The sequence below is a fragment of the Gemmatimonadota bacterium genome (assembly GCA_009838645.1).
Taxonomy (GTDB): Bacteria; JAAXHH01; JAAXHH01; order JAAXHH01; family JAAXHH01; genus JAAXHH01.
Map to the genome: position 1 here is coordinate 1 of VXRC01000006.1, position 96648 is coordinate 96648.

The following is a 96648-nucleotide window of genomic DNA, read 5'->3' on the forward strand; positions in this document are numbered from 1 at the left end:
TCGTTGTACCCCGCCCGGATGAGCCCGCCCTCCGTCAGCGAAAGGGGCGGATCGTCCACCAGGGCCCGCTCGAGTTTTTCCGCCAGGGGCCGAAGCTCCCGCAGTCCGTCCCGGAGGCCGGCGGACAACCCGGCCTTCAGGCCAGAGAGCTTCTCCTTGATGACCGGGATGACGTGCAGGGCGGCCTTCAGCGCGATCAGGTCGCGGGCGTTGGCGCGCTCCGACCCGACGCGGGCGGCCATCCGTTCCATGTCCCCCATGGACTTGAGCAGGCCGGCGAATTCGTCCCGCGCCCCGTGTTCTCCGTGGAGTTCGCCTACCGCTTCCTGGCGGGCCAGGACGGCTTCGGTGGAGACCAGCGGCCGGGTGATGGCCTGGCGCATGAAACGGGCGCCCATGGGCGTGTACGTCCGGTCCATCACGGAAAGGAGCGTACCCTCGCGGCCGCCGTCCCGCAGCGAGGTGATCAGCTCCAGGTTGCGCTGCGTCGCCGAATCCATGAGCATCGCGTCGGCGATGTCATGGCGCGCCATCGTCTTCAGGTGGGCCAGCCGGTTCTTCTGGGTCTCCCGCAGGTAGACCAGCATGCCGCCCGCCGCGCAGACGCCGGCGGTCATTTCATCGCATCCGAAGCCCTTGAGCGTCAGCACCTCGAAATGATCGAGCAGGGCCTGGAGCGCCTGGTCGTAGTCGAAGGCCCACTCCTCGAGCCGGCTGATCGCGATGTCGGGGAAACGCGGTTGAAGCAGCGCCTCGGCCTGCTCCGCCCGGTCGTAGGACACGATCGCCTCGGCGGGGTCGAGGCGGCTCAACTCGCTGAGCAGATCGTCCTCGCCCAGTTCGGATACTCGGAACTCGCCCGTGGACAGGTCCAGAAAGGCCATGCCGTAGGCGTCCTCGTCGAAGGCGAGGGCGACCATGTAGTTGTTCTCGCCGGGATCGAGGGTCTGCGCCAGCATGGTCGTCCCCGGCGTGACGACTTCCACCACGTCCCGCTTGACCACGCCGCGGGCCTTCTTCGGGTCTTCGACCTGTTCGCAGACGGCCACCTTGTATCCCGATCCCACGAGTTCGGCGATGTACTTCTCCACCGCGTGGTAGGGCACGCCGGCCAGCGGCGTCTTCTCCGCGCCCCCGGCGCCGGAATTGCGGGCGGTCAGCGTGATGCCCAGGACGCGGGAGACCAGCTTGGCGTCGTCGTCGAAGGTCTCGTAGAAATCCCCCATGCGGAAGAAGAGAATCGCATCCTTGTGCTGATCCTTCATCCTGGCGTATTGCGCCATGGCGGGGGTCAGCGTTCCTTTGGATCGGGGCATGGGCGGGATAGGTTTTATGGCTGGCTGCCGGCTTCCGGCCGGCTCGAAGCGACCGGGGTTCCGGCGTGGAAAACCGCACTGGATCCGACCGCTTCCATGCGTCGGAATGCCGCGTGCGGAAGTTGCATTTACGATGCTTGAACGATAGCCATGCCAGCCCCTTGCGTCAAGGTGTTTCTCCCTCGCGTGACCGGCCGGATAGGGCCTTGCGGGATGGGGTGAAACGGCCTATTGGAGCGGCGCCGCCGGGCGTTCAATCCGCCCTTGACTTTCGGGGCCTGAAACGCGACTATTCAGTATGAGCTATGTGCCCAGGATACTCGCCTTTGCCGGCAGTGCGCGGACCGGGTCATTCAACCGAAAACTGGTCGGTATCGCGGCGCGCGGCGCGGATGAAGCCGGGGCCGAAGTCGACCTGGTCGACCTGCGCGACTATCCCATGCCGCTGTACGACGGCGACCTGGAAGAAAAGGAAGGGCTACCGGAGAACGCAGTCCGCTTCAAGGCGCTGATGATGGCAAGCCAGGGCCTGCTGATCGCCGCGCCGGAGTACAACAGCTCCATCACGCCCCTCCTGAAGAATACGATCGACTGGGCATCGAGGCCCGCGCCGGGCGAGGAGAGGCTGGCGGTCTTCCGAAACAAGACGGCCGCGCTGATGAGCGCGTCGCCGGGGTCGCTGGGCGGTCTGCGCGGACTCGTGCACGTGCGATCGATCCTGAGCAACATCCACGTGATGATCCTGCCGGACCAGGTGGCCGTTCCGGGCGCGCACGGCGCGTTCACGGAAGACGGGCGTTTGAAAGACGAGAAGCGCCAGGCGGCGGTGGAGGGATTGGGACGCAACCTGGCGGAGACGCTCGGGAGACTGCACGGGGCCACCGCATTAAACAGGAATGCGTAGGAGGATCGGTCCGACTTGGGTCAGCAAAACGGCCTGACGCGCATCGGTCTTAATCGGCCTGGTTCGCCAGCAGGGGCAGCACGGCGGATTCCAGGTTCTCGTAGGACATGTAGCCCACGTGCTTCTTCCGGACCATCCCTTCCCGGTCGATGATGAAGGTGGTCGGAATGCCGTAGATCCCGCCGAACTCGGTGGCGGCCTTCTGCGTGGTGTCGATGAGGGACAGGTAGGTCATGTTCATTTCCTCGACGAAGGGCTGCACGATTTCCGCGCCTTGTTCGTCGAGGGCGATGCCGATGATCTTGACGCCCTGATCTTCGTATTTTTCATGGAACGCCTGGAAGTCGGGGATCTCGTCGCGGCACGGAGGGCACCAGGTGGCCCAGAAATTGACGACCCGGACCTGGCCCTCGAACTGGGCGATGGTGAATTCGTTCTCGTCGGCGTCCATCAGGGCGAATTCCAGATCGACCGAGTAGGGATTCGCGGACATGGGATTGTCCGCATCATATATGACGGCCACTTCGGGAGATCTCATTTCGCCTACGATGGCCGAGATCAGTCCGGCCAGGATCAGGATCGCGGCAAGGACGTAGATGATGCTGCCCCGGGATTTCGTTTCCATGGTTTCTTACCGCCTGGGAAGGGTGAATCCGGTCCACGGAACGTCTGCGAAAGTCAATGAAATATAGCGGGAAATCCCATGCAGGGCAAGGGAAATAGGGGACTCGAGCGATGCGTACAAGACGGATAAGTTCAAGATCATGGAAAGTCTTGATGACCGCTGCGCTGACGGCAGTCTTGCATACGGGGGCGGCCGTTGCGTTGACGGCAGTCATGTACACGGGAACGGCCGAAGCGCAGGGAGGTGGTACGGTGGATCATTCCGTGTACGACGGTCTGCTGAAGAAGTATGTCGACGACCTGGGCATGATCGACTACCGGACCTGGAAGGCCCGCGATGTGGGCACGCTGGACGGCTACCTGGAGATGATCAAGGGCGTGGACCCAGCTGGACTGAAGGACCGGAACGAGGTCTTCGCTTACTGGATCAATACTTACAACGCGCTCACGATCCGCGGGATGCTGCACTTTTATCCCACCAGCAGCATCAGGGATCACGTCAGCCTGCTCGGGTACAGCATCTGGAAGGATTACAAGATCGAGATCCAGGGCAGGGAATATTCGCTGGACGATATCGAGCACAACATCCTGCGCAAGATGGACGAGCCCCTGGTCCATTTCGCCCTCGTGTGCGCCTCCATAGGATGCCCGCCGCTCATGACCGAAGCATTCACCGCGGACGACGTGGAACGGCAGATGAAAGCGAATACCCTTGTCTTTTTCGCCGATCCCAGTAAGTTTCGAGCCGATCCGGAGGACAACACCGTCTGGCTTTCGCCGATCATGGACTGGTACAAGGACGACTTCGGGGAGAACCAGCGGGAGGTCCTGGATTACATCGCCCCCTACGTGCCCGATGACGCGGCCCGCGCGTTGCTGAAGCGGAAAGACGTGGACGTCGACTACCTGCACTACGACTGGGGCATCAACGAACAGTCTCCGGAATAAATGAATCCATGAAAAAACCACACGCGCCGTGTCGCAGTTAGACCCTGGCGAAGGTACAATCGAGGGATCCGGCGAAGCCGCTGCCGAGGACGCAGGCGAAGGCGCCGGTGAAGACGTTGCCGAGGCCACCAGCCAGAAGCGGCAGTTCGTCAAGCCGGTCATTCTGCTCGCGATCGCCTTTTCCGGCTTTCTGGCCTACAGCTTCACGCCCCTGGGCAACTATCTCCAGCCCGTCGTGATGGAGGGGTTCTTCGAGTCGATCGAGGGATTCTGGTGGGCGCCCCTGGTGTTTATCGGCGTCTATGTCCTTCTCACCGTGCTGGGCCTGCCGATGGTGATCCTGACCTTTTTTGCGGGTTTCACCTTCGGCGCCCTGGAAGGCGCGCTGTACGTCATGATCGGCGCGAACATCGGCGCCAACCTCGCCTTCGACCTGGCCCGGTACCTGGGCCGCGATTTCGTATCCCGCTACATAAAGGGGCCCATTGACCGGATCGACCGTCGACTCCGTAAAAAGGGGTTCCTGCGCATGCTCCAGCTCCGGCTGATCCCGGTCATCCCCTTCAACGTGCTGAACTTCGCCGCCGGACTCTCCGGTCTACGCAAGCTTCATTTCGCGCTGGCGACTATGATCGGGATCACACCGGGCACCTTCATTTACGCCTATACCGCGGCGTCGCTGATGCAGGTCTACCTGGCCGGCGCAGAACTCGACGAGGTGACGCGCGCCGCCCTGCGCTCCTCGGCCCTGACCAACCTGATTATCGCCCTCGCCCTGCTCATCACCATCTCCCTGGCTCCGGCCATCTACCGGAAGCTTCGCGGAAAACCGATTCAGGCGGAATAGGGTGCCGGACGGTCAGCGTCGTCGGCCAGCCAGCGTCGTCGGCCAGTCTCTGATGGGGCTCGGCCATCGGCGACGGGCTGTCACTGGTGGCGACCGGTCACTGACTAGCCTGATCAGGAATCCCCGAAACGGATAGAGAACAGGTCCGCGTCCTTCAGCACGAAGCGCAGGCGGACCGGCGTGCCGTTCAGGCGGGACAGGTCGGCCTTGCCGCCCGGACCATTGCCCCCGCGCCACGCGACCGGGGCGTCAAGATCGTCTCCGAACAGCGGTTCCATGTCCCCCGCGGCGAAACCATCCAGGGGACGGCCCTCCGCATCCTGGATCTCCACGGACACACTTCCAACCGCGGACGTCGAGTAGTTGATAAACAACGTCGATCCGGAGAAGGTCACTGGCTTCGTGCGCAGTTCGCCGCCGTGGTATCCCGCCCGTACCGAGGCGAATCCGTGGGGGCGGACGGTTACTCGCCGCACGGCGTTGGTGTTCCAGCCGTAGTGTTCGGCGACGTACATGGACCACTCGTCCGGCGCTGTCGGAATGATGCCCGCGGCCGGCGTCTGGTTGCGATGGGTCCAGTTTCGCTGGTCCAGGCCGGCCCTCAGCCAGGCGTCCATGAACGTGCGATCCCAGTGGACGCCGTCCCGGCTCGTCATGAACACCGCGTCGGAGATCCCGCCGCCCGGGTAAACCATGCCCTCCGTATCCTTCGTCCGTTCCGGCACGAACCGCATGGGGAAGGACAGCAGGATGTGTTCCGCCCCGGGGCAGAGCGTGGTGGCGTTGGTGTAAAAATGCTCGAAAGGAACGCCTTCGTCGTACACGTGATGCTCGGGCGAGGTCCAGTGGATGAAATCATCCGAAGTGCAGCTCTGTATTGCGCGGACTCCGACGCCGTCGTCTCCGGTCTGTTCGAAGTACCGGCTGAATATGCGGTAGCAACCCACATAGTCGTCCCACATGGGCACGTTCACCGAATCGAAAGCGCCCTCGATCTTGAGGGGACCGTCCACGATGGATTCCCAGACGAGCCCATCGGGAGAAGTAAACCCGAACAGCCTGTTCCTGCCCTCTCCGCCGATGGCCTTGAAACGCTGTTCGGGCGGCGCGGACGGATTGCCGTCCAGAAAGACGCAGAAGTTGTGCGCCTGGGCGCCCCGGATGAGGATATTGTTGTCCGTGGAGCCCTCCGCCGCCACCAGGCCCAGGCCGGGCCGCTCGAAATGAATGCCGTCGTCGCTGACCAGCAGGTTCGTCGTCTGCGTCTGCGCCCAACCCTCGGGCAGATCCTCGTGCTTGCCCGTGGGGTGGTAGCCGCGGTAGTACACCCGGATCTTACCGTCGGCCTGGACCAGGTTGTAGCAACCGGTGCAGGCGTTCTCCAGGGGTTCGACTACGCGGAAGACGGTCTCCTTTCGGACGGGTTCGTGCAGGTGCAAGCGTGCACCGGAAAGACTGTCGATCAGGTAGGGATCTACGAAGAGTTCACGTTGCGATCCCAGGGCGATGGGCGTCATGGGTGGTCCTTTGTGGGTGGGGGGTTCGACGAAATTAAAATCGCTAGAAATCACGCTGTAGTCTAGGCTGTCGGACAGACTCCATATATGTCGATATGAATCCTCGTCCGTGTTCTGTAAGCCTTACCGTTATTATGTAATATCCTCCAATTAGTATTACAAGCACTCAACATAGGATCTGCGTGCCCCGTTCATATATCGGATCAGAATCCCAATTAACGCACACGTGACCCTTGACCTGTCACCACATACATTTTTTATTTTGAATATTCAGACATCTGGAATACTGAATTGCCTCGCTGGAATCTCTACGGCCTACGGATCGCTGTGAGTCCATTCGCCTTCGAAGACAACAGGAATCAATACGATGGACATCAAACTCGTCGTAGCCGTAACTGACGGGAATTGGTTCAAGACGCTCCGACAGAAGCCGCATCTGGACGAAGTCAACTTCTGGGCGCCCTCTGCTACGAACTTCAACGCGCTTCGGCCCGGCGAGCTGTTCCTTTTCAAGCTGCATGCACCTTACAATGTGATCGTTGGCGGTGGCATTTTTGCCTATTCCAATGTGCTACCCTGTTCCCTCGCATGGGAAGCGTTCGGGGAAGCGAACGGCGCCGATTCGTTGCAGGAAATGCGAAATCGTATCTCTCGGTATCTTCGGAACGTCGACCCGCATGAGCCGAGTGACTTCAAGATCGGATGCCGGATTCTAACCCAACCCTTTTTCCTCGAGGAATCCGAGTATATCGAGGTGCCGCCGACCTGGTCACCGAACATCGTGTCGCTTAAGACATTCAGTACCGGGGAATCCGACGGGCGGGCGTTGTGGGACGAGGTAAACGCCCGGTTGAAATTCCGCCAGTCGACCGGCCTGATGACAGATCCAGCAGGCATCGTAGCCGATCCGGCCGGGAAATCCCTTTTTGGCAAACCGCAACTGGTAAAACCGCGACTCGGTCAAGGAGCATTCAGGGTGCTGGTAACCGATATTTACGAACGCCGCTGCGCGGTTACCCGTGAGCGGACGCTGCCTGCCCTGGACGCCGCGCATATTCGACCTTTCAGCGACGGGGGTCTTCACGAAGCGAGAAACGGGCTGTTACTCCGGCGGGATATACATGGGCTGTTCGACTCCGGATACGTTACCGTTACCCCGGATCTTCGCTTCGAGGTCAGTGGACAGGTCCGGGAGGAATTCGAGAACGGACGGGATTACTATGATATGCACGGTAACCGGATCGTCGTTCCTGACAAGGTAGCGGACCAGCCGGATCCCAAGGTGCTATCCTGGCACAACGAAAAGATCTACAAAGGGTGATGGACTGCCATGAACGTTGAAGGTAGTGGTTTCAAGATGAGAATGACCGCGTTCGATCACGTGCGGCGACTGAGTGAAGCCCACGGTCACCTTACAAGAAGCCAGTTAAACCAGGGGTTTTTGTTTGAAGGAAAGCGTATTCCCCTGGTCAATCCGCAACGAGGGATTTTCAAGCCTCGACAAATGCGGTTTTTACTTTCTATCACTACTGTGGTTCCTAAATCCGGCGGAAGGATAAAGTACGATGATCAGCGGACACTGGTCCATCGGCGGATCTTTGAGGGCGAGGAAACCTTAGACTATGCGTTTATGGGTCAGAACCCAGAATCAGCGGAAAACCAGTGGCTAAAGGAGGCCTGGAAGAATCGGATTCCCGTGATCTACTTTCTCGGTGTTTCTCCCGGTCTTTATCAGGCGATCGTCCCCACCTTTATCTCTGGATGGGATGGATCCGCCCTCAAGTCCTCACTAATCATCGGAAACCCCTACCAAGAGGGGTTCGAAGAACCGATTAACGCGAAGGAACGTCGATATGCACTGCGCCTCGTTAAGGAACGCCTACACCAAGATACGTTCCGCGATGCCGTCCTACACGCATATCGTGGCCGTTGCGCAATCACCGGCCTGCCGGAAACGCAGTTGCTGGACGCCGCCCACATCATAGCGGATGGTGACGAAACCTTCGGACAACCCATCGTACCAAACGGACTGGCCCTGTCCAAGATCCATCACGCTGCCTTCGATGCCCACCTTATCGGCATTGATCCCAACTACCGACTGCACGTATCCGAACGGCTGTTAGAAAAGAAAGATGGTCCCATGCTCCAGGCACTCAAGCAGCTCGACGGATCGGGGCTGCACCTGCCGTCACGCACAATAGATCATCCAGATCCGGAGCGATTGGAACGTCGGTTCGAGACCTTCAGGAAGGCGGGGTAAGCGAAGCCCGGGGTATTTTCTAATTTGTGCGTTATTGACGGATTTACGAGATCTGCGATTGTATTTACTCACTCCGGTTCAAAGTACCCTTCATCTATGCGTTTGATAGTGTAAGATACCTCTTCTCGTACCCCCACATCATAGTCAACCATTAGTTCGGCCAATCTGTCCCCGTCAATCAGTACAATATGCTTAGGGCTCTGATTCGCTACTTCCCGAGCAGGGGGCGTGAAATCCGAGGTTGTTACAAAGATTCCTTTTGATGCATGTTTCGCGTCTAACGCGCCTCCAAACTCCAACATGTCGCTAGTTCCCACCTTATGATCAGAAGCGAATCGTTTGGCTTGAACATAAACCTTATCAAGCCCGAGTTTGTCTTCGCTGATGATACAATCGATACCTTTATCACCCGGTCCTCCTATGACCTCTCCCGATTCAGGACCACCGTAACCCATTGCTGTCAATAAGTCCAGTACCAGATGTTCAAAAGTAGATGAAGACACATTGTATACCCGGTTCAATATATCTCCTTTCAAGGCTTCCTTTATGGTCACATATGCTTGTTCAAGGTGTTCAACTGGCGATTCAGAAATTGGGGAAGATCCAGCATCGTCACCGGTATCAGATGTCTCCTGGCTCACCTTGCTCCCCCATGACCGGAAGGATTCAAAGCGTCTCAGGATTTCGACAGTAATATGGGAGGGATTTTGACTTAAGAGTTCCTTCCCTTCTTCGGTCAGCTTGTATGTCGCATGTTTGACTCGTTCGACTAACCCAGCCTTTAACATGAAGGTTATAGCCCAACTGAAACGAACTTCAAGTTTTGTATTTCCGCCGCTCGGTGTCAGCTCTTTCAGGTCATTCTCTTCCAGCGCCAGAGATCCAATTACATCTTCACGTATATTGCTCTTCTTCATTTCAGTATCAGCCAACGCCAGAGACTTAAGAATCGGCAACATGAGTGTATAGTGATCTGGAACGGGCATAGCCAGACTCCTGTACTGGTGGGGTATCAGATATACTTAACGTGTTATGTAGATTCCGCGACATAGAGCGTCAAATTTCAGACGCTCAGGAGTTCACGGAAGACCCAGTGATTGCAGAGAAAACGGCCGTGGTGGGTGGATCTTGTGACGGAGAATGGCGACTTCACGGAAATTCGGTCATAATAACATTCAGTAACGCCAGTTTTCATGTGCGAGAGGCGCACTGTTCAATTCGTCCCGGTACAAACGCCACTGAGGAAGATGCTCATCCATCAGTGCCGTGAAACGGTCGTTATGTTTGCGTTCGATCAGGTGGATCATCTCGTGTACGAGGATGTACACCAGGCAGGATGCAGGTTTTTTTGCCAGTTCTAAGTTCAACCAGATACGTTTTGCTTCAACATTGCAAGAGCCCCAGAGGGTCTTCATCCTCTTGATTTGTATTTCGTTTACTGTAACACCGGTTTTACGTTGCCAATCGTCCTTCAACGGTACTAGTTGATCTCGCAGTTGCCTCCTGTACCACAGATGTAGTACAGCTTCCCGTTCGTCCCGGTTGGCATTCGGCCGGAAGCGTATTTCCATCCTCGTGTTGTTTAACAGTCGGACACCAGGTGGACCATCGAACTCACTCGCCTGTAACCGGTAGCGACGACCTCGATAGTAATGACTTTCACCCGACACGAACTCTCGCTGAGACTGTCGGACTTGCTTTTCGAATTCGGCCTGTTTCTTCCGGATCCATGCCAGACGTGAAACAACCGCCGCCCGGACGGCATCGTCGTCGAAATGCAACGGTGCGGCCACGCGGACTCTGCCGTTCGGTGGATACACGCCGAGATGCAGGTTTTTGATGTCCTTTCGGACGATCTCTATCGCTGTTCCTCGTACTTTGATGAGGTGACTACTCAATTCAGTATTCATCCTGGTGCTTTGCGATATCAAAAATCGCATTTACGAGGTCTTCGTTGCCGTCGAGTTCCGACTTGATGGCGTTACGGACCTCTCGCTCCTTTATTGTATGCCCCCTCCATGCATCTTTCTTTGCGTGTCTGATGGCTTTGTCTATTGCCAGAGCCATCGCCTCCGAAACGTCCTCGTCTGATTCGACGGGGAAATCCGGCGTATGTTGCTTCACCACCAACCCGTCTACTCCAACCAAATTGTCGTACAGGGACATTAACGCAGAGGTGTTAATAGTTGAAGGATAGGACTCAGAAGCTTCGGTCTCCGGACTATGAACTTTTTTAGCTAGTTCGACCATCTTGGCGAGGTATTTTTTGTATTCCAGTGCTTCCTGCTTACGCTGGCGAATCAGATCGTCCAGTAATCGCGACATTTTCTTATAGTACTTCGGGTTGACCGGTGTCTCATCGATAATCAGTCGGCGGACGTTATTCTCAATGGTCGAACTTACGGCTTCTTTGTCCTCTTGCATGGATTCAGGTAGCATATCGACTGCGTCTTCACCATCTCTGACAATCAGTTCTACCAGGGTCATATCGTCGAACGTGGAGACTTTCTCGCTTTCCTCTGCCTGGATGTAGGTATCAAGTAGATGGCGCATGGCGGGCTCAAACATTTTCATATCGACAAAGTCGCCGCTGTTTAACTTGACCTCTTTCCGAGCCTTCTCAAAGTGGTCCACTTCGGTCCGTATCTCCTTGGTCTCGGCAACGGAGTAGCCAGCTTCCTCCATCTCGTTTGCCAGGTTTGCATATGCGCGCAGGAAAGCCGCCACAGATTTATAGAATGCGACGCGTTTCGGTTCGTTTTCTTTTAGTTGTTCAGCGTTCCCACTTGTCGTGCCACAGAAGTACTTGATATATGCGGAAGTATCGCGCGGTGGTTCGACGTGTTCCGTCAGTGCCTTGATTGCCTCCCTCGTCTCCTCCAACCGCTCACGACCTTGTTGCAGCCGGTCTTTAAGTAATCCTTTTACATCTTCAGCATCGTAGCCATCGAACGCCTCGCCGGTGTAGTCTTTGATCGATTGTTCCAGGGATCGGAAGAGATCTTTATAGTCGATTATGTATCCGTAATCCTTGTCATCACCGTCAAGACGGTTGACCCGGCAGATCGCCTGGAACAGTCCGTGATCCTGCATATGTTTGTCGATGTAAAGACAGGTTGCAGAAGGTGCGTCAAAACCCGTCAGTAGCTTGTCTACCACGATCAATAGCTTCATTTGGCCGGGACTTTCGATGAAGCGCTTCTTGACTTCCTGCTCAAACAAGTCGGCCTTGTGCATTGCAGCGTCTTCGGGTTCGTTGAAGTAGTCCGCGAGCATCTTACGGTAGACGTCGTATTTTTGTATCTTCTCAGTAAGCCCTTCCCCCGTCTCCTCCCCTTTTATGTCCGCGATGGCCGGTCGATAGGAGGTTATGATGGCGCACTTTCCCTCCAGGCCATGATTCTGAAACATCTCATAGATGCGACAGGCCGAGTATATGCTGTCCGAGACAAGCAACGCGTTGCCCCGATCACTCTTAAGTCGGTCACGCGTCTCCATGTCCAACAGTATGTCCGCCACGATTTTCTCCAGCCGGTGCTGTGAACTCAGTACCCTCCGCATCGTGCCCCAACGCTCCTTGAGTTGAGCCTTCGCCACGTCGCTCAACCCCTTGGTCTTGGCGTCGAACCACTGATCAACCTTCTCCTGAGAGGTGATGTTCTGATCTATGTCGCGCGCCTCGTAACGCAGATCCAGTACCACACCATCGTTCACCGCTTCGTCGTACTTGTAGGTGTGTATGTAGGGTCCGAAAGTCTCGATACTACGTCTTTTGTCATCCCTTAGCAGCGGTGTGCCAGTAAACCCGATAAGTGTAGAATCAGGAAGTAACTGTTTCATGGCTCTGTGGAGTTTGCCGGACTGGGTTCGATGGCATTCGTCGACAAAGACGAAGAGTTCTCCCTTGGCCTGGAAGTCACTGGGAAGGTTCTTCCTGATATCGTCGAGGTATGAGTCGATGTCGCCTTCCTCCGACGAACTGAATTTGTGTATCAGAGAGCAAACCAACCACTCGTTAGATGAATTCAAGACGTGAACAAGGTCGGCACCGCTCTTGGTTCGATGAATATCCTCACTTACACCTTTGAAGACTTTCTCAATTTGCTCGTCCAGTTCGGTGCGGTCGGTGATGATAAGGACGCGTCCGCCGCTGACGTTCTCGCGTATCCACTTCGCCAGCCACACCATGGTCAGGCTTTTACCACTGCCCTGGGTGTGCCATATGACGCCTCCCTCGCGCTGGTTCACATGCTCCTGGGCAGCTTGAACACCAAAGTACTGATTGTGCCGACAGATCTTTTTGTTACCCGTGTCGAAGACGATGAAGTCGTGTACAATTTCCAACAGTCGTTTCTTGTCGCAAAGTTGGCTGAGTTCCTGGTGCAGTGGATATTCATCGATGGTGTTTGAGGATTCTTGTTCCTTCCAACGCAGCCAGTGTTTCTCTGGCGTTTCTATCGCACCGTAACGAAGTCCTTCCGTCTCGTTACCCGCCATAACCAACTGTACGGTTGTGAAAAACTGCCGGATGAACTCCTTCTTCTGGCTGTCGAGGTTCTGCCGGATGCCCTCGCTTACCGATACAATGGAGCGCTTCAGTTCCAGTACGCCTATGGCGATTCCGTTGACGTACAGTACAATATCGGGACGTCGTGTATTTTCACCGACGACTGTCACCTCTTCGGCGATGGCGAAGTCGTTGTTTTCGGGGTTTTCCCAATCGATCAACCATATGGTGACCGTTTGCTCACCTACTGCGGGTTGAATCTTCACACCGTAGCGGAGCAGTTCATAAATCTCGCGGTTGGCATCGTAGAGCGTTCTACTTCCGCCGAGTGCTGTCGCCTTGCCAAAAGAAATCAGAGTCTTGTCGATAATCCCTTTATCGTGACCCTGGCGCTTGAGCCAGTCTGTAATCAGTTCGTCCTCTACGTTGCTATTATCGTTACGAACCTTCCAATTACCGAGATAGGCGAAACCTAGCGTATCTTCAAACAACTCGACGACGCGTTGCTGTGTAAGGATCTCCTGTTCACCGACTTTGCTCATAGCGTCATGCTCTCAGACTTGGCATTTGTGGAGGCGGATAGGCTCTCATTGGTCTGGTAAAGAGCCCGGGACTTGGTCGATTCATTCCTGCGATAGTCTATGAAGCAGTCAAATGGACCAAGGGTTGATTACCTCAATTTCGCAGTATTCGAAATCTCTGACATTACGTGTTGCGACTGCCGCTCCATGACATCTTGCGATGGCTGCCAACTGGCAATCTGCATCACTGATCGGCTGCCCAATAGCTCGTCGATTGGCAGCGATTTTCGCGTACATACGTGCAGCATCGCTGTCAAAAGGTAAGATGCGCCGCACGAAAACCTTCTGGAGCAGAGTCTCTATTGCGATACTTAGCGTTTCACGACGCCTACCCATCGGTAGAATCTCCACACCATACCGTAACTCCGCTTCCGTGATCGCTGACAAGAACACGGCTGAAAAGGATTGTTCAGCAATCCAGTTCGTTACGGCAAGATTGGGTGTTGGGCGTGTAAACTCTGATACAACGTTGGTGTCGAGGAGTATCATTTCGTGCCAATCAACCTAACTCCGGAGGATCACGCATCGGCTTGCGAGGTGGTATGTCAAGTTCCACACCACCCAACGGCTCAAAACAAGCGCGTATAGCTTGTGCCAAGTTTATTGGAGAGTTGCGTTCACTCAGCGCCGTTCGCAGGATTTCCCGGGCTTCTTCTTCCATGGAATGACCATGCTCAGCCGCCTGGATGCGTAGTCGATGTTTTATATCTTCGCTCAGATTGCGAATGGTCATGCTAGCCATTTATGCCTCCTTTTATGCCATCTCGGATCATAAATTAAAGTGTTGATTGCATTGAAGTCAATGATATCGAATTTTCATTCTGCTTTGCACACCTATGACCAACGTTATCAAGAATCGATTTTGTTCAGTTTGTACTTACACAACCCCAACAGACTCTGTCATTCGCATATCCCGCAATACATTTTGAATGTAGTCATAGCATTAGTGTCATCGAACAACTGCGGGTAAACTAAACTCCCACATCGTCCAACGGACCGATCTTATCATTCGGTATGGGCAGGTTTGAAAGGAATCTCATTGGTACCTGAATGTTTGTAATTAACCTCTGGTCAATACGATTTGGATTCACTGGCATCCCTATGATCGTGTTCAAGCTTGAGGAATTGGTTTCGATCCAGTTTACCCTTCTCATATGCTTAAACAGCTCATCTTTCGCTTCTCCACGGAAACGACGGCAGATTTCACTGATCTCTGCGACTGTTCGGGCAAGTCTCAATCGTTTACACTCAATGATTAAGATTGCGCCATTTGGTTTCCAAGCCAAGACGTCAATATCTCCAAAGTCGGACGACGCACCTATCTGAGTCATCGGAATCTCGGTTCTGGTTTGCCATCCATTCGTACTCAGATGTTCAGCGACTGTGACAGTGAAGTCATGACCTTTCTTGTCTGTGATTCCGCCGATAAAACTTCTCATCTTATCCGATCTAAAAAACTCCTGAGGTAGGTACCCTTCTTCTAGGCAGTATAGTAGATAACGGAATCCCAACTGTAAGGTGCCAACTCCGAATATCACTGCGTCCGTGTCCTGTTTTCCGAAAACAAGTATCGGCTTAAAGACTATGGACAATCGACGACTGTAACGCCACGGTTGTATATCCCTGTTTGTCATCCCAGGCGGTGTAGAATCCCATTTGGGCCTGTGGAATATACTGAAAGCAGTGATGAGTGCATTGGTCGTGGTTTCGGAGAATCCCCTATTGGATGCAAGTCTGTTTCGAATTTCGCCAAGTGTCGTCTTGACAACGATATCATCATTATCTATCGCCATTTCGAAAATCTCTGCAAATCCGGCAACGGTATCTTGTAATGGTATTTGGAACTCGGCCTCAAACGCCTCGATGAAGTCCTCAGGGTATAGCTCCTCAACTGGTTTTGAAGATGGTCTGTTTTGATACTGAGTATGGTATTTTGATGCAGCATCCCCGAAATCATCGGTAGCGTATGCTTTCAAGAAAGGTTCGATTACAGTATTGATGAATTCATGTTCTATCGAGTAAGAGCCATTTTGGTGCAACTCTATCGGAGGATTGATCAGCTTGTTTTTGATACCGTCGGAATGAGCTGCGACTTCATGCATAAGGGCAGCTTTCGCTATAAACTCATCCAATTGCTCTTGTGAGAGTGGATTGCCTCCAAACTCCGGGCATTCACAAATCGCCATTTCCAATATGGTACGAGTCGACAAATCTGTGATGCTTCGCATTCCCTCACGTTCATGTACGGTACCATGCACATCGTCATCCGGTCCGTACAGCGCTTGAACAGCATTTGCAGTGCGACGCCAACGATTTCGGTCATGGAGGATGTTTTCGTGAACATATAACAAATTTCGCAATACTGAAGCTCGATCAAGAGTCTTCAATCTACTTCGTATCTGACTCCAGATCTTGGCAACGACTTTATTCAAAAAACATTTGCATGCGCTCCTCGAATCGAGATTACTCACGTAATCACTTGGTAGACAGTCCTCCGACAGTTTTAGTTTTGTAAAAGCGAAGTCCTCTGGTGCAAGCAATACTGGTTTCTTGTTATGTTTTTGTAATATTTGCTCGACTCTATCATAACTTGTCAGAACATGTATTATTCGTATACCTGCATCATTTACAATCCTGTCCGTTAGTTGCTCGACAATTTGTTCATCGAAGTCCGTGACTACTCTTGTATGTAGTCTGATGAGGGCTTTCGCAATATGCTTGACAACATATGTCTCACCGATGTTTTCAGGCTGCTGGAAGTACTTCAAGAGAACTGCCGGAAGCTCTATTACGGCAGTTCGGTTTTGTACTGAAATCCTCGGTTCAACAATTTCCGTTGCCGATTGTGCTTCTGCATCGACTTCGGGCATAACAACATCGGTAAGATCAAGGCATACTTCTATCGGTCCAGATTGCAGATTTGAGTTCTGTGACTCGTATTCGACCACAACCCTATAAAACAAGTCAATAAAACCATGCCAAAACTGAAAAGCATGGTTCCGAAATCCATTTCCCTTTTCGCGTAGGCGTAAACTAAACCAACTGGGACCTCGTCTTGTTTCAATCACACCTGCCAAGACGCCAGATAGGCCATGATCAATGCTTCCATATACCGGTCGAGTAGTAAGGGAATGAAAGTACGTATCTATATCGAGCCGTTTGACGTCTACATAAACTTCATTCGTAGTTCGGATTAAATGGCGGTCAAGGGTTCTTCTGCATTCTGTTCGTACATTCAGGGTATAACCGTCATCGACTAAAAAAACGGATCTTGGGCTTACTGAAAGCTCACGAGATACTATCTGAAAACCAGACCTTAGCCAGTAACAGAAAACTGTGTAGTCACCGGTGATACCTGTAAACTTAACTCCTTGTTTTTCTGCCCATTTTTTTTGATTGATGAATTTCAAAAACCGTATGATCGATTGGGCTGGATCATCTACCAACATGAGGAAATCCGAGATATGAATCACCGAAAGACTCCATCTGTTCGCCCAGTTCCGGAAACTCATACCGCAGTTACCTCCCAATCCACCTGTCACTAATAGGGTTGTTCCGTCGTTTTTACCTGGTGAAGCCATGCATCGGTCTACAGTGCGATTTAGGTAAGCGCATAGAGATTCCTCTGTTTCTTTTCGATATCCAATCAAACAGTCTAGACCTTCGTTGTGCAGTGGTTTCAAAGGGTAATTAAGGAGGACTACATGCAGGTACCGGTTTACGTCTACCTTCAACAACCAATCGTGAATTGGTAGATCCGTAGCCTCTGTGCTCAGTGATTCAGTGGAATCCGCTTTTTCCAATCTGTTTATACCTTCCAATTCGATCTGGTAAGACTGATAAGAATTCAACAGTTGTGCGAAGGTCGGCAGAAGCCCCAACGTTTGTAGCCTACCCAAAAGAAATCTCCTGATTGCAGGACCAACTGCATTCGGCAAAGCAAGAACCAGCATCTTACCAACTTTCAAAAGTGGGTATCGCTCAAGTGAAGTATGGCCTAAAGTCTCTGATAGAAGGAGTTTCCTATCGCGAGACTTGAGGATAAACGGTTCCAAAAAGGCGGGGTTAATCTGGTATGTGGTAAGTTCGTTTGAGGTGAAGGATACGAAGTTTCCTCTGTCGACAATCCGGGTCGTGGGCGACAACATACATGCTTCTTGTGGATACGATGGCTCAGAATGCCACCTTTGTAATCCAACTCTATCCGCGACAATTTCGCTCAATTTCAGTAACGTGAGTATCGGGGCGAGTAATCTCCCAAGTTCTGGTGTTACTTGTCGTGAGCATAGAATGTCGATAACCGTCTGTGTGAAGTAACAACTTGAAAGCCAGATACCCTCAAACAGCCGTCGATTGCCTTCGGGGGTTCTAACGTTTGTGATGAAAACATCCTCAGCCGGGTCTTCTGCAAACTTAAGGGACATATTACCTAGCAAATCGTTTAGCCAACGTTCTATTACTTTCAACGAAGGCTTACTTGTCCCTCGACAGTGGATAACTGCAAGATGAACAAGGACCTCTATACGAAGAGCATTCGCATGGAATGACGGTACGGTGAGTAGGCTGGCAATGCGACTTACGGTATCGCGTATTTTGTACTTCCGAAGGACCTTTGCAAGTTGCTTCAGTTCGGGGTTGTCGAGAGGAATCATCTATTACTCAGTCTAACTTTTCGTGGAATTAACCCATTAAACACGAGACCGGATCTAGCCTGTAACCTGAAAGTTCAAACTAGTTACTCGGTTTCTTTTTGGCGTAACTATGGGTTTTACTAGACTTACTCGACCAGTAAGGAGTTTTTGTATAATATCCGGTTTGACGCCGCGAGTTTAGTTTAAGAGGTGGTCAGTTGCGACGATCTCAACTTTCATGTCGGAGGTCATCGCAACTAACAGTGTAAATGTACGGTTTCGTGGTGGTCGGCGCTGTTCAGACTACGTCCTTTGTGGACCGATTCTTGAACTCCTCGCGCCATTTCTTCAGAGACTCCAAGTCTTCGCGCAGTTCCAGTTCTTCAGGAAGTGAGATCGGCACTTCCTGCGACTGACTGTGCTCGTAGCTCGAATACTTGGTCATCAGATCATCAATAAACTTACAATCTTCTCGACTGATTCTTACAAGCGGTCTAAGTCTGTTATCAGTCGTGATACTCCTTCGGTGACGGCGCACAACTTGATTCAGCAGGTCGTCTTCGACCGTGCGCTCCAATAGTTTACGAAAGTCAGAGCAAATTCCTTGCGCGAGACCTTGGTAGGCGGAAGCACCGCCCGTTTCGCCAGCCCTTTTGGCCTCGTCCAGACGCGTCAAAAGAATACCGTTGGCCTTTTTGGTAGTAGCATTCCAGACAGCATCATCAGCCGGGTGACCAGCGGATCCTGAAAAGGATTCAATGCATCGTTGCTTAAGGTTTCTACGCTTCCATTCTTCACCGACTTTTTTTGCAGCGTCCTCCATCGCACCATATAGGGAAAGCCGGTGTGTAAACACCAAAACTTGACGACTCCTTGCCAGTTGAACAAGACGAGTCGCCACGTGCCATTCGAAGTCTTGATCCAGCGACGAGATCGGATCGTCAAAAATGAATGGGGCCGCGTGGGGCTTCTCTGCCACATCGGCCAGAAACGCCGCTAGAGATACGACGCGACGTTCTCCGTCGCTCAGAATTTCTTCAGGAGCATTCTCCGTTTTCAATTCGACCCCCTTCAGACGAAGACCGTGTAGTGCTTGCCCTTTTACAGTCTTTGTTTTAATTAGTTCGACCTTTATTCGCGATGCGCCCAACATCCTGAGTTCTTGGTTGAACCGATCTACGTATGCCTGCGTGATTACTTTCTCGGCGACACGTCCTGCCTCAAGGGATATCTTTCGTGAGTTCGCAAATTGCTCCCATTTCTCATATTTTTTCACATTCTTTAGACGAGTGATTTCACATTTAATCGCAGTAGCTTGCTGCGCCGTCCAACGCAAGGCCTCCAAATTCAATTTGTCTTGAGTTGCCTTTTCCCGATCGAAGTTCTTCGCATCGTCATCATTTTGCAGTGCGTCTTGCTCAAGTAATTCGGCGCGTCGGTTTATTTCGGTCAATAGTTTATCGGGTGGTTCTATGGCAATGGCCTCCGCATCTTTCTCGCCGTTACGAAGATCGTTACAGGTATTGCCCACTTGGGTCCAGAAGGTACTTAGATTCTCGACCCAGCCCTCCTCGATCAGCCCAGCAGCCTGACACCTCGTACGGGTTCCCTCGTCATTCCATTGTGTCGGTAAGCCTTCCAGCAATCCGCTGTACGCTGTTTCAGCCGCCTTGGCTTCAATCTCTACTGCACCTTGGACAAAAGCTTCAAACTCCTGCAATCGAATTTGTGCTTCTTGAGCCAATTCCTGATGACAAAGAACGCACAATGCGCCGTTATCTGTAACAGGGAATTCTAATCCTGGATAAGCTGTCTGCGAATAAAGGCGTGCTGCCTTCCAAAGTGCATTCCAAGTTTCAGTCCCAATGCCATCTAATTTGGCACTTCCTAATTGGGCGGCAGCGGCCTCAGTAGCGATCGTACGTTTCAGATGTGCCTCCCTACGAGAATTTCGCAGAATTTCCAACTGTTCAGGGCCAACGGCGGTCGCGGCGTTTTTCAACTCTACTCCGAGTTGGTCGAGTTGGCTCTTTGTTTCACGTTTTTTAATCGCGAGCTTTTTCGGGTCGTCCGCATTTAGGCGTTCAGTCAGCTTCCTGAGTTCTTCTTCGCAATCTTTATCCCACTGTGTTAGACATTGGATCTCTTCCTCGCTAAGATCGTATCTCAGTGCAGCATACATTTTACCTGCGTTAGTAGTTCGGTATTCTGGCGGCATATCTGGGAGTGTGCTGACTAGAAGTTCCCGTTCATTTTGAAGTCTCGTTTTCACTTTGTCGCACACAGCTGCCAACGCCTCGAACAAAGTTACGGACGGTGGCGTGTAGGAGATTGCTTTCTCCTGGCTGATATAAAAGGTCGCAGCATCTGCGTCGAATACATCTACGGCGCGGAGGTCCTGTATCGGAGAGTCGTTTGCCTGCCATGTAGCCAACTTCTCGCTTCCAGCCAAACTGTAGAGAATCTGACATTGCTGCTTTGCAGGCCGACCTTCAAACACATTGAACTTGAGCGCCGTTGCATTGGATTTCCGCATGCTCGTTTAAGAATGCGAATGTAGCCGGATTTCCCGGAACCGTTGGGACCGTAGATTACGGCAAGATTTCCAGTACCGAAAGTAAGAGGACTTTGCGGGCACAGGTTTTCAATGCCGCAGATCTCGCCAATTTCTAGGAGGTGAACTTCTGTAGAGGAGGTAGAAGTCGTTCTTAAACCGTCGAATTTTCGGTGAGTTGTAATCTGCTGCCCAACTGTGGTCTTAAGAAGCTCAGTGATGGCTTGGATGTCGCTATCTGCCAAGTTGTTTGAAGCAAGTAGTTTCTCGACCGCTTCCTGAATCCAATCCTGTTGTTGGTGAAGCCAAGTACAAATCTCTTTCTCAATGTCAGGCATCTGCAGTCCTCTCTAATTCGACCAATCGTATCCGGCCGGTGAGGAGTTGCTGCATCATATTCTGTTTGACTAAGAGTGTCTTGTCCCGGCGATGTTCCAGTGCGGTGATCTCGTCGTCCATGTCGGACAATACGTTGACGATTGCTAATTGCTCCTCGTTCGAAGGTAAGGGGACTTGTAACTCTAAATAATCGGAGATACGGAGATTGGGATACGTAGATGCCTCAACCAAATACGGAAGGTTTTTCTTTATTCTGCTGGACACTAGTTGATAATACAAAAACCGCGCATCACAATTAGTAGGGCGAAGGAGCATTAGGAAATTGCTGAAAATGAACGTCCCGGCTATTCCGGCAGAGACATATCCAACTTTTCCGGTTTGAATGCTTGCAGCAGAACCACTTGACTTCACTACAATTAGATCCCCTTCTTTCGGCGAAAAACGTGCAACCTGTTGCTCAGTAAAGTAACGAATTCCCATCTCTTTGTTGTTCCAGCTGTCGTTAAGATTAATGTGGGTTGTGGTCGCAAAAGGCATTCCTATGAGTTGCTCAGACTGTCGGGCTACGCCGTAGATCCCAGCGGGTTCTAGGTGAATTAACTCACCCAATTGCTTCGTTTGCCACGTCTCATTGAATCCAGGGAGGCGGCACTCACCGGTGAGCAGACGCTGCATGACCGCATGCTTTAAAGCCCGTTTCTTGGCGATCAGCACTTCCTGCGCTTTGAGTAGTTTGTTTATGTCCGACAATACCTCGGCAATAGCGCGTTGTTCAGGCTCCGGCGGAACTGGTACCGAATAGCGTGCGACTTGAGGGGCTGTTAACTGAGGCACACCCGTGCTTTCGACAGCAAAACGGACTCCATGATTGATGTAATTGGAGAAATACCTGGAGTCCATTCTGATCTTTGGCTTCAACACCAGAAGCCTGCCTATCGCTACAAATGATGTATTTCTATAAAAAGCTACTCCCAAAGAGCCTCTCGCTGTGATAGTGATTGACCCTGGTTGGTTTTCTGTGTAGTCAGAGAATCCATAGAGGCCTTCCTGCGAAACACCGTTCGCGAAGATGGGATATGGATGACTATCGCTTTGCACATCGCTGGATCTTTGTGAGACCAAGTCGCCACCAGCCGTTGATTTAAACAATTCGCCGATTCTCATTACGTCCCATGCAGAAGGAATCACCCCCACTTCAGTCTGCTTGTAACCTGACGGCACCTCATCCGACCTGTCTGCCTGCGTGCGGTGCATCACAGCGGGCGCGGCATGCGAATAAGTATTTGCTGGTAACTCTGGGAACAGATCACTAAGGGCGTTACCCACAGTTTCTGGTTTCGTATTCATTATTTTAGCTCAATCTCGAAAGTCAGTCACACTGATACTCAAGACGTCGCGGGTCATGGTTCGTTTAGGATGGACTGTAATATATGTGAAACAGACCTCGCTTTTGCGCGTACAAGATTCTTTCTCATAGTGAAATCCCCATCCGCCTTAAGTGCCCCTCGACCTTTGCACCAAACGTCTCCACCTCCCGCTCCAATTCTGGCAACGGTTGGGCGTAGCGTTCTTCTAGTTCCCTCACGCGTCCGGCAAGCTGTTGTGTCAGTCCTTGCACCTCATTCTCGATTGCAGCCCGTATGCTCGCAAACCACTTGTCCTCGACCACCAGCGTCCTGATCTCATTTTCTGTGAGTGTTGTGTAGCGGGCCAGCACTTTCTCGTCCAAGAGTTCTTGGAGGATTTTAACTGCCTTAGTCACCTGAGTCTCGGCCTCGATTAGGGTCCTGCATTGCTTTAGGGCATCTTGTTCTTCCTCGCTCTCCGGCTCGAATCGGATAGCCTTGAGCCGCTGCGTGACACTGCTCTTGGTGACCTTGCCCTTGTCATTGACAACATCCGCTAGCAACCCCTCTTCACCTGTCTGCTCCTCAACGAACTCCTCCAGTTCCCGGCTGGCGATTTCATGCTTCGTCTGCAGGGCTTCGATTGCAGTTTGATCGCCGGTAAAGTACCGAGAGACGATCAGCTTCGGTGGAAGCAAATCCATCTTGTACTTTACGCGCTTGATCGTGAGATCCGGCAATTCTTTGACCTTTCGACCTTTGTCTTCGATGATGCTACGCGGCCTGATGGTTTCGTTCCAACCGTCCGTAGTAATCAGGTACACGTCGTCCTGCATCGTTTCGTCCCAATAGTCCATCAACCTCTGAAACACGTTATACGGATTGAGCAGTGGCAGGTCTGCGACACGAGTCAGCAGATCCTCTGCCAGGGTGCGAATGATCTCCCTCGGGTTAGTACCAGTTACCAGTCCCTTGAGAACGGCCTCGTGTACTTTACACCAATCGTCGAGTACAACCGAAACACGGGCCTGGTACGATCTAAATTCTCCGTGATCGAGAATAGCTGCATTCACCTGTCTCGTTTCGATGCGACTAGCACTGTAGCCCTTTCGGCCGTTACCGACAAACAACGTCTGGCGCAGTGAGGGGAAGACGTCCCAGTATGCACCGAGCGCGTCGAGGTCGCGGTCCGGGATGCCGCCTCGCAGATGGGCATCTAGGTCGTGCAAATCTTCCGGTTCGCTGGAATCGATGTAGCGCGGTATGTTGAGGTTATAATCGTTAGGGGGGCTCGCGATCTCGGCGATCGGTACCATGCGGGAATAACGCGGCAACTCAATCAGTCGATTGAATACGTCGACGATCCGGTGGAGATCCTGTTCCCGCAGCCGGTTCTTGTTGCCGTCCTTGCGGAAGCCCTTGCTTGCGTCGATCATGAAGATGCCGTCGCGCGCATGGGCGTTTTCCTTGTCTAGTACTAGGATACATGCGGGGATACCGGTGCCGTAGAACAGGTTGGGCGGAAGGCCGACGATACCCTTGATAAATCCGCGTTGGATGACGTTCTTGCGTATGTCCGCCTCCCGGTTGCCCCGAAACAGTACGCCGTGAGGTAGGATGATCGCGCCTTTGCCCTTACTGTTGAGCGACGCAACAAGGTGAAGGAGAAAGGCGTAGTCGCCGTTCCTGGCAGGTGGGATACCGTAGCCAAAACGTCCAAACTCGTCGTTGGCCGGATCAAGGCCGTTGGACCAGGCCTTGGCGGAAAATGGCGGATTGGCAACGGCAAAGTCGAAGGTCTTGAGACGGTCGTTCTGGCTCTTAAAATACGGAGCAGCAAGAGTGTTTCCTCGCCAGACTTCGGCAGTCTCGTGACCATGCAGGATTATGTTCATCCGCGCCAGCGCATAGGTGGCATTGTCCATTTCCTGCCCGTATACTGTAATGCCGCGCGGCGCTTCATTGGCGGCCCTGAGCAGGAGCGAACCTGAACCGCATGTCGGGTCGTAGAGGGTCTGATCCTGCCGGGTATCCGGCCCGATGCCGATTACCTGTGCCATGATGCGCGAGACCTCGGCCGGCGTGTAGAACTGTCCCTTGCTTTTGCCGGATTCTGTGGCAAAGTGCATCATCAGATACTCATAGGCGTCGCCGAGGAGATCATCCCCATCGGCCCGATTTGCGCCGAAATCCAGGCTATTAAATATAGCAACGAGCCTGGAGAGCCTGTCCTGCATTTCTTTGCCGGACCCCAGCTTGTTTTCGTCGTTGAAATCCGCTTGATCTATGACGCCTACCAAGTCGTTTTTTTCAGCGAGCGTAGCGATCACTGTGTTTATCTTATCGCCGATCTCCTTATCACCGACAAGCTTTACAATATCGGAGAAACCCCCACCTTCGGGAACTTCTATGAGCATGTTCGGGTCTTTGGCCGCCTTGTCGGAGACGTACTTCATGAACAGCAGTGTAAGGACGTAATCCTTGTACTGAGAGGCGTCCATGCCACCACGCAGTTCATCGCAGCTTTGCCAAAGAGAGGAATACAGTTGGGACTTCTTCAGGGCCATTTGGAATTCCCACTATTATGGATGCTGACTATGCTTAAGGGATTAATTGATTTGCAGAAACACTACCGCTTGAAGTCTTTCCTACGTTCTAACCCGCTCACCGTCCTACACAACCACCCCACCCTTAGCCCGCTGCCGGTACCTGGCGTTCGGCGCCTCGAGGATCTGCTGCTGCCGTTCCGTCAGTCCCTCGTACTTTTCGGCTTCGTAGTACTCCGCGTACCAGGATACCGAGTTGGGCGAGTACTTGTAGAAGAGGGTGCGGCGTTCGTCGCCGAGCCAGGGCATGGTGCCGTGGGTCAGCGCCTCGGTGAAGATGACGGCGGTGCCGGCCTTGCCGGTCACGGCGCGGATGAAGGGCTGGTCGGTCTTGAGGTTGCGCCACTCGTCGGGGAACCGGAAGTTGGCCTTGTGGCTGCCGGGCACGCAGCCGAAGCCGCCGTCGCCGGGGTTCACGTCCTTCAGGTTGTAGGCGACCACGGTCAGGCCGCACCGGATCTCCTGGTTGACGCAGGTGTAGGAATACAGCGGGTTGAAGGGGATGGCGCCGCCGTGGAGGGTCGTGCCGATGGGTCCGTCGCCCTGGCGGATGATGTCGGCGTAGTCGTGGTCCAGCCGGAACTGCAGTCCGACGATTTGCTCCAAGTAGGGGACGATGCGCGGATTGTCGATCAGGTCGCGGTAGGCGGGTCCCCAGTCGAGCATGGTGAATCCGAATCGGTGCGTGGTCGCGCCGGGTTCCATCGCCCCTTCGATCTTCTCGTCCAGGATACGGTTCAGTTCGGCGAGTTGTCCGGCGTCGAGGGCGTCAGGAACCGCGATGAAGCCCTGCAGGTCGAAGAGGTATTGCTCATGGGGGGTCATGCGCCGCCCTTTCGTGGGTCCGTTTCTAGTTCGCGGTCTGTCGCCCGTTCTGTCGCGCACCCGTCAGTCATCATCCACTGCGTAGTCGTCGCCGTAGTACTTGCTCGTGGTCCGGGTGTGGAACTGGACGGCTGAAATCGGCTCGTACTTGGGCTCGCCCGTGTTGGGCAGCACCTCGAGCATCTCCTCCTCCCATACGTAGACGGCCATGGGGATGCTGACGCGGGCGGAGCCGAAGAGGCTGGCGTCCTGCGGCTTGCTGACCCGGTGGGTGGTGGAGGGCAGGCGGTCGTTGGTGATCCGCTGCATATAGTCGCCCGTGTTGATGATGATGCTGCCTTCCGGGGGATTGAGGCGGATCCACTTCATGTTCTCGCGGTTGAGTACCTGCAGGCCGTCCACCCCGTGGGAGGGCAGGATGGTGAACAGGTCCACGTCCTCGTGGCCCAGCATGCGGCCGGCCCCGGACTCGTCGTCCTCTTTGGTGATGGGCGGGTAGTAGTTGAGCCGGAAGCCGAAGTTCGTCCGGGTGAGTTTCTCGTCGTAGAGGGACGGATCGCAGCCCAGGTAGGTGAGGATGCCCTGCATGAGGGGCAGGATCAGTTTTTCGTGGTGTTGTATGACCTGCCGAAAGAACGGTTCGTACCCGGCCGCGGGCCAGTAATCCGTCTCGCGGTAATCCGGGTTCTCGCCCAGGTTGAAGGCCCTGCGGCAGAAGACCCAGCCCTCGACGAGATCGGGATGCATCCGGCTGGTCTGCTTGATGGGAAAGTATCCCTGGTTGACCGACCCGTACCGCTCGGCTTCGTACTTCATCTTGTCGGCCATGGGCGTGGCCGTGAAGAACTCGGCCACCTTGCGTTCGGCCTCTTCGTACAGGCTGGGCGGAATTTCGTGGTTCTCGAGGATCACGAAACCGATGCCCTCCATGGCCTCGCCGATGTCCCGGGCGAACTGCGCCCTGCCCTCCGGGCCGCCGTGGAGGAAGAGGCTCATGTCGCAGGTCCGGATCCGCGTTTCCTCGTCGAATTCCTCCTCCGCCGCGCCTTCGGCCAGGTTGTAGGTCTGTTCCTTTTCCACCTGGTCGTACTGCGTGTATTCCTGGTTTACTGCCTTGATGCCGTGTTCCTGTTTGGCCTGATCGGTGCTCATGACCGTACTCCCGGCCCGGCCGGCCGCTGTTCCTGAGCTGCTGTTCGGGGCTGCCGCGGGCCTTGCTGTTGTCGATCGCTCGTCTGACTTGGTTTATACCGCCAATATCTCATATTGCCGCGTGATCTGGCAAGGGTAAAATGGGTGCGGGGAGAGCCTTGATGAGCGCCATGAGGAGCACCCCGAGGATTGCCACTGGGACCGACGCGGGAAGCGCCGTGGGAGCGCCACGGATCATCGCGGGGAGCGCCGGCTGGCGGCCTACAAAACAGTTGACACATCGGCCGCGCGCCGGATACATATGGGACATGGCCAATGCACGCTTCAACCCGCCCCAGCCCTTTAACGAACCCGTCCTGGACTACGTGCCCGGATCGGCCGAAAGAGTGGCCGTCAAGGCGAAGCTCGCCGAACTGAAATCCACCCCCATAGAGGTCCCGCTGATCATCGGCGGCCGGGAGGTGAAGACGGGCGACACGGCACCGCTGCGGGCTCCTCACGACCACGGGCTCGACCTCGGCGTCTATCACAAGGCCGGCGAGGCCGAGGTCCGCATGGCCATCGACGCGGCCCTGAAAGCCCGTGCGGCGTGGTCGGACATGCCCTGGGAGCAACGGGCGTCGGTCATCATGAAGGCGGCCGACCTGCTGGCTGGACCGTGGCGCCAGACGGTCAACGCCGCGACCATGCTGGGCCAGTCCAAGACGATCTTCCAGGCGGAGATCGACGCGGCCTGTGAACTGATCGATTTCTGGAGGTTCAACGTCAGCTACCTGGCGCAGCTCATGAGCGACCAGCCCGCTTCCTCGCCGGGCGTGTGGAACCGCTTGGAGTACCGGGCCCTCGAGGGATTCGTATTCGCGGTGACGCCCTTCAATTTCACGGCCATCGGAGGCAACCTGCCCACGGCGCCGGCCCTCACCGGCTGCACAGTCCTCTGGAAACCGGCGTCATCGGCCGTCTACTCGGCCTGGCACGTCATGGAACTGCTGCAGGAAGCCGGCCTGCCACCCGGCGTGATTAACTTCATCCCGGGGTCCGGGGCCGAGGTGGGCGACCCGGTGCTCGACAGCCCGGACCTGGCCGGCATTCACTTCACGGGATCGACGGCGACGTTCCAGCGGATGTACCGTACCGTGGCCGGCAACCTGGAACGCATGAAGCACTTTCCCCGCATCGTGGGCGAGACGGGCGGCAAGGACTTCATCTTCGTCCACGCCTCGGCAGACGTGGAAGCCCTGGTCGCGGCGGCGGTGCGCGGCGCCTTCGAATACCAGGGGCAGAAGTGTTCCGCAGCCTCCCGGATGTACGTGCCCCGCTCCCTGTGGCCGGCCTTCCGAGACCGGTACACGGCGGAGGTATCGCAGATCAGGGTCGGTGATCCTGAAGACTTCTCGAATTTCATGGCGGCCGTGATAGATGAGGCGTCCTTCGACACCATCTCCGGTTACATCGAATACGCCCGGTCGGCAGACGACGCCGAGATCATCACCGGCGGCGGATGCGACGGCGAGCGGGGCTGGTTCGTCGAACCGACGACCATCGTGACGACAAACCCGCGGTTCAGGACCATGGAGGAGGAGATCTTCGGTCCCGTGCTGACCATTTACGTATACGAGGACGACCGCCTGGACGAGACGCTCGCGCTCTGCGACACCACGTCGCCCTACGCCCTGACCGGGTCCGTCTTTGCGCGGGACCGCGAGGCGATCGTGCGCATATCGGACGCGCTCCGCAACGCGGCCGGCAATTTCTACGTCAACGACAAGCCCACCGGGGCCGTCGTCGGGCAGCAGCCCTTCGGGGGCGCGCGGGCATCGGGCACGAACGACAAGGCGGGCAGCCCCATGAACCTGCTCCGATGGATGAGCGCCCGGACGATCAAGGAAACCATGGTCCCGCCGACGGACTGGCGCTATCCTTTCATGGACGAAGCCTGAGCCGGCGGCCACCGGCGGGATGTCACCAGCGCGCAAGACCAACAAACGATTCACTGAAGTTCAACCGGAGGAACCAATGAGCGAGGGAAGACCCCTGAAGGTGCACGTAACGGGTGCGTATGGATTGATCGGCAACCTGACCTACCGGCACCTGAGCGGCAAGGATGATTACGAAGTGTACGGCAGCGGCCGCCGGACGGCTTCGTCGGATCGGATTGACGACGAGGACCTCCTGCGCATCCCCGATGACCGGTTCTCGCTGGCCGACCTGACCGATCGGGACGCCGTGTCCCAGGCGCTATCGGGCATGGACGCCGTGGTCCATCTCGGCGCGGTCCCCGATCCCGGCGCGTCCTTCGAGACCATTCTGGAGAGCAATATCCGGGGCACCTACAACGTGCTGGAGGTCTGCCGGGAGGAGGGCATCAGGCGGCTGATCTACGCGAGCTCGGTCATGGCGAGCTGGGGGTACGGACAGTTCTCCGAACCCTACAAGTCGCTCCTGAAAGGCCGCCTCGAGGGGCTGCCCGATCCCATGCCCATCGTCAAGGTCACCGACCCGCCCCGTCCCACGGAACCCTATTCGGCCAGCAAAGTGTGGGGCGAAGGCATCTGCCGCACCTACCACGACGCTCACGGGTTCTCCGTCGTCTGCCTGCGCATCGGCTGGGTCAACAAGGACAACGAGGCCACCGAGCCCTTCCTGAGATCGGTCTGGTGCAGCCAGGCGGACATCACGCAGATCATCGAACTGGCCCTGAAGGCCACGGAAAAACCGATATACGAGGTCTGCTATGCCGTGACCGACGGGCCGCACCGCTGGGTGGACCTGGACCATACCCGGGACCGGTTGGGTCACGATATCACAGTTTGAACGCGCCGGCTGCCAGGCTGAACGCGCCGGCTGCCGGGGTTGTTTTAGCGACGTTTAATACATTGTCAACATTGACAACATATCAAAGGAGCGTGTCAACATGCCGAAACTCACCGTAAACGGCGTAGAACACGAGGTCGAATCGGGACAGCGTCTCGTGCTGGCCATCGAAGGCACGGGCGTGAACATCGGCCATCGCTGCGGCGGCAATGCCAAGTGCACGACCTGCCGCGTGAACTTCGTCTCGGGCGAACCGGAAACGATGACCGAGGCCGAACGCGACGTGCTGACGGAGAAGGGCGCGCTCGGCGAGGTACGGCTGTCCTGCCAGATCATCTGCGATCACGACATGTCGGTCGAGCCGGGCTTCCTGCTGGAGAACGAGGCCGAGTGGGACGACACCGGTCCGACGCCGGAAACGAGCATCACGCCCGATCCGGTGTGGATCGCGAAGCCGTAGTTTCGCGCACCATCCCTTGGGCGCATCACCCTCGGGCGCTCCACCAGACGACGACAGGCATCACCCCTTCAGCGCCCCTACCGTAATCCCCTTCGTCACCTGACGCTGTAGCAGGGCGTAGACCGCCATGGTGGGCAGCATCATGAGCACCAGGCCGGCGAAGGCCATGCCCCAGTCGCTGCGGTACTGGCTCACGATGGTGATGTTGGCCAGGCCGAGGGGTAGGGTGCGCAGGCTTTCGGCGTTCTCGCCCGACAGGAACATGAAGGCCATGAAGAACTCGTTCCAGGTGCCCAGGAAGGCGAAGATGCCCACGGTGACCAGGGCGGGCTTGGCCAGCGGCAGCATGATGTGCCAGAAGGCCCGCAGTTCGCCGGCGCCGTCCATCAGGGCCGACTCGTGGAGTCCGGACGGCAGCGACTTGAAGAAGCCCGCCAGGATGAAGATGGCGAAGGGCATGCCGAAGGCGATGTAGACGAGCAGCAGACCCAGCCGGGAATTGAGCAGCATAAGGTCTTTCATCTGGAAGAAGAGGGGCACGATGGCCAGCTGAAGCGGTACCATCAGGCCAGCCAGGAAGAAGAAGAACAGTGGCCGTGCGCCGAAGAAGCGGAACCGCGAAAGGGCGTAGGCCGCCATGGCCGCGAAGAGCAGCGACAGGATCACCGTCAGGACCGTCAGCATCGCGCTGTTCAGGAAGTAGTCCCCGAACTGCCCCACCGTCCACGCCCGCGAGAAGTTGATCCACTGCAGGTCCGCCCAGTCCGGCAACGTGAAGGGCGCCAGGAAGATCTCCCGGTCCGTCTTGAGCGACGTGTACAGCAACCAGGCCATCGGGTAGACCACGATGACCAGGTACCCGAGCAGGACCGGATAGATCACGAAATTCCAGGACGACGTCCGGCTGCTTTCGCCCGATCGTTTCATTCCTTCCGTCCGCGTCATCAGAACTCCACCGTTTCCCTTCGCATGAGCCGCAGTGTGGCGGCCGTGCCGAAGAAGACCATGATGAACAGCAGCACCGCGATGGCCGTGGCCTCGCCGATCTTGAACTCGGTGAACATGTCCTGCACCATGAGCGTGCCGATGACGTGCACCTGCGTGGTGGGCGTCTGGTTGGTCAGGAGCCAGATGGTCTCGAAGGCCTTCATCCCGCCGATGACCATGAACACGATGGAGATGGAAAGCACCTCCCAGATCAGCGGCAGGGTGATGGTCCAGAATTGCCGCCACGACGAGGCCCCGTCGATGTCCCCCGCTTCGTAGAGGCTCTGGGGAATGCTTTCCATGGCGGCCAGGAAGAGGATCATGTTGAAACCGCAGGCGCCCCAGATGGACATGGGGATGAGCGCCCAGTACAGGTTGGACTGCGACAGCCAGGCGAATCCTTCCATGGCCTGCAGCCAGCTTCCCGCGCTCTCGAAGCCCATCACGGACAGGATCATGCCGAGGCCCACCAGCGCGGCGTTGATCGGTCCGCCCTGGGGATTGTAGAGGTGCATCCAGAGGAGGGTCGCGGCCACGGCCCCGAGGATGTTCGGGAAGAAGAAGGCGATGCGGAAGAACTTCGATCCTCGGATCTGCCGGCTGATGCAAACGGCCAGGAAGAGGGAGAGGGGGATGACGAAGAGCGGGATGACGAACATGATGAACAGGTTGTTGTTCAGCGCGATCCAGAACCCGTCGCTTTCGAAAAGCAGCCGGCCGAAGTTGAGCAGGCCCGTGAAGTGCATGTCGGTCAGCCCGTCCCATTCGTTCAGGCTCCAGAGGAACGACTTTGCGCTCGGGATGATCACGAAGACCGCGTAGAGCAGCAGGGCGGGCGCGATGAAGATGATCCGGTCGGTGCGCCGAAGGAAGGGGAGGCCGGCGACGTGAGATTTCCCCGCGCGTCGCCGGTCGCGGTAGCGCCTGTAGGTCGTGGCCGACCAGTAGCCGATGGCCAGGGCCATGAGGCCGATCAGCAGACCGGGTTTCCAGACGTGCCGGATGTTGATCTCGTCCGGCGCGATGGTCTGCCTCCGTACGACGGCCGCGGCGGCTTCCAGTTCCGCGGCGGCCTCCGCGGGCGTGGTCTGGCCGGTGATCACCCTGAACCGGGCATCGGTCCAGTACTGCGTCATGGCCGGATAACCCTCGCCGGGCGGCGTGCCGTAGGTGACGGCCGCGTTCTTTAACATGTCCGCCAGGTCCGCCATGTCCTCGGTCAGGTTCGCTTCGGATACGCCCGCCACGGACACGGGGATGTCCCGCATCCGGGCGAACAGGCCGGCCATGCGCCGCGAAGTCATGAAGCGCAGGAACTCGACCCCGGCCAGCGGGTTCTCGCTGTCCTTCAGGACGAAATAGTACCCGGAACCGCCGTAGACGGCCGAGGGATCCGCCCTGCCAGTGGGCGCCACCGGGATGTTGAAGGACCCCAGTCGGAAATCGTCCGGGATTTTCCCCAGCATCTCGCTCTTGAGCCACGATCCGCAGAAGATCATGGCCGTGTGCCCCAGGAAGAACTCGAGCTGGGACTCGGTGTGGCTCATGCCCATGGCGCCCGGCTGGAAGTAATCGAGGGCGATCCGCTGCGCGTTCGACAGGGCCTCGATGAATTCGGGGTTGTCGAAGCTGCCGGGCACCAGGTTCTTCTGATCGTTGTAACGGTCAGGTCCGGCGAGGTGGTAGTAGGCGTGGTCGATCACGACCTGCACGTAGCCCGGGTACCGGCCCTGGAAGGCGAGGGGCCACATCCCGGCGGCCTTGATCTCCTCGCACAGTTCGAGGAACTCCTCCCAGGTCGTCGCCGGCTCCCAGCCGTTTTCCTCGAACATGTTCTTGTTGTACCACACGGCGTAGGCCGACGCCATCAGGGGGATGCCGTAGGTCTTTTCCTCGTGGGTGTACTGGGCCAGGGTCCCGGGCAGGAACGATTCGCGCCAGGTGCGGTCACCCTCCCAGTTGGGCTGGTCGAGGAACTCGTCCATAGGCAGCAGGTCGCCGTTTCGAATCAGCGCCCAGTAGTTGAGACGGGCGTTGGTGACCTCCGGGAAGGACCGTTCCAGGATGCGCACCCGCACCTTGTCGTGGATGCGGGGATCGCCGTAGAGGTCGATCACCACGCCTTCGTGTTCCTGTTCGTAGGTCCGGGCGCACTCGAGGAAGAACTCCAGTCCCTGGCCGCCCTCGAAGAGCGGTATCTCAACTCGGATTGGGGGCTGGTCCTGCGCTTCGGAAACGGCCGCGAACGAGGTGAGTATGCTGAACAGCAGGAGGAATCGGAACTGGGTCATGTTTTGTGAACCGATGGATGCGACCTACATGGTCAGGTAGGATCAATGTAGGACGCGCGGAATATCCTGTCAACGCCACCCACATTGTCCAGTAGTGTGCCCTCGCTGCGCGCCTTGTTAAGCCCTCGCTGCGCACCTGATCCGTGCATAACCGGTTGACAGGCGCGGGACGGCCGTTCTACATTCCGTGATCGACTTACCTGTGCATCGAATAACGTAAATTCCAGCATTGGCGTAACCGCCACCTTACAGGAGCAGGTCCATGCGTGAGATCAATTTCGGCGCGGGAAGACCCGATCCGCTTTCCTTTCCTTCGGACGCGCTGGCAGAGGCCGCCGCGAAAGTCATTAGAGCCCGAGGTCCGGAACTGGTGAATTACCCGGACGGTCGCGGCTACGAACCCTTGCGGACCATCGCGTCGGAGCGCTTCAAGCGCGGCGCGGGACGGGCGGTCCCCCTGGAGGAGATCGTGCTGACGTCCGGTTCCATGCAGGCGCTCCAGTTGATTACGGAGGCCTTCGCGTCGCGGGGCGATTCGATCGTTACGGAGTCCTTCTCCTACGGCGGGTCGCTGAGCGTTTTCCGAAGCCGCCAGGTGCGCATCGCGCCGGCGCCTGTCGACGACCAGGGCCTGGTGCCGGAGGAACTGGAGACTGTGCTCAAAGGGCTCGTCGACGGGGGCACGCGGCCGAAGTTCATCTACACCATCCCCACCCATCACAATCCCACGGGCTCCATCCTGTCCCCGGAGCGTCGCAAGCGCCTCCTCGAACTGGCCCGGGAATTCGACACGCTGGTCGTGGAAGACCACTGTTACGCCGATCTCGTGTTCCAGTCCGATCCGGTGCCACCGAACCTGTACCACCTCGACGAAGACGGCCGGGTCGTGTACGTCGGCTCTTTTTCAAAGATCCTCGGACCGGGCGTCCGGCAGGGCTACTTCATGGCGCCGGAGGCGCTGCAGCAGCGGATCATGGCGAACAAGATGGATGGTGGGACAAACGCGCTGGCGAGCATGATCGTGGCCGAATACCTGGGCGATCATCTCTGGGACCACATTCGCGATGTGAACGACGTCATGAAGGCGCGCAAGGACGCCGTGGTCGATACGCTGGCGACCAACTTCAGCGATCTGGGCGAGGAGGTGTGGTGGACGGATCCGCCCGGCGGCATGTTCGTATGGGTGCGCATCCCCTCGGCGACGGACACGCGGAAAGCGCTGCAACTGGCGGCTGGGCGCGGGGTTTACTACAGCCTGGGTCAGTCCTTCAGCGCCGTGAACGAGGACATCCCTTACCTGCGCATCGCATTCGGGTTCCCCACGATAGAGGATATCCGCGAAGGCGTCCCCATCCTCGCCGAATGCATCAAGGAAGCCCAGGGCAAGGGTCTGGCGGCGTAGAAACGGGTGCGTTACTCTTCGCCGGATACCCTCAGATACCCCTCGACCCTTCCGAGCCGGGTGTTGATGTTGTCGAGACGAATGTTCATGTCTCTCATCGCAGTACGGATTTCTGTGAGGTCGGTCCGTATCTCATTCCTGAATTCCTGATCTTCCCGATCCAGGTAAGTAAGCGTCGCGATGAACAAGATGCCCAGGGTCACAATGAACATTCCTACGGCAGTTACGATCTGTGCGCCGAAGGTCAAGTTGTCGCGAGATGTTACGGTCATCGTACGGTTCCTTCATCGCGAAGCAGTTTCGCCTTAAGGTGTTCATTCAGCGTGGTTTTGTTTGGATCAGTCTTCATTGGTTATACGCTTCAATGTTGTTTCTATTTTCTTTACGATTCTCCCAATGACGGCCTGGTCATAATTTGATGAGGTAGATTCTACTCGGATTTGAGCGAATAAGCCAACTCCCGGCCTTTGGATGTCAGCCTATACAGCTGGATTCCTGACAGCACCACAAGCTCGTTCAGGCATAGAGATTCCAACGCATCTTTCCAGACATTTTGTTCGTTGCTTCTGATAAAACCGGAATTCCATTGACCGGTCTGAACGAACCATCCCGAGAACGTCTGCCCGGTCAGTATCAGCCCATCTCCGGTATGTAAGGCTTTCAGAACAAGCGTTTTAGCTTCATCGGTCAAGTTAACAGCCACTATCCTTCACCCCGCCTGTAAACGGGTTATAGCCTGGTTGGCCTTCAATGCTGTCCAGCCTGCCCTCTACTCTTTCCAGCCTGCCCTCTACTCTTCCCAACCTTCCGTTGATTTCAAACAATACGCTTTTTATTTCATCCATGGATACACGAAGTGCTTTCAACTCATCTTGATTCCTATGAGCAAACTTCCACCCCAGCGAAACCACTGCCAGGAGAACGAGACATGCTGTCGATACTGACCCTATGATCAAAATCAATTGGTCCATACTTGATTCGTCGGAATTCAAACCCACGATCTCGTTATGGACTTAAAAAAAACACAAAAAACCCGGTGGCTTCCCTCTACACTGTGGATTCTCCCTACACCATCTTCCGCTCGCCGTTCTCGTACCTGACCTCGTAGTCCTCCTCCGGCACCGCCATGGCCCGCATGGCCAGTTCGCCGTCGGTCACCAGCGGGTCGGTCTTCAGCAGCAGTTCGTCCAGGGTTTCCGCGGGTGACTTTTCGGTCGTATCCAGCGTGACCAGGTGGCCGTTGCGCGTCAGGAGCGATTGGTCGACCTCGTCCTCGAAGCGTTTCTTGAGGTCGGGTATGTCCTTCTCGTCGATGATCTGGTACTCGTGGGGGTCCGTGCGCATGCGCTCGCGGATCGCGTCGTCGTCGGCGGTGAGGTGGATCAGCACGACGTCGGGCAGCCGGGCTTCCAGGACCAGCACCTCGTAGTGCCGCTGGTTGTGTTGGACGTAGTTGGGATAGTATGGATTTCCCTCCACGCTGCCGTATACGTCGCAGTAGACCTTCTCCTCGATGTGCCAGCCGGCGATCAGCGTGTGGGGGTAGTTGCGGATGACCTCCACGTGGTAATGCAGTTGCATCCGCTGCATGCGTTCTTTCACGTCGTCGGGATAGTGGACGTACTGGGCCCGGGAAACTGGACCCAGGGAAGCGTCCGGGATGGTGAAATGATCGTCGAGATGGGTCCGGCGACGCCGTTTCTGGTAGTAGACGTCCAGGTGATCGATCAGGGTAGACTTGCCGGCGTACTCGATTCCGACGAAAATGGACCGCATGTGTCGCTCCTTTCTACGGTTAAACGCTTCGGTTTGTATTCAGCGCTGCAGTAGTTCGACCCACGCATCGACGACCGCCCCGACCATGGCCTCCCCGTGGGCCGCGTTGGCCGTCCAGCTGTTCCGGTCTTCGTCCTGCCGGCAGTACCACGGCGCGTTTTCGTCGAGGCGGCCCTGGTCCACCAGTTCCGGGCGCGTGGCCAGGAGGAATGAAGTCTCGTTGTACCCGGCGTGGTCGCCGCCGGCGGGCGAAGACGCGGCGGGAAGGATCATGGGGTGGACCTGGATCCTGCCGAACCGGCGGGCCTCCCTGGACATACTGGCGTCCGCCCACCATCCCCGAGGCCTGCCTTCAGCCAGGACCATTTCAAAGGACAGCTCCGCCGCGGCCTTCTTGAAGGCCAGCGCCAGCGGGGCCTCCATGCCCTGGTGCATGATCATCACGTAGATACGCCCGAAGTCCATTTCCAGGAAATTCCGCAGGATCGACTTGACGTACGACCCGAAGGCATCGTAATCGGGGTCGATGGTGCCGTCCCCGGGACCGCCCAGCGCGTAACCGGTGGGACCGAAATCGAAGGGCGGCGAGACGATCACGTCCAGGCGCTTCGCCACGCGCGCGCAGATCTCCTCCACGATGATCGTGTCGTGACCGATGGCCATGTGGGGGCCGTGGGTCTCGATGCAGCCGGCGGGCACGAGCAGCGGGTCGCCCCGTTTTGCCGCTTCGCGCAGTTGATGGGGAAGCATGTGCTTCAGGTACATGGATTCCGATCAGGCTTCTACGGTATGCGTATACTGGGCCACGTCGAGTCCGTGCCGGTCAGCCCATTCCCGGATGGGCCAGTCGATGCCGTCGGGCGCCTCGCGTCCCTCCGAGTCCACGGTGGCGCCCAGCAGCTGGCGTCCGACGTCGTCGGTACCGGCGAGCAGGCCGGCGTCGGGCTGCTGAATGCCGCTGTAGAACCGCATGTAGTGGTCCGGTTTGATCCACCGGTAGTGGTAGCCGTAGATGACGACCTTGGCGATCTGTTTCGTGAAGTTCAGCCCGGCGGCGTGATAGGTGCGGTTTTCGAAGAGGAACGCGTCGCCGGCCCGAAGGATCGGCTGCACGTATTCGTCCGGATGGATCTGGCCCTTTCGTATGGGCAGCGCGGACTTCATGTTGTTGCTGCCCCGGACGAACATGGTCGCCCCCGTGTCCGGCGCCTGGAAATCCGTCAGGCAGTAGCCGATCTTCAGGCCGACGAAGGGAAGCACCACGTGGCCCACGTCCAGCGAAACGCCCACGTCGCGGTGCCAGTTGACCTGGCCGGTTTCCCCGGGCGCCTCCGGGTGCTTGTAGATGAGCGCCGTGTTCGTGATGTGTATGTTGAAGCTGAGCAGCGCCACGATCAGCGGGACCGTGCGCTCGTTCGTTACGAGGTCGAGGAAGGGCCGCTCCTGCACGAGACCGGGACGGCGGTGGGCGTAGAAGTCGGGATATTCGAACCCTTCCATGAGCCGGTCGCCCGTCTCCGTGAGCGCTTCGATCTGCGCGGGATCCAGCGCGCCCCGGACGACGAGGTAGCCGTCCTCCTCGAAGGAACGGCGCTGGGATTCGGACAGGGGCGTGGGATGCATGGCGAACTCCATGGAGCCTGATGAGAGGTGTATTGTACAATTGTACAACTGATATGCCGGCAACCGACACGGGAAGCGACGCGCCGGTCGGAATGTTTCTGTGACGCGAGGCTCGCAGGATGGTCCACTGCCGTTAGCCTTTCCGGCCTGCCGGTTACTCCTCATTATAAGCCGGCGAAACCCGGACGCAAGGCGGAAATGCCCGTCACAGCGGCAGGCGCCAGATCAACTGAAGCTCGTCGGGGAACTCCTCGTAGGCGTTGGAAATGATGGCGCCCAGGCGGCACCCCTGGCGGGCATAGAACCGGCACGCGGGAACGTTGGTATTCTGGGTTTCGATCTTCATCTCGATGCAGCCGTGGCGCCGCCCCCAGTCCACCGCGGCCTCGAAGAGTTTTCGTCCCACGCCGGTCCCGCGACGGTCGGGGTGGACGCGAAGGTCCCACAGCACCAGGAGGTCGTCCCGGCCCTCCAGCATGTTCACGTTCGGCGTGCGGCGGGCCAGCAACGCCCCGCCCAAGCGCCGGGGACCGTCGAAGGCCGCGAGCAATCCCCATGACGAAGTGTCCCACCGGCCGAGCCACCGGCTGGGCCACCGGGCGGGCCCTTCTTCGGAGGTCTGATCGTAGTCCTTGACGTAGGGAGGATCCACCGGTTCTTCCACCAGCGCGATACCCCCCAGGCCGCCGTCCGCCGGATCGGCCCGGAAACGGGATCTTACCTCGTAGGCGATGGGTACATGGCCGTGTTCGGCCAGCCTGGCTACGGGTTCTTCGATAATTTCCAAGTCGCTATGTCCTGCGTTTCGCCCTGGCGGTGGCCGCAACGGACCACGCCCATCTCTTTTGATGTTTCGACCGGCGTGTCGCCCGGTTGCCGCAAGCGCTCACCCGGAAGACAACACACTACGCAAATATCTAGAGTTTTGCCACCAGCAGCGTCACGTCGTCCATATACGGCACGCCCTGGCTGAACGCCTCGACGGCATCGATGATATGCTGCTTCAGGTCCGATGGCGGCCGGTGTCCGTGGGTTTCCACGACGTCCCGTAGGCGGTCTTCGCCGAAGACCTCTTCGGTGGCGTTCTCCGCTTCGACGATACCATCCGAAAACAAGACCAGGGCGTCACCCGGGCTCCACGGCCGTTCCACGGCATCGAAGGCCGTGTCGGCGTCGATCCCCAGCAGGGGGCCGGTGGACTCCAGGGGTTCAGCCGTGCGCGTGTCCGCGCGGTAGTGAAGCGGAAAGTGATGGCCGGCGTTAGCGTAGGCGTACCGCCGCGCGTCCGGATCGATCACCAGGTAGCAAGCCGTCATGAACAGCCAGTCGGGACCGGTCGTCTGCACGATCCGGTTGAGGGCGTCCATGACCGGGGCGACGTCCGGGTCGATCCGGGTCTGGGTGGCCCGGCAACTGCGGGCCATGGCCATGATCAGGCTCGCGTTGAACCCGTGGCCGGTGACGTCGCCGATCAGCAGGCCGACCCGCCCGTCGGGCAGCGCGAAGTAGTCGTAGTAGTCGCCCCCCACGTTCTCGGCGGGACGGCAGTAGCCGGTGAACCGCATGCCGGCGTGCCGCAGATCCTCCTGGGGCAGCATGGAACGCTGGATCTCGTAGGCGCGTGCGATGTCCTGCTTGAGGCGCTCGTCCGCCTTGATCTGCTCCTGGGCCGCCTCGAGTTGTTTCAGATGGCGCGTCTCCAGGGCCCGCTTGATGGCCGTGACCAGGAGACCGGTGGTGTCGTCGGCGGCGCGGCCCGATTTCTCCACGTAGCTGAAAGCGCCCGCTTCCATGCACTTGACGATATTGGGCTGGGTCCCGTACGCGGTCAGCACGACGCATTCCGGCGGAGACTCGAGGGCCCGGATGCGCCGGATCGCTTCGAGTCCGCCTTCCCGGTCCGTTTCGATCCACATATCGATCACCGCCACGTCCACGGCGCCGCGTGCGTTGCCGATCCGGTCCACGCCTTCGTCCACGCCGCCGGCGCAGATCACGTCGAAATCCGGTTCCAGGTCGAGGGATACGGCGTAGGTGATGGCGGGGTCGTCATCGAGGAGGAGTACGAGGGGTTTGGCCATAACACACTCAGACCGTCAAAGCGTTTTGCCCGTTCGGCGGTCGGAACCGACTCACGACTCATTACGCCAGGGGCAGAGCGAAGGTAAAGGTGGCGCCGTACGGACCGGTATCCTCGAGCCAGACTTCGCCCTGGTGCTCCTCGGCGATGGTCCGTATGGCATACAGCCCGAGTCCGGATCCGCCGGTAGTCGACACGCCGGCACTGAAAAGCTCCTTGCGCACGGATTCCGGGATACCGGGCCCCGTGTCGCGGACGTTGATCAGTACATACTGGCCGTTTCCCCGGCGCATCAGCCGGGGGTATTGCGAAGCGAGGCCGAGCCGCGTGGAAACGTGAATGCGTCCGCTGTAACCCATGACCTTCCAGGCATTGCCGGTCAGTTCGGTTATCACCTGGTCGATCTCCTCCACGTTGACTTCGACAAAGGGCGGCGGATCCGCGAAATCGAATTCCGCCTTGCACGCCTCGCCGATCAGGCCGTCCATGACCGTGCGCCGCACGACGTCGTTGATGTCCACCCTTCGCTTCGGCGTGAGGGTCAGCTTGGTCAGGCGCTGCATATCCTCGGCGATCGCGGCGATACGGTCAATCTGGCCCCGGATCTTGCTCATGAGTTCCCCCGCCTGGCCGTTATCGTGCGTCTCGTCGCGTATCGCCTGGTTGAGGTGCCTCAGGAAGATCTGCGTGGCCATCGCCGGAGTTTTCAGCGCGTGCAGCGTCCGCTGGGCAAGTTCACTGCGGGCCTCGGCACGGGTACGGTCGCGCAGGAGTTCCACGGTCTGGGAGTTTGCGATGACCTGCGCCGCCAGTGCGCCGATGACGGTCATGAATTCCAGGTGGTCCGGGGTGATATCGTGCCGGGTCCGCATATTGTCCGCACCGATCAGACCATAGAACTGTCCCGCGATGACCAGCGGCACGGCCAGCCAGGGCAGGTCGTCGTCCTTGCCCAACGCCGCGGCGTCTGGAGAGCGGCCAAGAGACGCGGAATCGGCGGGGTCGAACCAGCATGCCGAGGGCCTGGTCCTGGACTGCCTGGCCACGGATTCCGTGTAAGGATTGTCCTTGATGATGATCGTATAGCCTGCGAAATCGTCCGGGTCGTCCATGCCGACCGAATCGATGCCGACGAGTTTTTCCCCCGTTTCGTCGACTGCGAATATGCGCACCCGGTCGAAGCCGGCCATCTGCACGCCGTGGAGAATGAGGCGCAAGTTCTTCTCCCTGGACAACTCGGTCTGCATCAGGGTCAGGATCTCCTGGATGGATTCCAAAACCGTGCTGCGGTGCCGTTCGGTCTCCGACAGCGCGATGTTCGCGGCGGCCAGCCGCGCAAAGGGCTCCATTTCGGCCAGATGGCGCTCGTCGGGGGCGACCTGCCCGCTCTGGCTCCACAAGGTGAATACGCCCACGACTTTCTGATCGTAGAGCAGCGGCATGACGACGATGGGCACGTCGAATTTCAGTATGCGCAGGGCGCGGGGACTGATCTGGGGATCCGACTGCGGATCCATGCAGAGGTAGCCTTTTCGTTCCCGGAACGCCCTGGTCGCCAGCGCCTGTTCGTCGAAACGGAAGCTCAGGCGGGAAAGGTCGCCGTCGAAACCCTCGCAACCGATATAGGACAGGCAGTGGAGCATCCGGTCCGTGTAGTCGACGATGTAGATGATGCCGTCCGTAAACCCATAGATCGACCGAACGCTGACGAGAATCCGGTTCAGGATCTCGTCGCGGGGCGGAGAGTGTTCGACCAGGCGCTGCACGATCCCCCTGAACTGGGCTTCCCGCCCGACGACCTGGTAGGCGATTGCCGCGTAATGGGCGAGCCAGTGCAGCATCTCAAGGTCGTGGTCGTCAAAGGCGTCCACCTCGTAGGATTCCACGCTCAGGATGCCGATACGCCGGCCCTCGAACTGGAGCTTGACCGCGATCTGGCACTTCGTCCGGCCGTCCATGGCGCGATAGTCCGGGTCGGCCGACACGTCGGGGACGCGAATCTCGGTCAAGGATGGATCGTCCCAGAGACGGCGCACGATGCTGGGTGTGGGGACGGGACTGCCCTCCGGGAAAGTGGCCTCTCCCAGCTGGGCGGCGATGACCAGGTCGCCCAGCGTCTCGTTCCAGGAGATGAAGTCGCCCCGGTCGCACCGAACCAGCGCCCGGCTGCGATAGAGGATCTCCTCGAGCATGGACGAGCGGTCGCGTGTCGTGTGGATGGCGTGCACCAGGTCGCGATTGACGGAGACCGTTCTCAGATGCTCCAGGACGATGACGATCTTGTTGGCCAGGATCCGGGCAATGTATTCGTCCGCTTCATCGAAGCCGTCTCCAGAGAGCGGACCGCCCGAACCGACCGGACCGACCGGGCTGACCGGGCCGACCGGGCCGACCGGCGACTTTTTGTTCTCCACCTTGACGAGTCCCAGGACGACGTTCTTATGGTCCTTGAGGGGAATGGCGAGGAGGGACTGCAGCTGCTTGCTGGCCAGGTACTCGCGTACGTTCCCGGAGTAGAAAGGACTTCCGGTGATCTGCGTCCCGTGCAGGCGGACGATGTCGCCCTGGTCGGCGATATGGCCGGTCATGCCGCCTTTCGGCGCGCTGTGAATCTGCAGCCGGACGGGCGGCGGGTCGTCGTGGCCGGTCAGGTCCGAGTACTGCGCCGTCAACTCCAGTTCGTGCGGCGCGTCCTCCGGAACCAGGAAGATGCCGCAGTATTCGGCGTCGAGCAGGTCGTGGACGCACCGGGTCACCGTGCGCAGCGTGGCGTGACGGTCCCGGTGAAACACGCTGCGCGACATTTCGTCACTGGCCTGGGACAGCGCGAGCAGTTGGTCAACCGGTACACTGGGTACGTTCATACGCCGCAATATCGTCCTCGTATTGCAGGGTCCAGCCGATCTCGTCCAGACCCTTCAGGATAAAGTGCCTGAGGAAGGGATCGACCTCGAATCGGTGGGACGCGCCGCGGGGCTCGGCGACGACCTGCTCCTCGAGGTCCACCGAGATGGAATAGGGGTGCTGTTCCGCCGCGTACCGGAGCATGCGGCGTACGGTATCTCCGGGCAGCACGACGGGAAGCAGTCCGTTCTTGAAGCAGTTGTTGTAGAAGATGTCCGCGAAGGACGGCGCGATGATCACGCGGAAGCCGTAGTCCTGCAGGGCCCAGGGCGCGTGCTCGCGGGAACTCCCACAGCCGAAGTTGTCCCCGGTCAACAGGATCGTGGCGTCCCGGTAGCGGTCTTCGTTGAGCACGAAACCGGGATCGGGTGAGCCGTCGCCGGTGAACCGCCAGTCGTAGAAAAGGAACTGGCCGAACCCCGTGCGCTCGATCCGTTTCAGGAACTGCTTGGGGATGATCTGGTCCGTGTCCACGTTGATCCGGTCGAGCGGGACCGCCAGGCCGGTGTGCGAGGTAAAGGGTTCCGCCATGCCAAAGCTCCGTTTCCGGTTTGCGCCGTTTTCGGTGTGCCTACCAGTCTCTCACGTCGACGAAATGGCCGGCGACGGCGGCCGCCGCGGCCATGGCCGGGCTGACCAGGTGCGTGCGTCCGTTCCTGCCCTGCCGGCCTTCGAAGTTGCGGTTCGAGGTGCTGGCGCACCGCTCGCCGGGCTGCAGGATGTCCGGGTTCATGCCCAGGCACATGCTGCAACCGGCCTCGCGCCATTCGAAGCCGGCTTCCAGGAACACCCGGTCCAGTCCCTCGGCTTCGGCCTGCCGCTTGACCGCGTGGGACCCGGGCACGACCAGGGCGGTCACCCGCGGCGATACGCGGCGGCCCTTGATGACGTCCGCGGCCGCCCGCAGGTCGCTCAGTCGGGAATTGGTGCAGCTGCCGATGAAGACGCGGTCGATCTCGATATCGGTGATCGACGTGTTGGGTTCAAGCGCCATATAGGAGAGGGCTTTTTCGGCCGCGCGCCGGTCGTTTTCGCTGTCCATCCAGGCGGGATCGGGCACGACGCCGGTCACGTCCGTCACCATGCCGGGGTTGGTTCCCCACGACACCTGGGGCACGATCTCGTCCGCCTTGAGCGCGAGCCGCTCGTCGAATTCGGCCCCGTCGTCGGTGGCCAGCGTCCGCCACTCCGCCACGGCCCGGTCGAACGCCGCGCCGTCCGGTGTGAACTCCCGCCCCGCCAGGTACTCGAAGGTCGTGTCGTCCGGCGCGATGAGGCCGGCCCGCGCACCCAGTTCGATGGACATGTTGCAGATCGTCATCCGTTCGTCCATCGAAAGACCGAGGATCGTGCTGCCCGCGTACTCGATGACCGTGCCCGTGCCCCCGGCCGTACCGGTGCGGCGGATGATGTTCAGGATGATGTCCTTGGCGGTCACCCCCTCGCTCAGTACGCCGTCCACGCGGATCTCGAAGGTCCGGGAGCGCTTCTGGAGCAGGCACTGCGTGGCCATGACGTGCTCGACCTCGCTCGTGCCGATGCCGAAGGCCAGCGCGCCGAAGGCGCCGTGGGTGGACGTGTGACTGTCGCCGCAGACCATGGTCTTGCCCGGCTGCGTGATGCCCAGTTCCGGACCGATCACGTGGACGATCCCGTTGCGGGGCGAGTCGAGGTCGTACAGGGGCACGCCGAACTCCTCGCAATTCCGGGCCAGCATGTCCACCTGCAGGCGCGCGATCTCGTCGGTCATGGGCAGGGACCGGTCGGTGGTGGGCACGTTGTGATCCATAGTGGCGTAGGTCAGGTCGGTCCGCCTCAGCTTCCGGCCCGCGGCCCGCAGCCCTTCGAAAGCCTGCGGAGAGGTCACCTCGTGGATCAGGTGGGCGTCGATGTACAGGACGGTGAGCCCGTCGGGCATCTCCCTGACGACGTGCTGGTCCCAGACCTTCTCGTACATGGTTTTGGGAGGCATTGCTCTTTCCCCGGGATTCTCCGATTCATAAACAGGCGCGGCGGCGGTCCGCCGGTCGTACATTACCGCGCGGCGGCCTGTAAAGATCGTAAATTCATACGCTTACACCCATAATAACGTCTGGCGGGTCAACGCATCCAATATAGCCTGATTGCGGCATCACGGGCAAGCGAAAAGTCCGCTTCCCGGCGGCTTCGTTTTCCCGTTGTCGGCGCCCTTCGCATGCAGGCTTCCGGGTGCGTCATCCACGGGTTTTCAGGTGCGTCATCCGCGGGTTCCGGACCCCGCCAATCCCCTTGACAGAAAGGGTCCGATTCTCTATATTTCCAAGAGTCGCAATTCGTTAAATGTAGATACCTAAACGATTGCTTGTGATGACGCTATTTTGTCACTGATATTTCAGAGTGTTAGGTGATATGCGGATAGAACAGGTGCGTCCGGACAGCATCGCGGATCATGTCGGCCTGGTCCCCGGAGACCGGTTGATCCGGATCAATCAGGCCCGGGTCAGGGATTCCCTCGACTACCGGTTCTGGTCCAGTGAAGACGTGCTGGAACTCGACATTCTCCAGGCCAATGGAAACCGGGTGCTGATCGACGTGGAGAAGGATCCGGATGAAGACCTCGGTCTGTCTCTCCACGAACCGCCCTACCAGGCCTGCGCGAACAAGTGCGTGTTCTGCTTCATCCACCAGAATCCGAAGGGCATGCGCAAGGCCGTATACTTCCAGGACGAGGACGTGCGCCTCACGTTCCTCTACGGCAACTACGTGACGCTGGCCTTCGCCTCCGACGCGTACCTCGATCGGATCATCGTGCAGCGCCTGAGTCCGATCTACGTGTCGGTCCACGCCACGGACCCGGAACTGCGACGGATGCTGCTGGGCGCGCCCAAGGCGAAGGACGTCATGCCCATCCTGCGGCGGCTGGCGGACGGCGGCATCCTGATCGAGACGCAGATCGTCCTCTGTCCCGGACTCAACGACGGCCCCGCGCTGCGAAAGACCGTGGACGACCTGGCCGAACTTTATCCTGCGGTGGAGTCGGTCTCCATCGTGCCCGTCGGCCTCACCGCGCACCGCCAGGGACTGTATCACCTCGAGCCGGTCACCGTGGACTACGCCCGGCGCATGATCGATACGGTCGGCGACTGGCAGGATGAGCTTCGCGAACGGCTCGGGCATCCGCTGGTGTATCTGTCCGACGAATGGTACCTGATGTCTTCCACGCCCTTTCCTCCGCCGTCCTTCTACGAAGACTGCCCCGTCGTGGAGAACGGCGTCGGCATGGTCACGCAGTTCGAAACCGAAATGGGCGAGCAGACGCGTTCGCTTCCCGATCGGGCGGCCGAACCGCTCCGGACGACGCTGGTCACTGCCGAACTGGCACAGAACGTGGTCCGGACGTCGCTCGTGGAACCCCTGAACCGGGTGGCACACGTGGAAGCGAAGCTGGTCGTGGCGGAGAACACGTTCTTCGGCCCGGGGATCACGGTGTCGGGACTGTTGACCGGCCGGGACATCCTCCACGCGCTGAAGGGCGTGGACGTGGGCGACCGCGTGTACCTTCCGCCGAACGTGCTGAACGACGACGGACTGCTGCTGGACGACATGAACCTCTCCGGCCTGAGCGAGCGGATCGGGGCGCCGGTGGAACTCTTCCCCGGCCACGTGCGGGATCTTCCGGGTCTAGGCGAAGCGAACGAACGGTAAGGCAAAAATGTCCCCTGTCATCGCCATCATAGGACGCCCCAACGTGGGCAAGTCGGTGCTGTTCAACCGGATGATCGGCCGTCGCGACGCCATCGTGCACGACGCCCCCGGCATCACGCGGGACCGGCACTACGCCGACGCCGACTGGTTCGGGAAGAAGTTCACCGTGGTGGACACGGGCGGCCTGGTCCCGGAATCCGACGAGCCCATGGAAGCGGCCATCGAGCAGCAGGCCCGGCTGGCCGTCAGCGAAGCCGACGTGATCCTGCTGGTCACGGACGTCCGCACGGGCATCATGCCTCTGGACCAGAAGGCGGCCGAAGTCGTCCGCCGGTCCGGCAAGCAGGTCATCGTCGTCGCGAACAAGGTGGACAGCGGCGCCCAGGAGAACCACGCCTACGAGTTCGGCGCCCTGGGATTGGGCGAACCCGTGATGATCTCCGCCCTGAAGGGACGCAACACGGGCGACCTGATGGATCTGCTGGCGGAGCGGATGCCCGAACCCGAGCTTGTCGAAGAAGAGGAAGACGGCGCGATCAAGGTGGCGATCGTGGGCAGGCCCAATGTGGGCAAATCGTCCCTGGTCAACGCCATCGTGGGCAGGGACACGGTGATCGTCTCCGACGTCCCCGGTACTACGAGGGACTCGGTGGACACGAAAATCACCCGGCAGGGCGTGAAGTACAACCTGATCGATACCGCCGGCCTCCGGCGCAGGTCCCGGATTAAAAGCGATGTCGAGTTCTACAGTCTCACCCGGACAATGCGGAGCATAGCGCGCTGCGACGTGGCGGTGCTTCTGGTGGACGCCGTGGACGGCTTGGCCACGCAGGAGCAGCGGATCGTATCGCAGGTGGACGAGGCCGGGAAGGGACTGGTCATCGCCTTCAACAAGTGGGACCTGGTGGACCGGACCGAGCATCCGACCGAGGCCTACGCCCAGACGGCCAGGGAGTACCTCCGGTTCGCCGACTACGCGCCGATCCTGTTCGTTTCGGCCGAGACCCGCCGCGGGGTGACTCAGATCATGCAGAAGACGCGCCACGTCCACGAAATGCGTTCCCTCCGGATATCTACCGGCGAGCTGAACCGCGTCGTGGAAAGCATCACGGCCTACTATCCGCCCCCGGCCGCGCCGGACGGGCGGGCGACCAGCATCCTCTACTGCACGCAGGTACAGAACGCGCCGCCCACCTTCGTGTTTTTCGTGAACCATCCGGACGCGGTCCCGGATTCGTACAGGCGGTACCTGTCGAACCGGCTCCGGGAGGCCTTCGTTTTCGAGGGTTCGCCCATACGCGTGCTGATCCGCGGACGGGAAGGGAAACGATGAGCAAGCTGTATTATTCCAGCAGCGAAGTCTCGACCATGCTCGAACTGGAGCCGTCCGTACTCCGTTTCTGGGAAGACCAGTTCGGCCAGCTTCGCATCAAGCGGAACCGCGCCGGCAAGCGGATGTACCGGGAGAAGGACATTGAGCTCATCCGCACGATCAAGCAGCTCACCCGGGACGAGGGTTACACGATCGCCGGCGCCAAGAAGAAGCTCCAGGAATCCGCGGCGAACCGAGGCGTGGAGCAGGCGGCCCGAGCCGCGGAAAGGGCGAACGCGGCCCCAGGCGCGGAGAGGGCAGCGCCCGGCCCGGCGAACGCGGCCCCAGGCGCGGAACCGGCGGCCCCCGACAAGCAGACGGCCACTGACGAGCGGACGGCCCCTCCGGCCGATACCTCCTCCCAATCCGAACTCATCCAGTGGTTGCGTTCCAACCTGATCGAGATCCGGGATTCAATGGACTAGGGTCATGCATTCCGCGTTTAGGAAACGGTCATGATCGCCTTCCCGCCCCGTACGTCGTCCCGGTTGTTGCCCGCCTTCCTGTCGAGCCTGCTGTTCTACCTCTTTTCCCTTGCATCCGATACACCAGGCGCCCGCGCGGCAGTAACCAATCCGCAGGCCATCTCCGGTCCGTCGACCGTCGACCGTCCCAGCATCCCGGGCCCAGCCATCGAAGCGGCCCTGGAGGAGCTGTACCGGCAGCTCGATGGCCGGCGTATTGGCGAAAGCCCCCTCGAAGAGATCCTCGACGATGGCGGTCCTTCCCTGGCCGAACGGTACGGAGACGCCAGGATCAGGCTGAGGGAGCGGCACGCGTTGGACAGCCTCCTCGCCCGTCCCGTAGTACGGCTGAACGTTTTCTTCGAAGAGGAAGAGCGGCTTTCGGCCGAACTGTGGGATGTCCGTTTCGTGCAACATGAGGATGGCTGGAAAGCCGAGCAGTTCGAGCCGCTGTTGGCGGCCCACCTCGGCTTCCGGTTCTCCCTGCGCGAGGACGAGGTCTACGCTTTCGACCGCCTGACGATCGAGCGGTCCGCCGGAGTATTCGAGATCGAAGACGGCCTGTTGATGCCCGGGTTCTCCGGAGATCGGATCGGGCGCGCGGTCCTCGTGGGCCCGGGGCGATTCACCTTTACGCCATCGGATCGCGTCGAGCGCCATCAGATGAACAAGTACGCCCGTACGACCGACGATGCCTACACGACGGGGTTCGACCGGATGGTGCTGATCCTGTCGCCCGATGGATATGAGCATCTGGTGGAAGGCGTGGCGCTTTCGCGCATAGGGGGCGGACGGGCATTCGACCGGGCGAAGGCCCTGCTGAACCGCGTCGACCGGGACTACCTGCTGGACATGAAACCCGCCCGGGAACGCTTCTCCCTCGCCCACACCCATGCGGATTTCCTGCAGGCGGAGATCGATCTCGCGGACTCGGACCGGTGGCTCGTCTATACGAACAGCCCCTATGAACCGGAATCGGTCAGCCTGGTCCAGAAGAGCGGTTTCCCCAGGAATCCGGATATCAGTCCGCCCGTGGTCTGGTGCCGTTTCGCTCCGGGACCGCCGGGACCGGAGGGACCGGAGGGAAATTCCGGACGCGACGCGCAGGACGAGACGGTCCGGGGTCCGCTGCTGTCCCTGGACCACTACGATATCGCGGGATCCCTTGAGCGGGGCGGCATGCGATTGCGCATGAAGACGACCGTGGAAATCACGGCCCGGGCGGACCCGCTCACCGCGGCGACTTTCACGCTGAATCCGGATCTCGACGTCTACCGCGTGGAATACGACGGCGGCGACGACGCGCTGTTCACGCGGCAGGGCACCTGGCTCACGGTCCCGTTCCGGCGGCCGGTGCCGGGGGACAGCACCACGACGCTGACCCTCTGGTACGAGGGCGACGTCTTCCGGGACCGCGGTGGCAGCGTCTTCGGCCTGTTGACCAACCAGCAGTGGCTTCCCGTTCATTCCAGCGCGGATCTGTACACTTTCGTCCTGGAACTGCACTATCCGGAAAAGCTGACCGTGGCGACGGTCGGCGCCCAAGTGGCCAGCCATGCGGAGGAGGATACGCGCGTCACACGCTGGCGGCGGACGCAGCCCGTGTCGTCGCTGGGCATGACGGTCTCCGAGAACCGTACCCGCACGGTCTCCGCGGGTGGCATCGACGTGATCCTCAGTGTGGACGAAGACCGGCGCACTGCCGAACCGAACACGGCGCGGATCCTCACGCACATCGGTCCCGCGCTGGATTTTTTCGGCGGCATCTTCGGTCCCTATCCCTATGAAAAGCTCGACGTCGTCCAGATGCCGGACAACTATGCTTTCGGAAGGGCCCTGCCGTCGATGCTGATGCTGTGGGGACTGTACTTCCAGGATGCCTTCGGCCTGGACACGAACCTGCACGCCCACATGTATACGGAAGTGCAGCACCTCTTCCGCGGGTTCCTGGCGCACGAACTCGCCCACCAGTGGTGGGGCGGCGCCCTGGTCCCGAAGACGTATCGCGACGCCTGGCTCTCGGAGGCCATGGCTACGTACGCGGCGGATCTGTACATCGAGAGCGAGACCGGTCCCGAAGCGTTCCGTGAGATGCTGAAACGGCACACGGACCAGGCGCTGTTCGCCGACCGTCACGGTGCGATCGACCTGGGCATGCGGCTCGGAGAACATTACCAGTCGGTCGTCTACGAGAAGGGCGCCCTGGTACTCCACATGCTGCGGCGCACCATCGGAGACGAGCACTTCATGAACGTGCTCTCGCGGTTCTGCCGGCAATACGCGGGTAAGCCGGTTACGACGGCTGACTTCGAGGCCGCGGTGAAAACGGAAACGGGCCGGGAGATGGGCTGGTTCTTCGACCAGTGGATCCGGGACACGGGCTATCCGGTCTACCGGGTGTATTTCACCAGCAGCGAAGGGGGCGTCGGTGCAGTGTCCGGCGGTGCGGTATCTAGCGGCCCGGGTCAGGGCGGATTAGATTCGGGCGGTGAGCGGACCGGCGTTGGGTTCACGGTGCGCGGACAGCTATTGCAGGAACAGGAGGGCCGCGTGTTCCATGCGATCGTGCCCCTGGTCATCGAGTTGGAAAACGGTGACCGGATCGTCCGGGAGATCTGGAATACCCAAAGGCGTCAGACCTTCGAGTACGCATTGCCGGACAGGGCGAAGCGCATCGACATCGCGCCGGATTTCTCGGTGTACTACAAGGCGGCCCGGTAGCGCCGGCCGCGACGCTATTCGAGCAGGGGCCTTTCCGCCCGGGCTCGGTTTGCCTCCGGCGAGTCGGGATACCGCTTGATCAGCCGCTGGTACACGAAACCGGCCTCGACGGTGCGCCCCGCGGCTTCGAGGCATTGCCCCGCCTGCCACAAAACCACCTCCAGACCCTCCACGCCCTGAAAATCGATCTCGAACCTGAGGTACAGGCGGGCGGCTTCGATGAAATCCTCCTGCGCACGGTAGCTTTCCGCAATGGCGAGACGCGCCGACCGGACGTGTGTCGAATCGGGTTCGGAAGCAAGCAGTTGCTGGAAGACCATGCGCGACAGTTCGGGCCGCCTGCCGGCCAGGAGCGCCTTCCCCAGCAGGAAGCGCGCTTCATCCTCCAGATCCGAGTCGGGATAGGCCGACAGGAGCCGGTTGCAGGCGTTCACCGCGTCGTCGTGTCGTTCCAGGGCGAACTGGATGCGGGATACCTCCAGCAGCGCGTCGTCGGCGAGGGCGTGTTCCGGGCCGTGCAGCAGGACCTTCAGGAAATACTGCTCGGCCGCCTCCCGGTCCGGATCAAGGCGTCCCAGGTGGTACAGGGCCACCGGCTCTTCGGGCTGGTCGTCCAGTATGCGCAGGAAAGCCTCGCGCGCCTGGTCGTTCCGGCCCGATTCGTAAAGGGCAACGGCTTGTTCCAGCGAAATGGAGGGGGTTTGGGGCGGTACTGCGCCGACGGTCGTGTCCTGTGATGCGGCCTGGAAAGGACACAGGCACATCAGCCATCGAAACAGATAGGGGCGGGCGTATTTACAAACGGTCGACAGGATGGCGGGGGTGCTGCGGTCCGCCTTTTTCTCAGTCATCTAAGGGGACCCGCAGGGCTTCTTTCAACAGTTTTCCGGGTTTGAAACGGGTCTTTTTGCCGGCCGGGACGTAAACGATATCGCTGGTGCGGGGATTGCGCGCGGAGGTGCGGGCTTTCGTGTCCTTGACCTCGAAGACCCCGAATCCCCTGATTTCGATCCGGTCTCCCTCGATCAGCGAGTCCCGCATGGCCACGAACGTCTGGTCGACCACGGGAAACACCTGTTCTTTTTTGAGCCCCAGACGCTTGCTGATCAGTTCCACCAATTCTTTCTTGGTGGTGGTCATGAAGGCCTCCTCCCGGCAATCGGCACACCGGTACGCAACGGACGCTATCCCTTTGCATTAATTCAACTTAACAACGCCGCAAGTATTCTAAGGGGCGGTATTCGCCCTGTCAACGGATTTCGTCACGAAGCTCAGTTCATCCCCGCCGGCGCCGTCTCGTGAAAGGGGAAGGACCCCTTGAAGGGACGGGGACTGGAGACGTACCACACGCCTTCGTACATCGGGCAGGTCTGGTAGTGGCAGACCACGTTGCACCGTTCCATGTCGTCGTCTTCCTTGGCGCCCTGGTGGGGGATGTGGCTGAGGAAGACTACCGCGTCGCCGGCCATGGGGTGCAGCACGACGTGTTCCTGCGCGTAGCACCACTCTTCGAACGCGACGTGGTCGATCCGGGGATACAGATGGGGCGGCTCGGAGAGGTGGCCGTTCTTGACGAAGCGGAGATTGCCCTGGCCGGGGACGTTGTCCTGGAAGTAGAAGGTCGTGTTCACGCTGCTGGGCTGCACGGCCAGCCTGCGTTTTTTCGTCTCCCGCTTCTCGTTCCAGTAGCCGTAGAAGTCCATGTGCCATTCCTGGGTGTAGGCGCCGGGATTGATGTGCGCCCGGAAACTGCGGAGCTGGCACTGCTTGCCCATCATGGCGTAGAGCAGCGGCGCCACGCTCGGATGGCCCACGAGCGGAGCGAAGACCTCGGGCTCCCGGTCCAGCAGGGTGTCGAACCACATGTTCCCGACCGCGTTCAGCCCTTCCTCCCATCCCTGCGCCTTCGCGTGGAATATGCGGGAACGCACCTGCTCGGTTTCCTCCGGGGACAGGGCGCCCTTGAGGAGCACGAAACCGTCCCGTTCCAGTTGATCCAGTTTTACGTCGAGAGCTTTCACCGGGTCTCTCCTTTTACGCCGCTGTCAATGTACGCCGCTGTCAATGTACGCCGCTGTCAATGTACGCCGCTGACTGATTCTGGGATCGGTAGTCCGGCCGGTCGCGCACCTCCCGAGTAACGGTCGCGCACCGGCCGCTTCGGATTCGTCCTGCGGATTTCGACCAGACCATAAACACAGGGACTTTTGCTGTCAAGTCATACGGACCGCTTCGAGGGACGCCTCGTCAGCCGCGCGCATTCGCGCCCCGCAGGATCATTCCTCGAACGGATAGAGCGGACGACGCCGGTACCGGAAGTCGAATCGCCGCATGTCCGCGGTCGTGGCGCCGGGCGTGTCCACCCGGATCAGTCGCTTGCTCACGGGCGCGTAGGCCGCCGTGGGCGCGTGCACGCCCTTGGCGATGAGCACGTGGAAGTCGGCCGGGTCCAGGCCGATACTGGTCATCATGCCCAGACTGACCGGCACCGTCCGCAGCGACGTCAGGCTCACTTTCAGCCCGCTGTCCGTGGCCACGACAGCGGTCTGTCCCATATTGAACGATGTCTTGCCGCCGTGGCGAATGGCCGATTCGGAGAAACGTCCCTCGTGGATCCCCTGTACCCGCACTTCGGTCCGTATGGGTGGGCCGTGCCGGTCATCCGTCTTGCCGCCCATCTCCAGTGTGAGCCTCGCGCCCACGCCGGCGGCAACGGTCCGTTCGACGGACCCGGGGTCGTAAAGGCAGAGGAAGGTCTTCACCTCCCCGCGCCTCATGACCTCGTGGGCGATGAGCGTGCCGTCCGCGGCCGAACCTCCGCCCACGTTGTCGCCCATGTCGAGCAGGCACACGGGCCCCTCGCCGTCCAGGGCGGTGTCGACGGCTTCGGGGATGGGAATGAACTCGCCGACGAATTCGTCCCGGTGCGTGATCAGGTAACCGGCGAGATCATCCGTGATGCGCCGGGCCAGACCGGCGTCGCCGTCGGTCACGGCAATGAAGGCCGAACCCATCTCCGGCACGTCCGCGTAGGGAAACCCGAGTACGACGCTGTTGGACAGGACGCCGGATGCCTCCAGCCACACGTCCGCCTTTTCGTAAAGGGGCCGGCAGGGCGGTGAGGACGTGTCCTGGCGCTCGATACCGATGGCCACCGGTGGAAAAGCCGCCGCCTGCACGGGCCGGACTTCTCCGCGCAGGGTCCGGGCCATGAGCGTAGCGACCTCCAAGCCCCGCTGCTTCTGGTCCAGGTGCGGGTTGGTGCGGTAGGCAATGGTGGCGTCGCAGGCCTCGACCATGCGCCGGGAGAGATTGGCGTGGGGATCGATGGTGCAGATGATGGGAAGGTCAGGCCCGACCTCCCCGCGCAGCCGGGTCAGCCAGTACCCGTCCAGGTCGTGGTAATCCGCCCCCTCGCCGGCATTGGCGCCGTGGGGAGCGACCAGCAGGCCGTCGAGCGGCCCCGCGCCCGCGAGCTGCGCGAACAACATCTCGATCAGCGCGTCGCAGGTGTCTTGCGTGATCCGGCCGGCCGGCGGGGTGGACGCGTAGAACAGCGGTACGGCGTCGATGCCGGCGTCGTCCAGTCCCTCCAGGAAGCCGCTGATCTCGTGGAATCCGCCCTTGAAATGATCGGCGACGGCTTCGCCCGTCAGTATCCCGTCCCGCCGGAACAGGTCGAGGGTCGTCGGCGTGTGGCTGAACGTATTGGATTCGTGGATCAGCGAGAGGATGCCCACGCGCACGGAATAGCGCTCCTGGATCACGACAGCATGTGCTGGAAGGACTTTCTGAACTTGTCCACCTTCGGGTCGATGACCATGAAACAGTAGGGTTGCCGTGGATTGTTGCGATAGTAGTCGTGATGGTACGCTTCGGCCTCGTAAAAAACCTCGAGGGGTTCGATCTCCGTAACGATCGCCGCGCTCCACAGGTCCGACGCGTCGGCCTCCGTCCTCGAATACTCGGCCGCGCGCTTCTGCTCGTCGTCGTGGTACAGGATGATCGAACGGTACTGCGTGCCGACGTCCCCGCCCTGGCGGTTGAGCGTAGTCGGGTCGTGTATACGCCAGAATATGTTCAGGAGGTCCGCGTAACCGATCACGGCCGGATCGAAGGTGATCCGTACGACCTCGGCATGGCCCGTTGCGCCGGTGCATACGGACTTGTAATCCGGGTTGTCGACGCTGCCGCCGGCATATCCCGAAACCACGCTCGTTACACCCTTTACCTGCTGGTAGATCGCTTCCAGGCACCAGAAGCAACCACCGCCCAGCGTCGCCGTCTGCGTCTCTTGTGTCATGTAGCCGTCCTCCATGGAGTGGGAGATCCGTTTCTTCAAGTCCGTCCGGCCCCGTGGCGCTCGTTCGTCTGCGCCCGGTCTTGTTTGCTCCGGCTCATCCGCGCGGTTTCGTGCCGGCTCGTTCAGCCGCGGCTCATCCGCGCGGGTTTCTCGTAACGCGCATGTACGCAATAACGAAAATGGGTAGGGCGAGGGCCAGGAAAATCCAGATAAGCGCCCGGTCGTCCTCGATGATCCCCGTCATCGACAGCAGGGTGCTCACGCCGGCCGCGGGAATGGCCGCGGTGGCGGCGGATACTGCCAGGCAGAACAGGAGATCCTTGATCATGCGCTTCATGATGTCGGCCGATTCACCAGTTTGCCGTCGACGTAGTCCAGCAGATCCCGGGTGACCGCGCCGTCCGGCTCCCGGTCGAAGGTCGTCTTGAAGTCCCGCATCAGGGCGGACAGCTCGAACCGCCGTCCTTCGCGCACGGTGCATTGTACGTTTTCGATATCTTCTATCCGTTCGAGGGGGTTCCCCCGGACTGCCACCAGGTCGGCCCGAAGCCCCGGCCGGATCGAACCGGTCCGGCCGTCGATGCCCAGCACCCGGGCGTTGATCGAGGTGGCCGATCGCAACGCGTCCACGACCGGAATGCCGGCGTCCGTGTACATGGCGAGTTCGTCATGCACGCTCATCCCGGGCACGAGGTGGGGAAAGGGCGTATCCGTGCCCAGCGCGACGGTCACGCCCCGTTGATGGGACCGTCGAAGGAACCGCTTAAGGTGCACCATGGCGCCCTGGTACCTCCAACGGTATTCAGGTGGTCCGAAACGACCGAGATATCTTTGCCAGATATACAGGTGACGGGGGTGGACCCAGGCCCTCCGGGCGTCGTGGTGGAAAGGCCGGTCCAGGACGCGCCCGAGCCGGTCCCAGACCACCAGGGTCGGGTCGATGACTACGTCCCGTTCCAGGAGCAGGTCGATCATGAGATCGTCCTCCGCCTCGGACGCCGCGCGCCAGGCCACGCCGCACCCGGCCAGGTGCTCGAACTCATCGAGTCCGAGCCGCACGGCGTCTTCCGCGGTGGTCGATTGAAGGTGGGCCACCACGAACTTGCCCGATGCATGGGCGGCGTCGACCGCCGCCTTCATCAGCGGGGACTCCACGCCCGCGTACAGTTTGATCTGGTCCACACCGGCTTCCGCGTGACGCCGGACCGAATCGGCGATCTCGCCGGGCGTGCAGTGGGCGCGGCCCAACTGGGGCCAGTAGACCCGGGGACCGTCGAGCAGGTGGCCGCAGCACAGGATGGCCGGACCGGCGGAAAGGTCCTTTGCGTGGCGTTTGCGCTCCCCCAGGATCCATGCCAGGTCATTGCCCACGTCGCGGACCGTGGTCACCCCGGCGGCCAGGAAGGCAGGTCCCATGACGGAACTGTAGTGGACGTGGGCGTCCATCAGCCCCGGCAGGAGCGTACATGCCGGCAGGGCCGCAGTCTCCATGCCGGCCGGAATCTCGGAGACGGGCAGGACCGCGTCGATGAGGCGATCCTTCACCACGACGGCCACACCGCTTCGCGTCTCGTCGGATACGCCGTCCCAGATGCGGTCCGGGGCCAGTGCGTACGTGGCGTTCCTCTGGTCTTCCTTCATGAAAGTATCCCGCGTGCCGGTCGCCGGCCGGCGTCCCGGACAGGTGCCTTTACCACCTCGTTCGATCCGGTATAAATCCCTTGCCCGCAGCGTGCTCCGTCCATTACTTGGACCCATCGGTAATATCTAACGTCACCGTGGATTCTGTCAAAGGGCTAATGTCCAGTCCCCTGTACACCGGATGGCAACGAATCCTGGAAGGCCAGGGTCTCGAAGTCGCCTTCACGGGCATGTTCATCGTGTTCCTGGCCCTCGCCGCCATCAGCTTCTGCATTGCCATGCTACCCAGGGTCGTGGCGGCGCTGGGGGGCATGCTCCCTGAACATCCGCACGACCCCACCGGTACGGATTCCCCGCAGGACGACGAAGCCGTGGCCGCGGCCGTCGGGTTCGCGCTCGACGAAAAGAACAACCATCGGTAAACAGGCCATGCGGACGGACTAAATGACGATACTGTACGACTTTCTGTCGGCTTCCGGTCTGGCCGCGGCGACGTGGGGACATGCCGTGATGATCCTGATCGGCATGGTCATGATCGTCCTGGCGATCGTCCGCCGCTACGAACCACTGCTCCTCGTGCCCATCGGATTCGGGATCATGCTGGGCAACATTCCCATGATGGAAGGGGACGGGCATGGGGTCTACGATGAAGGAAGCGTTCTCTACTACATCTATTTCGGCGTCAGGGAAGGCGTCTTCCCGCCCCTGATCTTCCTGGGCATCGGGGCCATGACCGATTTCTCGGCCATGCTGTCCAACCCGCGGCTCGTCCTTCTGGGCGCCGCCGCGCAGATCGGCATCTTCCTGACCCTCCTCGGCGCCATGGCCATTGGTTTTACGCCCGCCGAGTCGGGCGCCATCGCCATCATCGGCGGCGCGGACGGTCCCACGGCCATTTTCCTGTCGTCGAAACTGGCGCCTCACCTGCTTTCCATGATCGCCATCGCGTCCTATTCCTACATGGCCCTGGTACCCATCATCCAGCCGCCCATCATGCGGCTTTTCACTACACGGCAGGAACGGCTGATCCGCATGGCGACGCCCCGGGCGGTCTCGCAGCGGGAGAAGATCCTCTTCCCCATCGTCGCCTTTATCATCGCCGCCATGATCGCGCCGGATTCGATCGTGCTCGTGGGCATGCTCTTCTTCGGCAACCTGCTCAAGGAATGCGGCGTCACCGAGCGGCTGGCCAATACGGCGCGGACCTCGATGATCGACATCGTCACCATCCTCCTGGGGTTCTCGGTCGGCGCCAGCACGCAGGCGTCGGCGTTCCTGTCGCTGCAGTCGCTCTTCATTTTCACCCTGGGCGTGGTCTCCTTCTGCATCGCGACGACCGGCGGCGTGCTCTTCGCCAAGTTCCTGAACCTTTTCGTCAAAGACAAGATCAACCCGCTGATCGGTGCGGCGGGCGTCTCCGCCGTGCCCATGGCGGCGCGGGTAGCCCAGGTGGAAGCCCATCGCGAAGACCCGCGGAACTTCCTGTTGTTTCACGCCATGGCGCCCAACGTGGCGGGCGTCCTCGGCTCCGCCATCGCCGCGGGCATACTCTGGTCCGTCCTGGTGGGCGGGTAAGTGCGGTGAATACATCGAACCCTTAAAACGAGGGAACCAACGTGAAGAAAAAAGTCCATTTCATGTGCACCACGTTCCGCGACGGATTCCAGTCCGTTTACGGCGCGCGCGTCTTCACCCGGGACTTCATGCCCGCCGTGGAAGCGGCGCGGGACGCGGGGATCGACTACTTCGAAGCCGGCGGCGGGGCCCTGTTCCAGTCGCCCTATTTCTACTGCAACGAGGACGCCTTCGAGCGGATGGACGCCATCCGGGAGGCGGTGGGCCCGGACGCCAACCTGCAGACCCTGTCCCGGGGCGTGAACGTGGTCGGACTGGATTCGCAGCCCAGCGACATCATCCGGCTGCACGCCGAGTTGTTCAAAAAGCACGGCATGACGACCATCCGGAACTTCGACGCCCTGAACGACGTGGAGAATCTCGTGCACAGCGGCCGGTGCATCACGGAAGCCGGTCTCAGGCACCAGGTGTGCGTCACCGTCATGGAACTGCCCCCGGGCTGCGCGGGCGCCCACGACGCGGCGTTCTACACGGACACGTTCAGGAAGATCCTCGACGCGGACATCCCCTTCGACTCGGTGTGTTTCAAGGACGCGTCGGGCACGGCCGTGCCCTCCAAGGTGTTTGAATCCGTCAAGGCCGCCCGGAAGCTGCTGCCCGAGGGGACCTGGATCCACTACCACACCCACGACACGGTCGGCATCTCCGTCGCGGCGTACCAGGCGGCGCTCGAAGCCGGCGCCGACGCCATCGACCTCGCCTTCGCGCCCGTGTCGGGCGGCACTTCCCAGCCGGACATCCTCGTCATGTGGCACGCGCTCCGCGGGACGGACTACGACCTGGACATCGACCCGGACGGCGTGCGCGAAGCGGCGGAGATCCTGAAGGAATGCATGGAAGACTATTTCCTGCCGCCCGAGGCCGTGGCCGTGGAGCCTTTGCTTCCCTGGAGTCCCATGCCGGGCGGCGCGCTGACCGCCAACACGCAGATGCTCCGGGACAACGGGATCATGGACCGCTATCCCGCCATCATCAAGGCCATGAGCGAGGTCGTGGAGAAGGGCGGGTACGGCACGTCGGTCACGCCCGTTTCCCAGTTTTACTTCCAGCAGGCTTTCAACAACGTGATGATGGGCCCCTGGAAGAAGATCGCGGAGGACTACGGACGGATGGTGCTGGGCTATTTCGGCCGGACGCCCGTGCCTCCGGACCCGGTGGTCGTGAACATCGCCTCGGAGCAGCTCGGCCTGCCGCCCAACCGGCGGCCGGTGCTGGAACTCAACGACAACGATCCGAAGAAGGGTGTCGAGGCGGCGCGCAGCGCGCTGAAAGAAGCCGGGATAGAGGACACGGACGAGAACATCTTCATCGTCGCGGCATGCGGCGAGCGGGGGCTGGCCTTCCTCAAGGGCGAAGGGTTCATCGGCGTCCGCAAGAAGTCACCGGCCGACCAGGAGGTGCCGGAGGAGGACGCGATGGCCTCGACGGACGGTCCCCGCGGATACCAGGTGACCGTCAACGGCCGGAGTTACGCGCTGCGGATCGAGGGGAAGACGGCGATCGTGAACGGCAAGGCCTATGACGTCGACCTGCAGCCCGATCAGTCCGAGGCCGCGACAGAGGCGGCGGAACGCGCCGGGACCACGCCGGTCATCGCCCCGATCCCCGGGAAAGTGCTCAAGGTGGCGGTCACGCCCGGACAGGCCGTCGCGGAAGGGGACGTCATCGTGGTCCTGGAAGCCATGAAGATGGAAATGCAGGTCACCGCCGACGTGGCCGGAACCGTGACCCATGTCTCCATAAACCCCGGCGTCCAGGTGATCGCGGGCCAGACGCTGGCCTACCTGGGTTGAGTACCCTCGATCCGGATTCCCAGGGCTGGAACGTCGCATGGCCGGGTTTCCCATACAACGTATCCGGGTAGAAGAGCGCTTGTTGAACGCGGCTCGCGTTCTGAACGCGCCTCGTCTGCGGGACGCGACCGGCATGTTGCACGCGGCCGGCATGTTGAATGCGGCTCGCAAACTGCGCCGGGCGGTTGTCTGCAGCCTCTTGCTGCTCGCCTTCCCCGCTTCTCCCGCCTACACCCAGTCCCCGGCCACCGGCCCCTTCATGCAGCGCGACCAGTTCCCCGTAAGAATGTTGTTCCTCGGACTGCGCCCGGAGTCCGGGCACCTTCTTCCGCGCAGATCAATCCAGTGGGCTGTTCAGTTCGACTACGCCAATACCTACGCGAGCACCTTTCCCGTGGGCGATACTCTGATCGCCGACGACTACTACCGGGCCGCGCCGGCGGACGAGTATCGGCTTTACGTGGATACGGAATCCCTGCGACTGTCGGTGGACCTGGACTGGCGGGTCGCGTCGAGGCTGCAAGTCGGCATGACACTGCCTTTCCTGAAGCACGGCGGCGGTTTTCTGGACGGCGTGATAGAGGGGTTCCACGGCGCGTTCAACCTGACCAACGGGGGCCGGGAGTGGGCTCCCAGGAACGACTATGGCGTATTCGTCGTACGGAACCGCCGTTTCTGGATCCGGAGCGTGGAGTCCACCGCCTTCCGACCGGGAGACCTCGTGTTACGGATGAAGACTCCGTTGAACCTAGGCAGAGAGGGATTCGATCTGGCCTTTGCCGGCGCCGTGAAGCTGCCCACGGGCAACCTGGAAACGCTGACCGGTAGCGGGGGATGGGATCTCCAGGCGGCGTTGTTCGCAACCTGGCGTCCTGGATGGTCGAAGCAGGACATGGTCTTTCACGTCAACCTCGCCCACAGCCGGCTGGGCAAACCGACCCAGGGCGAGGGGTTCCCCCTGCGGTCCATCACGACGCTCGTACTGGCCTTCGAATACCGGACCACGGGCCGGCTCGCGGCGCTGCTCCAGACGCTGGTCAACATCGGTCCCTTTCCCAGCAGCAGGCTGGGACCCTTGAATCGCACGGCCATCGAGGCGACCGCCGGCGTGCGGTACGCCCTGTCCGAGTCGCTGTCGCTCGATGCCGGTCTGACCGAAAACCTCAGCCAGTACCAGAACACCCCCGATGTGGGGCTGCATATCGGTATCGTATGGAGGACGCCCTAGCGGCCGCCGCGCGGGACGACGTCTATAGGCTGTACTGTGCCGGACGACGCCGTGGCGACGGTGCGAGCGGGCGTCCTGGCGGTCGGCGCATCGGGAATCTGTGAAAATCAGTAGGTATCACCATGAGAAGAAAGCACTCCCGGATACTCTTCAACTCCCACGGAAGGCTGGGTGTGATTGATCTGGATGCCTCCGTGGCCGACTTGGACGTGCGGGTCTGGTATCCGAATCCGGACACTCCGGGTATGGACAGCTGGAGTTGGGGACCCGTCTTTGAAGACCGCCGCAGGGTCATTCTGTCCGGCTACGAACCCGGCAAGGCCTGGGAAGGCAATGTGCGGGTCCATCTCTGGATATACGACCTGCAGGAAGACCGGCTGCTGGAGGAGATCGTCCTGAAGAACCGGCCCGCGCCTTTCATGGGGTGCACCCACATCCTGCCGGGCGAGGATCGCCTCGTGACGAACCCGATCATCGACGGGAAACAGCGCATCTGGACCATGGACCTGGACGGATCCGATCCACGGGAGATCACGGGCGCGGAGGACGGGTTCGTCTACTGCGTGCAGATCAGCCCGGACGGACGCAGGTTCGCCTACCATTCCACCATGCTGAAAGGCCGTGACAGCTACTGCATTTTCGTATCGGACCTGGGCGGAGGAAACCGGGTGGAAGTCGCTGGGGCGCAGGGGCACCTGTACTTCGGTCCCATGTGGTCGCCGGACGGGAAGTGGCTGATCTACCAGGACTGCCGCTATCCCGACGACCCGGGACACGACTGGTCCGATCTCTGCCTCGGCAGTCCCGACGGCCCCGATGACGCGCTTCACCGGAAGGTCACCACGGGACAGCGCCAGTGGTTCGCCACGTCCTACGGCAACCCGAACTCGCGGGGTAGCGGTTCCAACATCGCCCAGTGGACCCCGGACGGCAAAAGGGTCACCTACACCCGCGCGGAGCCCGGCTCCCGGACGGCCTGGCCCTACCAGGCGCAACTGCCGGACACCGACCACTTCAACCGGGACTACTTTCCGGAAGACGCCCGCGGCGGCACCGCCATCTGCCTCCTCGATCCCTTCACGGGGGAGGAATCGGAGTTCATTCCCTACGAACCCCTGGTGTGGAACTTCCGATCCGCCTGGTCGCGGGATGGTTCGCAGTTTGCCTTCTGCCGCGCCGAGGTGGGATCACCGAGCGGTATCTGGCTGGTCGATGCCGACGGCGGCAATGCGCGGATGCTGACGGACGGATACGAACACCTGGGTGCGGATCACCCGGTGTGGGTGGGGTAGTGCCCCTCAATCAAGTCCGAGTTGAAAAGAAGAACGATCGTTTTCGGGTACCCACTGCCCTCGAAGGATGTTTTCCGCTTCTTCCAAATCGGTCGAAATACCGTACGCACCGCCCGCTACCCCGATTCCTGGAACCAGCTGGAAAGCCTCATCGCCAGATTCAGTCGAAATCAGCGTTCCTGCTTCCGGATCACAAGAGACTATTCCACGTCGGTTGGGTATCCCGTTCATCCACGTACTGAACACCTCGTCGGGCGGTACGCACACTCCGGTGCCTTCCAACCACAGGACCAGGAGATCGAGTTGGGTGAATGAACGCGGTAACGGTCCGGAGAGTTCGGCAATGTCACGGAGAAGCAACACTGCCAGGTTTTCGAGATCTCCAAGTTCTTCAGGTATGCCACCGGACAACTGGTTGGCAGAGAGTGACATCCTTGAAAGGCTGTGCATACGCCCCAGCTCACCGGGGATATTACCTGTCAGCCGGTTACTGTAAAGCCACAACGTTCGAAGGTTCTCCAGTTGTCCGAGTTCGGGCGGTATGTCGCCCGTCAATTGGTTGTTATCCAGCCACAACGTTTGAAGGTTCTCCAACTGCCCAAGTTCAGGAGGAATGTTACCAGTAAGCCGGTTGTTGAAAAGCAACAGCCTGGTGAGGTTCTTCAGTTGACCGAGTTCGGGCGGTATGCTTCCCTCCAGTTGATTGTCGAATAACTCAAATACACGCAGGTTCTTCAGTTGCCCGAATTCCACGGGTATAGTACCTGTCAACTCGTTACCGTAGAGGAACAATCTCTCCAGGCTATCCATTTGTCCGAGTTCAGGTGGGATGTTACCCGTCAGCCGGTTCCTAGATACGGAAAACCACTCGAGGTTCTTAAGTTGACCCAGTTCAGGCGGTATGTTGCCTGTCAGGCGGTTTTCCAACAATGGAAGCGTCTCCAGGTACTTGAGTTGGCCGAGTTCGGGCGGGATGTTGCCCGTCAAGCGGTTACTGGGCAGTTCCAGTCGTGTAAGATGCTCCAGTTGTCCGAATTCGGGTGGGATGTTGCCCGTCAAGTGGTTAAACCTTAATACCAGGCTGGCCAAGCTCCTGAGCCGGGAGAGTTCGGGAGGCAGCGCCCCACGCAGGTTGTTTTCGTTCAATACCAGGGCCGTCACGTGCCCGTTGGCATCGGTGGACACACCGTACCATTCGCCGAGTGGCGCGTCACTCAGCCAGTTCGTGTTGATCGTCCAGTGCTCACCGTTCGTACTGTTGTAGAATGTGACGAGGACATTTCGTTCCGGGTTGCATTCCGTCAACCCACGCACGTTGGCGATTGAATCACGCCATTCCCGGAACGCCGCGTCCGGGGGCAAACACAGTTGCGTGCCCACATCCCACATTATGGAGAGGGTGAGATGGAGGAATGAACGGGGCAACGGACCGGAGAGGGTCCTGTTGGCGTCAACAAACAGTATGATGAGGTTTTCAAGGTTCCCCAATTCAGACGGGATGTTCCCAGTTAAGCCGTTATGGGCCAGATCGAGTTCCCGGAGGTTTACGAGTTGACCGAGTTCCGGTGGTATGTATCCCGTCAACTCGTTATTGCGCAGAACCAGCTTCCGGAGTTCTTCCAGCTTTGCGATTTCCGCCGGCAGGGAGCCTTTCAGGTTATTGTCGAACAGGTGCAGTTCCTCCACTCGTCCGTCATCGTTCAGACTCACTCCGTGCCAGTCGCGTAGTGGCAGATCGCTCAGCCAGTTCGTCTGGATGATCCAGTCCGGTCCTCCTGTTCCGTTGTACAGTGCGACCAGAGCATCCCGATCGGGGTCGGGGACCTGCACGGTAACATCGACGAATGCGGTGACACTGCCTGCCATCGCGGTAATCCGGGCGGTACCGTTCATTACTGCAGTTACATGGCCCTGCGCACTGACACTAACGGTGGCGACGCTGCTGCTGAACCAGGTTACACCTGCGTCGGTGATTGTCTGATCGTGCTGATCGAATACGGTCGCCGTAAGCTGTTCGATTTGACCTATGGCGGTGAGCGATACCGGAGACGGGGATATGGTAATGCGAGTCGGAATCGGTGTCTCCGGCTCTGTAGGACTGTCCGTGCCGCAACCGGATAGCATCAAACCACAGAGGCACAGCATCAGATACTGGAAATGACGGAGCAACAGGTTCATTGCAAACCTCCCGGAAGCGTAACCGATACCGAGATACCAGCACATCCAGATGGCAGCCGCATTGTCTGTATCCGCAATGACTATAAACGGACGTTGTTCCACGACTAACCGGGGCGAACTGTGTCGTGTATATGGGGGTTAGCTCATACCAATGCAAGAAGATAATTCAAGTACACGAATTTCAATAATTACAACAGTTTATATTTTTTACTGTTAAAGCGTGGATAGTAACCCGGCATCGAGAGGGTAACCAATGCTTCGTGCCTGAGAAGTCTGTTTATGCATGCACACTGCGGGGAGCCTGCGGGATTCGATCGGGGAGATCAAACGTGGTCGGACCGTCCGGGAATAGTAATAGATAATAGAACCGCAAAAACATATCACACGTACGTCAGCCAGCCGTGGGTATCCTCGCCCTCGCCGGTGGTGACCGCGAAGAACCGGTCCTGGATCTCCTTCGTGACCGGACCGCGGGACCCGCCGCCCACGGTGATGCGGTCTATGGACCGGACCGGCGTAACTTCCACGGCGCTGCCCACGAAGAAAACCTCGTCGGCGATGTAGAGCATTTCCCGGGGGATGTCCTGTTCGACGACCTCGAACCCGGCGTCCTGGGCGAGTGTCATGACGGAGTTGCGGGTGATGCCGCCGAGGACCGAGGCCGCCAGGCTGTTGGTGATGACCCGGTCTTCCTTCACGACGAAGATGTTCTCGCCGCTTCCTTCGCTGATCAGGCCGTCGGTGTTCAGCGCGATGCCCTCGCTGTACCCGTTCTCGATGGCCTCCATGCGGATCAACTGGGAATTGAGGTAGTTCCCGCCGGCCTTGGACAGGGCGGGGTGGGTATTCGGCGCGGGACGGGTCCAGGAGGAGATGCACACGTCCACGCCGTTTTCGAGTACGTCGTCGCCGAGATAGGCGCCCCAGTCCCATGTCCCGATGGCGACTTCCACGGGGCATCCCAGGGGGTCGACGCTAAGCAGGCCGTACCCGCGGTATACGACGGGTCGGACGTAACAGGAAGCGTGCTTGTTGGACCGGATGGTCTCCAGGACGGCCTCGCTGATTTCCGCTGGGGAGTAGGGGATTTCAACCCGGTAGATCTTGCAGGAGTCGAAGAGCCTGTCCACGTGCTCTTGGAGCCGGAACACCGCGGAGCCCTGATTCGTCTTATAGCAGCGCATGCCTTCGAAGAAACTCGAACCGTAATGCACCACGTGAGAAAGCACGTGGAGCTTCGCGTCTTGCCAGGGTACCAGCTTCCCATTGAACCAGATGTATTCGGCCTCCGGCAGGGTGGCCATCGAGGTCTCCTTTCTGCGGTTCGATCTGCGCCGACAATCTGGCGCAAACTAGGGGGCTAACCCCCCGTTGTCAAGGGCAAAAGGCTTGACACCCTCTTCGCGAATCCCCTAGCTTACGCCATGACGAAATCGGACCATGACACAGTATTCATGCGCCAGGCGCTGGACCTCGCGGCGCGGGGAATAGGGCGTACCAGTCCCAATCCCATGGTGGGTTCCGTGGTCGTCCGCGACGGCGTCGTCCTGGGCGAGGGTTATTACCGGGAGTACGGCGGGCCGCACGCCGAACCGCAGGCCCTCGAGGAGGCCGGCGGCCGCGCCCAGGGCGCCGTGCTGTACGTTACCCTGGAGCCCTGCTGCCACCAGGGCAGTACGCCGCCGTGCACGGACGCGATCATCGCATCGGGCATCGCCCACGTCCACGTCGCCATGTCCGATCCGGACCGGCGCGTCTCAGGCAAGGGGATCGAGCGGCTGCGCACCGCCGGCATGACCGTGGAGACGGGCCTGCTGGAAGCGGAAGCGCGGGAACTGAACGCGGCCTACGTGCGCCACCGCGAAACGGGCCAATCCTTCGTGCTGCTCAAGCTCGCCCAGACGCTGGACGGCCGCATCGCCACGCGGAACGGCCATTCGAAGTGGATCACCGGGGAGGCGGCCAGAAAGAGGGTACACCTGATGCGCAGCCGGGCGGACGCCGTGCTGGTGGGTATCGACACCGTACTGGCGGACGACCCGCGGCTCACCGTCCGGCACGTGGACGGCCGCCAGCCCCGTCGCGTCGTGCTCGACAGCCGGGCCCGCACTCCGCTGGACGCTCGGGTATTGAACGGAGAAGCGCCGGCGACGGTGTGCGTTACGGAGGCCGCACCCGCGGATCGGATTGACGGACTGAAAGATGCCGGCGCCGAAGTGTTGGTATTGCCTGGCGGGGACGGATCCATTCCAATAGACCCGCTCAAGTCGGCGCTTGGCCAGGCCGGTATCGTGACCCTCATGGTGGAAGGCGGCAGCCGCGTGGCCGCTTCCTTCCTGCGGGAGCGCGCCGTCGACCGGATCGCCTGCTTCGTCGCGCCGCGCATCCTGGGCGCGGGGATCCCATCGATCGCCGACCTGGCACTGGACGACCTTTCGAAGGCGATTCAACTGAACGATACGAAAGTGGAGCAACTGGACGACGACCTACTCGTCACGGGCACGCCGGGGTATGCTTGAAGAGGTTGTGAGCAGCCGGCAGCCGCGCATGAAGAGGTTCTGGGCAGTTGGCCGCCGCGCCTGTGGAGGTCATCGGCGCTGGCAGGCACGTAGCATGAAACTGGCACGGAATATCAATCTGGCACGGAGTATGAACCATGTTCACGGGCATCATTGAAACCACGGGCGTTGTCCGGTCGCTGGAACTCGGCGCGAGCGAAAACGCCGCAAGCGAGAACGAGGGCACGGGCGGATGCGCCGATGGCGACGCCGCGGGCGAAAGCTTGGACGTAGACGAGAAGGCGGGCGAGAATACGTGCGGACTCAGGCTGACCGTGGATGCGCCGGCTATGGCGCCGGAATTCCAGCAGGGCGCCAGCGTCGCCGTCAATGGCGTCTGCCTGACCGTCGTAGACACCGCAGGCGAGGCGTTTACCGTGGAAATCGTACCCGAAACGGTCTCCCGGACGACCTTCGGAAGCCTGAAGGCCGGGCACCGGGTCAACCTGGAGCGTCCGCTGCGTCTTTCGGACCGGATAGACGGCCACCTGGTCCAGGGACACGTGGACGGCGTGGGACGCATCGCGGTGCGGGAAGAACGGGGCAACAGCCTGTGGTACGAGGTGGAAATCCCGGACGATCTGACGCCCTTCGTCATCGAAAAAGGGTCCATCGCACTGGATGGAATAAGCTTGACAATCGCCGGTCTGACGGGTAGTTTGGCCGCCGTATCGATCATCCCGCACACCGCGTCGATTACGACGTTCGGCGGCAGGCAGATCGGTGACGAGGTGAACATAGAAGTGGACATGATTGGCCGGTACGTCGCGTCCCTTATGCATGTCGGCAGCGATTCGGGCGGAGGAGCGCACCCGGGTCCGTCACCCATCACCGAATCCTGGTTGAAAGAGCGCATGTAGCGTCGGCAAGACCCGGAGGCGGTACGAGTACAGACCGGGGTCCGCCGAGACCGGGCGACCGAAAAATACGGTTATTGAGCATGTCGTCCCCCTATTGTTCCATCCCGGAGGCGGTCGAGGAGATCAAGTCCGGGCGCATACTGATTGTCATCGACGACGAAGACCGCGAGAACGAAGGCGATTTCATCATGGCCGCCGAAAGAACGACACCGGCGGCCATCAATTTCATGGCCCGGTACGGCCGTGGACTGATTTGCCTTCCGACCACGCGCGAACGCCTGGATGAACTGAAAGTGCCCGCCATGGTCGGCGAAGAGGTCAATACGGCGTTGCACAGCACGCGCTTCACCGTATCCGTCGATGCCGTTAATGGTACGACGTCGGGCATTTCGGCGGCGGACCGCGCCGAGACGGTCCAGGTGTTCGTCCGTCCGGAAAGCAGGCCCGACGACCTGGCGCGCCCGGGCCACATCTTTCCGCTGCAGGCCTTCGACGGCGGCGTGTTGCGCCGGGCCGGACACACAGAGGCCACGGTCGACCTGGTGAAGCTGGCCGGTCTCTTTCCCGCCGGCGTGCTCTGCGAGATCATGGACGACGACGGGTCCATGGCCCGCCTGCCCCGGCTGGTCGAGATCGCGAACGACCACGGCCTGAAGATCATTACGATCAAGGACCTGATCGAGTACCGCCGGCGCAGTGAGAAACTTGTCAGGCGGGTGGTCACGACGACCATCCCCAGCAGGCACGGGGAATTCGAGTCCCACCTTTACGAGGACCAGTTGACGGGCGACCACCACGTCGCCCTGGTCAAGGGCAACGTGGACGGCGAGGCGAACGTGCTCGTCCGCGTGCACTCCCAGTGTCTCACGGGGGACGTTTTCGGGTCCATGCGATGCGATTGCGGCGACCAGCTGCAGCAGGCGCTCAAGCGCATCAGCGACGAAGGCAGCGGCGTGCTCCTGTACATGCGCCAGGAGGGACGGGGCATCGGGCTGGCCAACAAGCTCAGGGCCTACGCCCTCCAGGACCAGGGCCATGACACGGTGGAGGCGAACCAGGCGCTCGGCCTGCCCGTGGACGCGCGCGACTACGGGATCGGTTCCCAGATCCTGGCGGACCTGGGCCTGACCACGATCCGGATCATGACCAACAACCCGTCGAAACGGTTCGGGATCGAGGGGTACGGGCTCGACGTGACCGAACGCGTCCCGCTGCAGACCTCGCCGAACCGGTACAACGTGGGATATCTCAAGACCAAGCGCGGCAAGCTGGGCCATCTGCTCGACCTCGAAGAACCACTGGACGACGTTGGATTCGACAGCCTGCTTTAAGGAGTGCCTGCGTGACGAGAACCATTGAAGGCAGCGTGGAGAGCGGAGGAGACGACCGGTACGGCATCGTGGCCGGCCGTTTCAACGGATTCATCACCGAGTCCCTGCTGAAAGGCGCACTGGACGGGCTTCGCCGCCACGGGGCGGATGAAGACCGGATCGACGTGGTCTGGGTACCGGGTGCTTTCGAGATCCCGCTGGTGGCCCGGAACATGGCGGCAAGCGGGCGTTATGGCGCCGTGATCTGCCTGGGATGCGTCATTCGCGGAGCCACCCCCCACTTCGACTACGTAGCCGGAGAAGCCGCCAACGGGATTGCCGCCGCGTCCCGGGACACCGGGGTGCCGGTGATCTTCGGCGTGCTGACCACTGAGAACCTCGAACAGGCCATCGAACGGGCGGGTACGAAGGCGGGCAACCGGGGTTGGGACGCCGCGCTGGCCGCCTTGGAAATGGCGGACGTGATGCGCAAGTTGGGAGGACCAGGCGGACCAGGCGGACCAGGCGGACCAGGCGGACCAGGCGGACCGGGCGGACCAAGCCGTCCGGGGGACCCCGAGTGAACGTACGCGCGGGGGAGCGTCGCCTGGGCCGTGAACTGGCGCTGCAGTCGCTCTATCTCGCCGAACAGACCGGGGGGGATCCCGGCAAGGCCCTTCCCGGGCTGCCCGGTTGGTCCCTGGCGTCCGAGCACTCCCGGCGTTTCGCCGAGGCGCTGATTGATCAACTGCTGCAGCACGAAGAGATCGTGAACGGCCACATCACCGCGGTGGTACGGCACTGGGACCGGGACCGCGTGGCCCGCATCGACGACTGCATCCTCCGGCTGGGCGCTTGCGAGCTCATCGCTTTCCTCGATATACCGACGGCAGTATCCATCAACGAAGCGATCGAACTGGCCAAGAAGTACAGCACGGAACAGTCCGGCGGGTTCGTCAACGGCGTCCTGGACGCCGTGGCCGCGAGACATCTCACGGCGGCAGACCAGGTCTGATCCCGCCCGATCGGCTTGCCGGCGCATACACAGGGAATGAACCTCGACGTGCGATACGGCCTTCTGTCCGACATTCATGGTAACCTGGAGGCGCTGGATGCCGTACTCGAAGCAATGGCCGGTGAGCGTATCGGCCATTACCTTTGCCTGGGCGACATCGTTGGATACGGCGCCAGTCCCAATGCGTGTCTCGACCGCATTACCGGACTGACGACGGACGTGATCGCGGGCAATCACGACCATGCCGCGATCGGGAAGCTGGATATCTCCACGTTCAACCCTTATGCGGCGGAAGCGGCGCTGTGGACGCGGCGGCAGCTTACGCCCGACGGCCGGCGCTACCTGGGAGGGTTGCCCTATGTCCGGCGGATCGAGGATCTTTTTATCGTCCACGCGAGTCCGGACCGTCCGGAGGAGTGGATCTACCTGACTTCGCCCTGGCAGGCGGACGAAGCCTTCGAGGCGATGCCCGCCGGTGTTACGCTTTGCGCACTGGGCCACACGCACGCGCCGATGATATTCGAGAAGCGGAACGCGGAAGACCGCAGCAGACAGATCCCGCCGTCCGCGCTTGAACTGGCATCAGCGCGCAGATACATCGTGAATGTGGGCAGCGTGGGCCAGCCGCGGGACGGGGATCCCCGGGCGGCGTACTGCGTATACGATACGGAGATGAAGCAGATCGAGATAAAGCGGGTTCCCTACGACCTGGAATCCGCGCAACGGAAGATTCGCAAGGCCGGCCTGCCGGATCTGCTCGCGGAGCGGCTTGAATTCGGCCGGTGACTGAGGATTTCGAAGACATGGTTGCTTATCGCGTTGTTTCCATGACCGGCATGGCGGTGGCTTTCGTCGTATCGCTTGCCGTGTACACCAAGACCATCGCGCCCACGGTGCCTTTCTGGGACGGCGGCGAATTCATCGCGGCATCCTATATCCTGGGCATACCCCATCCGCCGGGCTCCCCGCTCTACATTCTGATCGGCCGGCTCTTCACCGTACTGCCCGACCTGGGCCTGGGCATCGCCTGGCTGGTGAATTTCTCCTCCTGCCTCTTCAGCGCGCTCACGGTGACGGCCGTTTACCTGGTCATCGTGAAGGCGGTTACGCTCAACCGGGACCGGGACGGGCTGTCCCTCTACGAAAGCCTGGCCGTCTGCTGCAGCGCGTTGACGGGCGGGCTGCTGCTGGCCTTCTCCGATACGTTCTGGTTCAACGCGGTGGAAGCCGAAACCTACGCGCTCTCCATGCTGTGCATGACGGCCTGTACCTGGCTGATGCTGCACTGGATCGAACGGCACGAGCAAAGCGGCAGCGAGCGTTATCTCTTCCTGGTCGGTTACCTGGCCTTTCTCGGCATCGCCGTGCACATGTTCACCATGCTGATTCTGCCGGCCGCGTTCCTCTGCGTGGTCTTCACGGACCGGGTCATCCGTTCGAACCGGAAGCTGGTGCTGCTTTGCGCGGCCATGGGCCTGATCCTGTTCAGCGTCGTGGCTTCCATCGACGTGTTTTTCGTCACAGTACCCCTCGCCATCGCCGGACTGGTCCTCACCAGGGGGCGGCTGCCGTGGGGTTACCTGGCGCTGCTGTGCATCTTCGCCGTCGCCGTGATGTTCTTCGGCATGGAGGGCGTGGGCGCATACAACGGACTCCCGCTGATCGTGATCGGCGGATTCGAGGCCACCTTCGGCACGGTGATGTTCAGCCTGGCGCTGGTGAGCGCGGCCCTCGCCCTGGTCTCGGCCACGGCCGACGATCCCGGGCGCTACAAGTGGCCGTTCTGGACGGTAGTGCTCTTTCTCGCCGTACTGGGCTATTCCGTGAATTTCTACGTGCCGATCCGGGCGGCCCAGCAGCCCATCATCAACGAAAACGATCCGTCGACCTGGCAAAATTTCGAGGGATTCCTGGAACGCAAGCAATACGGCCAGGAAAGCATGTTCGAATCGATGCTCAACAGAAAGGGCACCTGGTCCTCCCAGTTCGGAAACGGTGAAAACATGGGGTTCTGGCGGTTCTTTTCCCGGCAGTTCAGCGCCCCGTCCTTTCCCTTCTGGCTCTTTCCCGTCCTGCTGGTCGCCCTGGGCATCATCTCCCAGGCGGAGAGGGACCGGCGCAGCATAGTTTTCCTGGGCGCCATGCTGCTGATCTGCAGCGTCGGGCTCATCCTCTACATGAACTTTTCGGACGGTTCGCGGGGCATACAGCGGGAGGTCCGCATCCGGGACTATTTCTATACCCCCGCTTTCGTATTCGCCGCGGTGCTGATGGGTATCGGCGTCCGGTCGCTGCTGAACCAGGTCGGCGTCTGGCTGGGCCGGCTGCGGTTGCCCGCGGAGAAGGGAACGGCCGGCATCGCCGTGCTGATGACCGCACTGCCCCTGGTCCCCTTCGCCTATCATTACGAGTCCCACTCCCGGGAAGGCAACTACATACCCTACGACTACGCCTACAACATGCTGCAGTCCTGCGACGAGAACGGTCTCATCTTCACGAACGGCGACAACGACACCTTCACGCTCTGGTTCCTCCAGGAGGTGGAAGGCCTCCGAAAGGACGTGCGGGTGATCAATCTAAGTCTCCTCAACACGAACTGGTACATCAAGCAACTGAAGCACATGGAACCGAAGGTGCCCATCGCCCTGGCCGACGAGACCATCGACCTGCTGAACATCCAGGCCTGGGAGGAAAGGGAGGTGCATCACGCGGGCATTACGTGGACCGTGCCCCCGGCCGGCACGCTGGGAGAGGACATCGGATATCTCAGGGTCCAGGACCTGATGATCCTGCACATCCTGGAGCAGAACAACTGGGAAAGACCCGTCTATTTCGCCGTGACCGTCTCGCCGGGGAACGACGTGGGCCTGGACGACTTCATGCAACTGGAAGGCATGGTCTGGCAGGTCCTCCCGGATCCCGACCCGGACCTGATGGACGTGGAGCGGACCCGGCACAACCTTTGGAACGTCTACCAGTACCGCGGCATAGCGGATCCGGAGGTCTACAAGGATCCGCAGGTCCGCACCCTCCTGCGGAACTACACCGTGTCCTTCCATCAACTGGCGCTGAACCAGTGGAGACGGGGCCGCCCGGACCAGGCCATCGAGTCCATCGAGAAGTACCTGGAGTACGACATCACGAACGGCGCGCTTGAACGGCTCATGCTCATCCAATTCAACGCCGACCAGGGCGAGTTTGCCGCCGTCGAGGACCTTGCGTCGGAACTGGCCGGGGAATTCAGCACTTTCGACGGGTATACCATCCTGAGTCAGTCCCTGCGGAGACTGGGCCGCGTGGCGGAGGCCGCCGAACTGCTGGAACGGGGTGTTTCGGCCCATCCCGAATACACCACGGGATACGATCAACTCGTGAATCTCTATTTCCGGATGGATGATTCGGACCGGATGCTTGAAACGCTGGAAAGGTGGCAGCGGATCGCTCCGGCGGATACGGTCGTACAGGACATGATCGAGGATCTCAAGGAAGCCGGCGATGAGCGCGGACCCTAGGCGCGGCGATTCGAGCGTTCCCTGAGGCCGGGCCGCGTCCCGGGTCCTGATTTCCCTGAGGCCGGGCCGCCCGCCGGTTCAGTCCAATGCGCATTCTGGTCATAAACTGGAGGGATATCCGCAACCCGGAAGCGGGCGGCGCCGAAGTGCATCTGCACGAGACTTTCTCGAGGATCGCCGCATGGGGGCACGAGGTCACCCTGCTCTGCAGCCGGTTCCCCGGCGCGGCGGGTTCCGAGCAGATTGACGGTATCGACGTCATCCGTCACGGCGGGAAATGGACGTTCAACCTGACCGCGCCCTGGTACTATCGAAAGCGCCTGGCTCACCGGCCCTTCGACGTCGTCATCGAAGACATCAACAAGATCCCGGCACTGATGCCCTGGTTTCTAAACGGCCCCCCGCTGATGGTCCTGCTGCACCATCTCTTCGGGACCACGTTCTACCGGGAAATCAACCCGGTGCTCGCGACCTACCTGTACTTCATGGAACGGCTGATTCCCCGGGTGTACCGCCGTTGCCTCTTCGAAGCGGTCTCCGAAAGCACCCGGGACGAACTCGTCAGGATGGGGGTCGCGGCGGACCGGATCAGCGTCGTGCACAACGGGTTGGCCCCCCGGTTTCTGGACGCCGGGAACATCGGTGTGCCGGCCGCCCCGGACCGCAAGGAGGCGCCTGCCGCTTCGGACCGGAAGGAACCCGGCCTGGTCATATACCTCGGCCGCCTCAAGAAGTACAAGAACGTGGACCACCTGATCCAGGCCATGGCTTTTGTCCGCGAAGAGGTTCCTGGTGCGCGCCTGGTGATCGTGGGCACGGGCGACCGGCGCCGCGCGCTCGAAGCATTTACGCGGTCCATGGGCCTGGACGAGGCGGTGCGTTTCACGGGTTTCGTTTCCGAGGAAGAAAAACTGCGCCTGCTGACCCGCGCCGAAGTGGCGGCCTATCCCTCGAGCAAGGAAGGGTGGGGCATCACCGTGATCGAGGCCAATGCCTGCGGCGTGCCGGTCGTGGCGACCCGGGTGCCCGGGCTTCGCGACGCCGTGGTCGACGGGGAGACGGGCGTGCTGGTCCCGCTCGGGGACCGGAAGGCCATGGCGCGCGCGTTGATCGACCTGCTGCGCGACCGGGAAAAGCGTGAACGGCTCGCGGGGAACGCCGTAGCGAGGAGCAGGCGTTATACCTGGGAGAACACGGCACGGCAGACGCTGCGGGTGATCCGGCGTTCCATGGGGGAAGGCACCGATGCCGCGTGACGAACCGGCGACAGCGGAAGACAGGGAGGAGAAGATGGACATCACCGTCGTGATTCCCCTGTACAACGAGGCGGAGAGCCTGCGGGAGCTCCACGAGCAGATCGTGACGGCCCTCGAGGCGTCGGGGAAGTCCTTCGAGGTGCTTTTTATCGACGACGGAAGCCGGGATGGATCCTTCGAAGCCATACGCCGGCTCCGGGATAGCGACGACCGGGTGAGGGCCATCCGGTTCCGCCGCAACTACGGGAAGTCCGCGGCGCTGGCCGTCGGCTTCGAAGCGAGTCGTGGCGAGGTCGTCGTGACCATGGACGCAGACCTGCAGGACGATCCCGCGGAAGTGCCCGCCATGGTCGATCTGCTGGAGGAGGGCTTCGACCTGGTGTCCGGCTGGAAGAAATCGCGGAAGGACCCGCTGTCCAAGCGCATCCCGTCGAAGCTGTTCAACCGGGTCACGGGGATCGTCAGCGGCCTGCGGCTGCACGATTTCAACTGCGGGCTGAAAGCCTACCGCCGGGCGGTCGTGGAGACCATTCCCGTCTACGGCGAACTCCACCGCTACCTGCCGGTGCTGGCGCACTGGGCCGGTTTTCGCGTGACGGAAACGCCGGTGCTGCATCATCCCAGGAAGCACGGCCAAAGCAAGTTCGGCCTGGGACGGTTCACCCACGGCTTCTTCGACCTGCTGACCGTGTATTTCGTGTCGAATTACACCCGGCGGCCGCTCCACCTGTTCGGTTCCTTCGGCCTGTTGTCCTTCGCCGTCGGCGTGGGTATCGCGCTCTACCTGACCTGGCTCTGGCTGACCGGCGTCGGTATCGGGACCCGTCCCCTGTTGCTGTTCTCCGTATTCCTCATGGTCCTCGGCATCCAGCTGGTCTCCATGGGGCTGATTGCCGAAATGATCGCCCACCAGGCCCGCCGCACGGAAGACTACGCCGTCCGGGAACGGCTGGGGTGAGGCCGCGTGTACAATCCGGTCAGCCGGCACCCATCATGACACCCACCCACCGCGGCCGAGTTTGTTTCTTCGGCACCTACGAACGCGATTATCCGCGGAACCGGACGCTCGCCGAAGGCCTGAAGCGGGCCGGCTGGCAGGTGCTGGAGTGTCACGTACCCCTCTGGGAGAAGGAACGGGACAAGACCGGCCGGTACCTGGGCCCGTTCTCGCTCGTCCTGCGCGCGGTCGAACTGAAGCTGGCCTACTTCCAACTGCTTCTCAAGTACGTCTTCACGGTCGGGCGCTACGAAGTCATGCTGGTCGGATACATCGGTCATCTCGATATGCCGCTGGCCTGGCTGCTCACCCGGTTTCCGCGCCGGCCCCTCGTCTACAGTCCGTTAATCTCGCTTTACGACACCCTCGTCGATGACCGCCGGTCCGTTGCGGAAGGCACGCTTATGAGCCGCTTTCTGCGCTGGCTGGACCGGCAGACCTGCGCTAAGGCGGACCTCGTGCTGCTCGACACGGAAACCCACATAGACTACTTCGTGCAGGAATTCAACCTGCCGCGGAAGCGGTTTGCCCGGGTTTTCGTCGGGGCCGTGGAACCGGACGGGCCGGAGGGTGTGAACGGAGAGGGAGTGAACGGACCGGATTCATATGAAGACACGCCAGCTGTTGGTACGACCCTGGAGGACGCGCCCGCCGTGGGCACGCGCTCGGTGGACATGCCCGCCGCGGGGGAGCCTGCCATCGGTCCGTACGGTGAAGTCACGCCCGCGGCGGAAACGCCCTTCAGGGTCATGTTCATCGGCAAGTTCATTCCGCTTCACGGCTTGCCGTTCATGCTGGAAGCGGCGAACCGCCTGAAGGACGTACCGGATATCGAATTTCACTTCGTCGGATCGGGTCAACTGACGGACGAAATACACGAAACCGCGCGGAGACTGAACCTGGAGAACGTACGCTTCACGGACTGGATACCCTACGAGCAGTTGCACCGGTTCATGCAGGGATGGGGCGTATGCCTCGGGATTTTTGGCACGTCGGGCAAAGCGGTCCGCGTGATCCCGGGAAAGGTGTTCGTGGCTCTCTCGGCAGGCAAGACGGTCATCACGGCGGACTCACCAGCCATCAGGGAACTGCTTGCCGACGGGGAAAGCGCCATACTGTGCAGGCGCGGAGACCCGGAAGCGCTCGCCTGCGCCATCCGCCGGCTGCACGGGGACCGCGAACTGCTGCGCAGGATCGCCGAGGGCGGAAGCCGCGTCTTTCGCGAGCACGCCTCCACGGAACAGATCGGACGATCCGCGTCTGCTGTGCTGGAGAGACTGGTGACGGGCGGGGTTAGTACATTTCGATAGCACTCGGGTCGTGTTCAACGATCCAGACATGCAATCCATCAACCGTGAATTCGTCCAATTTAAAGGGTTGTTTGACACGTTATTCGACGCGTTGTTTGACAACGAGGTAGATTTCTTCAAACGTATGTTATATAGATACTTATGAGAATCGGTTGAACTGTTTTGACAGACATTTCAACCTTATTTGACAAGTTATTTTACAGCAAATTTGGCAAGTTCGAATGTGGTAAAATCTCTCACAACGTCTTCACCATGACCACGGCGTCTTCGGCAGGATTCGAATAATAGGCCTTCCTTAGCGCTACCGCGTGATATCCCAAGCGGCTGTACATCGACCGGGCCGCCAGGTTCGACTCGCGCACTTCCAGGCTGGAGGAAGTGCACCCCCGTCGGACCGCCTCCTCGAGAAGCCGCAGCATCATCCCGGTTCCGACCCCACGGCGCCGATACCCGGCCGCCACGGCAATGTTGGCGACGTGCACCTGGTCGGCAGCGATCCACCCCACCAGGAAACCCGCGACCGACTCCCCGTCCAACGCGACCAGGGCGACGGAAGTACCCGACATCATTTCATGGTGAAAAGCGGATTCGGACCAGGGCGCCGGATAGCACGCCCGTTCGATTTCCAGGACCTGGGGCACATGTGAACGGTCCATTTTCCGTATGACGAAGGGGTTCGCCTCGGTCATGGGTCATTCAGACGAGGTTTCGGCCCGGCCCGGCGGGCCTGGTGGGTCGGGCGGGCCACTCGGGCCATGCGCGGCAGGGGAAGCACTGGCCGATGGCGGCTGTTCGATCCGGGATGGCGGCTGCCTGGCGAAGTCGGTTTTTCGCAGGTACAGCGGTTCGAGCTTGTTCAGGTCGGACTGCTCGCCCCGCTTGAGTCGGTCCAGGCCGAGAAACGCGGTCGAGGAGGCCATCAGCCGTCCCGCGCCCGCGGGCGGGAAGCAGGCCCGATCACCGAGAATGTTGACGATGTCCGGTCGGTACGCGTCTACACCGCTGCCGACGAGCAATACCTTGTCCTCGATGGAGGCCAACACGTCTTCGAGCGGCCCCACCCGGAATTCGGTTTGCCGCTCGGGCCAACCGCCGGACGTATCGTAGCGGGCTTCGTAGACCTGGCCCCTGCGGGCATCGGTCAGCACGTGGACGGGATACCTGCTGCAGGGCACCTGGAAGGCGATGGCATCGAGCGTAGGCACGGCGGCGACCGGTCGCTTCGTCACGTAGGCAAGGCCCTTGACCAGGCTCAATCCCACCCGCAGCCCGGTATACGAACCGGGTCCGATCGAGATCGCGAAACCTTCCACCTCCGACCACTGAACGTCCAGGTCGCCCATGATGCGTTCCAGCATTCCAGGCAGTTTTTCGGCGTGCACGCCGCCCAACTCCTGGGACGCTTCGGCCATCACCTGGCGGTCCCGGATCACGGCGATCCCGGCGATTGTGGAAGAAGTCTCGAGTCCCACGACGATCATGGGCGATTAATCTCCGTCATTGTCAGTAACGCAGCTTGGTCAACAGCCAGCCGCCGATCAACAGCACGAAGACCGGGGCCAGGTCGATCCGAACGTTCGTCTTCGGCACGGGGATGGGTGGTATGATCCGTCTGAAGGGCAACAGGACCGGCTCCGTGAGCCACGTCAGAAAACGTACGAGCGGAGAGGCCGGATCCGGATTGAACCAGGACATGACCGCGCGGACGATGATGAGGACCAGGTATATCCGTAGTATCTGGATCAGGATCATGATAATGGCGTATCAGACGAATTTCGCTGCGCTCCGAGTGCATGGGAACTTTACCGACCAACGTGGGCTTTGTCAACGACGAAGATAGAGGCCAGGACGCCCGGCTTGCCCGCGTCCCGATTCGACGCCGCTGCGGATTCCGACCGACCGGATTTCCAGGCGGGAAGTAACCTCTGGCGTGGCGCGATGCGTCCTTCTATCTTACGGCAGTCTGATGATACCCAGGTGGGTTGCGGCGACACGGTCTCGCGGTGCTCCATGACGCGGATGCAGATGTCCGGCACCGTGATCCGGAGGCCGGAAAGCGTTGCCGGAACACCGATTGGAAAAGGAATCACATGGCGGACATCCGCGTGGATGAGAATAAACTTCGGGCTTTAACGGCGGCGGTCTTCGAGCAGGTCGGCCTGACGCCTGAAGACGCGGCCATCGAAGCCGAAGTGCTGGTATGGGCGAACCTGCGCGGAGTGGACTCCCACGGTGTCCAGCGGGTCAACGGATATGTCCATGCGGTGGAAGCCGGACACTACAATACCCGGCCGGACATCCGGATCGAACGGGAGACGCCCGCCACAATGCTCATCGAGGCCGATTGCGCCTTCGGCCCGGTGGTCACGACCTATGCCATGAAGCAGGCCATCGAGAAGGCCCGCGGGGCGGGCATCGGATGGGTGCTGGTCCGCAACACGACCCACCAGGGCGCCATGGCTTACTACGCACAGATGGCCGCCCGGGAGAACATGGCCGGCATCGCTTCCGTCTGCAATCCCCCGAACATGGCCCCGCCGGGCGCGCGGGCGCCGGGGGTGCACAACAGTCCGATCGCCATCGCCGTGCCGGGCAGCAACGGCCGAGCCATCTCCCTGGACATGGCCACGAGCGTGGCCGCTTTCGGCAAGCTGGACGTGGCCGTGGACCGGGGCGAGTCCATCCCCGACACGTGGGCGCTGGACGGCGACGGACATCCGACTACGGACCCCCGCAAGGCCCGGTTTCTGCAGCCCGCGGCCGGCTACAAGGGCTATGGGCTGGCCCTTATCTTCGAGTGCCTGTCGAGCCTGATGGTCGGCAATCCCCTGTTGACGGCCGCCATCTCGGGACGCGGCGCAAGGCCCGGCGCGCAGAACAGCTTCATCGGCGCCATCGATATCGCGGCGTTCACCGATCCGGACACCTACCGCACGCAGATCGATGAGCTCGTCTCGGCCATGAAGAGCCTGCCCCGTGTCGATGGGGTCGACGAACTCTTCGTACCGGGAGAGCCGGAGGAACTCGTCCTTCGGGAGCGTATCGAGGACGGGATTCCCCTGCCCGCCGGTACCCGGGACAAGCTCATCGAGGTCGCGGAGAAATTCGGGCTGGAAGTGCCCTGGAAGGCTTAGGCGGACGTGAATGTCCGGGATGGCGGTTCGTGAACGTTAATGCCCGGAGCGTCAAGGGATTGGAACACTCTGGAGATCAAACGCATGACCAGTGACTGGGGTTATTCGGAGGAAGGATTGAAACACTACACCGCGTGCCGGACCATCGGTCCCATCGTGGTGGACGGGCGGCTCGACGAGCCTTCGTGGCAGCACGCGGTCCGTTCGCCGCGCTTCGAGGACCTGGAGGAGCCGGACCGGCCGGCGCTGTTCGACACGCGGGCCGCGGTGCTCTGGGACGACGACTACCTGTACGTGGGTTTCTGGGTGGAGGACCCCGACGTGCGGGCGACGTACACGGAGCGCGATTCCATGATCTGCGAGGAAAACGACGTGGAAGTCTTCATCACCGGGAAAGACAGTTACTATGAATTCGAACTGAACCCCCTGGGAACCATCATGGAACGGTTCTACGTGTGGCAGAACGCCTATGTGGAGGGCGGATTCGACGCGCATCCCGAGTTCGACCTGCAGGGCACCGACCTGGTGGATACGCTTGGGGGAATCAAGACCGGCCACGCCCATCCGCGCGGCCGCCGCTGGGCGTTCCGCCAATGGGACCTGCCTGGTTTGAAGTGGGCGGTGCACGTGGACGGCACCATCAACGACCCAACCGACCGGGACCGGGGATGGACGGCCGAGATCGCCTTCCCATGGCAGGGACTGAAGCATCTCGCGGACGGGCGTTCGCTCCCGGCCCGGGAAGGGGATGTCTGGCGCATGGATTTCTCGCGGTTCCATTGGATCGACGAAGGCGGATTCAGGACGTGTCCGGGATGGGCCTGGAACAGCCACGGGATCTACGATTCGCACATCCCTGATCGTTTCAGCGTGATCCATTTCTCCGAGAAAGCTGTGGGTGGGAGCGAGCGGCGAGCGACGGGCGGCGAACCTGAGGCGACGAGCGGCGAAACGAGTAGTCACGAAGCGCAGGCGGGCGTGATCGGCAGCGGTCATCCCACGACGGTAACCCGGACCCGGCAGGCCGAACAGGCCGAACAGACTCTACGATACAGGTGCAAAAGGACGCGGGACGACCTGGTCGTAGACGGCGACCTGGCCGAGGAAACGTGGGCGCTGGCGGAGCGATCTGCGCTGTTCAGCGATCACACGGGCGCCCGTGCGCTGTTCGATACCACGGCGGCCATGGCCTGGGACGACCAGGGCCTCTACATCGGGTTCTGGCTGGAGGATCGCGATATTCAGGCCACCCAGGCAAAACCCGCTCACGAGGTACGGGAGGACAGCCACGTGGGCGTGCTCATCACCGGTCCCGGTGCGTACTACGATCTGGCCGTGAATCCGCTGGGCGCCACTTCGGAGATGTGCTACATCTGGAAGGAAGCCTACCGGGATGACGACCGGTTTCACGTGCCGGAATTCGACCTGGCGGTCCACCGGCCCGAGGTGCTTGGGGGTCACACGCGGACTGACATAAGCGCCATGCGCTGGGCCTTTTCGGATTGGCGCATGCCCGGGTTGCGGGCCGGGGTTAGAGTGGATGGCGAACCGGGCAGAAGACACCGGGTCGATCGGGGCTGGACCGTGGAGTTGGCCCTGCCGTGGGCAGGCTTGAAATGGCTGGCCGATGGGCAGGACGCCGAGTTGGCCGATGGACAGGTCGGTGGACAGATCTATGAGCAGACCGCCGCCCCCGTTCCGGGAGACATATGGAGGATCAGCCTGGTACGGCGGCAGGTGATCGACCAGCGCGGCCAACGCTGGCAGGCCACGTGGACGTGGCAACCGCTTGTCCTGGTAGACGGCCGGATGCCCGAAACCCACCTGGAACTGGAATTGGTCAGTTCCGGCGCATGAACCCCGAGAAGAAGTCGTTGCCCTTGTCGTCCACCACGATGAAGGCGGGGAATTTCTCCACCTGGATGCGCCAGATGGCCTCCATGCCCAGTTCGGGGTACTCCACCATGGACACCTCCCGGATGGAGTCCTTCGCCAGCCGGGCGGCCGGCCCTCCGATGGACCCGAGATAGAACCCGCCGTGCTTCTTGCAGGCGTTGGTGACCTGGACGGACCGGTTGCCCTTGGCGAGCATGACCATGCTGCCGCCGGCCGCCTGGAACTGGTCCACGTAGGTGTCCATGCGACCCGCCGTCGTCGGCCCGAAGGACCCCGAAGCGTACCCTTCCGGCGTCTTGGCCGGCCCCGCGTAGTAGACGCACAGGTCCTTGAAGTACTGCGGCAGGTCCTCGCCGCCGTCGAGCCGCTCCTTGAGCCGGGCATGGGCGATGTCCCGGGCGACGATCATGGGACCCGTCAGGGAAAGGCGCGTGGCGACCGGGTAGCTGCTGAGGGTGGCACGGATCTCGGACATGGGCCGGTTCAGGTCGATTTCCACCACATCGCCGTCCAGGGTCTCGTCCGCGATCTCCGGCAGGTACTTGGACGGCTCGGTTTCCAGCTGTTCCAGGAAGATGCCGTCCCGGGTGATCTTCGACAGGATCTGCCGGTCGGCGGCGCAGGAAACGGCAATGCCCACCGGACACGACGCGCCGTGCCGCGGCATGCGGACCACCCGCACGTCGTGGCAGAAATATTTCCCGCCGAACTGCGCGCCGATGCCGATTTCCTGGCTCATCTTCAGCACCCTCGCTTCCATGTCGAGGTCGCGGAAGGCCTGTCCGTACTCGTTGCCCTCGGTCGGCAGGGTGTCCAGGAAGCGCGCGCTCGCCAGCTTGGCCGTTTTCAGCGTGTATTCAGCCGAGGTGCCGCCCACCACGATGGCGAGGTGGTACGGCGGACAGGCCGCCGTGCCGAGGATGCGCAGTTTCTCGTCGACGAATTCGAGGAACCGTTCCTCGTTCAGCAGCGCCCGGGTCTCCTGGAAGAGGAGGCTCTTGTTCGCCGATCCCCCGCCCTTGGTCATGAACATCAGCTTGTACTCGTCGCCCCGGTCCGCGTAGATCTCGATCTGGGCGGGCAGGTTGGTCCGCGTGTTCGACTCCGTGAACATATCGAGGGGCGCCTGCTGGCTGTACCGCAGGTTGGTGCCGAGGAAGGCGTTCATGGTACCCTGCGAGAGGGCGGACTCATCGTCGCCTTCCGTCCAGACGCGGTTGCCCTTCTTGCCGGTTACGATGATCGTCCCCGTGTCCTGGCACATGGGCAGGATGCCGCCGGCGGAGATGTTGGCGTTCTTCAGCATCTCCATGGCGACGAAACGGTCGTTGTCGGACGCTTCCGGATCGTCGAGGATCTTGCGCAGCTGGGCGAGGTGTTCCGGACGCAGCAGGTGGGAACTGTCGCGGATGGCCTGGTCCGCGAGCAGGATCAGGCCATCCGTGTCGACCTTGAGGATGTCCCTGCCTTCGAAGGTGCCCGATGAGACGTGATCGCTGGTGAGCAGACGGTACGGCGTCGCGTCCTCCCCCAGGGGCAGGAGCTCGCGATGGACATAGTCGTTCAAGCCGGACGTCTCCTTACACGAAACGTACGTCGACGGTTTCGAAGCAGGTGCGGTGGGCGTCGCATTCCGCCGGTCCCACGACCTTGTCATCGGGACCGATGCCCGACACGGAGCGGACGCACCAGAAAGAACGGCCGGGTTTTTCTTCGGTAAGGGTCGTGTCGTTCTTCTCCGCTGTGTAGAACGATTTCGTCCTCAGGTACCGGCATACGGGTTGTGCCATGATAGACTCCTTGCTTGCGGCGCTGCGCAGCCCTGCCTACGCCGCCAGGGCCTGAACGGCCTGTTTCACGAGGTTCTTCGCGATCTCCACCTTGTAACCGTTGTGCGGCATGGGCGCGGCGTCTTCCACCGCGGCCTCCGCGGCGCTTTCCGCCCGGGCTTCCGTGATCCTGCGGCCCCTTAGGTAATCTTCGGCCTCGACGGCACGCCACGGAATGGGCGCCACGCCGCCCAGCACGAGGCTGGCCCGTTCGCAGGTCCCGTTCACCGTGGTCATCTGCGCGGCCAGGCTGACGAGGGCGAAATCGATGGATTCCCGCTCCCGCACCTTGAGGAACATGCCCCTGCTGTTGGCCTCCGGTTTCGGAATCGTGATTTCCGTCACGATCTCGTTGGGCCGGAGGATGTTCTCCCGCCGGATGTTCATTTCGGGCATGGTGAAGAAATCGTCCAGGACGACTTCGTTCGCGCCGCGGGGGCCATGGATGTTCACCGTGGCACCCAGGGCCATGAGCGCCGGGGCCGCGTCGGAGGGATGGACGATGTAACTCGGTCCGGACCCGAAGATCGCGTGGTAGGTATTGACCCCGCCCACCGCGTAGCACCGTGCACCGCCCTTCTTGAGGCACGGAAAGTCCTCGCTGCGGTAATACCAGCACCGCGGCCGCTGCAGGATGTTCCCGGCCAGTGTGGCCATGTTGCGGATCTGCGGCGAGGCGATGACGGATACCGCCTGGTGCAGCACCGGCAAATCCTGCGACACGGCGCCGTGGTCCAATACTTCCGTCAGCGTGGTCAGCGCGCCGATACGCATCCCGGCGTCATCCTGCCGGATGTAGTCCAGCCCCTCGATGGACTTGAGGTTGACCACGCGTTTCGGAACGGCGGCGTAGTCCTTCATCTCACCGACCAGGTCTGTACCGCCCGCCATGACCACCGCGTCGTCCCAGCTACGGCCCAGAAGGGAAGGCACCTGCTCTATCGACGTCGCATTGACGTAGGAAAAGTTCTGCATGGATCAGCCCTCCTTCACTGCGGCCAGCGCGCTGAGCACTTTGTCGGGGGTGAACGGCATTTCCCGTATCCGGGCGCCGCAGGCGTTGTAGATGGCGTTGGCGATGGAGGCGGGGGTCGGGATCGTCGCGGGTTCGCCGATGCCGATGACGCCTCGTTCCGGTTCGTCGTACCTGAGGATTTCGATTTCAGGGATGTCCATGGAGCCCATGACCTTGTAGTCTTCCAGGTTTGCGTTGACCATGTAGCCCGTCGCGGGGTCCATGATGCGGTTCTCGTACATGCCGTAACCGATGCCCATCAGGACGCCGCCGTTTACCTGGCTTGCCCAGGTGAGCGGGTTCAGGATCATGCCGCTGTTGTGGACGGCCACGACCCGGTCGACCTTTACCAGGCCGGTTTCGGTGTCGACGCTGACCTCGACGAAGTGCACGCCGGGCACGCCGCTGTCCGAGTAACCGGGCAGCCACTGGCCGTGGAAGAAGATGGGCTCGTCCCCGAGCTGGGCCGCCGCCTGCTGCCAGGTCATGCTCCTGGAAGGATCGCTGCCCACGAACACGTTGCCGTCCGAGGCTACGAGTTCACCCGGTTCCACGCCGAAGTTGGGCGCGATCTTCTTGAACAGTTCGAGTTTCGCCAGCATCGTCGTACCCTTGATGGCGGGCGATACCGACGCGGCTGTGGTGCTTCCGCCGCTTCCGCCCGAATAAGGGTAGTTCGTGTCGCCGATGCCGACGGTAATATCCTCTATCTTCAACCCGAACTCTTCCGCCGCGACCATGTGCACCAGGGTGAGCGTCCCGGTACCGATGTCCTGCGTGCCGCACTTCACGTGCACGCTCCCATCGGGATTGATGGTACACTCGGCCTGCGTCCTTCCGCCGCCGCCGCCCCACCGGCACGATCCCACGCCCATGCCGGTCTTGATCCGGCCGGTCTGGGAATTGGGCGTGGCGCTCCGGCGGGTCTTCCAACCGATGTGCTCCGCGCCCATGGCCACCATGTTGCGCCGCGCTTCATCCGGGTCGTTCATCTGGCGGATGTCGATGGGGTCCATACCCAGCGCCTCGGCCATCTCGTCCATCATGGATTCCATGGCGAAGGCCGCCTGGGGGTGTCCCGGCGCGCGCTGGGCGGCCATAGGCCCGGCGTTGGTGAACACGCTCGTCTGTTCGATGCGGTAGTTGGGGATCTCGTAGAGGTACGGCGCTCCGGGAATGTTGGCGCTGCCGGCGACGCCGGGCGTACCGTAGTTGGACCGCTCGTAGGCGACCAGCTTGCCGTCGCTCGTCGCGCCCAGCTTCACGTGCTGCACGGCGGAGGGCCGGTTCCCGGTGGAAAGGTGCTCTTCCTTGCGCGTCAGCATCAGCTTCACGGGCGCTCCGGCCTTCCGGGCGAGCAGGGCGCAGATCACGCCTTCCTTGCGGGCGCCGAACTTGGCGCCGAACCCGCCGCCCATGAACTCCGTAATCACGCGGACGTTCGTTTCGGGGATTCCGAAATGCCCGGCCAGTTCGCCGCGCACGCTGAATACGCCCTGGGTGGAGGCCCAGACCGTCAGCTTGTCGCCTTCCCACTGGCACACGTTGCCGTGGGTCTCCAGCGCGATGTGGGACTGCACCTGGCACCGGTAGGAGGCCTCGAGGGTCACGTCGGCCTGGGCGAATCCCGCGGCGATGTCGCCCTGCTCGCCGACCCTGGGCTCGCCTACGTTACCGCGGTCGCTGTGCACCTGGGCCGCGTCCGGGTCCCGCGCCGCGTCTTCGTCCACGACGAAGGGCAGCACCTCGTAATCCACGTCGATGGCGTGGAGCGCGTCTTCAGCGACCTCCGGCGTCGTTGCCGCGACGGCCGCTATTTCCTGTCCGGCGAACCGGCACTCCCGTGAGAAGACCTCGGGGTCGTCGTTGGGAAGCACCACCACACTCACGCCGGGCAGCGCCATCGCCCGGGTGGCGTCGATGCGGTTGATCCGGGCGCGGGGGTGGGCCGATCGCAGGATGCGACCGTAGAGCAGGCCGGGCAACTTGATGTCGGCGGTGTACTTGGCGCGGCCGGTGACTTTGTCGACCGCGTCCACGCGGGTGTGGGGCTTGTTGACATAGGTGTTCTTCGAAAGGTCTCCCCAGCCGCCTTCGCCGGTATCGGGGACCTGAATTTCGATTTCTCTGGGTTCACCGTCTTCCTGGATGGTGATCGTGACCGTCTTCATCTTCTGCTGCATCGGCTCACCCTCCCTTCCGCATCTTTTCGGCGGCGCTCATCACGGCCTCGAACACGTGGGGATAGGTGCCGCAGCGACAGATGTTGCCGGACAGACCTTCCCGGACCTCGTCCGGCGTCGGGTTGTCGTTGGCGTCCAGCAACGACTTGGAGGACATCAGGAACCCCGGCGTGCAGAATCCGCACATCAGGGCGTCCTTCTCGACGAAGGCTTCCTGGATGGGATGCAGACTGTCGCCGTCCGCCATGCCTTCCACGGTCTCGATTTTCCTGCCCTGGGCGTCCATGGCCAGCGTCATGCAGCTGAAGACGAGCTTGCCGTCCATCTCCACGGTGCAGGCCCCGCACTCGCCCTTGTCGCAGACCACTTTGGGACCGGTGATCTCCAGCCTGTCCCGCAGCGCGTCGGCCAGGGTCGTGCGCGCTTCCACCTCGACGTTGTGCGACTGGCCGTTCACGTCGAGCGATATGGTCGCCGACATGACGCCCTCGGCTTCCTGGGCGGCCGCCGTCCCGGCTTCAGAAACCAGGATGGCCGGCGCTACGGCTGCCGTCACCGCACCTGCGCCCGCGCCCTTGAGAAAACCACGGCGCGTGAACCGGGTCCCCGATTTCGTTTCGGAATGGGACGATTCATCGGGCCTGGCTTCATCGTGTCGATCAGCCATAGGACCTCCTCTTCTACGTATTTATGCCATCAAATCAAAGCCATCCGAACTGACGGAGTGCTAACGACAGAACCAGGCTGGCGAGTAATCACGAGAACTGGAACCGGCAATACCGGTGTTCTGTGGTAAACGGGTTGGGAACCACCCTGTGAATATGGAAGTCGGTCCGGTCGCCGTCAAGACCTTTCACTAATGGTTATACAGGGAACGAAGGCGTTGTCGTCAAACAAAACCGGGTACGCGTTTTCACTTGCGATTTCGGCCTGTGTGCCCTTAGATTCAGGGGGAGTGCGACGGTAACGTGAATGGGGATGATGTTTGCCAACCGTCCGGTCCAATCGGCCGGAACAGGGTGCATGACAGTCGGAGAACGGGTATGAAGCGTTACGCATTTGCCGCCATGGCCGGTGCCGCGGTGGGCGCCCTCGTGGGTGCGGAGTTCTACCTTCGCCGGCAGGATCACGCGTACAACAGGGACCGCTGGTTCCACGAGGAATACGACGGCGCCCATCCCTACATCGTGTTTCACAACCGCAGCGGCTGGGAACTGATGCCGGGATACAGCGTGGCCGGCATCCGGATCAACGACTACGGGTTCCGGGGAACGGACTTTACGAGACGGAAGGATCCCGAAGCCGTCCGTATCATGTGTCTCGGCGACTCCTGCACCTTCGGCGCGCCAGGGGACGATTCGCCCTATCCCTACCAGCTGGAACGGCAGCTGGCCCGGATGGACCTGGAGCGCGGTCACCAGGTGATCAACGCCGGCGTGGACGACCACGCGTCCATCAACGCCCAGTTGCGCCTTCCCCGGCTCCTGGCGTTCGAGCCGGACATCCTGATCGTCTACATCGGCTGGAACGACATGTGGCTGGGAAACCCGAAGCACTATCCCGATATGCGCAGGAAGACCCAGTCCTACTGGCACTACGGCAACGGCGGCAACACGGGCCTGAGGCTGCTGGACGAAGCCAAGGAGATCCTGGAACTGAACACACCGCCGCCCATCGGCTCCTTCGACCTCGAGGACTTCCTGCCGGAGAACTACGAGTACAATATGCGCCACCTCATCCGGACGGCGAAGGACGACCGTATCCGTGTCGTTCTGACGACCCTGCCGACGCTCATATCGCGCAACGGCACAGAGATGTCCATGCAAAGCCTCGACAAGATGCGGTATCCGTCCTTTCTGGCCCGGGGAGACCTCGACCGCCTCAGTAAACTCTACGATATCTACGATGCCTCGATCCGCCGGCTGGCCATGGAAGAGGATACGGACCTCATCGATCTCAACGCCGCTTTTACCGGGATGGACGGAGAACGCGAACGGTACTTCGCCGATACCTGGCATCCCACCATCGAAGGCAGCGAGGTCATCGCGCAGGCGCTGGCCCAGGGCCTGCGGGACCGCGACATCGTAGGATAGCCCAGAACCTAATTGAAGCAGGTACTGAAATACACGGTCTTCCCCACGCCGCTCGGCCCCATGTACGCGGCGGCCAGTGAAGCGGGCGTATGCCGGGTTACCTCCGGTGTCACGGACGAGGCATTCGCGACGGACATGCTGAACCGCTTCGACGCGCAACTCGCCTTCGTCCCTGACGACGGGTTGCTTGCCGCGGTCGAAGACCAGATCACGCGGTATTTCGAAGGAAAGCTGAGAGATTTCGACCTCCCGGTGGATTTCCTGCGGGGCACGTCCTTTACCCGGCAGGTCTGGACCGCGCAACAGGCCATTCCATACGGGCAGTGGCGTTCCTACAAGTGGGTGGCCGAGCAGGTGCGCAGGCCCCGGGCCGCCCGGGCGGTGGGCCAGGCCAACAGCTGCAACGACATCGGCCTCCTGGTGCCCTGCCACCGCGTGATCACCAGCGACGGACGCCTGGGAGGCTACGGCGGCCGGCCGGAGGTCAAGGCGTTTCTGCTCGACCTGGAAGGTACGGACTACAACCGCTGACCGCCGCGCGATTGCCGTAACGCGCTGCCCGATTTGATCACTGCCCATGCCGCTGGACATTCCCAACCGAGTCTACTTCGCCTACGCCTTCCAGTGCAGATACCGCGAGCAGGCGCCCCGGATCAACGGCGTCCTGGAAGACTGGGATGACGAATACCTCGTACCCGACCTGGGTTTCCTGGAGAACCGGCCGAAAGCCGCGGACGTCTACATGGCCTGGAACGACGAGGGTCTGTACTTCGCCGTGGACGTGCGCAAGCGAAAGCCGGTCCAATCCCACTACGGACGGCACTGGACCGGGGACAGCTTTCAGATCTGGCTGGACACGCGCGACGTGAAGACCGCCAGGCGGGCGGGAAGGTACTGTCACCAGTTCAACTGCCTGCCCACCGGGGGCGGCGACCGCGGGGACCGGCCCGTGGTCAAGCCCTCGCAGGTCGACCGCTCCCGCGAGAATTGGAACATGCCGGAACCGGAAGCGCTTCCCATCGCGTCCCTGATCACGGACCGCGGTTACACCCTGGAGGTGTGCCTCCCGACCGAAACCCTCAGCGGATACGACCCGGAAGAGTTCCCCCGGCTGGGCTTCACCTATTTCCTCAACAATTCGGAGTACCCCGCCCAGTGGTGGAGCGCCGGGCGGGACCTGCGCGTCCACGTGGACCCCAGCACGTGGGGCACGGCGGTGTTAAGCAGGTAGTTGGCGAGAAGAGAAGACAGGATTACTTCATGAGGAAGAGACGATGAGTGACTTGAGCGAATACGTGGCATATCGCAGGGTCAAGGATGCGGAATTTGCCGAGAGATACGATGAAGGATATCAGGAGTTCAAGATCGGCGTACTACTTCGACAGGCGAGAGAGGATGCCGGCCTTACCCAGGAAGAGGTGGCACGCAGGTTGAAAACCAGGAAGTCTGCTATATCCAGGATTGAGAATCATGCGGAAGACATCCGGTTGTCAACCCTGGGAAAGTACGCCAAAGCGATCGGAAAAAAGTTGCAGTTTACGGTGGGATAACGGGCTGTAGGCAATTAAAAACAGCATCAACTCGTTGATGTGGACCCCGCAGCACCCTCCGCCGGCTCGTAATCCAGGTTGGGCGCCAGCCACCGTTCGATGGATTCGACGGTCATCCGCTTGCGTAGGGCGTAGTCCTCCACCTGGTCACGTCCGATTTTCCCCACGTTGAAATAGCGGGCATCGGGATGGCCGAAGTAGAAGCCGGCCACGGACGGCGGCGGGTCCATGGCGTAGCTTTCGGTCAGCGTAACGCCAATTCGTTCCTCGGCCTGCAGCAGGTCGAAGAGCCGGCGTTTTTCGGTGTGATCGGGGCAGGCCGGATACCCCGGCGCCGGCCGGATCCCGCGGTATTTCTCCCGGATCAGGTCTTCTCCGGAGAGGTCCTCGCTTCGTCCGTAACCCCAGGCGCGGCGGGCGCGTTGGTGGGTGTGCTCCGCAAAGGCTTCGGCCAGCCGGTCGGCGAGCGCCTTGACCATGATGGCGCGGTAGTCGTCGTGATCGGTCTCGTACCGCCTGACCAATGCATCTAGACCGATGCCGGCGGTGACCGCGAAGGCGCCGATATAGTCCTCTGTTCCCTCGGGACCTACGAAATCGGAGAGCGCGAGGCAGGGCCCGTCCGCCGAACGGGGCCGCTGCTGGCGCAGCATGGGAAAAGTCGCGAGCACCTCCGACCGCGCGGCGTCATCGAATAGCACAATGTCGTTTCCGGTGGAATGGGCGGGGAAGAACCCCCACGCGGACCGGGCCCGCAACAATCCTCCATCCACGATCTCATCAAGCAGGTTACTTGCGTCTTCAAAGAGCTTCCGCGCCTCCTCGCCAACCTTCTCGTCCTCCAGGAGGGCGGGATAACGTCCCCTTAACTCCCAGGCTCCGAAGAAGGGCGTCCAGTCGATAAAGGGAACGAGTTCATCCAGTGGATAGTCGTCGTCGACGCGGACCCCGGTGAATTCGGGTTCCGAGATGGTCGCTGCAGACCACTCGAGGGTGGGCTGCCGTGTGCTCGACTCGGCGAAAGGTACGAGGGGCGTGCGTGGCGTGCGGCTTTCGTAGGTTTCGCGGATCTTCTTATAGTCCTCCCGGACGCCCCTGGCGTAATCCGGCCTCAAATCGTCGCTGAGGAGGCTGCCCACGACTTCCACGGCCCGGGACGCGTCCGTCACGTGCACGGTCGGTCCATGATAGGCCGGCTCGATCTTGATCGCCGTGTGTCGGCGGCTCGTTGTGGCGCCGCCGATGAGCAGGGGCAGTTCGAAGCCGTTGCGCTCGACCTCGCGGGCCACGTGGATCATCTCGTGGAGGGACGGGGTGATCAGCCCGCTCAATCCGATGAGGTCGACGCCTTCGTCTACGGCCGTACCGATGATCTTCTCCGCCGGTACCATGACGCCCAGGTCGATAATGCGGTAGTTGTTGCATCCCAGGACCACGCCCACGATGTTCTTTCCGATGTCGTGCACGTCCCCTTTCACCGTGGCCAGGAGGATGGTCCCCTGGTACTGTCTCTCCCCACCGTCGCCGTGCTCGGCTTCCATGTACGGCACCAAGTGGGCCACGGCCTTTTTCATGACCCGCGCGCTCTTGACCACCTGGGGCAGGAACATCTTCCCCTCCTGGAAGAGATCGCCGACGATGGACATCCCGGCCATCAGGGGCCCCTCGATGATATGCAGTGGACGGTCGTAGCGCTGCAGGGCCTCGTCCATGTCCGCCTCGACGTGGTCGGCGATACCGCTGACCAGGGCGTGGGAAATGCGTTCTTCCAGGGTGTCGTTGCGCCAGTCCTCGTCCCTGCGCGCCCGTTCGGACGCCTCTCCTTTACGCGATGCCGCGAATTCCAGCAGCCGTTCGGTGGCATCGGGCCGTCGGTTCAGCAGGACGTCTTCCACCATGGCCAGCGTATCGGGTTCGATGTCCTCGTAGATCGCCAGTTGTCCCGCGTTGACGATGCCCATGTCCAGGCCCGCCTGGATGGCGTGGTACAGGAAGGCGGCGTGCATCGCCTCCCGGATATGGTCGTTGCCACGAAAGGAGAAAGAGATGTTGCTCACGCCGCCGCTCACCCGGGCCAGGGGGTGCCGTTCCTTCAGCCGACGGACGGCCTCGATGAAGTTGACGGCGTAGTCGTCGTGTTCCTCGATGCCCGTGGCCACGGTGAGGATATTGGGGTCGAAGATGATATCCGTGGGGTCCATGCCGATCTCTTCGGTGAGGATCCGGTAGGAACGGCTGAGGATCTCCACCTTGCGGTCCGTATCCGTGGCCTGCCCGTCCTCGTCGAAGGCCATCACCACCACGGCGGCGCCGTACCGTTTCGCCACGCGGGCCTGGGTCTTGAAGACCTCCTCGCCCTCCTTCAGGCTGATGGAATTGGCGATGCTCTTGCCCTGCACGCATTTGAGGCCCGCTTCGATAACCGGCCAGCTCGAGCTGTCGATCATGACGGGCGTGGCGGCGATGTCGGGCTCGGAGGCGATCAGGTTCAGGAAGGTGGTCATGGCCCGTTCGCTGTCGAGCAGGCCCTCATCCATGTTCACGTCGATGACGTTCGCCCCGCCCTCGATCTGCTGCCGGGCCACCCCCAGGGCTTCCTCGTATTTCTCCTGCCGGACGAGCCGGGCGAATTTGCGCGAGCCCGTCACATTCGTCCGCTCGCCGATCATGGTGAAGTTGCCGTCGGGACGCACGGTGAAGGTCTCGAGTCCGCTGTACCGGGACAGCGGTTCGCCGGGGTGGGGAACCCGCAGTTTCCCCCGCTGCCTGACGGCCTCCGAGATCGCGGCGATGTGCGCGGGTGTCGTGCCGCAGCATCCACCGACCATGTTGAGCCAGCCTTCTTCGGCGAAGCCTCCCAGCACCTCGGCCATGTGCTCGGGGGTGTCGTCGTAGCCGCCCAGTTCGTTCGGGAGCCCTGCGTTCGGATAGCAGGTCACCGGGAGGTTCGCGATGCCCGACAGCTCTTCGATGTAGGGCCGCAGCTCGGTGGCGCCCAGGGCGCAGTTGATCCCCACGCTATACAGGTCCCCGTGGCGTATGGACGTCCAGCACGCCTCCACGGTCTGGCCCGAAAGCGTGCGGCCACTGGCGTCGACGATGCAGAACGAGGCCATGAGGGGTACGCGGCGCATCCCATGATCGAAGAGGTTGTTAATGGCGAACAAGGCGGCCTTCAGGTTGAGGGTATCGATCTGGGTCTCGACCAGCAGCAGGTCCACGCCGCCGTCCAGCAGTCCACGGACCTGCTCGCCATAGGCGGCGGCCAGTTCGTCAAAGGTAACGGACCGGAAACCCGGATCGCTCACGTCGGAGGCGACGGACGCAGAGCGGGTGGTGGGCCCCAGGGCGCCTGCCACGAATCGCGGTCGATCGGGATCGGCGGCCATGGCGGCCGTGGCGGCCCGTTTCGCGATTTTCGCCGCTGCCACGTTGATGTCGTACACCCGATCCTGCAGGCCATAGTCGGCCTGCGAAATCGCGGTGGCGTTGAAGGTGTTGGTCTCGATGATGTCGGCGCCGGCATCCAGGTACTGCCGGTGGACCTCTTCGATGAGGTCCGGCTGCGAGATCGACAGCAGGTCGAGGTCGCCGCGCAACGAAACGGGGTGGTTCCTGAACGTGTCACCGCGGAAATCGTCCTCGTCGAGCGCATGGCCCTGGAGGACCGACCCCATGGCGCCGTCGATGATGAGGATGCGTTCGGAAAGCAACCGGTCCAGCAGGAGGTGGGTTTCAGTTGTTACGGGATGGAACTGGCTGAAGATCGCGGTCTCCTTCAGGATGTTGTACTTCGCGGGACTTTCGAGTCACGGTCGCTTATGAGTGCCAGGACCGTAACGCCGCCGCGCGCGTTTCCGCTTTAAATCTACGGTAGGTCCGGGGGATCGTCAAGGTCGGAGCGCGTTAAGGTCCGAGGGACCGTCAAGGTCGACGCAATTGATCTTCCCATCCGTTATGCGACGTTGTATCATGACCTCATATCTTGAAATCGACAGGTGTATACGGCGGATCGACAGTCCGATTACTCGACCATCGGAGAAGGAGTGTTCCCATGTCCGACAGAAAAGAAGCAAGTACCACGGCCAGGCCGGAGCTTTCGCGACCCGAACCGGGGTTCGCACGGCCCAGTCCGGGGCTTTCGCGCCGGGGATTCCTGAAAGGCGCCCTGGCGGGAGCCGGTGCGATTTCCTTTGGCAGTTACGAGGCCGTGGCCCAGTTGGTGGGCGGCCCTTCAGTACGTGGCTGGGGGGTGCCCCCGGGCCTGGTGCGCATCGACGCCAACGAGAACGCCCTGGGGCCGTCTCCCCGTGCCGTCGAGGCGGTGCTGTCCCTGGTGACCAGCATCAACCGGTATGGCCAGAACCCGGACCTGCTGGGGAAGCTCGCCCGCCGGCACGGCGTACCCGTGGTGGAATGGACGGACAGTCCCTTCGCCCCGGTACCAGACGCGTGGATCGCGGTGGGCGCCGGGTCGTCGGATCAGCTGGTGGCCATCCGTCACTCTTACGGGTGTCGGTTTTAA

The 96648-nt window shown here is 60.7% G+C and carries 80 protein-coding genes; 35 read left to right on the plus strand and 45 right to left on the minus strand.

Translation table 11 applies throughout. The features are described 5' to 3' along the window. Positions 1 to 1316, minus strand: a 1316-nt coding sequence (locus F4Y38_02560) for a DNA mismatch repair protein MutS (GenBank protein ID MXY48161.1), incomplete at its 3' end; no start/stop codon positions are given. A gap of 298 nt (positions 1317 to 1614) precedes the next feature. Between F4Y38_02560 and F4Y38_02565 the strand changes: the two genes are divergently transcribed. After that, entirely contained in the window at positions 1615 to 2220 is a 606-nt protein-coding gene (locus tag F4Y38_02565) for an NAD(P)H-dependent oxidoreductase (GenBank protein ID MXY48162.1), read from the plus strand. 49 nt (positions 2221 to 2269) lie between these two features. Here F4Y38_02565 and F4Y38_02570 read toward each other — a convergent pair whose 3' ends face one another. Further along, complete coding sequence (locus F4Y38_02570) at positions 2270 to 2845, minus strand: redoxin domain-containing protein (protein MXY48163.1); 576 nt, start codon at positions 2843 to 2845, stop codon at positions 2270 to 2272. Between the two features lie 110 nt (positions 2846 to 2955). Here F4Y38_02570 and F4Y38_02575 point away from each other — a divergent pair, with 110 nt between their 5' ends. Together F4Y38_02575 and F4Y38_02580 are read left to right on the plus strand one after the other, a co-directional pair. Further along, positions 2956 to 3792 (plus strand): DUF547 domain-containing protein, encoded by an 837-nt coding sequence (locus tag F4Y38_02575; GenBank protein MXY48164.1) that lies wholly within the window; start codon positions 2956 to 2958, stop codon positions 3790 to 3792. 28 nt (positions 3793 to 3820) lie between these two features. Continuing rightward, positions 3821 to 4639, plus strand: a complete 819-nt coding sequence (locus F4Y38_02580) for a TVP38/TMEM64 family protein (GenBank protein MXY48165.1) — start codon at positions 3821 to 3823, stop codon at positions 4637 to 4639. Between the two features lie 113 nt (positions 4640 to 4752). Here the strand turns inward: F4Y38_02580 and F4Y38_02585 are convergent, their stop codons facing one another. Then, positions 4753 to 6156: a glycoside hydrolase family 32 protein gene (locus tag F4Y38_02585; GenBank protein ID MXY48166.1), complete on the minus strand. Its 1404-nt coding sequence runs from the start codon at positions 6154 to 6156 to the stop codon at positions 4753 to 4755. A 367-nt stretch (positions 6157 to 6523) separates the two neighbouring features. On the opposite strand from F4Y38_02585, the gene F4Y38_02590 reads away from it, so the two are divergent. Next, positions 6524 to 7477, plus strand: coding sequence for an HNH endonuclease (locus F4Y38_02590; GenBank protein MXY48167.1), 954 nt, complete (start codon positions 6524 to 6526; stop codon positions 7475 to 7477). A 9-nt stretch (positions 7478 to 7486) separates the two neighbouring features. After that, the gene (locus tag F4Y38_02595) at positions 7487 to 8416 is read left to right on the plus strand and encodes an HNH endonuclease (GenBank protein ID MXY48168.1); all 930 of its coding nucleotides are present in this window, start codon (positions 7487 to 7489) and stop codon (positions 8414 to 8416) included. 68 nt (positions 8417 to 8484) lie between these two features. Here F4Y38_02595 and F4Y38_02600 read toward each other — a convergent pair whose 3' ends face one another. The 11 genes from F4Y38_02600 to F4Y38_02650 all read right to left on the minus strand — a co-directional run bounded on the left by F4Y38_02600 (position 8485) and on the right by F4Y38_02650 (position 26957). Next, entirely contained in the window at positions 8485 to 9402 is a 918-nt protein-coding gene (locus F4Y38_02600; protein ID MXY48169.1) for a restriction endonuclease, read from the minus strand. A gap of 189 nt (positions 9403 to 9591) precedes the next feature. Continuing rightward, the gene (locus tag F4Y38_02605) at positions 9592 to 10326 is read right to left on the minus strand and encodes a M48 family metallopeptidase (GenBank protein MXY48170.1); all 735 of its coding nucleotides are present in this window, start codon (positions 10324 to 10326) and stop codon (positions 9592 to 9594) included. Continuing rightward, positions 10316 to 13465 (minus strand): type I restriction endonuclease subunit R, encoded by a 3150-nt coding sequence (locus tag F4Y38_02610; GenBank protein ID MXY48171.1) that lies wholly within the window; start codon positions 13463 to 13465, stop codon positions 10316 to 10318. Before F4Y38_02610 ends, F4Y38_02605 begins: the two co-directional genes overlap by 11 nt. A gap of 108 nt (positions 13466 to 13573) precedes the next feature. Further along, entirely contained in the window at positions 13574 to 13993 is a 420-nt protein-coding gene (locus F4Y38_02615) for a type II toxin-antitoxin system VapC family toxin (GenBank protein ID MXY48172.1), read from the minus strand. Positions 13994 to 14003: 10 nt separating this feature from the next. Next, the gene (locus F4Y38_02620) at positions 14004 to 14246 is read right to left on the minus strand and encodes a plasmid stabilization protein (GenBank protein MXY48173.1); all 243 of its coding nucleotides are present in this window, start codon (positions 14244 to 14246) and stop codon (positions 14004 to 14006) included. A gap of 229 nt (positions 14247 to 14475) precedes the next feature. Continuing rightward, a complete protein-coding gene (locus F4Y38_02625; GenBank protein ID MXY48174.1) occupies positions 14476 to 18156 on the minus strand; it encodes a hypothetical protein in 3681 nt (1226 codons plus the stop codon). Between the two features lie 277 nt (positions 18157 to 18433). Then, positions 18434 to 20671, minus strand: a complete 2238-nt coding sequence (locus F4Y38_02630) for an AAA family ATPase (protein MXY48175.1) — start codon at positions 20669 to 20671, stop codon at positions 18434 to 18436. A gap of 348 nt (positions 20672 to 21019) precedes the next feature. Further along, entirely contained in the window at positions 21020 to 22375 is a 1356-nt protein-coding gene (locus F4Y38_02635; protein ID MXY48176.1) for a restriction endonuclease subunit S, read from the minus strand. A 124-nt stretch (positions 22376 to 22499) separates the two neighbouring features. Next, positions 22500 to 24941, minus strand: coding sequence for an N-6 DNA methylase (locus F4Y38_02640; protein ID MXY48177.1), 2442 nt, complete (start codon positions 24939 to 24941; stop codon positions 22500 to 22502). A 105-nt stretch (positions 24942 to 25046) separates the two neighbouring features. Then, positions 25047 to 25805 carry a phytanoyl-CoA dioxygenase family protein gene (locus tag F4Y38_02645; protein MXY48178.1) on the minus strand — a complete coding sequence of 253 codons (759 nt, stop codon included), beginning with the start codon at positions 25803 to 25805 and terminating at the stop codon, positions 25047 to 25049. Positions 25806 to 25868: 63 nt separating this feature from the next. Beyond that, positions 25869 to 26957, minus strand: a complete 1089-nt coding sequence (locus F4Y38_02650) for an isopenicillin N synthase family oxygenase (protein MXY48179.1) — start codon at positions 26955 to 26957, stop codon at positions 25869 to 25871. Between the two features lie 308 nt (positions 26958 to 27265). Between F4Y38_02650 and pruA the strand changes: the two genes are divergently transcribed. The 3 genes from pruA (at position 27266) to F4Y38_02665 (ending at position 30231) form a co-directional block, all read left to right on the plus strand. Beyond that, on the plus strand, positions 27266 to 28897 hold the full coding sequence (gene pruA, locus F4Y38_02655; protein ID MXY48180.1) for an L-glutamate gamma-semialdehyde dehydrogenase: 1632 nt from the start codon (positions 27266 to 27268) through the stop codon (positions 28895 to 28897). 19 nt (positions 28898 to 28916) lie between these two features. Next, positions 28917 to 29771 (plus strand): NAD-dependent epimerase/dehydratase family protein, encoded by an 855-nt coding sequence (locus F4Y38_02660; protein MXY48181.1) that lies wholly within the window; start codon positions 28917 to 28919, stop codon positions 29769 to 29771. Positions 29772 to 29871: 100 nt separating this feature from the next. After that, positions 29872 to 30231 carry a (2Fe-2S)-binding protein gene (locus F4Y38_02665; GenBank protein MXY48182.1) on the plus strand — a complete coding sequence of 120 codons (360 nt, stop codon included), beginning with the start codon at positions 29872 to 29874 and terminating at the stop codon, positions 30229 to 30231. 60 nt (positions 30232 to 30291) lie between these two features. Here the strand turns inward: F4Y38_02665 and F4Y38_02670 are convergent, their stop codons facing one another. Both F4Y38_02670 and F4Y38_02675 read right to left on the minus strand, forming a co-directional pair. Then, a complete protein-coding gene (locus F4Y38_02670; protein ID MXY48183.1) occupies positions 30292 to 31176 on the minus strand; it encodes a carbohydrate ABC transporter permease in 885 nt (294 codons plus the stop codon). Next, on the minus strand, positions 31176 to 33509 hold the full coding sequence (locus F4Y38_02675; GenBank protein ID MXY48184.1) for an extracellular solute-binding protein: 2334 nt from the start codon (positions 33507 to 33509) through the stop codon (positions 31176 to 31178). Before F4Y38_02675 ends, F4Y38_02670 begins: the two co-directional genes overlap by 1 nt. A gap of 262 nt (positions 33510 to 33771) precedes the next feature. On the opposite strand from F4Y38_02675, the gene F4Y38_02680 reads away from it, so the two are divergent. Beyond that, positions 33772 to 34911 (plus strand): PLP-dependent aminotransferase family protein, encoded by a 1140-nt coding sequence (locus tag F4Y38_02680; GenBank protein MXY48185.1) that lies wholly within the window; start codon positions 33772 to 33774, stop codon positions 34909 to 34911. A gap of 11 nt (positions 34912 to 34922) precedes the next feature. On the opposite strand, the gene F4Y38_02685 is transcribed toward F4Y38_02680, so the two are convergent. The 11 genes from F4Y38_02685 to leuC all read right to left on the minus strand — a co-directional run bounded on the left by F4Y38_02685 (position 34923) and on the right by leuC (position 45266). Then, positions 34923 to 35183, minus strand: coding sequence for a hypothetical protein (locus tag F4Y38_02685; GenBank protein MXY48186.1), 261 nt, complete (start codon positions 35181 to 35183; stop codon positions 34923 to 34925). Positions 35184 to 35341: 158 nt separating this feature from the next. After that, on the minus strand, positions 35342 to 35602 hold the full coding sequence (locus F4Y38_02690; GenBank protein ID MXY48187.1) for a hypothetical protein: 261 nt from the start codon (positions 35600 to 35602) through the stop codon (positions 35342 to 35344). A gap of 1 nt (position 35603) precedes the next feature. Further along, positions 35604 to 35882 carry a hypothetical protein gene (locus tag F4Y38_02695; GenBank protein MXY48188.1) on the minus strand — a complete coding sequence of 93 codons (279 nt, stop codon included), beginning with the start codon at positions 35880 to 35882 and terminating at the stop codon, positions 35604 to 35606. Between the two features lie 94 nt (positions 35883 to 35976). Beyond that, positions 35977 to 36687: a hypothetical protein gene (locus F4Y38_02700; GenBank protein ID MXY48189.1), complete on the minus strand. Its 711-nt coding sequence runs from the start codon at positions 36685 to 36687 to the stop codon at positions 35977 to 35979. Positions 36688 to 36726: 39 nt separating this feature from the next. Beyond that, positions 36727 to 37452, minus strand: a complete 726-nt coding sequence (locus tag F4Y38_02705; protein MXY48190.1) for a creatininase family protein — start codon at positions 37450 to 37452, stop codon at positions 36727 to 36729. Between the two features lie 9 nt (positions 37453 to 37461). Continuing rightward, positions 37462 to 38475: a phytanoyl-CoA dioxygenase family protein gene (locus F4Y38_02710; protein MXY48191.1), complete on the minus strand. Its 1014-nt coding sequence runs from the start codon at positions 38473 to 38475 to the stop codon at positions 37462 to 37464. A 40-nt stretch (positions 38476 to 38515) separates the two neighbouring features. After that, positions 38516 to 39160: a GNAT family N-acetyltransferase gene (locus tag F4Y38_02715; GenBank protein ID MXY48192.1), complete on the minus strand. Its 645-nt coding sequence runs from the start codon at positions 39158 to 39160 to the stop codon at positions 38516 to 38518. Positions 39161 to 39227: 67 nt separating this feature from the next. Then, on the minus strand, positions 39228 to 40391 hold the full coding sequence (locus F4Y38_02720; GenBank protein MXY48193.1) for a fused response regulator/phosphatase: 1164 nt from the start codon (positions 40389 to 40391) through the stop codon (positions 39228 to 39230). Positions 40392 to 40452: 61 nt separating this feature from the next. Then, the gene (locus F4Y38_02725; protein MXY48194.1) at positions 40453 to 43254 is read right to left on the minus strand and encodes a GAF domain-containing protein; all 2802 of its coding nucleotides are present in this window, start codon (positions 43252 to 43254) and stop codon (positions 40453 to 40455) included. Continuing rightward, the gene (gene leuD, locus F4Y38_02730; GenBank protein MXY48195.1) at positions 43229 to 43825 is read right to left on the minus strand and encodes a 3-isopropylmalate dehydratase small subunit; all 597 of its coding nucleotides are present in this window, start codon (positions 43823 to 43825) and stop codon (positions 43229 to 43231) included. Before leuD ends, F4Y38_02725 begins: the two co-directional genes overlap by 26 nt. A gap of 40 nt (positions 43826 to 43865) precedes the next feature. Beyond that, complete coding sequence (leuC, locus tag F4Y38_02735; GenBank protein ID MXY48196.1) at positions 43866 to 45266, minus strand: 3-isopropylmalate dehydratase large subunit; 1401 nt, start codon at positions 45264 to 45266, stop codon at positions 43866 to 43868. Between the two features lie 416 nt (positions 45267 to 45682). On the opposite strand from leuC, the gene F4Y38_02740 reads away from it, so the two are divergent. The 4 genes from F4Y38_02740 to F4Y38_02755 are packed head-to-tail and all read left to right on the plus strand — an operon-like array spanning position 45683 to position 51535. Beyond that, entirely contained in the window at positions 45683 to 46978 is a 1296-nt protein-coding gene (locus F4Y38_02740) for a DUF512 domain-containing protein (GenBank protein ID MXY48197.1), read from the plus strand. 7 nt (positions 46979 to 46985) lie between these two features. Further along, entirely contained in the window at positions 46986 to 48311 is a 1326-nt protein-coding gene (locus F4Y38_02745) for a ribosome biogenesis GTPase Der (GenBank protein MXY48198.1), read from the plus strand. After that, a complete protein-coding gene (locus tag F4Y38_02750; protein MXY48199.1) occupies positions 48308 to 48775 on the plus strand; it encodes a MerR family transcriptional regulator in 468 nt (155 codons plus the stop codon). The genes F4Y38_02745 and F4Y38_02750 overlap by 4 nt, the downstream gene beginning before the upstream one ends. A gap of 30 nt (positions 48776 to 48805) precedes the next feature. Continuing rightward, positions 48806 to 51535, plus strand: coding sequence for a M1 family metallopeptidase (locus F4Y38_02755; protein ID MXY48200.1), 2730 nt, complete (start codon positions 48806 to 48808; stop codon positions 51533 to 51535). Between the two features lie 14 nt (positions 51536 to 51549). On the opposite strand, the gene F4Y38_02760 is transcribed toward F4Y38_02755, so the two are convergent. The 7 genes from F4Y38_02760 to F4Y38_02790 all read right to left on the minus strand — a co-directional run bounded on the left by F4Y38_02760 (position 51550) and on the right by F4Y38_02790 (position 57479). After that, entirely contained in the window at positions 51550 to 52386 is an 837-nt protein-coding gene (locus tag F4Y38_02760) for a tetratricopeptide repeat protein (protein MXY48201.1), read from the minus strand. Then, entirely contained in the window at positions 52379 to 52675 is a 297-nt protein-coding gene (locus tag F4Y38_02765) for an integration host factor subunit beta (protein MXY48202.1), read from the minus strand. The genes F4Y38_02760 and F4Y38_02765 overlap by 8 nt, the downstream gene beginning before the upstream one ends. A 131-nt stretch (positions 52676 to 52806) precedes the next feature. Beyond that, on the minus strand, positions 52807 to 53556 hold the full coding sequence (locus F4Y38_02770) for a phytanoyl-CoA dioxygenase family protein (GenBank protein MXY48203.1): 750 nt from the start codon (positions 53554 to 53556) through the stop codon (positions 52807 to 52809). Between the two features lie 255 nt (positions 53557 to 53811). Beyond that, positions 53812 to 55281, minus strand: coding sequence for a M81 family metallopeptidase (locus tag F4Y38_02775; GenBank protein MXY48204.1), 1470 nt, complete (start codon positions 55279 to 55281; stop codon positions 53812 to 53814). 17 nt (positions 55282 to 55298) lie between these two features. Then, positions 55299 to 55838, minus strand: coding sequence for a peptide-methionine (S)-S-oxide reductase MsrA (gene msrA / locus F4Y38_02780; GenBank protein MXY48205.1), 540 nt, complete (start codon positions 55836 to 55838; stop codon positions 55299 to 55301). 133 nt (positions 55839 to 55971) lie between these two features. After that, positions 55972 to 56175, minus strand: coding sequence for a hypothetical protein (locus tag F4Y38_02785; protein MXY48206.1), 204 nt, complete (start codon positions 56173 to 56175; stop codon positions 55972 to 55974). Further along, positions 56172 to 57479: an amidohydrolase family protein gene (locus F4Y38_02790; GenBank protein ID MXY48207.1), complete on the minus strand. Its 1308-nt coding sequence runs from the start codon at positions 57477 to 57479 to the stop codon at positions 56172 to 56174. Before F4Y38_02790 ends, F4Y38_02785 begins: the two co-directional genes overlap by 4 nt. 158 nt (positions 57480 to 57637) lie before the next feature. On the opposite strand from F4Y38_02790, the gene F4Y38_02795 reads away from it, so the two are divergent. From F4Y38_02795 to F4Y38_02815, 5 genes are all read left to right on the plus strand, one after another. Next, positions 57638 to 57901 carry a hypothetical protein gene (locus F4Y38_02795; GenBank protein MXY48208.1) on the plus strand — a complete coding sequence of 88 codons (264 nt, stop codon included), beginning with the start codon at positions 57638 to 57640 and terminating at the stop codon, positions 57899 to 57901. A gap of 22 nt (positions 57902 to 57923) precedes the next feature. Then, a complete protein-coding gene (locus F4Y38_02800) occupies positions 57924 to 59054 on the plus strand; it encodes a sodium ion-translocating decarboxylase subunit beta (GenBank protein ID MXY48209.1) in 1131 nt (376 codons plus the stop codon). A gap of 41 nt (positions 59055 to 59095) precedes the next feature. Continuing rightward, on the plus strand, positions 59096 to 60907 hold the full coding sequence (locus tag F4Y38_02805) for a biotin/lipoyl-binding protein (GenBank protein MXY48210.1): 1812 nt from the start codon (positions 59096 to 59098) through the stop codon (positions 60905 to 60907). A gap of 37 nt (positions 60908 to 60944) precedes the next feature. Then, positions 60945 to 62135, plus strand: coding sequence for a DUF3187 family protein (locus F4Y38_02810; GenBank protein MXY48211.1), 1191 nt, complete (start codon positions 60945 to 60947; stop codon positions 62133 to 62135). A gap of 122 nt (positions 62136 to 62257) precedes the next feature. Next, entirely contained in the window at positions 62258 to 63427 is a 1170-nt protein-coding gene (locus F4Y38_02815) for a serine/threonine protein kinase (GenBank protein ID MXY48212.1), read from the plus strand. 6 nt (positions 63428 to 63433) lie between these two features. On the opposite strand, the gene F4Y38_02820 is transcribed toward F4Y38_02815, so the two are convergent. Further along, positions 63434 to 65707, minus strand: a complete 2274-nt coding sequence (locus tag F4Y38_02820; protein MXY48213.1) for a hypothetical protein — start codon at positions 65705 to 65707, stop codon at positions 63434 to 63436. 278 nt (positions 65708 to 65985) lie between these two features. Next, entirely contained in the window at positions 65986 to 66909 is a 924-nt protein-coding gene (locus F4Y38_02825; GenBank protein MXY48214.1) for a branched-chain amino acid transaminase, read from the minus strand. A gap of 120 nt (positions 66910 to 67029) precedes the next feature. Between F4Y38_02825 and ribD the strand changes: the two genes are divergently transcribed. The 10 genes from ribD to F4Y38_02875 all read left to right on the plus strand — a co-directional run bounded on the left by ribD (position 67030) and on the right by F4Y38_02875 (position 78423). Then, positions 67030 to 68124, plus strand: a complete 1095-nt coding sequence (gene ribD, locus F4Y38_02830) for a bifunctional diaminohydroxyphosphoribosylaminopyrimidine deaminase/5-amino-6-(5-phosphoribosylamino)uracil reductase RibD (protein ID MXY48215.1) — start codon at positions 67030 to 67032, stop codon at positions 68122 to 68124. A 137-nt stretch (positions 68125 to 68261) separates the two neighbouring features. Further along, complete coding sequence (locus F4Y38_02835; GenBank protein ID MXY48216.1) at positions 68262 to 69023, plus strand: riboflavin synthase; 762 nt, start codon at positions 68262 to 68264, stop codon at positions 69021 to 69023. A gap of 80 nt (positions 69024 to 69103) precedes the next feature. Further along, positions 69104 to 70354: a bifunctional 3,4-dihydroxy-2-butanone-4-phosphate synthase/GTP cyclohydrolase II gene (locus F4Y38_02840; GenBank protein ID MXY48217.1), complete on the plus strand. Its 1251-nt coding sequence runs from the start codon at positions 69104 to 69106 to the stop codon at positions 70352 to 70354. 11 nt (positions 70355 to 70365) lie between these two features. Beyond that, complete coding sequence (locus F4Y38_02845) at positions 70366 to 70917, plus strand: 6,7-dimethyl-8-ribityllumazine synthase (protein MXY48218.1); 552 nt, start codon at positions 70366 to 70368, stop codon at positions 70915 to 70917. Then, complete coding sequence (gene nusB / locus F4Y38_02850; GenBank protein MXY48219.1) at positions 70914 to 71348, plus strand: transcription antitermination factor NusB; 435 nt, start codon at positions 70914 to 70916, stop codon at positions 71346 to 71348. Before F4Y38_02845 ends, nusB begins: the two co-directional genes overlap by 4 nt. 36 nt (positions 71349 to 71384) lie before the next feature. After that, complete coding sequence (locus F4Y38_02855) at positions 71385 to 72134, plus strand: metallophosphoesterase family protein (GenBank protein MXY48220.1); 750 nt, start codon at positions 71385 to 71387, stop codon at positions 72132 to 72134. Positions 72135 to 72151: 17 nt separating this feature from the next. Continuing rightward, a complete protein-coding gene (locus tag F4Y38_02860; GenBank protein ID MXY48221.1) occupies positions 72152 to 74860 on the plus strand; it encodes a DUF2723 domain-containing protein in 2709 nt (902 codons plus the stop codon). Between the two features lie 86 nt (positions 74861 to 74946). After that, positions 74947 to 76116, plus strand: a complete 1170-nt coding sequence (locus tag F4Y38_02865) for a glycosyltransferase family 4 protein (protein ID MXY48222.1) — start codon at positions 74947 to 74949, stop codon at positions 76114 to 76116. Between the two features lie 34 nt (positions 76117 to 76150). Next, positions 76151 to 77074, plus strand: coding sequence for a glycosyltransferase family 2 protein (locus F4Y38_02870; protein ID MXY48223.1), 924 nt, complete (start codon positions 76151 to 76153; stop codon positions 77072 to 77074). 35 nt (positions 77075 to 77109) lie between these two features. Continuing rightward, entirely contained in the window at positions 77110 to 78423 is a 1314-nt protein-coding gene (locus F4Y38_02875) for a glycosyltransferase family 4 protein (GenBank protein MXY48224.1), read from the plus strand. A 236-nt stretch (positions 78424 to 78659) separates the two neighbouring features. Here F4Y38_02875 and rimI read toward each other — a convergent pair whose 3' ends face one another. From rimI to F4Y38_02890, 3 genes are read right to left on the minus strand one after another with little or no spacing between them, the layout of a single operon-like run. Continuing rightward, complete coding sequence (gene rimI, locus F4Y38_02880; GenBank protein ID MXY48225.1) at positions 78660 to 79112, minus strand: ribosomal-protein-alanine N-acetyltransferase; 453 nt, start codon at positions 79110 to 79112, stop codon at positions 78660 to 78662. 3 nt (positions 79113 to 79115) lie between these two features. Then, positions 79116 to 79904: a tRNA (adenosine(37)-N6)-threonylcarbamoyltransferase complex dimerization subunit type 1 TsaB gene (gene tsaB / locus F4Y38_02885; protein ID MXY48226.1), complete on the minus strand. Its 789-nt coding sequence runs from the start codon at positions 79902 to 79904 to the stop codon at positions 79116 to 79118. A gap of 22 nt (positions 79905 to 79926) precedes the next feature. Further along, complete coding sequence (locus tag F4Y38_02890; GenBank protein ID MXY48227.1) at positions 79927 to 80175, minus strand: YggT family protein; 249 nt, start codon at positions 80173 to 80175, stop codon at positions 79927 to 79929. Between the two features lie 338 nt (positions 80176 to 80513). On the opposite strand from F4Y38_02890, the gene F4Y38_02895 reads away from it, so the two are divergent. Both F4Y38_02895 and F4Y38_02900 read left to right on the plus strand, forming a co-directional pair. Beyond that, positions 80514 to 81557, plus strand: coding sequence for an Ldh family oxidoreductase (locus F4Y38_02895; protein MXY48228.1), 1044 nt, complete (start codon positions 80514 to 80516; stop codon positions 81555 to 81557). A 39-nt stretch (positions 81558 to 81596) separates the two neighbouring features. Beyond that, on the plus strand, positions 81597 to 83414 hold the full coding sequence (locus F4Y38_02900) for a hypothetical protein (GenBank protein ID MXY48229.1): 1818 nt from the start codon (positions 81597 to 81599) through the stop codon (positions 83412 to 83414). Here F4Y38_02900 and F4Y38_02905 read toward each other — a convergent pair. The 5 genes from F4Y38_02905 to F4Y38_02925 are packed head-to-tail and all read right to left on the minus strand — an operon-like array spanning position 83398 to position 89147. Continuing rightward, the gene (locus F4Y38_02905) at positions 83398 to 85110 is read right to left on the minus strand and encodes a fumarate hydratase (protein ID MXY48230.1); all 1713 of its coding nucleotides are present in this window, start codon (positions 85108 to 85110) and stop codon (positions 83398 to 83400) included. The genes F4Y38_02900 and F4Y38_02905 overlap by 17 nt on opposite strands. Next, entirely contained in the window at positions 85034 to 85243 is a 210-nt protein-coding gene (locus F4Y38_02910; protein ID MXY48231.1) for a hypothetical protein, read from the minus strand. Before F4Y38_02910 ends, F4Y38_02905 begins: the two co-directional genes overlap by 77 nt. Before the next feature lie 36 nt (positions 85244 to 85279). Next, positions 85280 to 86257: a xanthine dehydrogenase family protein subunit M gene (locus F4Y38_02915; GenBank protein ID MXY48232.1), complete on the minus strand. Its 978-nt coding sequence runs from the start codon at positions 86255 to 86257 to the stop codon at positions 85280 to 85282. 3 nt (positions 86258 to 86260) lie between these two features. Then, positions 86261 to 88468, minus strand: a complete 2208-nt coding sequence (locus tag F4Y38_02920) for a xanthine dehydrogenase family protein molybdopterin-binding subunit (protein ID MXY48233.1) — start codon at positions 88466 to 88468, stop codon at positions 86261 to 86263. A 16-nt stretch (positions 88469 to 88484) separates the two neighbouring features. Next, entirely contained in the window at positions 88485 to 89147 is a 663-nt protein-coding gene (locus tag F4Y38_02925; GenBank protein ID MXY48234.1) for a (2Fe-2S)-binding protein, read from the minus strand. 376 nt (positions 89148 to 89523) lie between these two features. On the opposite strand from F4Y38_02925, the gene F4Y38_02930 reads away from it, so the two are divergent. Genes F4Y38_02930 through F4Y38_02945 form a run of 4 tightly spaced genes read left to right on the plus strand, consistent with a single transcriptional unit; the run spans position 89524 to position 92123 of the window. Continuing rightward, on the plus strand, positions 89524 to 90573 hold the full coding sequence (locus F4Y38_02930; GenBank protein ID MXY48235.1) for a hypothetical protein: 1050 nt from the start codon (positions 89524 to 89526) through the stop codon (positions 90571 to 90573). A gap of 12 nt (positions 90574 to 90585) precedes the next feature. Continuing rightward, the gene (locus F4Y38_02935) at positions 90586 to 91104 is read left to right on the plus strand and encodes a methylated-DNA--[protein]-cysteine S-methyltransferase (GenBank protein MXY48236.1); all 519 of its coding nucleotides are present in this window, start codon (positions 90586 to 90588) and stop codon (positions 91102 to 91104) included. 46 nt (positions 91105 to 91150) lie between these two features. Next, the gene (locus tag F4Y38_02940; protein MXY48237.1) at positions 91151 to 91804 is read left to right on the plus strand and encodes a hypothetical protein; all 654 of its coding nucleotides are present in this window, start codon (positions 91151 to 91153) and stop codon (positions 91802 to 91804) included. Between the two features lie 43 nt (positions 91805 to 91847). Next, positions 91848 to 92123, plus strand: coding sequence for a helix-turn-helix transcriptional regulator (locus F4Y38_02945; GenBank protein MXY48238.1), 276 nt, complete (start codon positions 91848 to 91850; stop codon positions 92121 to 92123). Between the two features lie 26 nt (positions 92124 to 92149). On the opposite strand, the gene metH is transcribed toward F4Y38_02945, so the two are convergent. After that, positions 92150 to 95890: a methionine synthase gene (gene metH / locus F4Y38_02950; GenBank protein MXY48239.1), complete on the minus strand. Its 3741-nt coding sequence runs from the start codon at positions 95888 to 95890 to the stop codon at positions 92150 to 92152. Between the two features lie 287 nt (positions 95891 to 96177). Here metH and F4Y38_02955 point away from each other — a divergent pair, with 287 nt between their 5' ends. After that, positions 96178 to 96648, plus strand: coding sequence for a twin-arginine translocation signal domain-containing protein (locus F4Y38_02955; protein MXY48240.1), 471 nt, complete (start codon positions 96178 to 96180; stop codon positions 96646 to 96648).

What these genes read in the sequence shown, in the direction of transcription:
- F4Y38_02590 (MXY48167.1), top strand. Translation starts at nt 6,524, where the DNA reads ATGGACATCAAACTCGTCGTAGCCGTAACTGACGGGAATTGGTTCAAG.
- F4Y38_02915 (MXY48232.1), bottom strand. Translation starts at nt 86,257, where the DNA reads ATGCAGAACTTTTCCTACGTCAATGCGACGTCGATAGAGCAGGTGCCT.
- F4Y38_02740 (MXY48197.1), top strand. Translation starts at nt 45,683, where the DNA reads ATGCGGATAGAACAGGTGCGTCCGGACAGCATCGCGGATCATGTCGGC.
- F4Y38_02940 (MXY48237.1), top strand. Translation starts at nt 91,151, where the DNA reads ATGCCGCTGGACATTCCCAACCGAGTCTACTTCGCCTACGCCTTCCAG.
- F4Y38_02685 (MXY48186.1), bottom strand. Translation starts at nt 35,183, where the DNA reads ATGACCGTAACATCTCGCGACAACTTGACCTTCGGCGCACAGATCGTA.
- F4Y38_02645 (MXY48178.1), bottom strand. Translation starts at nt 25,805, where the DNA reads ATGACCCCCCATGAGCAATACCTCTTCGACCTGCAGGGCTTCATCGCG.
- F4Y38_02710 (MXY48191.1), bottom strand. Translation starts at nt 38,475, where the DNA reads ATGAGGAGTAACCGGCAGGCCGGAAAGGCTAACGGCAGTGGACCATCC.
- F4Y38_02790 (MXY48207.1), bottom strand. Translation starts at nt 57,479, where the DNA reads ATGAAGGAAGACCAGAGGAACGCCACGTACGCACTGGCCCCGGACCGC.
- F4Y38_02765 (MXY48202.1), bottom strand. Translation starts at nt 52,675, where the DNA reads ATGACCACCACCAAGAAAGAATTGGTGGAACTGATCAGCAAGCGTCTG.
- F4Y38_02725 (MXY48194.1), bottom strand. Translation starts at nt 43,254, where the DNA reads ATGAACGTACCCAGTGTACCGGTTGACCAACTGCTCGCGCTGTCCCAG.
- F4Y38_02660 (MXY48181.1), top strand. Translation starts at nt 28,917, where the DNA reads ATGTCACCAGCGCGCAAGACCAACAAACGATTCACTGAAGTTCAACCG.
- F4Y38_02870 (MXY48223.1), top strand. Translation starts at nt 76,151, where the DNA reads ATGGACATCACCGTCGTGATTCCCCTGTACAACGAGGCGGAGAGCCTG.
- F4Y38_02620 (MXY48173.1), bottom strand. Translation starts at nt 14,246, where the DNA reads ATGGCTAGCATGACCATTCGCAATCTGAGCGAAGATATAAAACATCGA.
- F4Y38_02825 (MXY48214.1), bottom strand. Translation starts at nt 66,909, where the DNA reads ATGGCCACCCTGCCGGAGGCCGAATACATCTGGTTCAATGGGAAGCTG.
- F4Y38_02635 (MXY48176.1), bottom strand. Translation starts at nt 22,375, where the DNA reads ATGAATACGAAACCAGAAACTGTGGGTAACGCCCTTAGTGATCTGTTC.
- F4Y38_02785 (MXY48206.1), bottom strand. Translation starts at nt 56,175, where the DNA reads ATGAAGCGCATGATCAAGGATCTCCTGTTCTGCCTGGCAGTATCCGCC.
- F4Y38_02800 (MXY48209.1), top strand. Translation starts at nt 57,924, where the DNA reads ATGACGATACTGTACGACTTTCTGTCGGCTTCCGGTCTGGCCGCGGCG.
- F4Y38_02755 (MXY48200.1), top strand. Translation starts at nt 48,806, where the DNA reads ATGATCGCCTTCCCGCCCCGTACGTCGTCCCGGTTGTTGCCCGCCTTC.
- F4Y38_02905 (MXY48230.1), bottom strand. Translation starts at nt 85,110, where the DNA reads ATGACAAGGTCGTGGGACCGGCGGAATGCGACGCCCACCGCACCTGCT.
- F4Y38_02595 (MXY48168.1), top strand. Translation starts at nt 7,487, where the DNA reads ATGAACGTTGAAGGTAGTGGTTTCAAGATGAGAATGACCGCGTTCGAT.
- F4Y38_02900 (MXY48229.1), top strand. Translation starts at nt 81,597, where the DNA reads ATGCCCGGAGCGTCAAGGGATTGGAACACTCTGGAGATCAAACGCATG.
- F4Y38_02815 (MXY48212.1), top strand. Translation starts at nt 62,258, where the DNA reads ATGAGAAGAAAGCACTCCCGGATACTCTTCAACTCCCACGGAAGGCTG.
- F4Y38_02640 (MXY48177.1), bottom strand. Translation starts at nt 24,941, where the DNA reads ATGGCCCTGAAGAAGTCCCAACTGTATTCCTCTCTTTGGCAAAGCTGC.
- F4Y38_02925 (MXY48234.1), bottom strand. Translation starts at nt 89,147, where the DNA reads ATGGCTGATCGACACGATGAAGCCAGGCCCGATGAATCGTCCCATTCC.
- F4Y38_02695 (MXY48188.1), bottom strand. Translation starts at nt 35,882, where the DNA reads ATGGACCAATTGATTTTGATCATAGGGTCAGTATCGACAGCATGTCTC.
- F4Y38_02680 (MXY48185.1), top strand. Translation starts at nt 33,772, where the DNA reads ATGCGTGAGATCAATTTCGGCGCGGGAAGACCCGATCCGCTTTCCTTT.
- F4Y38_02930 (MXY48235.1), top strand. Translation starts at nt 89,524, where the DNA reads ATGAAGCGTTACGCATTTGCCGCCATGGCCGGTGCCGCGGTGGGCGCC.
- F4Y38_02720 (MXY48193.1), bottom strand. Translation starts at nt 40,391, where the DNA reads ATGGCCAAACCCCTCGTACTCCTCCTCGATGACGACCCCGCCATCACC.
- F4Y38_02600 (MXY48169.1), bottom strand. Translation starts at nt 9,402, where the DNA reads ATGCCCGTTCCAGATCACTATACACTCATGTTGCCGATTCTTAAGTCT.
- F4Y38_02860 (MXY48221.1), top strand. Translation starts at nt 72,152, where the DNA reads ATGGTTGCTTATCGCGTTGTTTCCATGACCGGCATGGCGGTGGCTTTC.
- F4Y38_02890 (MXY48227.1), bottom strand. Translation starts at nt 80,175, where the DNA reads ATGATCCTGATCCAGATACTACGGATATACCTGGTCCTCATCATCGTC.
- F4Y38_02565 (MXY48162.1), top strand. Translation starts at nt 1,615, where the DNA reads ATGAGCTATGTGCCCAGGATACTCGCCTTTGCCGGCAGTGCGCGGACC.
- ribD (MXY48215.1), top strand. Translation starts at nt 67,030, where the DNA reads ATGACGAAATCGGACCATGACACAGTATTCATGCGCCAGGCGCTGGAC.
- F4Y38_02585 (MXY48166.1), bottom strand. Translation starts at nt 6,156, where the DNA reads ATGACGCCCATCGCCCTGGGATCGCAACGTGAACTCTTCGTAGATCCC.
- F4Y38_02920 (MXY48233.1), bottom strand. Translation starts at nt 88,468, where the DNA reads ATGAAGACGGTCACGATCACCATCCAGGAAGACGGTGAACCCAGAGAA.
- F4Y38_02810 (MXY48211.1), top strand. Translation starts at nt 60,945, where the DNA reads ATGGCCGGGTTTCCCATACAACGTATCCGGGTAGAAGAGCGCTTGTTG.
- msrA (MXY48205.1), bottom strand. Translation starts at nt 55,838, where the DNA reads ATGACACAAGAGACGCAGACGGCGACGCTGGGCGGTGGTTGCTTCTGG.
- F4Y38_02955 (MXY48240.1), top strand. Translation starts at nt 96,178, where the DNA reads ATGTCCGACAGAAAAGAAGCAAGTACCACGGCCAGGCCGGAGCTTTCG.
- F4Y38_02700 (MXY48189.1), bottom strand. Translation starts at nt 36,687, where the DNA reads ATGCGGTCCATTTTCGTCGGAATCGAGTACGCCGGCAAGTCTACCCTG.
- F4Y38_02910 (MXY48231.1), bottom strand. Translation starts at nt 85,243, where the DNA reads ATGGCACAACCCGTATGCCGGTACCTGAGGACGAAATCGTTCTACACA.
- leuD (MXY48195.1), bottom strand. Translation starts at nt 43,825, where the DNA reads ATGGCGGAACCCTTTACCTCGCACACCGGCCTGGCGGTCCCGCTCGAC.
- pruA (MXY48180.1), top strand. Translation starts at nt 27,266, where the DNA reads ATGGCCAATGCACGCTTCAACCCGCCCCAGCCCTTTAACGAACCCGTC.
- F4Y38_02605 (MXY48170.1), bottom strand. Translation starts at nt 10,326, where the DNA reads ATGAATACTGAATTGAGTAGTCACCTCATCAAAGTACGAGGAACAGCG.
- F4Y38_02575 (MXY48164.1), top strand. Translation starts at nt 2,956, where the DNA reads ATGCGTACAAGACGGATAAGTTCAAGATCATGGAAAGTCTTGATGACC.
- F4Y38_02865 (MXY48222.1), top strand. Translation starts at nt 74,947, where the DNA reads ATGCGCATTCTGGTCATAAACTGGAGGGATATCCGCAACCCGGAAGCG.
- F4Y38_02835 (MXY48216.1), top strand. Translation starts at nt 68,262, where the DNA reads ATGTTCACGGGCATCATTGAAACCACGGGCGTTGTCCGGTCGCTGGAA.
- F4Y38_02665 (MXY48182.1), top strand. Translation starts at nt 29,872, where the DNA reads ATGCCGAAACTCACCGTAAACGGCGTAGAACACGAGGTCGAATCGGGA.
- tsaB (MXY48226.1), bottom strand. Translation starts at nt 79,904, where the DNA reads ATGATCGTCGTGGGACTCGAGACTTCTTCCACAATCGCCGGGATCGCC.
- F4Y38_02610 (MXY48171.1), bottom strand. Translation starts at nt 13,465, where the DNA reads ATGAGCAAAGTCGGTGAACAGGAGATCCTTACACAGCAACGCGTCGTC.
- F4Y38_02675 (MXY48184.1), bottom strand. Translation starts at nt 33,509, where the DNA reads ATGACCCAGTTCCGATTCCTCCTGCTGTTCAGCATACTCACCTCGTTC.
- F4Y38_02750 (MXY48199.1), top strand. Translation starts at nt 48,308, where the DNA reads ATGAGCAAGCTGTATTATTCCAGCAGCGAAGTCTCGACCATGCTCGAA.
- F4Y38_02945 (MXY48238.1), top strand. Translation starts at nt 91,848, where the DNA reads ATGAGTGACTTGAGCGAATACGTGGCATATCGCAGGGTCAAGGATGCG.
- F4Y38_02840 (MXY48217.1), top strand. Translation starts at nt 69,104, where the DNA reads ATGTCGTCCCCCTATTGTTCCATCCCGGAGGCGGTCGAGGAGATCAAG.
- F4Y38_02895 (MXY48228.1), top strand. Translation starts at nt 80,514, where the DNA reads ATGGCGGACATCCGCGTGGATGAGAATAAACTTCGGGCTTTAACGGCG.
- F4Y38_02615 (MXY48172.1), bottom strand. Translation starts at nt 13,993, where the DNA reads ATGATACTCCTCGACACCAACGTTGTATCAGAGTTTACACGCCCAACA.
- F4Y38_02760 (MXY48201.1), bottom strand. Translation starts at nt 52,386, where the DNA reads ATGACTGAGAAAAAGGCGGACCGCAGCACCCCCGCCATCCTGTCGACC.
- F4Y38_02650 (MXY48179.1), bottom strand. Translation starts at nt 26,957, where the DNA reads ATGAGCACCGATCAGGCCAAACAGGAACACGGCATCAAGGCAGTAAAC.
- F4Y38_02745 (MXY48198.1), top strand. Translation starts at nt 46,986, where the DNA reads ATGTCCCCTGTCATCGCCATCATAGGACGCCCCAACGTGGGCAAGTCG.
- leuC (MXY48196.1), bottom strand. Translation starts at nt 45,266, where the DNA reads ATGCCTCCCAAAACCATGTACGAGAAGGTCTGGGACCAGCACGTCGTC.
- F4Y38_02875 (MXY48224.1), top strand. Translation starts at nt 77,110, where the DNA reads ATGACACCCACCCACCGCGGCCGAGTTTGTTTCTTCGGCACCTACGAA.
- F4Y38_02625 (MXY48174.1), bottom strand. Translation starts at nt 18,156, where the DNA reads ATGATTCCTCTCGACAACCCCGAACTGAAGCAACTTGCAAAGGTCCTT.
- rimI (MXY48225.1), bottom strand. Translation starts at nt 79,112, where the DNA reads ATGACCGAGGCGAACCCCTTCGTCATACGGAAAATGGACCGTTCACAT.
- F4Y38_02630 (MXY48175.1), bottom strand. Translation starts at nt 20,671, where the DNA reads ATGCGGAAATCCAATGCAACGGCGCTCAAGTTCAATGTGTTTGAAGGT.
- F4Y38_02570 (MXY48163.1), bottom strand. Translation starts at nt 2,845, where the DNA reads ATGGAAACGAAATCCCGGGGCAGCATCATCTACGTCCTTGCCGCGATC.
- F4Y38_02670 (MXY48183.1), bottom strand. Translation starts at nt 31,176, where the DNA reads ATGACGCGGACGGAAGGAATGAAACGATCGGGCGAAAGCAGCCGGACG.
- F4Y38_02705 (MXY48190.1), bottom strand. Translation starts at nt 37,452, where the DNA reads ATGTACCTGAAGCACATGCTTCCCCATCAACTGCGCGAAGCGGCAAAA.
- F4Y38_02855 (MXY48220.1), top strand. Translation starts at nt 71,385, where the DNA reads ATGAACCTCGACGTGCGATACGGCCTTCTGTCCGACATTCATGGTAAC.
- F4Y38_02795 (MXY48208.1), top strand. Translation starts at nt 57,638, where the DNA reads ATGTCCAGTCCCCTGTACACCGGATGGCAACGAATCCTGGAAGGCCAG.